At 57.7% G+C, this 115343-nt stretch carries 101 protein-coding genes and 1 pseudogene (1 of these 102 only partly in view); 39 read left to right on the top strand and 63 right to left on the bottom strand.

Going from position 1 to position 115343, the window contains the following annotated elements; genetic code table 11:
- From ACFSE1_RS02450 to ACFSE1_RS02425, 6 genes are all read left to right on the top strand, one after another.
- On the top strand, positions 1-413 hold the 3' portion of the coding sequence (locus ACFSE1_RS02450; protein WP_377396030.1) for a PAS domain-containing protein. Its footprint begins 115 nt before the window's first position; 413 of the gene's 528 nt are visible here — the last part of the coding sequence; the start codon falls outside the window, past its left edge; the stop codon is at positions 411-413.
- 98 nt (positions 414-511) lie between these two features.
- Positions 512-1117, top strand: a complete 606-nt coding sequence (locus ACFSE1_RS02445; protein ID WP_377396027.1) for a PilZ domain-containing protein — start codon at positions 512-514, stop codon at positions 1115-1117.
- Positions 1118-1661: 544 nt separating this feature from the next.
- A complete protein-coding gene (locus ACFSE1_RS02440; RefSeq protein ID WP_377396025.1) occupies positions 1662-2270 on the top strand; it encodes a transglutaminase-like cysteine peptidase in 609 nt (202 codons plus the stop codon).
- Between the two features lie 139 nt (positions 2271-2409).
- The gene (locus tag ACFSE1_RS02435; protein ID WP_377396023.1) at positions 2410-3159 is read left to right on the top strand and encodes a hypothetical protein; all 750 of its coding nucleotides are present in this window, start codon (positions 2410-2412) and stop codon (positions 3157-3159) included.
- A gap of 132 nt (positions 3160-3291) precedes the next feature.
- Positions 3292-4764, top strand: a complete 1473-nt coding sequence (locus tag ACFSE1_RS02430) for an SPOR domain-containing protein (protein WP_377396020.1) — start codon at positions 3292-3294, stop codon at positions 4762-4764.
- A gap of 104 nt (positions 4765-4868) precedes the next feature.
- Positions 4869-5138: a hypothetical protein gene (locus ACFSE1_RS02425; RefSeq protein WP_377396017.1), complete on the top strand. Its 270-nt coding sequence runs from the start codon at positions 4869-4871 to the stop codon at positions 5136-5138.
- A gap of 299 nt (positions 5139-5437) precedes the next feature.
- Here ACFSE1_RS02425 and ACFSE1_RS02420 read toward each other — a convergent pair whose 3' ends face one another.
- Complete coding sequence (locus tag ACFSE1_RS02420) at positions 5438-5875, bottom strand: DUF1489 family protein (RefSeq protein ID WP_377396014.1); 438 nt, start codon at positions 5873-5875, stop codon at positions 5438-5440.
- A gap of 72 nt (positions 5876-5947) precedes the next feature.
- On the bottom strand, positions 5948-7345 hold the full coding sequence (locus tag ACFSE1_RS02415) for an L-serine ammonia-lyase (protein ID WP_377396011.1): 1398 nt from the start codon (positions 7343-7345) through the stop codon (positions 5948-5950).
- Positions 7346-7504: 159 nt separating this feature from the next.
- Between ACFSE1_RS02415 and ACFSE1_RS02410 the strand changes: the two genes are divergently transcribed.
- Positions 7505-8194, top strand: coding sequence for a DUF599 domain-containing protein (locus ACFSE1_RS02410; RefSeq protein ID WP_377396009.1), 690 nt, complete (start codon positions 7505-7507; stop codon positions 8192-8194).
- 48 nt (positions 8195-8242) lie between these two features.
- Positions 8243-9205 (top strand): acetyltransferase domain-containing protein, encoded by a 963-nt coding sequence (locus tag ACFSE1_RS02405; protein WP_377396571.1) that lies wholly within the window; start codon positions 8243-8245, stop codon positions 9203-9205.
- A gap of 74 nt (positions 9206-9279) precedes the next feature.
- On the opposite strand, the gene ACFSE1_RS02400 is transcribed toward ACFSE1_RS02405, so the two are convergent.
- Positions 9280-9666: a MerR family transcriptional regulator gene (locus tag ACFSE1_RS02400; RefSeq protein ID WP_377396006.1), complete on the bottom strand. Its 387-nt coding sequence runs from the start codon at positions 9664-9666 to the stop codon at positions 9280-9282.
- Positions 9667-9750: 84 nt separating this feature from the next.
- A complete protein-coding gene (gene mgtE / locus ACFSE1_RS02395) occupies positions 9751-11166 on the bottom strand; it encodes a magnesium transporter (RefSeq protein WP_377396003.1) in 1416 nt (471 codons plus the stop codon).
- A gap of 196 nt (positions 11167-11362) precedes the next feature.
- Between mgtE and ACFSE1_RS02390 the strand changes: the two genes are divergently transcribed.
- On the top strand, positions 11363-11860 hold the full coding sequence (locus tag ACFSE1_RS02390; RefSeq protein ID WP_377396000.1) for a peptide deformylase: 498 nt from the start codon (positions 11363-11365) through the stop codon (positions 11858-11860).
- Positions 11861-11921: 61 nt separating this feature from the next.
- Positions 11922-12419 (top strand): BON domain-containing protein, encoded by a 498-nt coding sequence (locus tag ACFSE1_RS02385; protein ID WP_377395997.1) that lies wholly within the window; start codon positions 11922-11924, stop codon positions 12417-12419.
- A 12-nt stretch (positions 12420-12431) separates the two neighbouring features.
- On the opposite strand, the gene ACFSE1_RS02380 is transcribed toward ACFSE1_RS02385, so the two are convergent.
- From ACFSE1_RS02380 to gyrA, 6 genes are all read right to left on the bottom strand, one after another.
- Positions 12432-12860, bottom strand: a complete 429-nt coding sequence (locus ACFSE1_RS02380; protein WP_377395994.1) for an OsmC family protein — start codon at positions 12858-12860, stop codon at positions 12432-12434.
- A gap of 16 nt (positions 12861-12876) precedes the next feature.
- Complete coding sequence (locus ACFSE1_RS02375) at positions 12877-13959, bottom strand: alpha-hydroxy acid oxidase (protein ID WP_377395991.1); 1083 nt, start codon at positions 13957-13959, stop codon at positions 12877-12879.
- Complete coding sequence (locus ACFSE1_RS02370; RefSeq protein WP_377395988.1) at positions 13956-14615, bottom strand: tetratricopeptide repeat protein; 660 nt, start codon at positions 14613-14615, stop codon at positions 13956-13958. Before ACFSE1_RS02370 ends, ACFSE1_RS02375 begins: the two co-directional genes overlap by 4 nt.
- Positions 14612-15298 (bottom strand): Fe2+-dependent dioxygenase, encoded by a 687-nt coding sequence (locus tag ACFSE1_RS02365; protein ID WP_377395984.1) that lies wholly within the window; start codon positions 15296-15298, stop codon positions 14612-14614. The genes ACFSE1_RS02370 and ACFSE1_RS02365 overlap by 4 nt, the downstream gene beginning before the upstream one ends.
- Positions 15299-15373: 75 nt before the next feature.
- Positions 15374-17656 (bottom strand): TonB-dependent receptor, encoded by a 2283-nt coding sequence (locus ACFSE1_RS02360; RefSeq protein ID WP_377395981.1) that lies wholly within the window; start codon positions 17654-17656, stop codon positions 15374-15376.
- A gap of 276 nt (positions 17657-17932) precedes the next feature.
- Positions 17933-20767, bottom strand: a complete 2835-nt coding sequence (gyrA, locus tag ACFSE1_RS02355) for a DNA gyrase subunit A (protein WP_377395978.1) — start codon at positions 20765-20767, stop codon at positions 17933-17935.
- Positions 20768-21038: 271 nt separating this feature from the next.
- Between gyrA and ACFSE1_RS02350 the strand changes: the two genes are divergently transcribed.
- Positions 21039-21668: a MarC family protein gene (locus ACFSE1_RS02350; protein ID WP_377395975.1), complete on the top strand. Its 630-nt coding sequence runs from the start codon at positions 21039-21041 to the stop codon at positions 21666-21668.
- A 75-nt stretch (positions 21669-21743) separates the two neighbouring features.
- Here ACFSE1_RS02350 and ACFSE1_RS02345 read toward each other — a convergent pair whose 3' ends face one another.
- Positions 21744-22286 carry a single-stranded DNA-binding protein gene (locus tag ACFSE1_RS02345; RefSeq protein ID WP_377395972.1) on the bottom strand — a complete coding sequence of 181 codons (543 nt, stop codon included), beginning with the start codon at positions 22284-22286 and terminating at the stop codon, positions 21744-21746.
- A 270-nt stretch (positions 22287-22556) separates the two neighbouring features.
- Between ACFSE1_RS02345 and uvrA the strand changes: the two genes are divergently transcribed.
- On the top strand, positions 22557-25487 hold the full coding sequence (gene uvrA / locus ACFSE1_RS02340) for an excinuclease ABC subunit UvrA (RefSeq protein ID WP_377395969.1): 2931 nt from the start codon (positions 22557-22559) through the stop codon (positions 25485-25487).
- 27 nt (positions 25488-25514) lie between these two features.
- Positions 25515-26330: a DUF72 domain-containing protein gene (locus ACFSE1_RS02335; protein WP_377395966.1), complete on the top strand. Its 816-nt coding sequence runs from the start codon at positions 25515-25517 to the stop codon at positions 26328-26330.
- Here the strand turns inward: ACFSE1_RS02335 and ACFSE1_RS02330 are convergent.
- On the bottom strand, positions 26311-27816 hold the full coding sequence (locus tag ACFSE1_RS02330) for an NAD(P)H-hydrate dehydratase (RefSeq protein WP_377396569.1): 1506 nt from the start codon (positions 27814-27816) through the stop codon (positions 26311-26313). The two genes, ACFSE1_RS02335 and ACFSE1_RS02330, sit on opposite strands and share 20 nt — an antisense overlap.
- Positions 27817-28128: 312 nt before the next feature.
- Between ACFSE1_RS02330 and ACFSE1_RS02325 the strand changes: the two genes are divergently transcribed.
- From ACFSE1_RS02325 to hspQ, 3 genes are all read left to right on the top strand, one after another.
- Positions 28129-28467, top strand: a complete 339-nt coding sequence (locus ACFSE1_RS02325; protein ID WP_062554525.1) for a P-II family nitrogen regulator — start codon at positions 28129-28131, stop codon at positions 28465-28467.
- A gap of 59 nt (positions 28468-28526) precedes the next feature.
- A complete protein-coding gene (gene glnA / locus ACFSE1_RS02320; RefSeq protein ID WP_377395963.1) occupies positions 28527-29936 on the top strand; it encodes a type I glutamate--ammonia ligase in 1410 nt (469 codons plus the stop codon).
- 160 nt (positions 29937-30096) lie between these two features.
- Positions 30097-30426, top strand: coding sequence for a heat shock protein HspQ (gene hspQ, locus ACFSE1_RS02315; protein ID WP_377395961.1), 330 nt, complete (start codon positions 30097-30099; stop codon positions 30424-30426).
- A 67-nt stretch (positions 30427-30493) separates the two neighbouring features.
- Here hspQ and ACFSE1_RS02310 read toward each other — a convergent pair whose 3' ends face one another.
- A complete protein-coding gene (locus tag ACFSE1_RS02310; protein ID WP_377395958.1) occupies positions 30494-31126 on the bottom strand; it encodes an invasion associated locus B family protein in 633 nt (210 codons plus the stop codon).
- A 267-nt stretch (positions 31127-31393) separates the two neighbouring features.
- Between ACFSE1_RS02310 and ACFSE1_RS02305 the strand changes: the two genes are divergently transcribed.
- The 3 genes from ACFSE1_RS02305 to ACFSE1_RS02295 all read left to right on the top strand — a co-directional run bounded on the left by ACFSE1_RS02305 (position 31394) and on the right by ACFSE1_RS02295 (position 34916).
- Positions 31394-33205, top strand: coding sequence for an extracellular solute-binding protein (locus ACFSE1_RS02305; protein WP_377395955.1), 1812 nt, complete (start codon positions 31394-31396; stop codon positions 33203-33205).
- 28 nt (positions 33206-33233) lie between these two features.
- Positions 33234-33905, top strand: coding sequence for a DsbA family oxidoreductase (locus ACFSE1_RS02300; protein ID WP_377395952.1), 672 nt, complete (start codon positions 33234-33236; stop codon positions 33903-33905).
- 69 nt (positions 33906-33974) lie between these two features.
- Positions 33975-34916 (top strand): DMT family transporter, encoded by a 942-nt coding sequence (locus ACFSE1_RS02295; protein WP_377395949.1) that lies wholly within the window; start codon positions 33975-33977, stop codon positions 34914-34916.
- A gap of 7 nt (positions 34917-34923) precedes the next feature.
- Here the strand turns inward: ACFSE1_RS02295 and ACFSE1_RS02290 are convergent, their stop codons facing one another.
- The 4 genes from ACFSE1_RS02290 to ACFSE1_RS02275 all read right to left on the bottom strand — a co-directional run bounded on the left by ACFSE1_RS02290 (position 34924) and on the right by ACFSE1_RS02275 (position 41387).
- Positions 34924-35658: a sulfite exporter TauE/SafE family protein gene (locus ACFSE1_RS02290; protein WP_377395946.1), complete on the bottom strand. Its 735-nt coding sequence runs from the start codon at positions 35656-35658 to the stop codon at positions 34924-34926.
- 9 nt (positions 35659-35667) lie between these two features.
- Entirely contained in the window at positions 35668-37260 is a 1593-nt protein-coding gene (nadB, locus tag ACFSE1_RS02285; protein ID WP_377395943.1) for an L-aspartate oxidase, read from the bottom strand.
- Positions 37261-37551: 291 nt separating this feature from the next.
- Complete coding sequence (gene mfd, locus ACFSE1_RS02280; protein ID WP_377395940.1) at positions 37552-41061, bottom strand: transcription-repair coupling factor; 3510 nt, start codon at positions 41059-41061, stop codon at positions 37552-37554.
- Positions 41058-41387, bottom strand: coding sequence for an FAD assembly factor SdhE (locus ACFSE1_RS02275; RefSeq protein ID WP_377395937.1), 330 nt, complete (start codon positions 41385-41387; stop codon positions 41058-41060). Before ACFSE1_RS02275 ends, mfd begins: the two co-directional genes overlap by 4 nt.
- 93 nt (positions 41388-41480) lie before the next feature.
- On the opposite strand from ACFSE1_RS02275, the gene recG reads away from it, so the two are divergent.
- Complete coding sequence (gene recG, locus ACFSE1_RS02270; RefSeq protein ID WP_377395934.1) at positions 41481-43586, top strand: ATP-dependent DNA helicase RecG; 2106 nt, start codon at positions 41481-41483, stop codon at positions 43584-43586.
- Between the two features lie 297 nt (positions 43587-43883).
- On the opposite strand, the gene ACFSE1_RS02265 is transcribed toward recG, so the two are convergent.
- The 9 genes from ACFSE1_RS02265 to pcsA all read right to left on the bottom strand — a co-directional run bounded on the left by ACFSE1_RS02265 (position 43884) and on the right by pcsA (position 55546).
- Complete coding sequence (locus tag ACFSE1_RS02265) at positions 43884-45350, bottom strand: esterase-like activity of phytase family protein (protein ID WP_377395931.1); 1467 nt, start codon at positions 45348-45350, stop codon at positions 43884-43886.
- A gap of 112 nt (positions 45351-45462) precedes the next feature.
- Positions 45463-46119, bottom strand: coding sequence for a DUF502 domain-containing protein (locus ACFSE1_RS02260; RefSeq protein ID WP_377395928.1), 657 nt, complete (start codon positions 46117-46119; stop codon positions 45463-45465).
- Between the two features lie 374 nt (positions 46120-46493).
- Positions 46494-48320 (bottom strand): glutamine--fructose-6-phosphate transaminase (isomerizing), encoded by a 1827-nt coding sequence (gene glmS, locus ACFSE1_RS02255; protein WP_377395925.1) that lies wholly within the window; start codon positions 48318-48320, stop codon positions 46494-46496.
- 109 nt (positions 48321-48429) lie between these two features.
- A complete protein-coding gene (glmU, locus tag ACFSE1_RS02250; RefSeq protein WP_377395922.1) occupies positions 48430-49791 on the bottom strand; it encodes a bifunctional UDP-N-acetylglucosamine diphosphorylase/glucosamine-1-phosphate N-acetyltransferase GlmU in 1362 nt (453 codons plus the stop codon).
- Between the two features lie 179 nt (positions 49792-49970).
- Positions 49971-51044, bottom strand: coding sequence for a BMP family ABC transporter substrate-binding protein (locus tag ACFSE1_RS02245; RefSeq protein WP_377395919.1), 1074 nt, complete (start codon positions 51042-51044; stop codon positions 49971-49973).
- A 45-nt stretch (positions 51045-51089) separates the two neighbouring features.
- A complete protein-coding gene (locus ACFSE1_RS02240) occupies positions 51090-52004 on the bottom strand; it encodes an ABC transporter permease (protein WP_377395915.1) in 915 nt (304 codons plus the stop codon).
- 3 nt (positions 52005-52007) lie between these two features.
- The gene (locus ACFSE1_RS02235) at positions 52008-53099 is read right to left on the bottom strand and encodes an ABC transporter permease (RefSeq protein WP_377395912.1); all 1092 of its coding nucleotides are present in this window, start codon (positions 53097-53099) and stop codon (positions 52008-52010) included.
- Positions 53089-54681: an ABC transporter ATP-binding protein gene (locus tag ACFSE1_RS02230; protein ID WP_377395909.1), complete on the bottom strand. Its 1593-nt coding sequence runs from the start codon at positions 54679-54681 to the stop codon at positions 53089-53091. The genes ACFSE1_RS02235 and ACFSE1_RS02230 overlap by 11 nt, the downstream gene beginning before the upstream one ends.
- A 130-nt stretch (positions 54682-54811) precedes the next feature.
- Positions 54812-55546 (bottom strand): phosphatidylcholine synthase, encoded by a 735-nt coding sequence (gene pcsA / locus ACFSE1_RS02225; protein ID WP_377395906.1) that lies wholly within the window; start codon positions 55544-55546, stop codon positions 54812-54814.
- A 151-nt stretch (positions 55547-55697) separates the two neighbouring features.
- Here pcsA and ACFSE1_RS02220 point away from each other — a divergent pair, with 151 nt between their 5' ends.
- Entirely contained in the window at positions 55698-56912 is a 1215-nt protein-coding gene (locus ACFSE1_RS02220; protein ID WP_377395903.1) for a UbiH/UbiF family hydroxylase, read from the top strand.
- Here ACFSE1_RS02220 and ACFSE1_RS02215 read toward each other — a convergent pair.
- From ACFSE1_RS02215 to ACFSE1_RS02205, 3 genes are all read right to left on the bottom strand, one after another.
- Positions 56877-57839 carry an AEC family transporter gene (locus ACFSE1_RS02215; protein ID WP_377395900.1) on the bottom strand — a complete coding sequence of 321 codons (963 nt, stop codon included), beginning with the start codon at positions 57837-57839 and terminating at the stop codon, positions 56877-56879. The genes ACFSE1_RS02220 and ACFSE1_RS02215 overlap by 36 nt on opposite strands.
- Positions 57840-57845: 6 nt before the next feature.
- Positions 57846-58592 (bottom strand): cytochrome c biogenesis CcdA family protein, encoded by a 747-nt coding sequence (locus tag ACFSE1_RS02210; RefSeq protein ID WP_377395897.1) that lies wholly within the window; start codon positions 58590-58592, stop codon positions 57846-57848.
- 533 nt (positions 58593-59125) lie between these two features.
- The gene (locus ACFSE1_RS02205) at positions 59126-59932 is read right to left on the bottom strand and encodes an MBL fold metallo-hydrolase (protein ID WP_377396567.1); all 807 of its coding nucleotides are present in this window, start codon (positions 59930-59932) and stop codon (positions 59126-59128) included.
- 283 nt (positions 59933-60215) lie between these two features.
- Here ACFSE1_RS02205 and ACFSE1_RS02200 point away from each other — a divergent pair, with 283 nt between their 5' ends.
- From ACFSE1_RS02200 to ACFSE1_RS02190, 3 genes are all read left to right on the top strand, one after another.
- Positions 60216-60752, top strand: coding sequence for a DUF1003 domain-containing protein (locus ACFSE1_RS02200; protein ID WP_377395894.1), 537 nt, complete (start codon positions 60216-60218; stop codon positions 60750-60752).
- Between the two features lie 95 nt (positions 60753-60847).
- Complete coding sequence (locus ACFSE1_RS02195) at positions 60848-61093, top strand: DUF982 domain-containing protein (RefSeq protein ID WP_377395891.1); 246 nt, start codon at positions 60848-60850, stop codon at positions 61091-61093.
- 84 nt (positions 61094-61177) lie between these two features.
- Complete coding sequence (locus ACFSE1_RS02190) at positions 61178-61570, top strand: hypothetical protein (RefSeq protein WP_377395888.1); 393 nt, start codon at positions 61178-61180, stop codon at positions 61568-61570.
- Between the two features lie 39 nt (positions 61571-61609).
- Here the strand turns inward: ACFSE1_RS02190 and ACFSE1_RS02185 are convergent, their stop codons facing one another.
- Positions 61610-61942: a hypothetical protein gene (locus tag ACFSE1_RS02185; protein WP_377395885.1), complete on the bottom strand. Its 333-nt coding sequence runs from the start codon at positions 61940-61942 to the stop codon at positions 61610-61612.
- A 198-nt stretch (positions 61943-62140) separates the two neighbouring features.
- On the opposite strand from ACFSE1_RS02185, the gene ACFSE1_RS02180 reads away from it, so the two are divergent.
- The 4 genes from ACFSE1_RS02180 (at position 62141) to ACFSE1_RS02165 (ending at position 66101) form a co-directional block, all read left to right on the top strand.
- Positions 62141-63457 (top strand): efflux RND transporter periplasmic adaptor subunit, encoded by a 1317-nt coding sequence (locus tag ACFSE1_RS02180; protein ID WP_377395882.1) that lies wholly within the window; start codon positions 62141-62143, stop codon positions 63455-63457.
- A gap of 13 nt (positions 63458-63470) precedes the next feature.
- Positions 63471-64187: an ABC transporter ATP-binding protein gene (locus ACFSE1_RS02175; protein ID WP_377395879.1), complete on the top strand. Its 717-nt coding sequence runs from the start codon at positions 63471-63473 to the stop codon at positions 64185-64187.
- On the top strand, positions 64177-65379 hold the full coding sequence (locus ACFSE1_RS02170; protein WP_377395876.1) for an ABC transporter permease: 1203 nt from the start codon (positions 64177-64179) through the stop codon (positions 65377-65379). Before ACFSE1_RS02175 ends, ACFSE1_RS02170 begins: the two co-directional genes overlap by 11 nt.
- 86 nt (positions 65380-65465) lie before the next feature.
- Positions 65466-66101 carry a GntR family transcriptional regulator gene (locus ACFSE1_RS02165; protein WP_377395873.1) on the top strand — a complete coding sequence of 212 codons (636 nt, stop codon included), beginning with the start codon at positions 65466-65468 and terminating at the stop codon, positions 66099-66101.
- On the opposite strand, the gene sufA is transcribed toward ACFSE1_RS02165, so the two are convergent.
- The 7 genes from sufA to ACFSE1_RS02130 form a co-directional block, all read right to left on the bottom strand.
- Positions 66102-66494, bottom strand: a complete 393-nt coding sequence (gene sufA, locus ACFSE1_RS02160) for a Fe-S cluster assembly scaffold SufA (RefSeq protein WP_377395871.1) — start codon at positions 66492-66494, stop codon at positions 66102-66104.
- 93 nt (positions 66495-66587) lie between these two features.
- Positions 66588-66968, bottom strand: coding sequence for an SUF system Fe-S cluster assembly protein (locus tag ACFSE1_RS02155; protein WP_377395868.1), 381 nt, complete (start codon positions 66966-66968; stop codon positions 66588-66590).
- A 10-nt stretch (positions 66969-66978) separates the two neighbouring features.
- Positions 66979-68208: a cysteine desulfurase gene (locus ACFSE1_RS02150; RefSeq protein WP_377395865.1), complete on the bottom strand. Its 1230-nt coding sequence runs from the start codon at positions 68206-68208 to the stop codon at positions 66979-66981.
- A gap of 64 nt (positions 68209-68272) precedes the next feature.
- Entirely contained in the window at positions 68273-69547 is a 1275-nt protein-coding gene (sufD, locus tag ACFSE1_RS02145; RefSeq protein ID WP_377395862.1) for a Fe-S cluster assembly protein SufD, read from the bottom strand.
- A 24-nt stretch (positions 69548-69571) separates the two neighbouring features.
- Positions 69572-70327 carry a Fe-S cluster assembly ATPase SufC gene (gene sufC, locus ACFSE1_RS02140; RefSeq protein ID WP_377395860.1) on the bottom strand — a complete coding sequence of 252 codons (756 nt, stop codon included), beginning with the start codon at positions 70325-70327 and terminating at the stop codon, positions 69572-69574.
- Positions 70328-70398: 71 nt separating this feature from the next.
- Positions 70399-71868: a Fe-S cluster assembly protein SufB gene (sufB, locus tag ACFSE1_RS02135; RefSeq protein ID WP_377395857.1), complete on the bottom strand. Its 1470-nt coding sequence runs from the start codon at positions 71866-71868 to the stop codon at positions 70399-70401.
- 141 nt (positions 71869-72009) lie between these two features.
- Entirely contained in the window at positions 72010-73176 is a 1167-nt protein-coding gene (locus ACFSE1_RS02130; RefSeq protein WP_377395854.1) for a cysteine desulfurase family protein, read from the bottom strand.
- Positions 73177-73388: 212 nt separating this feature from the next.
- Here ACFSE1_RS02130 and ACFSE1_RS02125 point away from each other — a divergent pair, with 212 nt between their 5' ends.
- Positions 73389-74066 (top strand): alpha/beta hydrolase, encoded by a 678-nt coding sequence (locus tag ACFSE1_RS02125; RefSeq protein WP_377395851.1) that lies wholly within the window; start codon positions 73389-73391, stop codon positions 74064-74066.
- 122 nt (positions 74067-74188) lie between these two features.
- On the opposite strand, the gene ACFSE1_RS02120 is transcribed toward ACFSE1_RS02125, so the two are convergent.
- Positions 74189-75367: a GGDEF domain-containing protein gene (locus ACFSE1_RS02120; RefSeq protein WP_377395848.1), complete on the bottom strand. Its 1179-nt coding sequence runs from the start codon at positions 75365-75367 to the stop codon at positions 74189-74191.
- Between the two features lie 187 nt (positions 75368-75554).
- Here ACFSE1_RS02120 and tyrS point away from each other — a divergent pair, with 187 nt between their 5' ends.
- Entirely contained in the window at positions 75555-76808 is a 1254-nt protein-coding gene (gene tyrS / locus ACFSE1_RS02115; RefSeq protein ID WP_377395845.1) for a tyrosine--tRNA ligase, read from the top strand.
- Between the two features lie 123 nt (positions 76809-76931).
- Here the strand turns inward: tyrS and ACFSE1_RS02110 are convergent, their stop codons facing one another.
- A complete protein-coding gene (locus tag ACFSE1_RS02110; RefSeq protein WP_377395841.1) occupies positions 76932-77801 on the bottom strand; it encodes an ATP-binding protein in 870 nt (289 codons plus the stop codon).
- Positions 77802-77998: 197 nt separating this feature from the next.
- Here ACFSE1_RS02110 and yajC point away from each other — a divergent pair, with 197 nt between their 5' ends.
- The 5 genes from yajC (at position 77999) to ACFSE1_RS02085 (ending at position 82813) form a co-directional block, all read left to right on the top strand.
- A complete protein-coding gene (yajC, locus tag ACFSE1_RS02105; RefSeq protein ID WP_377395838.1) occupies positions 77999-78349 on the top strand; it encodes a preprotein translocase subunit YajC in 351 nt (116 codons plus the stop codon).
- Between the two features lie 73 nt (positions 78350-78422).
- Positions 78423-80990 (top strand): protein translocase subunit SecDF, encoded by a 2568-nt coding sequence (secDF, locus tag ACFSE1_RS02100; RefSeq protein WP_377395835.1) that lies wholly within the window; start codon positions 78423-78425, stop codon positions 80988-80990.
- A 2-nt stretch (positions 80991-80992) separates the two neighbouring features.
- A complete protein-coding gene (locus ACFSE1_RS02095; protein ID WP_377395832.1) occupies positions 80993-81379 on the top strand; it encodes an Mth938-like domain-containing protein in 387 nt (128 codons plus the stop codon).
- A gap of 21 nt (positions 81380-81400) precedes the next feature.
- On the top strand, positions 81401-82255 hold the full coding sequence (locus ACFSE1_RS02090; RefSeq protein WP_377395829.1) for a phytoene/squalene synthase family protein: 855 nt from the start codon (positions 81401-81403) through the stop codon (positions 82253-82255).
- A gap of 90 nt (positions 82256-82345) precedes the next feature.
- Positions 82346-82813, top strand: coding sequence for a hypothetical protein (locus ACFSE1_RS02085; RefSeq protein ID WP_377395826.1), 468 nt, complete (start codon positions 82346-82348; stop codon positions 82811-82813).
- On the opposite strand, the gene trmFO is transcribed toward ACFSE1_RS02085, so the two are convergent.
- The 16 genes and pseudogenes from trmFO to ACFSE1_RS02005 all read right to left on the bottom strand — a co-directional run bounded on the left by trmFO (position 82769) and on the right by ACFSE1_RS02005 (position 101564).
- Positions 82769-84229 (bottom strand): methylenetetrahydrofolate--tRNA-(uracil(54)-C(5))-methyltransferase (FADH(2)-oxidizing) TrmFO, encoded by a 1461-nt coding sequence (gene trmFO, locus ACFSE1_RS02080; RefSeq protein ID WP_377395823.1) that lies wholly within the window; start codon positions 84227-84229, stop codon positions 82769-82771. The two genes, ACFSE1_RS02085 and trmFO, sit on opposite strands and share 45 nt — an antisense overlap.
- 79 nt (positions 84230-84308) lie before the next feature.
- Complete coding sequence (locus ACFSE1_RS02075) at positions 84309-84926, bottom strand: glutathione S-transferase family protein (protein ID WP_377395819.1); 618 nt, start codon at positions 84924-84926, stop codon at positions 84309-84311.
- 258 nt (positions 84927-85184) lie between these two features.
- On the bottom strand, positions 85185-86738 hold the full coding sequence (locus ACFSE1_RS02070; protein WP_377395816.1) for a peptidoglycan DD-metalloendopeptidase family protein: 1554 nt from the start codon (positions 86736-86738) through the stop codon (positions 85185-85187).
- Positions 86739-86896: 158 nt separating this feature from the next.
- Positions 86897-87538 (bottom strand): protein-L-isoaspartate(D-aspartate) O-methyltransferase, encoded by a 642-nt coding sequence (locus ACFSE1_RS02065; RefSeq protein WP_377395813.1) that lies wholly within the window; start codon positions 87536-87538, stop codon positions 86897-86899.
- 8 nt (positions 87539-87546) lie between these two features.
- Complete coding sequence (surE, locus tag ACFSE1_RS02060; RefSeq protein ID WP_377395810.1) at positions 87547-88314, bottom strand: 5'/3'-nucleotidase SurE; 768 nt, start codon at positions 88312-88314, stop codon at positions 87547-87549.
- A gap of 3 nt (positions 88315-88317) precedes the next feature.
- Positions 88318-89601 carry a serine--tRNA ligase gene (gene serS / locus ACFSE1_RS02055; RefSeq protein WP_377395808.1) on the bottom strand — a complete coding sequence of 428 codons (1284 nt, stop codon included), beginning with the start codon at positions 89599-89601 and terminating at the stop codon, positions 88318-88320.
- 92 nt (positions 89602-89693) lie between these two features.
- On the bottom strand, positions 89694-90524 hold the full coding sequence (gene tatC, locus ACFSE1_RS02050; RefSeq protein ID WP_377395805.1) for a twin-arginine translocase subunit TatC: 831 nt from the start codon (positions 90522-90524) through the stop codon (positions 89694-89696).
- A gap of 245 nt (positions 90525-90769) precedes the next feature.
- Positions 90770-91369, bottom strand: a pseudogene (tatB, locus tag ACFSE1_RS02045) (Sec-independent protein translocase protein TatB); the annotation flags it as partial.
- Between the two features lie 45 nt (positions 91370-91414).
- A complete protein-coding gene (locus ACFSE1_RS02040) occupies positions 91415-91621 on the bottom strand; it encodes a twin-arginine translocase TatA/TatE family subunit (RefSeq protein WP_377395801.1) in 207 nt (68 codons plus the stop codon).
- A gap of 48 nt (positions 91622-91669) precedes the next feature.
- Positions 91670-92767 carry an ABC transporter ATP-binding protein gene (locus ACFSE1_RS02035; RefSeq protein WP_377395798.1) on the bottom strand — a complete coding sequence of 366 codons (1098 nt, stop codon included), beginning with the start codon at positions 92765-92767 and terminating at the stop codon, positions 91670-91672.
- 45 nt (positions 92768-92812) lie between these two features.
- Positions 92813-93544: an SMC-Scp complex subunit ScpB gene (scpB, locus tag ACFSE1_RS02030; protein WP_377395795.1), complete on the bottom strand. Its 732-nt coding sequence runs from the start codon at positions 93542-93544 to the stop codon at positions 92813-92815.
- Positions 93537-94358 (bottom strand): segregation and condensation protein A, encoded by an 822-nt coding sequence (locus tag ACFSE1_RS02025; RefSeq protein ID WP_377395792.1) that lies wholly within the window; start codon positions 94356-94358, stop codon positions 93537-93539. Before ACFSE1_RS02025 ends, scpB begins: the two co-directional genes overlap by 8 nt.
- Before the next feature lie 35 nt (positions 94359-94393).
- Complete coding sequence (gene nagZ, locus ACFSE1_RS02020; protein WP_377395789.1) at positions 94394-95410, bottom strand: beta-N-acetylhexosaminidase; 1017 nt, start codon at positions 95408-95410, stop codon at positions 94394-94396.
- Between the two features lie 105 nt (positions 95411-95515).
- Entirely contained in the window at positions 95516-98464 is a 2949-nt protein-coding gene (locus ACFSE1_RS02015) for an SPOR domain-containing protein (RefSeq protein ID WP_377395786.1), read from the bottom strand.
- A 67-nt stretch (positions 98465-98531) separates the two neighbouring features.
- Complete coding sequence (gene argS / locus ACFSE1_RS02010) at positions 98532-100289, bottom strand: arginine--tRNA ligase (protein WP_377395783.1); 1758 nt, start codon at positions 100287-100289, stop codon at positions 98532-98534.
- 57 nt (positions 100290-100346) lie between these two features.
- The gene (locus tag ACFSE1_RS02005; RefSeq protein ID WP_377395779.1) at positions 100347-101564 is read right to left on the bottom strand and encodes a deoxyguanosinetriphosphate triphosphohydrolase; all 1218 of its coding nucleotides are present in this window, start codon (positions 101562-101564) and stop codon (positions 100347-100349) included.
- 145 nt (positions 101565-101709) lie between these two features.
- Between ACFSE1_RS02005 and erpA the strand changes: the two genes are divergently transcribed.
- Both erpA and xth read left to right on the top strand, forming a co-directional pair.
- Positions 101710-102042 (top strand): iron-sulfur cluster insertion protein ErpA, encoded by a 333-nt coding sequence (gene erpA / locus ACFSE1_RS02000; RefSeq protein ID WP_377395776.1) that lies wholly within the window; start codon positions 101710-101712, stop codon positions 102040-102042.
- Between the two features lie 73 nt (positions 102043-102115).
- Positions 102116-102910 (top strand): exodeoxyribonuclease III, encoded by a 795-nt coding sequence (gene xth, locus ACFSE1_RS01995; RefSeq protein ID WP_377395773.1) that lies wholly within the window; start codon positions 102116-102118, stop codon positions 102908-102910.
- A 27-nt stretch (positions 102911-102937) separates the two neighbouring features.
- On the opposite strand, the gene exoR is transcribed toward xth, so the two are convergent.
- The 7 genes from exoR to ACFSE1_RS01960 all read right to left on the bottom strand — a co-directional run bounded on the left by exoR (position 102938) and on the right by ACFSE1_RS01960 (position 111027).
- Positions 102938-103732, bottom strand: coding sequence for an exopolysaccharide production regulator ExoR (gene exoR / locus ACFSE1_RS01990; protein WP_377396565.1), 795 nt, complete (start codon positions 103730-103732; stop codon positions 102938-102940).
- A 918-nt stretch (positions 103733-104650) separates the two neighbouring features.
- Complete coding sequence (locus tag ACFSE1_RS01985) at positions 104651-105283, bottom strand: ABC-type transport auxiliary lipoprotein family protein (RefSeq protein WP_377396563.1); 633 nt, start codon at positions 105281-105283, stop codon at positions 104651-104653.
- A 2-nt stretch (positions 105284-105285) separates the two neighbouring features.
- A complete protein-coding gene (locus ACFSE1_RS01980; RefSeq protein ID WP_377395770.1) occupies positions 105286-106656 on the bottom strand; it encodes an MCE family protein in 1371 nt (456 codons plus the stop codon).
- Positions 106657-106662: 6 nt separating this feature from the next.
- Positions 106663-107499: an ABC transporter ATP-binding protein gene (locus ACFSE1_RS01975; protein WP_377395767.1), complete on the bottom strand. Its 837-nt coding sequence runs from the start codon at positions 107497-107499 to the stop codon at positions 106663-106665.
- 7 nt (positions 107500-107506) lie between these two features.
- Positions 107507-108622 carry an MlaE family ABC transporter permease gene (locus tag ACFSE1_RS01970; RefSeq protein ID WP_377396561.1) on the bottom strand — a complete coding sequence of 372 codons (1116 nt, stop codon included), beginning with the start codon at positions 108620-108622 and terminating at the stop codon, positions 107507-107509.
- Between the two features lie 228 nt (positions 108623-108850).
- Positions 108851-110017, bottom strand: coding sequence for an MFS transporter (locus tag ACFSE1_RS01965; RefSeq protein ID WP_377395764.1), 1167 nt, complete (start codon positions 110015-110017; stop codon positions 108851-108853).
- Between the two features lie 191 nt (positions 110018-110208).
- Positions 110209-111027: a UDP-2,3-diacylglucosamine diphosphatase gene (locus ACFSE1_RS01960; protein ID WP_377395761.1), complete on the bottom strand. Its 819-nt coding sequence runs from the start codon at positions 111025-111027 to the stop codon at positions 110209-110211.
- Positions 111028-111254: 227 nt separating this feature from the next.
- On the opposite strand from ACFSE1_RS01960, the gene ACFSE1_RS01955 reads away from it, so the two are divergent.
- Both ACFSE1_RS01955 and ACFSE1_RS01950 read left to right on the top strand, forming a co-directional pair.
- Complete coding sequence (locus tag ACFSE1_RS01955; RefSeq protein ID WP_377395758.1) at positions 111255-113582, top strand: NADP-dependent malic enzyme; 2328 nt, start codon at positions 111255-111257, stop codon at positions 113580-113582.
- A 125-nt stretch (positions 113583-113707) separates the two neighbouring features.
- Positions 113708-114385, top strand: coding sequence for a hypothetical protein (locus ACFSE1_RS01950; RefSeq protein WP_377395755.1), 678 nt, complete (start codon positions 113708-113710; stop codon positions 114383-114385).
- On the opposite strand, the gene bluB is transcribed toward ACFSE1_RS01950, so the two are convergent.
- The gene (gene bluB / locus ACFSE1_RS01945; RefSeq protein WP_377395752.1) at positions 114354-115073 is read right to left on the bottom strand and encodes a 5,6-dimethylbenzimidazole synthase; all 720 of its coding nucleotides are present in this window, start codon (positions 115071-115073) and stop codon (positions 114354-114356) included. The two genes, ACFSE1_RS01950 and bluB, sit on opposite strands and share 32 nt — an antisense overlap.
- Positions 115074-115343 lie beyond the last annotated feature (270 nt).

The raw sequence follows: 115343 nt of genomic DNA, 5'->3' as shown, positions 1-115343 counted from the left end.
TGCCGGACTTATTCCTGCTTGGCTGGGAAGAAACGAACCTGCAATTCCGTTTGGCTGGCACGCGAATGTGCGACCTGTTTGCCAGGGAACTTCGTCAGACAGATTTTCTTCTGCTCTTCGAATCGGTCAGCCGGGATAGCGTGGTCGAGGCAGCGCTGAACGGCATTACGCTCAGTCAGGCATGCCGAATGGACCTGATGACAGGCGATGGAGCGCATTCTGCGGAATTCGAAATGCTCATTCTCCCACTCATCTCGCCAAGCGGCCTATGCGACCGCATCCTTGGCAGCCTTATTCCACGACCAAGTGTTCACCGCCATGCGACAATCGCCATGGAAAGCTTGAGACTGACTGGCTGGTCCGCTGCCAAAGAGGCTGAGGGCGACAGAATACCAGCCAGCATCAGCCTCTAATCGAAAGTCAGGTCGAATAGACGCCTGCTCCGCGGGTGAACGGTAAATTAACCTGCAAAGCCTATTCAGATAGCTCGTGAAAGACGAGCGAGACACCTATGTTTTCTTTCCAGCCGAGTGCTCAGGCCGCTAAAAAGCCCGCGCCAAACGCGTTTCAACGCGTCACCGTCAACATGACGGGTCGGCTCATGCTCGCCTCCAAAGATGAGTACCCTTGCAATGCAGTGGAGATGTCTCCTGGCGATGTGATGGTGGATTGTGTGGGCACGCCGCGCCTGGGTGAGCGTGTGATTGCCTATATCGACCACATTGGCCGACTGGAGGGGCAAGCCCTGCAGTTGACGCCAAATGGGTTCATCATGTCGATCAATGCGACAGACCGGAAGCGGGAGAAGCTGGCCGCCCAGCTGACATGGCTTGCCAATCGCCATGAACTCGGCCTGCCGGAAGATCGTCGTCACGACCGTCTCGCACCCCGCGTTACACGCGCAGAACTGCGACTGGATGACGGAACTGTCTATGTTGGACGCCTGGTTGACCTTTCCCTTTCAGGTGCTGCGATAGATCTCGAAACCCGCCCGGAAGTTGGCACCCAGGTTTACCTCAACGGAATGCGTGGCCATGTGGTGCGGCATTTTGCTGAAGGTGTCGCCATCGAATTTGCGATGGTGCAGACCCGCGAAAGTCTTCGCTCCTTCCTCTGAAGCCATCGATGGATCACCGCGCCAACAGCCCGGCTCGCGCCGGGCTTTTTCATATTTATCTTTCGATCTCTCCCATCGCCCTCGTTACGCTTTGTTCAGCATAAGAAGCGCCGGACCTGTCCGGAAACGATGCGCCAGCGAATTTTTTTGAGAAAATCGACGGCAATTTTTCCGATGGTTTTGAGCCTTATTCGCTGCAAAATTACTTCAAGATGGACTGAGATGCCTCGCTGAGGGAGCAGCGATTGCACGTTGGCGCCCGCACGGCAATGAACGGACAGCAGCATCGCTGGTCAAGCCCTGGCCTAAAATCCATTTCTTATCAGGACGCTATCCGAAACATGATCGCATTTTCCTAAAAAATGGATCGAACTTGAATTAAATTCACTTCGACATTGACACGTATTCAGTTTTAATTTTCCTCGAATTCGATGCGGATTCTAGGCAGTTTTGAATCAAACAAGCATTTGTTTTTACTGCTGATTTTGTCTCTATTTGAACAGCCCCATGAGACATTCACCCCACCAAAAACGGGGAGAAAAAAATGTCTCGGCTTTCTAGGATCGGATCGCGCCTTGCCGTATTCGGCATCACGCTCTTCGCAGCCCACGCATCTTTCGCCGGCCCGGCCAGCATGCATGTTACTGGCAAGGCCAACCCTCCGATTGGCCACTACGAATTCTGCCAAAGCTACCCCAGCGAATGCATTCCGAGCGAGCCTGACAGAGGCCCCTTGCCGCTGACCGAGGAGCGTTGGCGCAAGATTCTCGATGTAAATTATACCGTGAACACGACCATCAAGCCGATGACCGATATGGAGCTATTCGGCGTTGAGGAGCGTTGGGCCTACCCGACGACTGCGGGCGACTGCGAGGACTTCGTTCTCTTGAAGCGCAAAATGCTCATCAACCAGGGCATTCCTGCCTCCGATCTCCTCATCACCGTCGTACTTCAACCGAATGGCGATGGCCATGCCGTGCTGACCGTGCGTACAGATCGCGGAGATTTCATCCTCGATAACATGCGCAACAAGGTAATGCTCTGGTCCGATACCGAATACACCTATCTCAAGCGCCAGTCGGAACAAAATCCCGGCGCTTGGATGAAGCTCCAGGACGGACGCGCTAACGCGGTTGCCAGCGTACGTCGCTAATTCGAGGCTCCATGAAGAAATGGCGTCGCCCTCCCCGTGGCGGCGCCATTTTTCGTTAAGCCTCTATTAACCACGAAGAAGAATGCTGCACGCAAGGCATCCGCCTTAGGACCGATTCACATGAAGCAGCATTCCGGGCATGGTTGTGACCTCTGAAGCATCCCAAGAACAGTTCGAGCCATTGCTGTCGCGCGCCCTGATCTACAAGGGCGTGGCAGCATTCGCTGCTCTGATGGCGGCTTGCCTGCTCCTGCTGTTTGCGGGCCACTGGTTCGGACAGCGTTTGTCCTTGGCGGGACATACGGCCAGCAACGAGCTTTACCGGATCCGCATTGGGGCCGATACGCTCAGTGTGCCTGCCAACGTCATTCGCCTGCGGGAACAGCGTATGGATGGCAAAGTGGAGCGCCTTTACCTCTACCTGACATGGCCACAAATGCAGGGTTACACAGAGGCGGAAAGAGCGCGCTTCGATGAACCGGGAGAAGCGAGTGCCCTGATATTCCTCGATATTTCCGAGGCAACCATGTCAAGGGACATGTCCGGGCGGCTAGAGCCGATCTATCACCGCCTGATGACCGGTGAAGAAAAGGCCTTCGGATACGGACTGACGCTGCACAAAATGAAAACAGATAGCGGCTATGGCGAAGAAGTGCTCCTGACCGCACCCCGCAAGGATGAACCGGATTATGTGGTCAGATGCGTCCTGCCACACAATCCCGCGGAGGTTACCAGCGCAGATTGTCAGCGTGATGTGCATCTGGGTTCCGGCCTCAGCGTCCTTTATCGCTTCTCATCGAAACATATTAGCGATTGGAAACATATTGATGCCGCGATTAGACAGTTTGTCGGAAATGCGCTCATCCAGTCGCAATCTGAAGACCGCTAGAAGGCAAAGCAAATTGCTAATCCTTCGTTCATCATAAACCTCTTGGTAAGGCTAACCCCCTATTGTGGCCAGAACGGTGCTGCGGGGGCAGCCGGAAAATAACAACGTAATTGGCAATGAGTGAGTGCAGCCGTGCTGAATAAAGTCAACACAACATCCTTCCCCAAGGGTGGCGCCTCGATTTTCAAGAAGATCGTCGGTTTCTTTTGCGTCGTCGTCGCTTTGTCGGCATTCAATCCAGAGACGGCATCCGCCAATCCGAAATATGCGGGTATTGTCGTTGACGCCAAGACTGGCAAAGTCCTTTACTCGGATGATCCGGATTCCCTTCGTTACCCCGCCTCTCTGACAAAGATGATGACGCTCTATCTGACCTTCGAGGCGCTCGAGGCAGGCCGCTTCACGCTCGATAGCCGCGTTCCTGTATCGGCCCATGCCGCTGCTGAGCCCCCCTCCAAGCTCGGCGTCCGTGCGGGCGGCTCCGTCACTGTCGAGCAGGCCATTCAGGCACTTGTCACACGCTCTGCCAACGATATTGCCACTGCACTCGGTGAGTTCATCGGCGGCAACGAAGCCCGCTTTGCCCAGATGATGACCAACAAGGCGCGCGCCCTTGGTATGACGCGCACGACCTATCGCAATGCCCACGGCCTGCCAAACACCGCGCAGATGACGACCGCCCGTGATCAGGCTCGTCTCGGCATTGCTCTGCGTCAGCATTTTCCGCAATATTACAGTTACTTCTCCACGCGCGTTTTCCGCTTCGGCAAACAGGCCATCGGCAACCATAACCGCCTTGTTGGTTCCGTTGCTGGCGTCGATGGCATCAAGACTGGCTACACCAGAGCAGCAGGCTTCAACCTCGTTACCTCCGCACAAATCAACGGTCGCTCCATCGTTGCCGTTGTTCTGGGTGGCACTAGCTCCGCAGCGCGCGACTCTCAGATGCGCAAACTGGTCGCGACCTATCTGCCAAAGGCTTCCCAGGGCGCAACCAGCAATCTGATCGCACAGGTGCGTACTCCGGCCCAACCGGTCCCGGCCAGCGTGCCGACGCCTATTCAGCCAGAGCGTTCTGTGGCATCGGCAGTCACAGCCGAGCCTGAGATTGAAGTGGCAGAGGTTGAATCGGCGCCGCGCCCAGTTGCTCGCTTGGCCGAGCAAAAGCTGCCGGGCGCCTCCGCCTACGCCTCTGAACCGAAGAGCAAGGCTGCGGAAGCCGCTGTGGCAGCTGCCATGACCGCTCCTGTTCCGGTGCCGCCAGCCGCTACGACTGACCGCGCCGAGCAGGAAACCGACAAACTGACGACCGCATCGACACGCCGCGCGCCGGAACACGCCGCTAATGACAACACTCCGGCCGGTTGGGTTATCCAGATCGGTGTTTCGCAAAGCCGCGATTCTGCCATGGATCTGCTGGAAAGCGCTAAGGAAAAGGGTGGCAGCTTGCTTCGTTCGGCAAAACCCTTTGCTGTCGCTGTCGCGGCAAATGGTAGCCAGGTCTATCGCGCTCGCTTTGGTGGCTTCGACGATCAGAAGTCCGCCGTCAACACCTGCAATGGCTTGAAGAAGAAGGGCGTCTCTTGCTGGGCAGCCCAGCAGTAAGCTCTTGAATTCACGAGGGGCGAGCGTTTTTCACCCCTCCTATTATTCGCCCGCCGGGCGGATATTTTTTCGATCCTCGATTGTATCGCGTTACGAGGTCAAACATGGCAATGAACGAGAATAATCTCGACTTTCCCTTGCCGGCCAATTCACAGGGCCGAATGGGTGGAAGCGGGTTGCATCCGCTGCATGAGGCAGCGCTGCGCCTTACGGGTATGGGTATCAACCGCCCGAGAGAACGTACCAAAGATCTGGTGACCATGCTGCTTTCTCATGGTGCACGCGCCTGGCGCCACGCACAGCCGAGGGCAGGTATTCACCTGCATGTATCACCGCGCGGCGGCCGCTTCCCATTGCGGTTGAGGGTCCGGTGAAGTCAGCTGACGATGCGTGCCCCTGGATATGGGGGCACGTGGTGATTCTGGGGTAAGAGTTAGAGTACCCCCGGCAGAAATGGCTAAACAGCCTCACATCCTGTCTGCATGAAAACAGATAGATGGTGCATTTCAGAAGCCTTCGTCTAACCGGACATGCTCTGAGGGTTTCCCTCAGTGACGGGATGCCGTCATTTCCAAGAAATCCGGCAGCATGAACAGGTTAGCCCGTTCTGGGGCAAACATTTGGTAAAGGTGGGTGCATACGGGCTTTGCCCGAGAGCATCGCGCTTCGCTTTTTAAAGTAGTCCCAGTTCTGCAAGCTCCCGCCGAAGATCCTCCGGCATGGCTGCAACATCGTCACCAATAGCACCCAGATCTCGCGGGGCATCCTCTGCCTTGAGGTATCGCCAGCCTTGAAAGGGGCGTTTCGGTTGCGGCGCCGTTTCAATGACTTCCGGCCCCAGCACAAGATTGCAACGCGTTATGCCGTCACCACCGGTAAAGGTCATAATGTCCAGAAGCGGCTGCCGTGCGGCCACCTGCCCTTTGATGACCCAGTAAAGGGAGCCACCCGGCAGGATCTCATCCAGACGCTTCGGCACCATTCTGGTCGTGTGAATGGTATGCGGCTGGAGCCCAGCGGCAATAGCCGTGAGCGAGGATTCTGCGACCCACTCCTTGAGATCTTGAAGTGATTCAGCGCCGACGCAAAGCTTGATGAGGTGAAGAGCCATAAGCTGCTAAAAGACCCTTGGCGGCCTCAGGTCAAGACTCTTCCTCTCAAGCATCATCAAAAACGGCGTGTTTCAACACTCAACTACGTTGACGGCGAGACCGCCTGTTGAGGTTTCCTTGTATTTCTCGCTCATGTCGTTGCCAGTCTGCCGCATTGTTTCAATGGCCGCATCCAATGGCACGAAATGCGTTCCATCGCCCTTGATGGCCAGCGAGGCGGCCGTAACAGCCTTGACGGCACCAAGGGCATTTCTTTCGATGCAGGGCACCTGAACCAGGCCTGCGATAGGATCGCACGTCATGCCAAGATGATGCTCCAGTGCAATTTCTGCCGCATTCTCAACCTGCTCAGGCGTACCGTCCATCACTGCGGCGAGGCCAGCCGCGGCCATGGCAGCAGCTGAGCCGACCTCGCCCTGACAGCCGACTTCCGCGCCCGAGATGGACGCATTGTGCTTGATGATGCCGCCAACGGCGGCAGCCGTGAGCAGGAAGTTATGGACATCCTTGGTCGTCGCATCCTCATGGAAATGCAGGAAGTAGCGGATCGTCGCCGGAATGACGCCTGCGGCCCCGTTCGTTGGCGCAGTCACCACGCGTCCACCGGAAGCATTCTCCTCATTGACGGCCATGGCGTAGACACTCAGCCAGTCATTGGCCAACAAGGGGTTTAGCCGGTTACTGCGCGAATCCGCCGTCAGCTTTTCAAAGATGGATTTAGCGCGCCGCCGGACCTTCAGCCCGCCCGGCATGATACCGTCGACCTTGAGACCGCGATCGATACAGCTCGCCATGGCCGACCAAATGGCGTCCAAACCATCGTTCAGCTCCTGCTCACTCATCTTTGTGAGTTCGTTGGCACGCTTCATATCGGCAATGGACAGGCCCGAGGATCGCGCCATTTCCAGCATCTGTTTCGCCGTGGAGAATGGATAAGGCACACGATCTGTCGATTGCGCCTTTTGCCCTCGCATTGCCTCCAGTTCAGTATCCGTAACGACGAAGCCGCCGCCGATCGAATAGTAGATGCGTTTCAACAGCAGACGTCCGTCCTTGTCGAAGGCTGAGATGCTCATGCCGTTGGCGTGGCCTGGCAGGGCCTGCTTCTTGTCGAAGATCAGATCTGTCGCTGGCTGAAAATCATAAGGCGGATGGCCGGGAGGTGTGATCTTGCCGGTGCGTTCCACCGTGGCGATGATTTCATCCATCTGGTCGGGATCGACCTTGTTCGGCGCCTCTCCCATAAGACCCAGGATAACCGCCCTGCCCGTTCCGTGGCCAATGCCGGTGAAGGCAAGCGAGCCATGCAGGCTGGCCTTGATGGAAGCGACGCGAGCATTGGAAGGCCGCGGCCATTCATCCGACGCCAGAAGAGCAAGAAACCGGTTGGCGGCCGACATGGGACCCATTGTGTGCGAGCTGGAAGGCCCAACACCAATCTTAAATACATCAAATACGGATAAGAACATGTAACATCTGCCCCAATTGCGCCATGGCGGGATAAGCTACAAAGCTTATCTTCACTGTCCAGACCTGCTTGCGACTTAGCATCTATCATTCCACGACGCTTGTCGTTAATCGGAATTTGCCGCATACAAAACGCCACCGAAATGCCTTCCTGGATTGTCATGACGATCGTCGATGTTATCGCTCTCGCCTTCTTCGCCGTGCTTTGGGTCGGGTATTCCTGGCTGACCAGCGGCGAGCCGGTTTTGCCAAGAAAAAGCCTGAACCAGGTTATGGCGGAGCGCAGACGCCTCTGGATCTACAATTCATTGAAGCGCGACCTGAAAATGATCGACACACAGATCATGGCGGGTCTTCAGAACGGAACGGCATTCTTCGCGTCCACATCCATCTTCGCCATCGGCGGCTGCTTTGCGCTGCTGGGCGCGACAGATAAGGTGGATGCCGTGCTCGGCGATCTTGCCTTCGTGAACTACAGCGGCAGAGCGGCATTCGAGGCCAAGGTCGTGGGCCTGACCGCCCTGTTCGGCTACTCGTTTTTCAAGTTTGGCTGGTCCTATCGTCTCTTCAACTATTGCACCATCCTGTTTGGCGCCTTGCCAATGGCAAGCGATACGACCGCATCGCGGGTTGAAACAGAAAAGGCGGCGGAGAACGTAATCCGGATGAATGTTATTGCCGCCCGCCATTTCAACGCTGGCCTGCGCACAATTTTTTTATCCATTGGCTATCTCGGTTGGTTTATTGGGCCCTACATGTTCATGGCATCGACGCTATTCGTGATCGTCGTGCTGACGCGCCGCCAGTTCTTTTCAGAAGCTCGGCACGCGCTGATGGACGACAAGCCGTAAGAATTTCAAGGAAACAGAGTTTTGGCACACCCTGAAACCGCTGGCTCGATGCTGCGCACGCCGCGCATTTTGCTGATAGACACTCTGCGCGGCATAGCCCTCATCGCAATGGCATCCTACCATTTCACATGGGATCTGCAGTTCTTCGGCTATCTGGAAGCGGGAACAGCAACGCAGGGGCTATGGAAGCTGTATGCTCGCTGCATCGCCACCAGCTTTCTATTCCTCGTGGGTGTCAGCCTTGTACTTGCCCACACGCCCGACATTCGCTGGCACTCCTTCAGCAAACGATTGGGAATGGTGGCCGCCGCCGCGCTCATCATCAGCGTAGGCTCCTATCTTGCCCTGCCAAACGAATGGATCTTCTTTGGCATCCTGCACAACATCACAGTTTCGAGCCTGATTGCATTGGCGTTCCTGCGGCTTCCGCCACTCATCACAGGCTTTGTTGCGCTCATAATCCTCGGTGCCATGGTGCTTACCAACTGGGTCATGCCGGGCATACTCAGCCATCCGGTTTTCGATAGTCGCTGGCTTGCATGGATCGGTTTTGCACAAACAATGCCAAGATCGAACGATTACGTGCCGCTTTTCCCATGGCTGGCTGCGGTTCTGGCAGGCGTTTCAATAGCTGGGTTTCTGCGCCAGAACGGCAGTTTTGCGCGGCTGGCGGCACTGCAACAGAAACCGAACATCCTGACGCGCGCCGGGCAGCACAGCCTGATCTTCTACCTCGTACATCAGCCGGTCTTGATCGGCATTGTCTATCTCGCCTCGCTGGTGATCCCCCCGCCCGCACTCGATCTGGTGCAGGACTATAAGAACAGCTGCACGCCAGCCTGCATGGGTCAGGCAAATGATGCCGGCCTTTGTGAACGTTTCTGCGGCTGCACGGCACAGGAGCTTTCCAATCAATCGCTCCTGACGCCGATGTATAGGGGCCAGATCAACCCGAATAGCGACGAGCGTGTACAGACCATCGTGCAACAATGCTCTGCACCGGCCCCCTAAAGCCTGCCACAAAAACAAATTCGGGCTGCCCGAGATTGGCAGCCCGAAGATGAAAAACCTATGAGTTGGAAAATTCAGGTTCCGACGCCGATTTCAGCCAGACGCGTCAGGCACGCCTCTTCCACATTATCCAGCTCGCTCAGCGTATCATCAATGTCCTTGCGCTTCTGGCGCAGTTCATCTCGCTTGGCATCCACCTTCTTCATCAACAGCTTCAGCTGACCGATCTCTCCCGGAGGCTCCTTGTAAACCTGAATGATTTCGCGAATCTCGGCGATTGTGAAGCCGATGCGGCGCCCGCGCAGGATCTCCTGAATGAGCCGCCGATCCGCCGCACGGAACAGGCGCGTGCGACCGCGACGTTCCGGGTGAATGAGCCCCTCATCCTCATAGAAACGCAGCGTGCGGGTAGAAACACCGAACTCGCGCGTTAGCTCTGTAATGGTATAATACTTGTTCACGCCTTGATCCTGTGTGAGGCTTCAAATTAATTGACTTTTACGTGCAAGTCAATTTTGGAGCAGCACCAGGCATGCACGTCCGTTTCAGCTGATGGCAAACCACCATGTTGCGAGGCCGAGAAACGAGAAAAATCCTGTCACATCCGTCACCGTTGTGACGAATACGGCAGATGCGACCGCCGGATCCACACCCACTTTATCGAGCAGCAGGGGGATCATGATGCCAGCGAGGGCCGCGGCCATCATATTGATCAACATGGCTGCCGCGATAATGCCGCCAATATTGGGGTCGTGGAACCACAGGCCCGCCGCAAGTCCAATCAGCACGCCGAAGATCATTCCATTGAGAAGGCCAACACCGGCTTCGCGTCGCACCACCCGCCAGGCATTGTAAATGTCGAGATTGCGGGTCGCCAGAGCACGTACCGTAACGGTCATCGTCTGCGAACCGGCGTTACCGCCCATGCCCGCCACAATGGGCATCAGGACCGCCAAGGCCACGATCTGTTCGATAGTTGCTTCAAACAGCGAGATCACCGAAGCAGCCAGGAACGCGGTGACAAGGTTCACCAGCAGCCACGGCACACGAGAGCGCGATGTTTCCGGGATGGTATCAGATAGCTCTTCATCGCCCACACCACCAAGGCGCATGATGTCTTCTTCAGCCTCTTCCTGAATAACGTCGACGACATCGTCAATTGTCAGGATACCGACCAGCCGCCCGTTTTCATCTACGACGGCAGCAGACAAAAGGTCATACTGTTCGAAAAGCTGGGCCGCCTCTTCCTGGTCCATATCCGCAGGAATAGGATAGTTCGTCTCCCGCATGATCGTTTCGATCTTTACCTGACGCTTGGTGCGCAGAATGCGGTCAAGATCGATGACGCCGAGCAGCTTGAAAGTCGGGTCGATCACAAAGATCTGCGTGAAGCTATCGGGCAGCTCCTCTTCATCGCGCATATAGTCAATGGTCTGCCCAACGGTCCAGAAGGGTGGAACAGCCACAAACTCCGTCTGCATGCGGCGGCCAGCCGAGCTTTCCGGATAGTCCAGGGCGCGGCGCAGGCGAACCCGTTCGGTAAACGGAAGTTGCGCCAGGATTTCCTCTCGGTCTTCCTGATCGAGGTCTTCAAGGATGTAGACGGCGTCGTCCGAGTCGAGATCGCCAATGGCCGCAGCAATCTGCTCATTCGGCATTTGGTCGACGATTTCGAGACGGATTGCCTCGTCAACCTCTGTCAGTGCCGTAAGGTCGAAGTCGTCACCCAGCAGTTTGACAAGCGCCAGGCGCTGTTCCGGCACTATGGACTCGAGAAGGTCGCCAAGTTCGGACTCGTGCAGCGTCGCAACGTTTTGGCGAAGGAAAAGCAGATCGCGGTCGGCAATTGCCGCGCCAACAAGCGCCAGAAAATCAGAACGTATCGCGCCGTTTTCGGCATAGATGTCGTCGTGGCTTTCCTCAGCAGGCGGACGTTTGCGGTCTTCCTCGATATGCGTCATCGCCGCTCCTTGTCCTCGGATACCAAACCCGCTCTCCTGCGCTTTTCATGCGGCAGAATGGCTGGCAAAAGCCGATTGTCAACAAGCGGATAGCGCAATACCTTGATTGTTGATAGCCCCTTTCTCACGCAGCAGCCAGAACCGTCATCCGGTCTGTTTTCCGCATTTGCCTGCGTTCCCGCAATGGAGCCTCTCTTTGTCGATCCGATCCATTCTTCGCTACCCTGCCCCGCAATTGTCCGAATCTTGCAAGCCGGTATCAGTCTTCGACGACAGCCTGAAAAACCTTTGTGCGGATTTGCTTCATACCATGCGCGCGGCACCCGGTGTCGGGATAACGGCACCTCATATTGGCGAGATGCTGCGTGTGTCCGTGATTCAGTTATCACCGGAAGAAAAGGTGCATTATCACATCAACCCCAGCATTCTTTCCGCGTCTGGCGGGATGCAGCGCTTCACGGAAGGCAGTGTCTCCATGCCGGGAATGACGGATGAGGTGGAGAGGCCAAGTCACATTCATTTTCGCTATCAGGATCTGGAGGGCGTCTTTCACGAGGAAGAGGCGGATGGCTTCCTCGCGACCTGCATCCAGCATGAGATCGACCAGCTCGACGGCATATTCTGGATCAAGCGGCTCTCACGCTTGAAGCGGGACCGCATCCTGAAAAAGTGGGACAAGCAGAACCTGCGCTGATAGAGCGAACCATCCGCGCCCCCACGCGTTATCCGCCCACCAGACCCATAGGAGGCGGATCATGCCAGCGAAGAAGACTGAGAACGACCTTCCCCGCGAGGAAGATTATCGGGACTACGATACGCGCAACATCGATGATGGCTGGCCCTATGCCGATCAGGCTGGTGCCACTGCGGGCGCGGTCGGGAATGCAGCCTATGGTGATCCAGACGCCAACTTCGACCGCGAACGGAACAAGGGCTATCAGGTAGATAGTGCCGACGAGTCCGGCCTGGAAGAGTCGACCCCGGATCGAACCACGCCTGCCACCCAGGGGCTGGAAGAGGCCGATGATCTGGAAGAGCGTGTGAGCGATGCCATCGAGGCGCTGGATCTTGTCGCTATGGAAACAATCGACATTCGTGCGGACGGAACCACAGTGACCATTGAAGGTGAAGTGGATGATGAGCAGACCGCTCGAAAGATTATCGCCCATGTCAAACGTGTGCCGGGCGTCGGGCGCGTCGTCAACGCACTCACGCTGCTAGGAATCGATAGCCTGATCCCTGACGACGACTGATCGCTCTATCCATCAGCCCGCGTGGACGGATATCGCCAGGGACGGCGAAAGAGCCAGCGTATTGCTCACGGTACATAGTTCTTTCGCCAGCGCGACAATGTCGTGGCGCTGGCGATCATCGAAATCGCCGTGAATGGTGATCGCTGCCTTCAGCGACTCGACGCGCGAGGGCCCCTCATGCGCCTTCTCGCCGCTGATCTGCACCTCAACATCATGAAACTTTTCCAGATGCTGAAGCTTGACGACAGCACCTTTAATGCTGAGCACAAGGCAAGCCGCCAGCGACGAGTAGAGGAGGTCAAGCGGGTTGAACCCCGCCTCTGAAACGCCGGTCACAACCTCCAGCTCGCCGCCAGTCGCAGTTTGCAATGTGGCCCTGCCGCGCGCCGCAAGCCTCGCTGTTGCACCTGTTTCCCTGTGCTTGACCTTGATTTCAACCATGAGCGCCCCCGTTCTATCAAACAGATAAGAGCACCGAGTGATCGATATCCGCAAGGGTGGCGCAGCCGATAACTGCCATGGCGGCCTCAAATTCCGTCTGCAAAATAGTCAGCATGTGGGCAAGCCCATCCGCTCCCCCCACGGCAAGCGCATGAAGCACGGGTTCCCCCACCAACACCGCACGCGCACCAAGCGCCAAAGCCTTTACAATATCGGTGCCGCGCCGAATGCCGCCATCGGCGATAACCGGTATGCGCCCAGCCACACGCCCGCAAATAGCGGGCAACACGTCCAAAGCGGATGGCAAGCTATCCAGCACCCGGCCGCCATGATTGGAAACAATGATGCCGTCAATCCCCAAGGCTATGGCTCGCTCGGCATCTTCCGCGTTCAACACACCTTTCAGCAAGATCGGAAGGCGGCATTGTTCGCGCAACCAGGCGATATCTTCCCAGCGAGAACTTTGTCGCAACATTCCCTGAAATACCGGGCTTCCTGACACTGCGCGCACGGGGGCGGCACCCGTCAGGCCATCGAGATTCACCGGCCGAATAGACGGCGGCAGTACGAAACCGGCTCGCTGCTGCTCATTGCGCATGGCTGTAACAGGCGCATCGACTGTGACGACAATGGCAGCATAACCAGCCTCCTCCGCCCTTCTTGCAAGGACAAGGCTTTCCGCGCGATCCGCCTGCAGATAAAGCTGAAACCATAGCGGAGCGGTCGCGCTTGCGGCGATCTGTTCGAGCGAAACGCTGGACAGCAAGCTTACCGTCATCCACGTTTTCGTCAGGCCAGCCGCATGCGCTGTTGCAACCTCTCCATGCGGATCAACCAGTTGGTGATAGGCTGTGGGCGCAAGAATGATGGGATAAGCCAGATCGACGCCGAACAATGTGCTTGCCGCTGTTGCCTCGCGAAGATCGGCAAGAACCTTCGGCATCAACATGTATCTTTGGAACTGGTCTCGATTACGGGCTCTGCTGAACCCATCTGCCGCAGGACCACTGATATAGGCAGCGATTGCGGGATCAACCATCTTGTGAAAATGGCGCTCGTAATCCGCGAGACAGACCGTATCGCCAGGCACACTTTTCATCGGTTAGAAGCCCCGTCAATCATGCGGCATCGTGCTCGCTCCGCGATGTTCCGCAACTGCTCCTGCGGAGCTTTCTGCAGCGCCTGCCAAAGGTGGCGATAGTAATCGTGAAACCCGGCCGAGAGAGAAAGTTCAAAGTAACGCACGGCCGCGCCCTCTGCGCCTGCCAGCAGAGAGAGCCTGGCCGCATTGAACATGGCCCAGCAGTCGCCGGCATCTGCGCCCGCCTGAAAGAGCGCCATGGCAGCATCACAATCCTTTTCGACGACACGCCCCTCCTCGTGGAAAAGGCCCAGCATATTGAGTGATTTGCCAAGCCCTTTGCGTGCCGCCTCAACATAAAGCGCATAGGCAGCGGCCTCATCTCGCAGCACGCCAGCGCCACGCACATAGAGATCGGCGAGGTTGAACATCGCCCAGGCGTCCCCCTGTCGCGCCGCGGCATCGTAATAGGCAGCAGCGGAAACCGCATCGGCAACTGTGCCCCAACCGCGCTCATAGGCGCGTCCAAGCATGTTCAGGGCGACTGGCTCACCGCTGCGGGCAGCGGCGCGAAAATGCTCGATTGCCTGTTCATGCTCACCCCGATCAAGGTGCATTTGACCGAGAGCCAGTTGCGCCTCAACGATTGAGGGAGGTTCATGCGTAGTCGTCACAGCTCTGCCCAGCGCCTCAGCAGATTGTGGTAGTGGTTGACCAGACCCAGCACGGCAGGATTGTCATCCCCAAGCTGCTGGCGCGTCTGGATGATCGCAACATCGAGATCATAGAGCATGGCTCGCTGGCCATCGTCGCGCACCATGGATTGTGCCCAGAAAAAGCATCCCCAACGGCTGCCCCGCGTGACGGGCATCACCCGGTGAAGGCTTGATGAGGGATAGACAACCATGTGGCCTGCCGGAAGCTTGACGGCATGGGTCCCGAACGTGTCTTCAATAACCAGTTCGCCGCCCTCGTAATCATCCGGGTCGGTCAGGAATATCGTCGTTGAAACATCGGCGCGCATTCGCATTCCACCGGTTCCCGGCACGGTGCGGATGGAATTATCAACATGCGCCCCGAAGGTCATGCCCACATCATATCTGTTGAACATGGGAGGCAGAACGCGCAGTGGCAGCGCCGCAGAATTATAGGTGGCGTTGCGCCCAAGTGCCTGCATGACCAACTCGCCCAGATCCAGCGCTTCCTGGCTATCCACCGGAATTTGCAGATTGTTCTTGGCTTTGGCGGCCTGGTCTCCCGCTGTGACCTTGCCGTCAACCCATTTCGAAGCTTCCAGAACGGAGCGAAAATGGGCCACCTCCTCGGGTGTCAGCACGTCGGGGATCTCTATCAGCATGTTCCTGGCTTTCTATTACGAACGCAAACACGCGCCGCTGAGAGCGGCGCGTGAAACTCGTCACTTAACGCAGTATCAGAAGGTGGTTCCGATATTCAGCATGACCGTCCGGCCTGACGAAGGAACGGCGCGTCCCCCCTGGCCCGACTGGTAGTTCTGGTGGTCCGTCAGATTGTAACCGTTGAGGGACACTCTGAACTTGTCAGTCTGGTAGGATACGACTGCATCAAGCGAGAAGGATTGCGGGATTTTCTGTGTGTTCGCCGTATCCAGCCAATAGGCGCTCGCAAGCTGGATGCCGCCGCCGACCTGCAATTTGCCCGGCAGAACCGCAGAGACTTCTTCTGCCAAAGTGTAGGTCGTCCAGAGATTGAAGTTATGCTTCGGGACATTGGGAGCTTCACGACCGATATCTGCTGCCGTGGCAGAAGACGTGATTTCTCCGTCGAGATAGGCGTAATTGGCAAAGACGCTCCACTTATCGGTGACCTGGCCGCTGATGCCTGTTTCGACACCACGTACGCGACGGCCCGTGGAAACCTCGCCCAAGCCACCCGGAAGCCCGGTAACTTCGTTGTAGGAGTTATCCTTGTCCACTTGGAAGAAGGCACCCGTCAGACCCAGCTTTCCATTAAGAAGGTCGACCTTAACTCCCACTTCCCAAGTATCAGAAACTTCAGGTGCAAGCGGAGATGTTCTGGATGGCAGCTCTGTGGCGAGGCCCGTTAAGGCCGCAATATCGGTGGAAACCGGCTTATGTGTGCGCGAGAACGACGCATACATGGAGAGGTTGTCGGTTGGCTCCCAGATGACACCGAAGGATGGATTGAGATCTGTATTGCTCTGAGACGCTTGCAGGGCTGCCTGTTCAACCTCGGATTTGAAGTAATCCAGACGCAACCCGCCAAGAACAGAGAACTGGTCTGTGAGGTACAGACGGTCGCTGGCGAAAAGACCGACATTGGTCGCGTCCAGCGTGCGCTTGGCAGCATAATTGTAGACCGGGCTGAAATTGTAGTTGTAGCGCGGATTGAACAGCGATTCGCGGTTACGGTTCGCCCAATTCGGCCAGCTGCCCTCTACACGTTCATCGTTCTGGTGGCTCACATCCAGGCCGACGACAGCCTTGTTCTTAAAGCCGCCAAGTTCGAATTCCATCTGCGCCGAGCTGACATTCTGGATCGCCCAGCCATCCTGCTTGTAGGTCAAACCACCGCCCGCGCTGAGGGCGTAAGTTGCGGATGTCCTGCGGTTGAAGAAGTCAGTGGCGCAGGTCGATGTGGCGCTATCCGCGCAAGAACCGGTCACTGTGCCGCCGAAATCACGCCCATAGAACGTCAGGCGCGTATCGTTGGTGACCGTCAGCCAATCGTTCAACTCAGACCTGATAGCAGACCCCAGCATATGGTTATTGGTGACGTCCTGGTTTGTTGAGCGAACATAAGAGATCGACGGATCGAAGCCGAACTCCGCTGCCGGAAGATAGATTCCGTCCCGGCCGCGGACCATGGGCTGACCGTAATCCGGTACACCGTCGCCATGCAGGTAGCTATAGCTCAGATGCCACTCTGTCTCCGTGCCGAGGCCCATGCCGAAATCCACCGCGAAGCCGCGACGATCCGAGGTGACGTGGTCTCTATCCGCGACGTTCTGTTTGTGAAACAAGCCGTTAATACGAATAGCGGTGGTGTCGTTGATCTGATAGTTGGTATCGACCGTCGTGCGATATGTCGGACCGCTGCCAACACCCTGATCCACCTTGGTGAAGTTCTCGAGGCGAGCGCGCTTCGTGCTCTGGTTGATCAGACCGCCCGTGTTACCGGCGCCGAAATTATCACCCGCTGGCCCTTTGAAGACCTGGACATCCTCGGTGTTGAACGTATCGCGCGAATAGACGCCGAAGTCGCGCAGTCCATCGACATACACATCGCTACGCGCCTGAAAGCCACGAATGCGGAACTGGCTACCATTCTGGCCACCATTGCCTTCGCCGGTGGAAAGGGTAATGCCAGGAACGTTGCGAAGAGCCTGCTCCAGCGTGGTTGCGCGCTGCTGCTCGATGACCTCTGCCGGAACGACGTTGACGGTCTTCGGCGTTTCCTTGATCGAAGCGTTCAACCGCGCAATGCCCGTTGTGCGCTGATTCGTATTTGCCGACCGAGCACCCTCGCCGGTCACCGCCACGCGATTGAGAACCACTTCATCGCCTGCTGCTGCGCCGGCGGGCTTTGCTGCCGCTGGTTGGCTCTGCGCCTCGGCCACTGCCGGAATGGCTGAGATGGAAACGGCAAGCCCAGCCGTAGCCGCTGCCCCGGACATGAGCGGGCGAAGCGAACCTATACGTAACTCTTGTTGCATTAAACTCTCCTGAGACCGTTGGACAAGCTTCAGCCCGCGCTAGCAACACGCGCCCCTAGAGGTCGGCTTCCCCAGCCCGCCTAAAACCTGCCTCATTCGCTCAACTATTAAGATCAAAAAGTGGAGTCAATAGATCTTGATTATCGTAAACAAGAAATATGACTCCTAAACTCATGTATGAGCCGCACTTAAAATATGTCTGACGGGAAACATAAAAGCCGCACCAGCAAATTGCTGATGCGGCTCGTAAAATCCTGAAGAAGTTGGGCAACAGCTTTACTCGGCTGTATCCTCTCCGCCTGAGGGCGGAACGCTGTCACCCAGATCGCCGGTTTCGGAGACAATCTCGTCAGGCAAGGAACCGTTTTCTTCACCCTCGCCTTCCGGCTCACTGATACGCTCTACCGAAACAACCTTCTCATCCTTTGCGGTAGAGAAGATGGTGACGCCCTTGGTCGCACGGCTGGCAATACGAATGCCGTCCACAGGAACACGGATGAGCTGGCCACCATTCGAGACAAGCATCAACTGATCCTTATCCTCAACGGGGAAAGCGGCAACCAACTCGCCGATTTCGTTGGTCTTCGAAGTATCCGTTGCGCGGATACCCTTTCCACCGCGACCCGACGTACGGAAGTCGTAGGAAGAAGAACGCTTGCCAAAGCCACGCTCGGAGATAGTCAGAACGAACTGCTCGTGAGCCTTGAGGTATTCATACCGCTCATCGCTCAGCTGCCCTTCTTCGGTCACTTCCTCGCCAACGAGCGCAATATCCTCTTCATCGACACCCGCCGCACGGCGTTCGGCGGCAGAACGCTTGAGATAGGCTGCGCGCTCCCAGGGCTCGGCATCCACATGACCGACGATGGTCATCGAGATCAGGCGATCACCTTCGGCAAGCGAGATACCCCGCACCCCGATGGAGTTGCGGCCGGCGAAGACACGCACGTCATCAACGGGGAAGCGGATGCACTGGCCAAGCGCAGTCGTCAGCAGCACGTCATCGCCCGGCAGGTTGAGGTCCACATTCGGCGGCGAGCAGGTCTCTACAGAGAGAATTTCATCTCCCTCTTCTTCCAGCTTCATTGCAATCTTGCCGTTCCGGTTCACCTGAATGAAATCGGAAAGCTTGTTGCGCCGAACCGTACCGCGAGTCGTGGAGAACATCACATCGAGGTTCTCCCAGCTCTTCTCGTCCTCTGGCAGTGGCATGATGGTGGTAATGCGTTCGCCGGGTTCCAGCGGCAGCATGTTGATCAGTGCCTTGCCACGCGACTGAGGCGTGCCAACCGGCAGGCGCCAGACCTTCTCCTTGTACACAATGCCGCGTGACGAGAAGAACAGAACCGGCGTGTGCGTGTTCGCGACGAACAGGCGCGTGACGAAATCCTCATCGCGCGTTGCCATGCCAGAGCGGCCCTTGCCACCGCGACGCTGCGCACGATAGGTCGTGAGCGGAACGCGCTTGATGTAGCCAAGATGCGAAACGGTGACGACCATATCTTCACGGGCGATGAGATCCTCATCGTCCATGTCCGGTCCGCCGTCCATGATTTCCGTCCGGCGCGGAGTGCCGAATTCGTCCCGCACAGCCGTCAGTTCATCCTTGACGATCTGCTGAATGCGCAGCCGCGACGAGAGAATATCCAGATAATCGCTGATTTCAGCGCCGATCTTGTTCAACTCGTCGGCAATCTCATCACGACCAAGAGCCGTCAGGCGGGCCAGACGAAGCTCAAGGATCGCCCTCGCCTGCTCTTCGGAGAGATTGTAGGTGCCATCGTCATTGATGCGGTGACGAGGATCGTCGATCAAGCGAATGAGCGAATCGACATCCTTGGCAGGCCAACGACGCTCCATCAACTGCTCGCGCGCCGTCTGAGGATCAGGCGCACGGCGGATCAGGCTGATGACTTCATCGATATTGGCAACCGAAATGGCCAGACCAACCAAGACATGCGCGCGCTCACGCGCCTTGCGCAGCAGATACTTTGTCCGGCGGCTAACGACTTCTTCGCGGAAGGTCACAAAGGCCTTCAGCATATCGATAAGTGTCAGCTGTTCCGGCTTGCCACCGTTCAGCGCCACCATGTTACAGCCAAAGGAGGTCTGCAAAGGCGTGTAACGATAAAGCTGGTTCAGGATGACATCCGCATTCGCATCGCGCTTAAGCTCGATCACGACGCGATAGCCCTGGCGGTCCGATTCGTCGCGAAGGTCCGAAATTCCTTCGATACGCTTGTCACGCACCAGTTCGGCAATCTTCTCGATCATCGCCGCCTTGTTCACCTGATAGGGAACTTCAGTGATGATGATCTGCTCGCGGTCCCCACGCATGGGCTCAACATGCGCACGACCGCGCATGATGACCGAGCCACGGCCGGTCTCATAGGCAGATTTGATCCCTGCACGACCGAGGATGAGCGCGCCCGTCGGGAAGTCCGGCCCCGGGATAATCTGCATCAGTTCCGGCAACTCAATCGAGGGATTATCGATGATTGCCACGCAGCCATCAATGACTTCACTCAGATTGTGCGGCGGAATGTTGGTTGCCATGCCGACGGCGATGCCGCCCGCACCATTGACCAGAAGGTTTGGAAACTTGGCTGGAACGACAACAGGCTCCGATAGAGTGCCGTCATAGTTGTCACGGAAATCGACTGTTTCCTTATCCAGGTCGTCGAGCAGTGAATGCGCCGCTTTCTGCAGGCGGCATTCGGTATAACGTTCAGCGGCTGGCGGATCGCCATCGATGGAACCGAAATTGCCCTGGCCGTCGATCAAGGGCAGGCGCAAGGACCAATCCTGCGCCATTCGGGCCAAGGCATCATAAATCGCCGCATTGCCGTGAGGGTGGTATTTACCCATCACGTCCCCGGTCACACGGGCGCATTTGACGTATTTCTTGTTCCAGTCGATGCCCAGTTCGGACATGCCATAGAGAATACGGCGGTGAACCGGCTTCAGGCCGTCACGAACATCAGGCAGCGCTCGGCTCACGATAACGCTCATTGCGTAATCGAGGTAGGAACGCTGCATCTCTTCCATGATGGAAATGGGTTCGATGCCAGGTGGCAGCTTTCCGCCGCCAGGAGTGCTCTGTTCAGTCAAATCGGATACGATCTCTGTTCGGAATCAGTCTGATGTTTATAGCCGATGCACCATCCAAACGCCAATTTCGAGGCAGGTTTTGAACAGTTCTTTGCGGCTGCGATATGGCCGGAAACATAGTGCTATACCAGCGGATAAAACAAGTGCCAGCCAGCACAGTCAAAGGCTCTATCAGCTACGAGAGACATTGACCACCTTTGCTTCTCAGCGGCCCCCTTTTACCTTAAAGCTTCACGCCGAGTCGTCATAACCGAACGAAAGAGTGGGGAAAATGGCCAGCACCGACAGCATTATGAGCGCATTCACCACCTTGCTGGTGACACTGGACCCACCGGGGCTTGCTCCGATCTTCCTCGGGCTGACCGCGGGAATGGACAGAATTCACCGCAGGCAGGTCGCCGTTCGCGGCACCTTGATCGCCTTCATGATTCTGGCGACCTTCGCGCTCTTCGGTGCCGGCATCCTTGCTATCCTCGGCATCTCCATGGGCGCGTTCCGCATTGCGGGTGGACTTCTTCTGTTCTGGATCGCATTCGAAATGATCTTTCAAAAGCGACAGGAGAGAAAAGAGGAAACCTCGAAAGTTGCAATCACGATCGACCATATTCAGCATATCGCGGTGTTTCCGCTTGCCTTGCCGCTGATTGCCGGGCCGGGCGCGATATCTGCCACCGTGCTTCTGGCTGGCTCATTTTCAGCGCCACTTGATCGAACATTGCTGATCGCAATGCTGGCTATTTGCATGGCAATCGTGTTGGCCGCCCTTATCGTGGCCGAGAAACTCGACCGTTTCCTCGGCATGACCGGGCGAGCACTGCTCACCCGCCTGCTCGGCGTTCTTCTGGCTGCGCTTTCGGTACAATTCGTGGTCGACGGGATCAAATCGGCCTTCAATACCTGACCGGCCCAGATGCCAAAAGCAAAAGCGGCCGAGTGATCCTCGACCGCTTCAAACTTCAATCAGAACAGGCTCCAATCAGAACGGGATGTCGTCATCGAGATCCCGGGCAAAACCACCGCTAGCGCCGCCGCCAGCGGAACCGCCCCGGCTGGACCCGGATGAGCCACGGTCGTAATCATCGCCGTAGCCGCCACCGAAATCACCACCGGACGAACTGCCACGACCACCGCCGTAGCCGCCACCGGCACCCGCTCCGCCGCCTTCACCGCGCCCATCCAGCATGGTCAGGGTGGAGTTGAAGCCTTGCAGAACAACCTCTGTGGAGTAACGGTCGTTACCGTTCTGGTCCTGCCATTTGCGCGTCTGCAGCTGACCTTCGATATAGAGCTTCGCGCCCTTCTTTACATATTGTTCGACGACCTTGCACAGGCCCTCGTTGAAGACGACAACCGAATGCCATTCGGTCTTTTCCCGGCGCTCGCCGCTATTGCGGTCACGCCAGCTTTCGGATGTTGCGATACGCAGGTTGGCGATCGGGCGGCCATCCTGGGTGCGGCGGATTTCGGGATCTGCGCCCACATTCCCGATCAAGATTACCTTGTTAACGCTACCTGCCATTTCATCACCCTGTCTGCCGCCAGCGGCATAGTCAAATTGAGTTTTGCGCACTCTACCCCATCGCCGACGTGGCGCGGTCAGGATAAGACCTTAATCCACAGTAAATGAGCGCGAAAATTGTTCTTTATTTGTTCTAATAATTCTCTATGATCCTGTCAACTCGGGCGCACGTAGAGGTGAATCTGGGGTGCAAACAACGCCACCGCAACCTCGACAGCCGCCATTCGATCACTAAATTGGGGATCTGATCCCCCACAGAGCCTAATCACGATGAGCGAACTCAAGACGATTTCCATTCGCGGCGCGCGCGAACATAACCTCAAGGGTATTGACCTCGACCTGCCCCGCAACAGCCTGATCGTGATGACCGGTCTGTCAGGCTCGGGCAAGTCGTCGCTCGCCTTCGATACGATCTACGCCGAAGGCCAGCGTCGCTATGTGGAAAGTCTTTCCGCCTATGCGCGCCAGTTTCTTGAAATGATGCAGAAGCCGGACGTGGACCAGATCGACGGACTGTCCCCGGCCATATCCATCGAACAGAAGACGACCTCGAAAAATCCGCGGTCGACGGTCGGAACCGTTACCGAAATCTACGATTACATGCGCCTTCTTTTCGCGCGTGTGGGCGTTCCCTATTCGCCAGCCACCGGACTGCCGATCGAAAGCCAGACGGTGAGCCAGATGGTTGATCGGGTTCTGGCGCTGGAAGAAGGAACACGCCTTTATATTCTTGCGCCACTCGTGCGCGGCCGCAAAGGCGAATACAAAAAGGAACTGGCAGACCTGATGAAAAAGGGCTTCCAGCGCGTCAAGGTGGACGGACAGTTCTACGAGATCGCCGACGCGCCCCCGCTCGACAAGAAATACAAGCACGACATCGATGTGGTTGTTGATCGCGTCGTCGTGCGTGGCGATATCGGCGCACGACTGGCTGACAGTCTTGAGACCTGTCTGAAGCTCGCCGATGGGCTGGCTGTTGCAGAATTCGCGGACAAGCCGCTGCCGCCGGAAGAAACTGCGGCTGGCGGTTCTGCGAACAAATCGCTCAACGAAACGCATGAGCGGGTTCTGTTTTCCGAAAAATTCGCCTGCCCCGTCTCCGGCTTCACGATCCCCGAGATCGAACCCCGCCTATTCTCCTTCAACAATCCCTTCGGCGCCTGCCCCACCTGTGACGGTCTGGGAGCGCAACAGAAGGTCGACGAAAATCTCATCGTGCCGGAGCCGGAGCGCACCTTGAAGGACGGCGCAATCGCGCCCTGGGCCAAATCCACCTCGCCCTATTACAACCAGACCCTGGAGGGCTTGGGCAAAGTCTTCGGGTTCAAGCTGACGGATCGCTGGTCGAAGCTCTCGGCAGCGGCACAACGGGCCATTCTGCAGGGTACGGACGAGAAGATCGAGTTCAACTACGCAGATGGCGCGCGGTCCTACAAGACAAGCAAAACTTTCGAAGGCATCGTCCCCAATCTGGAACGTCGCTGGAAGGAAACCGACAGCGCCTGGGCCCGCGAGGAAATCGAGCGCTACATGTCGGCGGCGCCCTGCCCCGCCTGCCAAGGCTTCCGCCTGAAGCCGGAAGCATTGGCGGTGAAGATCGACCATATGCATATCGGCCAGGTCACAGATATGTCGATCAAGAAGGCGCGTGACTGGTTCGACGTGCTGCCATCGAAACTCAATACCAAGCAAAACGAGATCGCGGTGCGGATCCTCAAGGAAATCCGCGAACGGTTGCGGTTCCTCAACGATGTGGGCCTCGACTATCTCAGCCTCTCGCGCAATTCAGGCACTCTCTCCGGTGGCGAAAGCCAGCGTATTCGTCTGGCATCGCAGATCGGTTCCGGCCTGACAGGCGTTCTCTATGTTCTGGACGAACCGTCAATCGGCCTGCATCAAAGAGACAATGCGCGGCTGCTCGATACCCTGAAACACCTTCGCGACATTGGAAACACGGTGCTGGTTGTCGAGCACGACGAAGATGCGATCCTCACCGCCGATTATGTGGTCGACATTGGTCCTGCTGCCGGTATTCACGGCGGCCAGGTGGTTGCGGAAGGAACACCGCAGGAGGTGATGGACAATCCCGATTCGCTAACCGGGAAATATCTGTCCGGCGAGCTTGGTGTTGCCGTTCCCGCTGAGCGTCGCAAGCCGAAGAAGGGCAAGGAAATCAAGGTTGTCGGCGCTCGAGGAAATAACCTCAAGAATGTGACGGCCTCTGTTCCGCTTGGTCTCTTTACGGCCGTGACCGGGGTGTCGGGCGGTGGCAAATCGACCTTCCTGATTGAAACATTGTACAAGGCTGCCGCGCGGCGCGTCATGGGTGCACGGGAAATCCCGGCCGAGCATGACCGGATCGACGGTTTCGAGTTCATCGACAAGGTGATCGACATCGACCAGTCGCCAATCGGGCGCACCCCCAGATCCAACCCCGCAACCTATACCGGGGCATTCACCCCCATTCGCGACTGGTTTGCAGGTCTGCCGGAAGCAAAGGCGCGTGGCTACCAGCCGGGTCGCTTCTCCTTCAATGTCAAAGGCGGCCGCTGCGAAGCATGCCAGGGTGACGGCGTCATCAAGATCGAGATGCACTTCCTGCCAGATGTCTACGTCACTTGCGATGTCTGCCACGGAAAGCGGTATAATCGCGAAACGCTCGACGTCATGTTCAAGGGCAAATCCATTGCTGACGTGTTGGACATGACGGTTGAGGAGGGCGTTGAGTTCTTCTCTGCCGTACCTGCCGTTCGTGACAAGCTGCAGGCTCTGTTTGATGTCGGCCTCGGCTATATCAAGGTCGGGCAGCAGGCAAATACGCTTTCGGGCGGTGAAGCGCAGCGCGTCAAACTGGCCAAGGAGTTGTCGAAACGCTCCACCGGGCGAACGCTGTACATTCTGGATGAACCGACCACTGGCCTGCACTTCCACGATGTGGCGAAACTGCTGGAGATGCTTCACGAGCTGGTCAATCAGGGCAATTCTGTTGTCGTCATCGAGCATAATCTCGAGGTGATCAAAACAGCCGACTGGATCATCGACATCGGGCCGGAAGGCGGGACCGGCGGCGGTGAGATCGTCGCATGCGGAACGCCGGAAGATGTTGTTCAGGAAAAGCGCAGCTACACCGGGCAGTTCCTGAAAGAACTTCTGGAGCGCAGGCCACACACAAAGAAGATGAAGGCCGAGGCGGCTGAATAGCCGTCGATGCTGACCGGAGGAAAAGGTATGGCGAGCGCAGGTGCAAGCGGTGCGATCAGGACAGGTATCGGTGGCTGGACCTTCGATCCATGGGACGAGAGTTTCTATCCGCCCAAGCTGCCGAAGAAACGGCAGCTGGAATTTGCCAGCCGCGAACTTACCGCCATCGAGGTGAACGGAACCTATTATTCCAGCCAGAAGCCTGCAACCTTTGCAAAGTGGGCGTCGGAAGTGCCTGAGAACTTCATCTTCTCGCTGAAGGCGAGCCGCTATTGCACAAACCGGAAAGTTCTGGCGGAAGCCGGTCCGTCTATCGAGAAGTTCCTGAATCAGGGAATTGCGGAACTGGGACCGCATCTCGGCCCGATCCTCTGGCAGTTCATGGGAACAAAGAAATTCGAGCCGGATGATTTCGAGGCATTCCTCTCTTTGCTCCCACAAACGCTCGACGGATTACCTCTGCGCCACGTCGTGGAGCCGAGGCATGAGAGCTTCTGCACGCCGGACTTCGTGGACATGATCGCACGACACGGCGTTGCTGCTGTCTGTGCGGATCATGCCGACTATCCGATGTTCGCAGATGTGACGGCGGATTTCGTCTATGCCCGCCTGCAAAGAGGCTCAGACGATGTTGCGACCTGCTATCCGAAGCCGAAAATCGACGAATGGGCAGAGCGCTTCAAACTCTATGCGGAAGGCGGCGTGCCCGATGACCTTTCCCTTCATGCGCCAGACAGGCGCGTTGAAAAGAAGCCCCGAGATGTTTTTGCCTACTTCATCACGGGCGGAAAAGTGAATGCACCCAATGGTGCGCGTGAACTTTTCAAAGCCTGCACCAACTAAGCAAATCCTCAAGTGCTGCCGGAATATGGCGGATAAGATCTTCCGCCGTCATCCCGACGCCTGCCTTGTTCCCTGCCTCCCCATGCAACCACACGGCAGCTGCTGCAGCCTCAAAAGCCGGGATGCCCTGCGCAAGATTTGCACCGGCAATACCTGCCAGCACATCGCCGGAGCCCGCCGTTGCCAACCATGCCGGAGCGTTTTCGTTGATCAGCAGGCGTCCATCCGGTGCGGCAATGACTGTATCCGCCCCCTTGTAAACGATGACCGCATGTGCGCGTTCGGCAGCACGTTTCGCACGCTCAAGCTTACCAATGGTCTTGTCAGCCGCAAGGTCAGGAAACAGGCGAGCAAACTCGCCCTCATGCGGGGTCAATATCTGACGCGGCTCTGAGCCTGCGGCCAGAGCAAACAATTCATCCGGTCTTTCAGCAAAGGCTGTGATCGCGTCTGCATCAAGAACCATCGGCCTTGCAGCGCTTGCATGCACATAGCTTCGCAGACCTTCTCCGACCCCAAATCCTGGGCCGATCACAGCGGCACTGATTTTGCCGCTCGCCCACCACATTTTGAGGTCCTGGAGATCGGCGATTTCCCGCACCATCACCGCCGTCATGGCGCATGCATTGACAAGCGTTGCGTCTGGCGGCGAGGCCAACGTCACAAGACCGGCACCCGCACAAAGCCCGGCGGAAGCGGTCATGCGCGCTGCTCCGGTGTGGCTAGGGCCGCCGCTGAAAACAGCAAGATGTCCACGCTTATATTTGTGCGTATCGCCTTGCTGAACGTTTATCGCAGCCTTCCAGGCACGTGGGTCATTCACGGAAACGGTCCGGGCGTGGCGTCTGGCGATACGGGTTGGCATGCCAATGGGTGCGAGAGAGATCTCTCCACAATAGATCCGGCCGGGCATCAAGACATGACCCGGCTTTCGCGCCACGAAAGTAACGGTTCGCTGAGCCTGGAACGCCGCCCCTCGCACTTGTCCAGTGAGACCATCGATCCCGGAAGGAAGATCGACCGCGAGCACAGGGCACCCGACCTCTCTCACGCGCGTGATGAGATCAGTCACCTCAGGTGGCACATCACGCGATAACCCTGCCCCGAAGATTGCGTCGATTATCACGTCTCCGGGATGGGGCTGGTAACTTGAAAAAGATTGGGCTGGCGTCTGCGCTTCCAGCCAGGCAAGGCGCGCAGCGCCCGTCAGCTCTTCGGGACGCCCGGCAAGGTGGATGGAAACGTTGGCGCCAGCCCGCCTCAAGGCGCTGGCCGCGACAAAACCATCACCGCCATTATTGCCGGGCCCGCAAAGAACAACAAAGCGTTCAGCCTGCGCAAAATGCCGCAGGGCTTCCGCCGCCACAGCAAAACCCGCCTGCTGCATCAGATGAAAGATGGGTATGCCGCTTGCATCCGTCTCCCTGTCAGCGGCTGCCGCCTCTGCAGGAGTGAGTAGGAATGGATCAGTAAGCGACATCTTTATGCATCTTTCTCTCAAACCAGGGGGATGACCGCGGAGAGCTGCGACACATCTGCCTAAAATGAGTTCATTTGCCTATAAAATAGAGCAAGGCCATTGCCGAATCTTTGGTCACCATCCTGCAATCGCTTCACCCTGAGCATGCTCTTGCATTGTGCCTCGCAAGACCATAGCCTGCAATCCGGCACGGGGAGGCATCCGCAGCAGGAATTGGCATTTCGAAGAAGACCCGGACGAATTTGGCACACTACGTGCATCTAGCTGGGCAGACGGGCACAACCCGTCTTCAAGGGAGAAGCGGAGAGTAGTTTTCTCATGAAGAAGATTGAAGCGATCATCAAGCCTTTCAAACTGGACGAAGTCAAGGAAGCGCTTCAAGAGGTCGGGTTACAGGGTATCACAGTCACGGAAGCCAAGGGTTTCGGTCGCCAGAAAGGCCACACCGAGCTTTACCGCGGCGCCGAATATGTGGTGGACTTCCTGCCAAAGGTGAAGGTGGAAGTCGTTCTTGCGGATGAAAACGTGGATGCCGTGATTGATGCTATCCGCAACGCCGCCCAGACTGGACGCATTGGCGACGGAAAGATATTTGTTTCTAACGTAGAGGAAGTCGTTCGTATCCGTACGGGCGAAACCGGCGTAGACGCCATCTGACACACCTGACCGCGCAGAACCGGACACAGGCTTAACATATTATTGCAATGGGAGATTCCATGACGACCGCAAGCGACATCATGAAGCAGATCAAGGAGAACGACGTCAAGTTCGTGGACCTGCGCTTCACCGACCCGAAGGGCAAGCTGCAGCACGTAACGATGGACGTCAGCGCTGTGGACGAAGACATGTTCGCGGACGGCGTCATGTTCGACGGCTCCTCAATTGGCGGCTGGAAGGCCATCAATGAATCCGACATGGTGCTGATGCCCGACCCGGCAACCGTGCACATGGACCCCTTCTTTGCCCAGTCGACGATGGTCATCATCTGCGACATCCTGGACCCGGTTTCGGGCGAAGCCTATAACCGCGACCCGCGCGGCACGGCCAAGAAGGCTGAAGCCTACCTCAAGGCATCCGGCATTGGCGACACCGTCTTCGTTGGCCCTGAACCGGAATTCTTCGTCTTTGACGACGTGAAATACAAGGCCGATCCGTTCAACACCGGCTTCAAGCTCGACTCTTCCGAGCTTCCCACAAACGACGATACGGATTATGAGACCGGCAACCTCGGTCACCGTCCGCGCATCAAGGGCGGCTATTTCCCGGTTCCCCCGGTCGATAGCCTTCAGGACATGCGCTCCGAAATGCTCACCGTCCTGACGGAAATGGGCGTAGTCGTTGAAAAGCATCATCACGAAGTGGCATCCGCCCAACACGAACTGGGCGTGAAATTCGACACGCTGGTTCGCAACGCCGACAAGATGCAGATCTACAAGTATGTCGTGCATCAGGTCGCGAATGCCTATGGCAAGACGGCAACCTTCATGCCGAAGCCGGTCTATGGCGATAACGGCTCCGGCATGCACGTACACCAGTCTATCTGGAAAGACGGCAAGCCGACCTTTGCAGGCGATGAATATGCCGGCCTTTCCGAGAGCTGCCTCTACTACATCGGCGGCATCATCAAGCACGCCAAGGCCATCAACGCCTTCACCAACCCCACGACGAACTCCTACAAGCGTCTCGTGCCCGGTTATGAAGCGCCGGTTCTGCTGGCCTATTCCGCTCGCAACCGTTCCGCTTCCTGCCGCATTCCGTTTGGCACGGGCCCGAAGTCGAAGCGCGTTGAAGTTCGCTTCCCTGATCCGGCACAGAACCCCTATCTCGGTTTTGCCGCCATGCTGATGGCCGGTCTCGATGGAATCAAGAACAAGATCCATCCGGGCAAGGCCATGGACAAGGATCTCTACGATCTGCCGCCAAAGGAACTGAAGAAGATCCCGACGGTCTGCGGCTCGTTGCGTGAAGCCCTCGAAAGCCTCGACAAGGATCGCAAGTTCCTCACGGCCGGCGGCGTATTCGATGACGATCAGATTGATGCCTACATTGAACTCAAGATGCAGGAAGTCATGCGCTTCGAAATGACCCCGCATCCTGTCGAATTCGACATGTACTATTCCGTCTGATTATACGCGCGAAATCTCAGGAAAAGGGCTGGCTTGTGCTGGCCCTTTTTTTTGTGATCGCTCTTGGGCGGCACAAAAGCGTGTGCGGCGCGTTTCATGCTTATGATCTTGATGTCAGTTTCATGAATTCCCACATAGGTGAGGAAAGGAAATCTGAGCCATGAAACAACGCAACGCAAAATTTACGATCGGGGAAATCGTGCGCCACAAGGTCTTTCCGTTCCGGGGAATTGTGTTCGACGTGGACCCTGAGTTTTCCAACACGGAAGAATGGTGGAATGCAATACCGGCTGAAATCCGGCCCCATAAGGATCAGCCCTTCTATCATCTCCTCGCAGAAAACGGTGAGACTGCATATATCGCCTATGTGTCAGAACAGAATCTCGTCCATGACGACAGCGACGAGCCGCTGAAGAATCCGCAAGTATCGCAGATATTTGACCGGGCACCTTCGGGAGAGTTCAAACCGAAGGCCATACTGGCGCACTGATCACCACAACAACCAGAATCAAAAAAGGGCGCCACTTGGGCGCCCTTTCCTGTTCAAGCATTGTAAATTACTGGCCGGTCTTCGCAGCGTTCTGCGCATCTTCCAGCTTCTTGCGGGCTTCCTCAGCCTTCTTCTGCATGCTTTCCTGCAGGCTGCGCTGGCTTTCGGCAAGCTGAGACTGCGAGATCGGCGCGCCGTCGAAGGCACCGGTAAAGCCGCTAAGCGAAACCTTGATCGGGTTCGGCGCGCGACGGAAGTTGATGGAGGTGAATACGACCTCGGTGCCCTTCTTCAGGCTGGCGATCATCGCATCCGTCAGAACGGTTTCAGCCGTGCAACGGTCCGGAATGCAGAGAACGTAATCCAGCTTCTGCCCCTTGCCGCCGTCGATCTGCATCATCACACCCGGCTGGATGAGACGAGCGGATGGCACGGAAACCTGCAGGATCTTGCGGTTGACCTTGCCTTCAACAGTGATGAGGCCAACAGCCGTTATCAACTGGCCATTCTGCGACAGAAGCACATTCTGAACAGCGCAAACATCGCTATCGTCCTGCTTGTCACAGGTCTTGAACCAGCCAAGCGGAGGGGCGCCAGCCGGAGCGGCATCTTGTGCAAGCGCCGCCACAGGGGCCACGCCAAAAGAAAGTGCGAGGGCGGACATGGCCGTCCGCAGAACCTTGTTTGCCTTAAGCATCATACCGAGATCCGTCTCCTGAAAGCGGTGTTCTGGAAGCAGCAGCGCCGCTTCTCGTGCCGGGTGTCGTGTCGCTCCACTGTCGTTTAAATGAGGCAATTGAATGACCCCCACCGGCTTGGGGACTCCTGTTACATTGCGTCGCCGGATATATCCAGCCTTTGTTTCGCGATTACGTCGCTGTGTTTCAAGTTTTCTCGCAACGGATTGGTTTTCACAGGCTCAATGGGTTAGTTTGCCGACGAATCGGAAAATCAAGACGAGATCACGATGCGCAAGCTGACTATGCTCTCCCTTCTCTTGCTCTCTTTGGCAGGCACCGCTCATGCTCAGGCAGTCCACGGCATTGCCATGCATGGCAGCCCTGCCCTGCCGGCGGATTACAAGCATTTTCCCTATGTCAATCCAGAGGTTAAAAAGGGTGGCAGCATCGCCTACGGCGTTGTGGGGACCTTTGATAGCCTCAACCCCTTCAACCTGAAAAGCATCCGAACCACCGCCCGCGGAATGTGGGATCCGGCCTTTGGCAATTTCGTGTACGAAAGCCTGATGGTTCGCAGTGCCGATGAACCGTTCACACTCTATGGCCTTCTGGCCGAGAGCGTGGAGTGGAATGCCGACCGCAGCTACATCCAGTTCAACCTCAACCCGAAAGCCAAGTGGTCCGACGGCCTGCCCGTGACCCCGGAAGACGTGATCTTCTCGCTTGAAGTCCTGCGTGACAAAGGCAGAACGCCCTTCAACAATCGGCTGAAACCCGTCGAAAAGATGGAAAAGGTAGGTGAACACAGCGTTCGCTTCACCTTCAACAAACTGGCGGACCGGGAGTTCCCGCTGATCCTGGCCGCCGGGACACCGATTTTGCCAAGACATGCCATCGATAGGGAAACGTTCGACCAGTCGAGCCTGCAAATCCCGGTCGGTTCCGGCCCCTATCGCGTAAAGCGAATCAATCCGGGCCAGAAAATCGTCTATGAGCGCGATCCGAATTATTGGGGCCGGGATATTCCCTCCAAAGTGGGTTTCGATAATTACGACGAGATCTCGGTCGAGTATTTCCTGCAGGAAAACACGCTTTTTGAAGCTTTCAAAAAAGGGGCTATAGACCTTTATCTGGAGGGAAGCCCGACGCATTGGACCCGCGCCTATGATTTCCCCGCCGTCACCAATGGCGATGTCGTCAAGGATGTGTTTCGCCCCGAACTTCCGTCCGGCATGCTCGGTTTCGTCTTTAATCTGCGCCGTCCGCTGTTCCAGAACGAAGATGTCCGGCGGGCGCTGACACTGGCCTTCGATTTCGAATGGGCCAATCGCAATCTTTACGATGGGGCCTACACCAGAACCCGCAGCTATTGGCAGAATTCGGATCTGGCCTCGCTCGGGCACCCCGCCGATGAGAAAGAGCTCGTTCTCCTTGGCGATGCAGCCAAGCGGATACCGGCGGAAATACTACAGGGTCAGCCGGTTCTGCCGGAAAGTGACGGCTCCGGAGGGGACCGCACGATCCTGCGCAAGGTCGTTGAGCTGCTCAAACAGGGCGGCTACTCGATCAAGAACGGGCAGATGGCGGATTCTCAGGGCACGCCACTTGCTTTCGAGATCATGACACAGAATCAGGATCAGGAAAAAACGGCGATTTCCTACCAGCGCACGCTGCGGATGATCGGCGTTGCAGTTACGATTCGCACTGTTGACGATGCGCAGTATCAGAGCCGGTCGGGCAATTTCGACTATGATGTCATCATGAAATCCTACCCGTCTTCCCTCTCTCCAGGGATTGAGCAGGTCGGTCGATGGGGCAGTGATTCGAAGGACAGGCAGGGGAGTTTCAACTTTGCCGGTCTGGCGGATCCTGATGTGGACCGCGTGATAGAGGCCATGTTGAATGCGCGCTCGCGCGAGGACTTCGAAACGGCCGTCCGCGCCTATGACAGGCTTTTGCTGGCTGGCTCCTATATGGTGCCCCTCTATCACATTCCGGAACAATGGGTTGCGCGTTGGAAATACATCCAGCATCCGCAAAAGCTTCCTCTCTATGGCTACCAGCTGCCCACGTGGTGGGATGCGCGGGCGCAAAACTGAAACGACGACAAAGATCTGAAGGTGCAAAATGGAAAGACTGACGATAGACCTGGTTTCAGATGTGGTCTGCCCATGGTGCTACCTGGGCAAGGCAAGGCTTGAGCTTGCCATTGCCGAAGTTCAGGATCGCGTGCAGATCGACGTCAACTGGCGCCCCTATCGCCTCAACCCGGAATACCCGCCGGAGGGTGTGGACCAAAAAGCAGCGCTTGCGGAGAAACTGGGCGGACAGGAAGCGGTTCAGCGCGCCCACGATATGCTGCGCCAACTGGGCCGGGAGGTTGGCATCGCCTTCGATTTCGACGCAATCACCATCGGCCCCAACACCCTCGATGCCCATCGGCTCATTCACTGGGCATCCGTGGAGAATCGGGAAGCGCAGGATCGCGTTGTGACCGCCCTTTTCAAAGCCAATTTCGAACAGGGACGCAATGTCGGCGACGCCAATGTTCTGCTCGATATTGCGGAGGAGGCTGGCCTCGACCGAGCGGTGATTGGCGCACTTCTTTCCTCGGACGCCGATAAGGATCTGGTGCTGGGCGAGATTGAAGCAGCCCAGAAGATGGGCGTAAACGGCGTTCCATTCTTCATCATCGACCAGCAATATGCCGTCAGCGGCGCGCAAACGCCCGAGGTTCTGGCCAATGCATTCGTCGACATTGCAAATGCCAAGGCCGAGGCCCGCGCGAATATGAATTGACGCATTTCCGGCGGCGCTTTAGAGCCAGCGTGATATATCTCGAGTGAAGGCATCGCCGGAAACAAACCCTTGCAAAGTCACGACACGACTCTCAAAGGCGTCCTGATCGCCTTTATCTGTTTTGCAGCCTATTCCTTCAGCGATGCCGCCGTGAAACTGGTGGATGGGCGGGTGCCGCCCTTTCAGGCAGGCTTTATCGGCACAGTGTTTGGCTTTGCTGCCATTCCGTTTCTGCTGAAAAAGGGAGATCGGTGGACAGACATTGTCAGGACAACAAATCGTCCGCTTTGGCTGCTTCGCTTCGCCTGTTCCACCATTGGCACGGTCGGCAGCATTATCGCATTCACCGAGCTTTCGATGGCAGAAGCCTTCTGCCTCATCTTCCTGCTGCCATCCTTCGCCACCATCATGTCCGTTATATTCCTCAAGGAACGTGTCGGGCCGAAGCGCTGGGCTGCGGTCATTATTGGCTTCATCGGCGTTCTGGTCGTGCTGAGACCGGGCTTTCGCGAGCTGTCGCTCGGCCACTTCACCGCACTGGCATCCGGTTTCACAGCAGCCGTTTCGGTCATCATTTACCGCAAGCTCGGCCCCAGTGAAAAAAACATTTCCATGTATGGAGCCGGCATCCTTGGCACGCTGATCGTCTGCTTCGTGCTGATGCTTCCCACGGCAGTCATGCCAACGGCTACGGACCTCGCTCTTCTGGGCATGTTCGGTCTTTTGGCTGCGGTTGGTACGGTTCTGCTCATGCTGGCTTCGCAATATGCACCGGCTGCTATCGTAACTCCAATCCAGTACAGCCAGATGCTATGGGCGATCCTGCTCGGCTATCTGATATTCGGCGATCACGTGGATGGCTGGATGGCGCTGGGCATCGCTCTGATCGTCGGGTCCGGCCTGCTGACGCTGATTCGCGAACGGCAACGCGGTACACCGCTTCCTCCGCCCGTGGTGGGGCAGAGCGAAGCGGCGTTGGCCATCAAGCCAGAGCGTGAAGAGCAGTCGTAGCCGCCCGTCACTTCAGGATAACCAGCAAACCGGCCAGAACGAGCAGCACGCAGAAAGAACCGATGAGCATTCGCTCGCTGACCTTGTGTGCGCAATAAACACCGGCCGGAACCCCGATCAGTCCCCCGACTGCCAGCATGGTGCCAAGCATCCACTCGACATGGCCATGGCTGGCATATTGGAACAAACTGATCGAACATCCGGGCAAAGCCAGTGCAAGACCCAGCCCTTGGGCACGCACTTGCGAATAGCCGAAGAACATGACCAGCAGCGGTACGGCAAGCATTGCCCCGCCTACTCCAAACAGACCGAGGGAAACGCCCCCGACAGCCCCAGGAAGAACAGCCCAGCGATAATCGCGAACTTGAAGGATAGCAGTGCGCTTTCGGGCAAGCAGCACGAACACTGCAAGCCCGACCAGAAAGCCGCCATAATACACTTTGAGCGTCTCGCTTGGCAGCGAGAGAGCCCAGTGAGAACTGAAGGCCGCCGTCACGCTTCCACTCACCGCCAGAGTGATAGCGGGCTTGATGTCGAGGCTGCCCCGATTGCGATATTTATACAGGGCAAACAACACGTTGGTGACAACCATCACCAACGCGGTGCCCTGAGCCAATTTTTGGTCATAGGCCAACAGAAGAACGAGAAGAGGGATGGCGAAAGTGCCGCCACCCGTTCCAAGGAACCCTCCCATCGTGCCCAGAAGCGCGCCGAAGGGAAGGCCGAAAGCTGCGACAAACATGACTTCACCTCACGCAGCGATGCTCTGCTGATCCGTATGCGGCATCAGCACGGTCGGCTCTGCCTCGGTCGCCATGTCCGGGAAATCGGTATTATAGTGGCAACCGCGGCTTTCCTTTCGGGAAAGAGCACTGCGAATAATCAGATCGGCGGTAATCACCAGATTACGAGCCTCAATCAATTCGACGCAGGGTGAACGAGCCTCCAGCAGCGCGAAGACCTCCTGTCGGATCACATCCAGCCGGCGTGCAGCCGCCCTCAGCGAAAATGTTGAACGAACGATGCCGACGTAGTTCCACATCAAGGCGCGGATTTCCTGCTTCATCAGCCGAAGGAAGTCCTCCTTGCTGCTTGCAAGCGCACGCGGGCCACCTGTGGGAAGCGGAAGCACGGGGATGGAGACGTGATCCGCAAGGATCGCCTCCGCTGCAGCCCTGGCCATGACGACACATTCTAGCAGGGAATTGGACGCCAGCCGGTTGGCGCCATGAAGGCCGGTATAGGCGGCTTCCCCGAGACAGAGCAGCTGCTCGAGATCCGTTTTGCCATCATGGCCCGCAAAGATACCGCCGCAGGTGTAATGCGAGGCTGGTGTGACCGGAATGGGCTGACGGGTGATATCGATGCCCCTCTCAAGGCAAATCCTGTAGATGTTGGGAAAATGACTGCGTACAAATTCCGGGGTCTTGTGGCTGATGTCCAGATAAACACAGGGCTGTCCGGTCTTCTTCATCTCGGCATAGATCGCCCGGGACACCACGTCACGCGGCGCCAGCTCCGCGCGCGGATCATAATCATCCATGAAGCGTGTTCCATCGGCGCGCTTCAAAAGACCACCCTCACCGCGCACCGCTTCGGTAATCAGAAACGCCTCTCCCCCCGGATAGTACATGCAGGTCGGGTGAAACTGCAGAAATTCCATATTGGCGACGCGGCAACCGGCTCGCCAGGCGAGCGCCACACCATCACCAATCGTCGACGAGGGTGACGTTGCATGCTGGAAGATCGCACCAACGCCACCGGTGGCAAGAACGGTCGCGCCAGCAGCAATGCGCCGGGCATTGCCCATGGCGTCAAGAAGCGTCACCCCAATGCAGCGCTTGCCATCTTCCGTTGTGATGAGATCCACCACCGTATAGTGCTCAAGCAGCGTGATATTGCCGTGATTTTTCAGTCTTCCGGTCAGCGTTTGCTGAATGCCCCGGCCCGTCATGTCATCGACATGGAGAATGCGTCGCTCACCATGGCCGCCTTCCCGGGTCAGGTGGTAATCCTCTCCATCCTTGGTGAAGGGAACGCCCTGCGCGATCAACCATTGTACGGCGTCCAAGCCGCCCTCAACGATGAAGCGCGTGTTTTCGCGGTCGTTGAGATGACACCCGGCAACAAGCGTGTCCTCAATATGTTTTTCGTGGCTATCATGCGCACCATAGACGGCAGAAATGCCACCTTGTGCATAGTTGGAAGCGGCAGCCTCCAAAGGGTTCTTGCTGATAAGCAAAACTCTCTTCTGATCAGCAACGGAGAGCGCCAAAGCTTGCCCAGCCAAACCACCTCCAACAATAACAACGTCATAACTCAAATCAATACATAGATCCGTCATAATATGTGCTTCTTTTTAGTAAAAAAAATCTGATTTAATGTTCAGGCAACAACGGTGCGTCTCTTAATTTTTCGTTAACAGCAAGTCAATACAAAATTGTGCGAAGTCAGCATCGCACAGTCCAAGATTGCACTTCAAAGAAAAATTAATCCCATTTCTCGGACTTGACGCAAATCAGAACTCAAAAATAGAAAATTAGTGGATTTTCAACCCAAGGACTGAACAACAAAAAAACCGCGCCGAATAGCGCGGGCTTCTTGTTAAGTACATTCAAATTCAGAAAAACTATACTTAGCGCGCCAAGTCAGCCAACTGAACCATGATCTGGGCTGCCGTGGTCAGCCTTTTTTCCGGCGTTGGCAGATCGCGTGTCAGCACTACGCTGTGGTCTGGACGGATCTTGGCCATGGAACCTTGCTTGGCAATGTAACCCACCAGAGCAGCCGGATTCGGGAACTGCTTGTCGCGGAACTGCAGAACCACACCCTTTGGCCCCGCTTCCAGTTTCTCGACATTGGCCTTACGGCACAGCGACTTGATGAAGACAACCTTCAGAAGGTTTTGCACTTCCACGGGCATAGGTCCGAAACGATCGACCATCTCTGCGCCGAAACCATCGATATCCTTCAGTTCCGTCAACTCGCCCAGGCGTCGGTAAAGGCCCATGCGCAGATGGAGATCCGGCACGTAATCCTCCGGAATCATGACCGTAATGCCAACCGAAATCTGCGGCGACCAGCCTGTATCGTGAATCTCGTCGTCGCCCTTCACCTCGGCGACTGCCTCTTCCAGCATCTGCTGATAAAGCTCGAAACCCACTTCCTTGATGTGGCCGGACTGCTCCTCACCCAGCAGGTTCCCTGCACCGCGAATATCCAGGTCGTGGCTCGCAAGCTGGAAACCCGCGCCCAGAGTGTCGAGCGACTGAAGCACCTTGAGGCGGCGTTCAGCCGTCGCGGTCAACTGCTTGTTGACCGGCAAGGTGAAGAGTGCAAACGCGCGAACCTTCGAGCGGCCGACACGACCACGGATCTGATAAAGCTGCGCCAGACCGAACATATCCGCACGATGCACGATCAGCGTATTGGCCGTCGGCACATCAAGACCGGATTCTACAATGGTCGTGGAAAGAAGCACATCATATTTGCCGTCGTAGAAGGCATTCATGATGTCTTCCAGTTCGCCAGCAGGCATCTGGCCGTGGGCTACCGCCACCTTCAATTCAGGCACGTCCGATTGCAGGAACGCCTGAATATCCGGCAGGTCTGCCAGACGCGGACAAACATAGAAGCTCTGTCCACCGCGATAATGTTCGCGCATCAGCGTCTCGCGGATCACCAGCGGGTCGAACGGCGAGATAAATGTCCGCACGGCCATGCGATCGACAGGCGGTGTCGTGATGAGCGAAAGCTCGCGCACGCCGGTCATGGCCAATTGCAGGGTTCGCGGAATCGGCGTTGCCGAGAGTGTCAGAACGTGAACATCGCTCTTCAACTCTTTCAGCTTCTCCTTGTGCTTCACGCCGAAATGCTGCTCCTCATCAATGATCAGCAGGCCCAGATTGGCAAACTTGATGCCGGTGCCGAGCAGCGCATGCGTGCCCACAACAATATCGACCTTGCCTTCGGCAAGATCTTTCTTCGTCTGGTTCAATTCCTTTGCCGTTACCAGGCGCGAGGCTTGCGCAACAGTGATTGGCAAGCCACGGAAACGCTCGCGGAAAGTCTTGAAATGTTGACGCGCCAGAAGCGTGGTTGGCACAACTACTGCCACCTGCGCCCCATTCATGGCAGCAAAGAACGCTGCGCGCAGCGCTACTTCCGTTTTTCCGAAGCCCACATCGCCACAGACCAGACGATCCATCGGGCGACCTGCGGCAAGATCGTCGCGCACCGCATCGATAGCGTTTGCCTGATCCTCGGTCTCATCATAGGGGAACCGCGCTGCAAACTCGTCATAAAGGCCCTCAGGCGTTTCCAGCACCGGGGCGCGACGGGTTATGCGCGTAGCAGCAAGCTTGATAAGCGCATCCGCCATGTCCAGCAGGCGCTTCTTCAGCTTGGCCTTGCGCGCCTGCCATGCGCCGCCGCCGAGCTTATCGAGCGATGCTTCCGCCGAATCAGAACCGTAGCGCGACAGAAGGTCGATGTTTTCAACCGGCAGGAACAGCTTTGCCTGATCGGCGTAATGCAGTTCAAGGCAGGCGCGCGGCGCACCAGCCGCCTCGATTGTCACCAGACCGACAAAGCGCCCAATTCCATGCTCGGCATGCACAACCAGCGAGCCTTCATCCAATCCAGCGACTTCGGAGATGAAATCCGCCCCGCGTTTGCGGCGCTTCGATCGACGCACCATGCGGTCGCCGAGAATATCCTGTTCGCCAATGACCACCAGATCGCCGGTCTCGAAGCCGCCTTCAAGGCTCAGTACGGCAGATGCCGCCTCCCCCTTGTCGAGCTTGCCGATCTCGGAAAGCTTCTCGATCTGCTTGATGCGCTTCAAACCGTGCTCATCGAGCACCTGAAGAAGACGGTCCAGAGAGCCAACCGACCAGCCGGTGATCAGCACCTTGTTGCCTTCGGCCCGCTTATCGGCGATGTGCTTGACGACGAGATCAAAAACATTGGTGCGCTCGTCGCGCGATTGATGCTCGGCTTCAGCCTGCGCTTTCGCCCAGCGCGGACCAGATCGCGCATCCAGCGTGATCACCTTGCGCGCTTCGCCCTCATGCTCGTTGAAGGGCGTCAATCGAATGGCGGCCACATCATCCAGTTGGGCGGCAAACCCCTTGCCATCCAGATAAAGCTGGCCGGGGGAAACGGGTTTGTAGGGTGTCGACTGGGCACCGCCGCCCTTGGCGGTCGTTCCTGAATTCTGCCGAGCCTCGAAGTAATCGATAATGAGCTTGGAACGCTCCTGCGCAGCCTCCCGCGCCGTGTGATCGGTCACGATCCGGAAACCGCTGAGGTAATCGAAAGCCGTTTCAAGCCGCTCGTAGAACAACGGAAGCCAGTGCTCCATACCAGCATAGCGGCGTCCTTCGGAAACAGCCAGGTACAGAGCGTCATCGCGCGTGGCGGCGCCGAAGGTGGAAAGATAGGATTTACGAAACCGGCTGATCGTTTCCGGCGTCAGAGTGACCTCGCTCATCGGGTTCAGGTCAAGGGCTCTCGCCTGCCCTGTCGTGCGCTGGCTCGCCGGGTCGAATGTACGAATCGATTCCAGTGTGTCGCCAAAGAAATCGAGGCGAACAGGTTCTTCAGTGCCAGGCACAAATACATCAAGAATGCCGCCGCGCACGGCGAATTCGCCCACTTCACGCACGGTCGGGACACGATCAAAGCCGTTCCGCTCCAGACGCGCGGCAATATCATCCATGCGGATGGTGTTGCCCGGCTTGGCCGAGAAGGCCAGGCTCTCGATCACGTCTGCCGGGGCGATTTTCTGCATCATGCCGTTGACCGTCACGAGAACAATCGCCGGATGCGGCTTCTTGCGGTGCGCAATCAGCCCGGAAAGCGCGGTCAAGCGACGTGCAGAAATATCGGCGCTGGGCGAAACACGATCATAGGGAAGGCAATCCCAGGCAGGCAGCGTAAGCACCGGAATGTCCGGGGCAACAAAACCGAGCATCTGCTCGAGATCCGCCATACGGTGACCGTCTGACATGACATAAGCGACGGATTGCCCCTGCCTCGCCAGCTCCGCCAGAAGAAGCGGCTCCATCCCGGCCTGTACATTGGCAATGGTGAGGCTGGAGGAGGCCGCAGCCACCTTCTTCGCATCGAAGCCAGAAATCATTGATCGGACCCGAACTTCTCCGCAAGGGAGGCGGTCGTCACAATATCGAAGTCCGGCCTATAGGCGCACAATCGCGCGAAAATGGGAGTATTCAGCGCCTCTGGCACAGGATCCGCGCCAGTGATCCACCGGTTCAGATCCTGATCCTCTTCCGCCATGATGCGCTCCAGCTCATCAAGCTCGGCATCGGAAAGTGTGGCAATCTCGGCTTCGGCAAACTGGCCGAAAACGAGATCCATCTCGCGAATGCCTCGATGCCAGCAACGATAAAGAATTCTGCGGCGCCGGGGATCGAGATCGGCGCTGCTGCGCGACAGTCCTGTCATGAACGTGTACCCTCTTTGTGCGGCTGATATAGGACGAAACTTTCCAATTGTCAGCCTTGCCAAACACGCAATTTCCAGCGCATTTTCCCGGACATGCGCCCCGCCCTGCTTGATCCGCTTTTCGCCTCTGTTTCCAGCCTGCCCGGTATTGGCCCCAAGCTTGCCGATCTGTTGGCGCGTGTGACCGACCGGGAGGATGCCGATGACTGCCGGGTGGTGGATATTCTCTTCCATGCCCCCTCATCCATGATTGACCGGCGCAACCGCCCCGGCATCGCCCTGGCTCCGCAAGGGGCAATCGTTACCGTTGAAGGCCGGGTGGATCGCCATCAGCCGCCACCGCCCGGCAAGTCCAACATGCCCTATCGTGTGTTTCTGCACGATGACACGGGCGAGCTGGCCCTCACCTTCTTCCGTGCCAAGGCGAACTGGCTGGAGAAGGCGCTTCCAGTCGACGAAACGGTTCTCGTTAGCGGCAAGGTGGACTGGTTCAATGGACGCGCCTCGATGGTCCACCCAGACCTGATGATCAAGGCATCGGAAGCCGTGGACATGCCGCTGGTTGAACCGGTTTACCCCATGACAGCCGGGCTGGTTCCGAAAGTCATGCGCCGTGCGGTGGAAGGTGCGCTTGCAAGACTCCCCGCATTTCCCGAATGGATGGACGAACCCCTCAAGCAGAAGCAGGGCCTGCCCTCCTCAGCCGAAGCCTTCCGTCGGCTTCACGATCCCCGCGACACCAGCGATCTGGAGCCACAGGCACCAGCAAGACGCCGCCTTGCCTATGACGAATTCCTGGCAGGGCAAGTGTCGCTCGCCCTCGTTCGACAGAAAATGCGCAAGGCGACAGGGAGACCTGTTCAGGTTGCCGGTCGCATCCGTGATGCAATCGCCGCTTCCCTGCCCTTCTCTCTCACCGGCAGCCAGCAGAATGCGATTGCGGAAATCCGCGAGGATATGGCCAAGGATGAGCGTATGCTGCGCCTCGTTCAGGGCGATGTCGGTGCGGGAAAAACACTGGTCGCACTGATGGCGATGGCCGATGTGGTGGAAGCTGGCGGACAAGCCGTGCTGATGGCGCCAACGGAAATTCTGGCACGCCAGCACCACGCAACAATCAGCCGTATCAGCGCGGCCGTGGGCTTGAAGGTTGAGGTGCTCACCGGTCGCGTGAAAGGCCGGGAGCGCGAGGAGGTGCTGACGCGCATAGCCTCTGGCGAGGCTCAGATCATCATCGGCACGCATGCTCTCTTCCAGGATGCCATTGCCTATCATGACCTTATGCTGGCTGTGGTGGATGAGCAGCATCGCTTCGGCGTGCATCAGCGCCTCAAGCTCACCGCCAAGGGCATGAACCCGCATCTCCTGGTCATGACGGCCACCCCTATCCCGCGTACGCTGGTACTTGCCGCCTTTGGCGATATGGATGTTTCCAAGCTGACGGAGAAACCCGCTGGCAGAAAGCCAATTCAGACGGTCACGGTGCCAACGGAACGCACGGACGAGATTGTCGCACGCCTGCGCTCGGCGCTATCCGAGGGAAAGAAAGCCTATTGGATCTGCCCGCTGGTGGAAGAATCCGACCTGTCCGAGCTTATGTCTGCGGAGCAGCGTCACGCTGCACTTACGAAAGCCCTTGGGCCCAAGGTTGGACTGGTGCATGGGCGCATGAGCGGCGCGGAAAAGGATACCGTCATGGCCGCGTTCAAGGCGGGCGAAATCCGTCTTCTGGTGGCAACGACCGTGGTGGAAGTGGGCGTCGACGTACCGGATGCAACCATCATGGTAATCGAGCATGCGGAACGTTTCGGCCTTGCCCAGCTGCATCAGTTGCGCGGCCGCGTGGGCCGTGGTGATGAAGCATCCACCTGCATTCTTCTCTACAAGGGACCGTTGAGCGAAACCGGGCGCGCGCGCCTCTCCATTCTGCGCGACAGCGAGGATGGCTTTCTCATCGCGGAAGAAGACCTGAAATTGCGTGGTGAAGGCGAATTGCTTGGAACCCGCCAATCCGGCACACCCGGCTTTCGCATCGCCAGCCTTGAAGCGCACGGCGATCTTCTGGAAATCGCCCGCAAAGATGCAGCCTATATTCTGGAAAGAGATCCGGACCTCGCCAGTGAACGCGGTCAAGCGCTTCGGGTCCTCCTCTATCTGCATCGGCGTGATGAAGCGATCCGCTATTTGCGCGCTGGCTAGCGGCGCTTCCTGCCGTTCGAAAAGGAGCCTGCGGACACAATCCGGCAAGCTCCTCATTCTGCGCCAGGCATGAGCTGAAAGTACGTTCAGCAAATCTGCGTCAGAGGTTTCGCGCCCAAATTCTGTAAAGTCCAAGAGGCGGAGCATACCCGGCAAAGCGGAACCACCGGATATGCTCTCAAAGATCGCCACGTGCTTAGAGCGTTTTCGTATCGAACAGAAGCACGGCAACGCTCTATCTCTTGTTTTTACGTATGTCCGGACGGAAAGCCTCTATGCACTTTGCCTGGAAGCGCTCTATCGCACCATTCCGGGCAACGTGACACGGAAGACCTGGAACATGGTATCCACATCCGCACCACCCTCAGCCTTGTAAGATGCGCCAACCTGGAAACCGTCCTGGGTCAGGAAGTCATTATCGTTGGCAACAAACAGGAAGTAATCATCCGGTGCCGTGGCATCCTGAGCACTGGCAATAGACATGGCTTCCCACTTTTCCGAGAGATTGTTCTTATCATTCGGCGCGCCGTTGTGCAGGCCGAAACGGCCAAGTTGCGCCTTGTCGTTCAGGTCAATAAACGGCGTAAGCGTCGCGGTTTTGACTGCGGGATCCACAACACCTTTCGGCGCAACCGGCTTGCCAGCATCAAACTCCGAATTGGCGATATCTGTTGCTTGAGAGAGATCGACAAGCACGATCTGGCGATAAACAGAGGTATCGCCCTTAAGGCCCTGACCGTTGTTACTGTCACGCGCCAGCATCAAGAATGCCTTGTCGGAAATCGCCAGGATTTCACTCTGCGCAGCAACGGCCACCTTGCCCTTGTTATCAAAGGTCGGCAGAGGAACGACGTATTCGTGGACCAGCTTGAGATGGTCGATGTCAGTGGCATCATAGACCAGACCACGCGTGTTCATGCGCGTCTGCCCGGAATCGCCGCCATCCTGACGCGCGGCCGACTGCAGGACAGCGATGACAAACTTGCCATCCGGCGTCATCGACATGCCTTCAAGGCCTTGATTGTTCTGTCTTCCGGTCTCGGGATCTTTAGGCTCGGGCTTCTTGCCCTGCGCATCCACATTGTTCGAGGAGAAATTCACTGCGCCATTGCGCATGGGCAGCAAAGCCTTGGGCGGCTGCGTGGCCGAGACCAACTTGCCTTCGGCTGTAAAGCGATAGATGTAGGGACCGTACTCATCGCTGATCAGGAAGGAACCGTCCTTCAGGCGAACGATAGCCTCCGGGTCCACAGCAACCTTGCCCGTACGAGCCTGAGGCAGCAGGGGAAGCTTATCCGTCGCAGCACGCGTGCCGCCTTCAGGGTCCAGTCCAGTCAGGTTCTTGCCCTGATCATCCGTCAGGAGCATGGTGTCGGTCAGCTTGGCCTGCAGAGTGGATGCCTGACCGGCCTCGCCTGGAGAGCTCGCTGTGGGGTTAAGGCGAAACTCGATTCTGTTCAGGCGATCGTTGTAATCGGTCGTGCCTTCCACGTTGTAGCCACGATCCGGCAACAGCCAAAGCGCACCGGAATAGCTATCGCCATCCTTCTTCCAGGCGGTCGGATCGATAGCCATGCCAGAACCGGAGCCGAAGGTTTCGCCGAACTTGTCCTTCTGGCTTGCGGCGATACGCCCAACGGCAACCAGCCCCTTGTTCGTGATCTTTGGTGCCTCTTGGGCAAGCGCAACTGTCGGCGAAACAAAAACGGACATGGCGAGCGAAGCCAGCAGGCAGCGCTTGCCCGTGTGCAGGAGAGATTTCATGAGTGTTATCCTTCGACGTGACGGCAAGGGACAAGCTCCCGACGCCTCCCGCCAGTCAAACTTTCGCCCCTCACGCCCTGTCTAGGATTGCACGATGACAATCAGATGAAGCTTATAGAACCAGCTTCGGCTTCCAGTCAGGTGTAATCAGACCGCCCGAAATCAGAAGTTTCGCCGCATCTTCCGGCGTCATATCCAGAAGAATGACCTTCTCCTTCGGGACAAAGAGCAGGAAACCAGCGGTCGGGACTGGAGTTGGCGGCAGGAAGACAGCCATCATCTCCTGTCCAAGCTCGTTGAACCGATGGGCTACCTCGCCTTGCGCTTCCGCTGCGATGAAGACCAAAGCCCAGGTGCCCGGACTTGGGAACTCCACAAGACCAACTTTCTTGAAGGACGTGGATTGATCCTTCAGCACAGTCTCAAAAATCTGCTTCAGGCTTTTATAGAGTGTGCGCACCAGCGGCGTGCGGTTGACGATGGATTCGCCAAAATTAACGACGGAACGCCCGATCAGGTTTTTTCCCAGAAAACCGATCAGCGTAATGATGATGATCGCAATCACCAGGCCGAGCCCCGGAATGGTGATGTCGAAGTAATACTGCGGATTGTAGCGCTGAGGAATATATGGCGTCACCCAACTGTCCGCCCAATCAATAAAGGCGAAGGTAAGCCAGATGGTGATGGCAAGCGGTGCGCAGATTATGAGCCCCGTGAGGAAGTTGTTGCGCAACCGTCCAGCAAGCGTGATTCGTTCCGGGCTATCCATGACTGCATCCAAATTTGATTCCGCGGCGCACAAGGCGGAAAGCCGGACAATGCCTAAGCCTACTCGCCCCCGCAAGGGCTGATTGGGTATTGGTGTGAGGACTTAAGCGATCTCTTTGAAATAGCAGTGACAAGAGCCGGCAGGATTGGAAAACGAGACGGGACGCGCCGATGCATGCCCCTTGCGTCAATCCACCGGAAGCGTGCGGTCAACGCGGGAACGGCTCCGCCCTCATGTATCGAAGCGGCCGGAACCGGGTTTTCCCCGATCCTCGCCCGCTTCTGATGTAAGATCACTGCCGTTCAGCGCGCCGATTGAATGACCAATCCTGATCCCCGCGAGCTTTCACCCCCTGGAAAGAGCCTGATAGAGGCTCACTCCACGGTAACGGATTTTGCCAGGTTGCGCGGCTGATCCACATCCGTCCCCATGAAGACGGCTGTGTGATAGGCAAGCAACTGGATCGGCAGCGAGAAGATCATCGGCGCGATCACCTCATCCACATTGGGAAGCGTGATCGTTGCCATGGTTTCCAGCTTGGAAGCCGCAGCACCCTTCTCATCCGTCACGAAAATGATCTTGCCGCCGCGTGCCGCCACTTCCTGCATGTTTGATACGGTCTTCTCGAAGAAACGATCATGCGGTGCAATGACGATCACCGGCATTTTTTCGTCGATCAGCGCGATTGGACCGTGCTTCAACTCACCGGCGGCATAGCCTTCAGCGTGGATATAGGAGATTTCCTTGAGCTTCAGCGCGCCTTCCAGTGCCAGCGGGTAGCTCGTGCCACGTCCGAGATAGAGCACGTCCTTGAAGCGGGAAAGATCGCGGGACAGAAGCTCGATCTGCGGCTGGATCTGGTTGAGAACATGGCTCATGATGCGTGGCATTTCGATCAGATGCCGCACCAGTTCCTTCTCCTGCACCTCGGAAAGAGTACCGCGTGCACGGCCTGCCTGAATGGAAAGAGCCGCCAGAACCGCCAATTGACAGGTGAATGCCTTGGTGGAGGCAACGCCGATTTCCGGCCCGGCAAGGATCGGGAAAACTGCATCGGCTTCACGTGCAATCGTGGATTCCTTCACGTTGACAACGGCGCCGATCGCCAGCCCTTCGTCCTTGCAGTAGCGGAGGGAAGCCAAGGTATCGGCTGTTTCACCGGACTGAGAAATGAACAGCGCGGCCTGATCCTTGGAAAGCGGGATTTCGCGATAGCGAAACTCGGAGGCCACGTCGATTTCCACCGGCAGTCGAGCATAGCGCTCGAACCAGTATTTACCGACAAGTCCTGACAGAAAAGCCGTGCCACAGGCAGAGATTGCCAGGCTGCGGATCGCACCGAAATCGATGGCCTTATCCTGCTCGCGGATGGCGCCGGTGGCGAAATCGACATAATGGCTCAACGCGTGAGAAATGATCTCCGGCTGCTCGTAGATTTCCTTTTCCATGAAATGGCGGTGGTTTCCCTTATCCACCATCAGAGCCGCAGCCTGGGATATCTGGATGGGGCGCTCAACCGGGTTGCCAGCGTAATCGGTGATCGAAACACCGTTTGCTGTCATCACAGCGCAATCGCCATCCACCAGATAGGTAATCTGGTTTGTGAAAGGCGCAAGAGCGATGGCGTCGGAACCGAGGAACATCTCCCCCTTGCCATGTCCAAGGGCCAGAGGAGGTCCGAAACGCGCACTCATGATCGTGCCCGGATCATCCTGGAACATCACGACAAGCGCATAGGCACCGGAGACGCGGTTCAGCATGGCCAGCATCGCCTGATGATGATCCATACCCTCGCGCGTGAACTTCGCAAGAAGATGCGCCACGACTTCGGTATCTGTCTGACTGGTGAAAACCGCGCCTTCCGCAGTCAATTCATCCCGAAGTTCGGAAAAGTTTTCGATGATGCCGTTATGAACGACAGCAACGCCTTCGACGAAATGAGGATGCGCATTTGTCTCGTTAGGCGCGCCGTGGGTAGCCCAGCGGGTGTGCGCAATGCCAATGTTTCCGGGAAGCGGCTCATCAGCCAGCTTCTTTTCCAGATTTAAGAGCTTGCCTTCCGCCCGCCGACGATCAAGCCTGCCATCGTGAATCGTGGCTACGCCAGCGGAGTCATAGCCCCGGTATTCCAACCGGCGCAAGGCGTCCACCAGTCGCTCAGCGACCGCCTGATGACCGACGATCCCCACAATTCCACACATATGGACCTCTCTTCCTGAATTTTTTCTTCGGCACGTTCCTACCGCACTGCGCAAGAAGTGCAATTGCGGTGGCAGTCAAATTGGATTTCCGGTCGTAATCAATGGCGGGTCACTGACCTGCCTTCTTTGCTGCCTTCACCGCAGCCGCCCGATCACGAATCAGTCTTGCCCGTTCCGGCTTGATTTCCTGCCTCGCCCTACCCAGCGCGAGTGCATCTTCCGGCACATCATGAGTCACAACGCTCCCGGATGCGACGTAAGCGCCGCTACCTATGGAAACAGGCGCGACCAGCGAGGAGTTGGAGCCGATGAAGGCATTTTCGCCAATCCGCGTTTCGTGCTTGTTCACCCCGTCATAGTTGCAGGTGATGGTGCCCGCGCCGATATTGGCTCCGGCGCCGATAAAGGCATCGCCAATATAGGTCAGATGGTTCACCTTGGCGCCTGCACCAATCGATGCCTTCTTGACCTCGCAGAAATTGCCAACCTTTGAGTCCGGCCCAAGCTCGGCGCCGGGACGCAAGCGGGCGAACGGCCCGACAGTCGCACCAGCAGCCACATGAGCACCCTCGATGTGCGAGAAAGCGTGAATGACCGCACCGCTCTCCACCGTTACGCCGGGTCCGAAAACGACGTTCGGTTCCACCAGAACATCGGGCTGCAAGACCGTGTCATGCGCCAGAAAAACAGTTTCGGGCGCAATCATAGAAACGCCGGACAGCATGATTTCATGGCGGCGGCGCTGCTGCCAGCTTGCCTCAAGCAAGGCCAGTTCCGCCCGCGTGTTGCAGCCAGCAAGTTCTGCCTCCGGTGCATCGACAGCGACGACTTTCGCGCCACCAGCACGGGCAATTTCAACAATATCCGTCAGATAGTATTCGCCCTTGACGTTCTTGTTGTCGATCTTTTCAAGCCATTCGAGAGCTCGCTTGCCGTTGATGACCATCAGGCCGCTATTGCAACGCGTGACCTTTCGCTCCTCGTCGGTCGCATCCTTCTCTTCCCGGATCGCAACCAGCTCACCGTTTTCGACCAGCAGGCGACCGTAGCCGAAGGGGTTGTCGGTCTCAAAACCGATCACGACGATATCGGCACCATCTGCCATCAAGCTGCGCGCCTTGGTAAAGCTCTCGGGCCGCACCAGCGGAACATCGCCATAGGTGATCAGGATTTCATCGTAGCCTGCGGCAATCGCATCCCGGGCGGTCAGCACTGCATGACCCGTGCCAAGGCGCTGCGTTTGCAAGACGGTAGACACAGTCATGCCATCGACGCTGCCTGCCTTGGCAACAGCATCCGCATCGCGCCCCAGGACAAGCACTGCGTTCTGGATCGAAGCCCCTTTGATCGCCTTCATCACGTGCGAAATCATCGGCAGGCCAGCAATGGGATGCAGAACCTTGGACATCGATGATTTCATTCGCGTGCTATCGCCAGCAGCGAGAATGACGGCAAGACAGGTGCGTTCCATACGACTCTCCTTGAAGATTCGACGGCATTTAGCAGCAGAAGACGCAAGACGCCAATAGATCTGTCATTCCGCCTCAGGCTCGGGTGGAACAACAGCTCAAAGGTTCAAAACGGAAAACCGCCCACGTTTTTCAACGCAGGCGGCCTTTTAACATTAAAACAGGCTCATTCCTGTGAAGCTTACTGAGGCAGCTTGTCGTCTACACCTTCAACGTAGAAGTTCATGCCGAGCAGCGTTCCGTCATCAGCCTTTTCACCCTGCTTCAGCCAGACGGAGCCATCCTGCTTGTTGATCGGACCCGTAAACGGATGCAGTTCGCCAGACTTGATCTTGGCTTCCGTTTCTTCCGCCATTGCCTTCACGTCGTCCGGCATGTTGGTGTATGGCGCCATCGTCAGGATGCCATCCTTCAGGCCGTCCCAAATCTGCTCGGACTTCCAGGTCCCGTCGAGCAAGGCCTTGGTACGCTTGATGTAATAGGAACCCCAGGTATCGACGATAGCTGTCAATTGCGTCTTCGGACCGGCGGCAATCATGTCGGATGCCTGGCCGAAAGCCATGATCCCACGTTCTGCAGCCACCTGCATCGGCGCGGTGGAATCCGTGTGCTGGGTGAGGATATCGACACCCTGGTCGATGAGAGCCTTGGCTGCATCGGCTTCCTTGCCCGGGTCGATCCAGGTGTTTGCCCAAACAACCTTCAACTTGAAATCAGGGTTGATAGACTTCGCGCCCAGTTCGAAGGCGTTGATACCCATGACCACCTCAGGGATGGGGAAGGAGGCGATGTAACCGGCAACGCCCTTCTTCGACATCTTGGCTGCGATCTGACCCTGAATGTAACGGCCTTCATAGAAGCGGGCATTGTAGGTCGCCAGATTTTCAGCGGCCTTGAAGCCTGTCGCATGCTCAAACTTCACCTTGGGGAACCTCTGAGCAACCTTCACAGTCGCATCCATGAAGCCGAACGAGGTGGTGAAAACCATGGCGCAACCGGAGCGCGCCATGCGCTCGATAGCGCGTTCGGCATCCGGACCCTCTGGCACGCTTTCCAGATACGGGGTCTCAATCTTGTCGCCCATTGCCTTCTGCAGTTCCTGGCGGCCCACATCATGAGCCTGTGTCCAGCCACCATCAGTCTTGGTGCCGACATAGATGAAGCAGACCTTGGTCTTTTCCTGAGCCTGAGCGCCGGTGGTGATGCCGCCCAGTGCGGCCACCGTTGCGGCAAGTGCGATGATGAGCTTCTTCATATTCAACCCCTGTTTGGCATGAAGCTTCGAAACGAGAAAACCGCGTCAGCGATCGGGAACGAAGGACTTCCCGAGAGATGCCGGTGTATTGATGAGCGTTGTGCGCCGATTATGCGAAATGATGATGAGCACCACAATAGTGACAGCATATGGCAGCATGGAAAGAAATTGCGATGGAACCCCAATTCCGAGCGCCTGCGCATGCAGTTGCAGAATGCCGACCGCGCCGAAGATGTAGCCTCCCGCCAGGACCCGCCAAGGCCTCCACGAGGCAAACACCACCAGGGCAAGCGCGATCCAGCCGCGACCGGCGGACATATTCTCAACCCACTGAGGCGTATAGACGAGAGATAGCTGCGCACCGGCTAGACCTGCACATGCTCCACCAAACATCACGGCGAGATAGCGTGTGCGGATGACATTGATGCCAAGCGCATGGGCGGAACCATGATTATCACCGATGGCGCGCAGCTTCAGTCCCCGGCGACTTCTAAACAGATACCAGTTCACACCGATAACAAGCGCAATGCTGAGATAAAAGGTGAGATCCTGCCGGAAAAGAAGCGGCCCCAGAAACGGGATTTCAGAAAGCACAGGGATGACAATAGGCTGGAGTTTCACGCCCGGAATACCGACGAAAGACTCGCCAATCTGCCCGGACAAACCAAGACCAAGTATCGTCAACGCAAGGCCCGTTGCCACCTGGTTGGTCACCAGCGTCAGCGTGAGAAAGCCGAAGAGAAGCGAGAAGACGGCTCCGCCCAATATGCCACAGAGAAGCCCGATCACCGGATAGCCGGTGAGATAAGCGCCAGCAAATGCGCAAACCGCCCCCATGATCATCATGCCTTCGACGCCAAGATTGAGCACGCCTGCACGTTCCGTCACAAGCTCGCCCATGGCCGCAATGACCAGCGGCGTGGCGGCAGTGATAATGGTCAACAGAATGGCTTCAAGCATGGTTCACGTCCTCGGCTCTGCGGTCACGCGGGTGCTGCCGAAGACGAGGCGCACGCGATAAAGGATGAGGGTGTCACAGGAGAGGACGAAGAAGAGAAGCAAACCCTGAAAGACGCGGGTGACCTTATCGGACACGCCCAGTGACAATTGAGCGGCCTCACCACCGAGATAGGTCAAGGCCAGCACAAAGCCGGAGGCAATAATGCCGAGAGGATTGAGGCGCCCCAGAAAAGCGACGATGATGGCGGTGAAACCGTAGCCCGGGGATATGGACGGTTGAAGATGCCCGATGGAACCGGAAACCTCGGATATGCCAGCAAGACCGGCAAATGCGCCCGACAGCATCAACGAAAACCACACCATCCGGCGAGAGGAAAATCCGGCAAAGCGCCCTGCCCGTTCAGACTTTCCGAGCACCTCGACCTCAAAGCCTTTCAGCATGAAGCGCATCATGAACCAGATGCCGACGGCAGCCACCAGAGCAAAGACAATGGCCCAATGCGCGCGTCCGCTCTCAAGAATTTCCGGCAGCACGGCCTCAGGCGCAAAGCTAACGGTTTGTGGAAAGTTGAAGCCTTTGGGATCACGCCAGGGGCCGCGCGTCAGCCAATCCAGGAACAGCTGGGCGATATAGACCAGCATCAGGCTGACCAGAATTTCGTTGGTATTGAAGCGGGTTTTCAGAAGCGCTGGAATGGCAGCATAAAGTGCGCCACCGATCAGCCCCATGATCAACATCAGCGGCAAGACCAGCGGCGAATGCCATTGCGGCACGAGAACAGGCAAGATGGAGCCGGTAATCGCCCCGATGCTGAACTGCCCCTCAGCGCCGATATTCCAGTTGTTCGAGCGATAACAAACCGATAGTCCTACCGCGATCAGGATCAATGGCGCCGCTTTGATGGCAAGTTCGTGCAGCGACCAGACTTCCAGCAAAGGCTCGATGAAGAAGCTGTAGAGCGCATGCAGCGGGTCCTTCCCGAGCATCCAGAACATGATCGCGCCGAAGATCAAGGTAAGCGCCAGGGCCAGCAGCGGAGAAACGATAGCAAACAGCCCGGATGCGGCAGAGCGCCGCTCAAGCTCAATGCGCATGGGAAGCTCCCGGATGCTGCGTGGAATCGTGGATGCCGCCCATCAGAAGCCCTATCTTTTCCAGCGACAGCTCGCCTGCCGGATAGGGACGGGAAAGCTTGCCTTCCGAAATCACTGCGATGTTGGTGGCGACTTCGAAGATCTCGTCCAGATCCTGGCTGATGACGACAACCGCAGAGCCGGAGCGCGCCAGGTCAATCAATGACTGGCGAATACGGCTGGCGGCCCCTGCATCCACACCCCAGGTCGGCTGATTGACGATCAGCACGGCGGGTTTTCTATCCAGCTCGCGCCCAATGATGAATTTTTGCAGATTGCCGCCGGATAGCGAGGCCGCAGCCGGATCCTCGCCACTATTGCGCACATCCATGATCTCACAAATTCGCTTTGTCGCCTTGCGGATCGTGTCGTGGCGAATGATCGCTGCAAAGCCACCGGATAGAAAGACCGCGCGATCTGACTGGCTGCGCGATAGCAGAAGATTATCGGAAAGGCTCATATCAGAAACGGCTGCGTGGCCGTGTCTCTCTTCGGGCACAAAACCGGCCCCCATCAGACGACGGCCATTGATGCCCGTCCGCCCAACCGGCCTGCCCCGCAGACGGATGCTATCCGCCAAGGGCACGGTGTATTCGCCGGACAAGGCATCGAAAAGCTCACCCTGGCCGTTTCCGGCAACGCCCGCAACGGCCAGCACTTCCCCCGCCCGCACCTGCAAGGACACATCCTTCAAAGATACAGCAAAGGGAGTGCGAGCTGGTACCGAAAGCGAGGAAACATCCAGCAGCACTTCGCCTAGGGCTTCCGCTTCCGGGCGATGGATCGCCGCAACCTCAGAGCCAACCATCATGCGGGCGAGAGAAGCAGGCGTCTCCTGTCTCGGATCGCAAGAGCCGGTCACCTTGCCATGCCGCAAAACGGTGGCGCGATCACAGATCCGCTGCACTTCCTCCAGCCGGTGACTGATATAGAGCACGGAACGACCTTCCGCCTTCAGCTTGAAGAGCGTTTCAAAAAGCTTGTCGGCCTCCTGAGGCGTCAGAACGGAGGTCGGCTCATCCAGAATGATAAGCTTTGGATTTTGCAGGAGCGCGCGAACAATCTCGATACGCTGGCGCTCGCCAACAGAAAGATCGGCCACATGGGAATTCGGATCAAGCGGAAGGCCATAGGCATTTGAAAGCGCTGCGGCTTCCTCGGCAATTCTTGCCAGCGGCACCGTGGGGCTGAGCGAAAGTGCAATATTCTCTGCGACGGTCAACGCCTCGAACAGCGAGAAATGCTGAAATACCATGCCGATGCCGAGCTCACGCGCTGCACTGGGAGAAGCGATGCTCCGTGGGCTCCCTTGCCAAAGGATCTCACCCGCAGTCGGCTGCAAAACGCCGAACAGCATCTTAACGAGCGTGGATTTGCCAGCACCGTTTTCGCCCAGAAGAGCGTGAATCTCGCCCGGCGCAATGGTGAGGTCGACGGCATTGCAGGCTGCGAAGCTACCGAAATATTTGGTCAGACCCCGAATATGAAGAAGCTGTGACGCTTCTCGTGTGTGCGTCTCTGTCACTCGTATCCCCTCACACATCAGCGCGGCTATCTTCTCCGAGATATGTCCGTGCGACGTGCCGCTGATTGTCCGGCAAAACCGGCGCGTGGCCTAATTGATACAAGTTTTGTTGCTGCGCACAACAGAAAACACATTCTTAAGCCGAGACTTAACTGCTTTTTCCCAGGTTCGGAAAAAGCTGCAGGATCCCACCGATGCAAAAGAGATAGATCCCTGTTACCACGACGCTCCAAACCAGCCAGACCGGGGATTCGAACTGCAGCAGAAGCGAATAGCCAGAAAGCGCGCACCAGAGGAGAAAGATAGACAGGTTCAGCACCCGCAATCTCTTCACCCTTACCGGATGCAGGAAGTTGATCGGCAGGAAGGTAAGGATAACAGCCGCGACGACGATCACCAGCGCCGTCGTCTCCGTCGGCTTGATGACGAAGAGCGTCAGGATCACCATGTTCCAGACAACCGGGAAACCGGAGAAGAAATACTCATCGGTCTTCATGCCCGTGTCAGCGTAATAGATCGCGCTGGAAACCACGATCATACCGGCAGCGACGAAAGACCAGGTCTCGCCAATCATGCCGCTTTGATAGAGGGCGAAGGCCGGAAGCAGCACATAGGTGACATAGTCGATAATATTGTCCAGCGTATCGCCAGACCAGTTGGGCAAGACCTCCTTCACGCGCACCTTTCGCGCAATGGGACCATCGATACCATCGATCAGGAGCGCGAGACCGAGCCACCACCACATATCGACAAAGCGATGTTCAGCAGCGGCCACAACGCCGAGGAATGCGAGAAACGAGCCGGAGGCTGTGAGGACGTGGACCGAGAAAGCCCTGATTTCTGCATAGGGCACTTTCCGGTAATTGAAGATTCGCCTGATCACGCCCTGCTCCGATTGTCTGAACTATCACGCCGATATGCGGCCAATCGGCGCGCTTTGCAACCTTCACACCGTTAGGCCGATGCAGCCCATGGATAAGTTTCACAAGTTTGCCTACATAGAGCAGACTGAACGAGCATGAAGAAGAGCGAAAATGCAAAACGTCGAGATTGCTGTTGTAGGTGAAGGTCTGGCCGGCTCGATTGCAGCGCTGGCGCTTGGCCGCGCAGGCCGCAAGGTGGCGCTCATTGCCCCGGCAACGGAGCGCAGAGACCACCGCACCACGGCTCTGATGGACCAATCGATTCGTTTCATCGATAGCCTCGGCCTGTGGGATATGCTTCAGGAGGAAGCGGCACCGCTCTGCGTCATGCAGATCCTGGATGGCACGAAGCGGCTGTTTCGTGCCCCACCCGCACAGTTCCGCGCAGCCGATGTCGGGCTTTACGCCTTTGGCTATAATATTCCGAACCGCGTGCTGATGGAAAAGCTGAAAGCCGCCGTTGACGCGGAGGCCAATATTCAGCGCATCGATGCATCTCTCCAGACGCTGACCCCGTCGGCTGATCATGTCTCGCTTGGCCTTTCCTCCGGTGAGAATGTGACCGCGGCCTTCGTTGTTGGGGCGGATGGCAGAAACTCGCCTGTGCGCGAAGCCACGGCAATTTCGACACGCCGCTGGGCTTACCCGCAGACTGCGGTGGTACTGAATTTCTCGCACGATCTGTCCCACAACAACGTCTCGACAGAATTTCACACCGAAAGCGGTCCCTTCACACAGGTGCCGCTGCCGGGCGCCCGCTCAAGCCTCGTATGGGTGGTCAAGCCGGCGGAGGCTGAGAGACTGCTAGCGCTCAACACCCAGCAGCTTTCCCTGGAGGTTGAGCAGCGGATGCAATCGATGCTTGGCAAGGTATCGGTCGAGGAAGGTGCAGAAGCCTGGCCGCTTTCCAGCCTCATGGCAGATCGCTTCGGTAAGGGACGTGTTGCACTTGTCGGAGAAGCGGCCCACGCCTTCCCGCCCATTGGTGCGCAAGGGCTGAACCTCTCGCTTCGCGACGTCATGGAACTGGTAGAACTTCTCAATTCGACCAATGGCGCACCGATCGCCGCAGATCTTGGTGAGCGTTTCAACCGCCGCCGCCGTGGTGACATCATGACCCGTACATTCGGGGTGGACCTGCTCAATCGGTCGCTGCTATCCGATTTCCTGCCCATGCAGGTGGCAAGAGCGGCTGGTCTTCACATGCTGACAGCGGTGGGTCCACTCCGCAACGTTCTCATGCGAGAAGGCGTCGAGCCGGGCCGGGGCCTGAAGGAGCTGGTGGATACGTTACGGCATCCCTTCAGCAGACAAAAAGCCGGCTGAGACGAGATAGAGAACAACAGGCAACGTCAGTACGGAGAGAACCGTGGTGATGAGAACTGTCGCTGACGCTCTTTCCTGCCAGACGCCATAATGCTGGCTAATCACGAATACGTTGGTTGCTGTCGGCAAGGCGGCAAGCAGCACAGCCGCATGAACCCAGTTTTGCTCAAAGCCGCCAATGCCCCTCATCAGCGCATACATGAGCATAGGCAGCAGGATCAGCTTGGCAGCAGATATATAGCCTATTTCCATCGGGACACGTTTCAACGGCCGCAGCGCCAGACTGACCCCCATCGCAAACAGGGCGCAGGGCGCGGCAGATTGAGCGAGATAATCGACCAGCTGGCCCAATGGTACCGGAAGTTTCCAGCCAAGTGCTGCCACGGCAAATCCCGCAGCTGTGGACAGAATGAAGGGATGCAGGGCAACGCGCTTCAGAACATCGCCGACCAGACGCAGCGGCGGCCTTTCATCACCCAGCGCGAGCGCCATCATGGCAGGTGCCACGACGAAATGGAGCGCATTTTCCAGGCAAACAATCAGCGCAACCGGCGTTGCAGCCGCATCGCCCAAAACCAATAGCGCAAGCCCGGGCCCCATATAGCCTATGTTTCCATAGGCACCGCCGAAAGCCTGGATGACACTTTCGCCAAGACTGGCCTTGCGCCAACACACACCAGCAATCAGCAGCAGCCCGTAGACACTGTAGACCGCAGCAAGTTGTGTGAAAATGAAATCAAGCCGGGTAAGCTCGTCAAACGGTGTTCTGGAAACAAGCTTGAAGAAAAGCGCTGGCAAGGCCGCATAAATGATGAAGATGTTCATCCAACCCAGCGCATCCGCCCTCTGACGGCTGACCTTGGCCGCAATAAAGCCGATCAGAATCAAACCGAAAAAGGGGATCAGCAGAGCGAGAGTGGCAGCCATCTGCGATCAGCCAATCCGCGAAAGGATAGGAAAGCTCTGTTGGAACCAGATGGCAAGATCGCTGACAAAGCCAAACATGAATGCAAGGCCCGTGACCACGAGCAATCCCCCCATGACCTTTTCGACCACGCCCAGATGCTGACGGAAACGGCTGAGAAATTGCATGAAAGCGCCTGAGAAGCCTGCGGCAATCCAGAAAGGCACGGCAAGCCCCAGAGAATAGATCGCCAGCAGCATCGCGCCATCAGAAACCGTTTCACGCGAGGCGGCAATGCCCAGAATTGCCCCAAGCACCGGCCCAATACAGGGGGTCCAGCCAAAAGCAAAAGCCAGCCCCATAATGTAGGCCCCGGAAAGCGTGGCGGGCTTGCCGGCAGACTGGAAACGCGCCTCACGCGCCAGAAGCCCTATCCGGAAAAGACCCAGAAAATTGAGGCCCATGATGATGATGATCAGGCCACCGATCTTGGACAGCACATCCAGATGCTGCCGCAAAACCATGCCGATGGAGGTTGCGCCAGCCCCCAGGGCGACAAATACGGTGCCAAAGCCCAACGTGAAGAACAAGGCCGATAAAAGAATGGCTTTCCGGCTCTGTACCGTCTGGATGCGCTCGGAACCCCGGAACTGATCGACGGAAACGCCGGCCATATAACAGAGGTAGGGCGGAACAAGCGGCAGCACGCAAGGAGACAGGAAGGACAAAGCACCCGCGAGCAGTGCGCTGAACAAGGAAATTTCCGCGATCGACAATGGCTTCTCCAGGCGGCGGCATACCCGTTTGGGTTCGCGTTCGAATACAGCTTAAAGGACGAGTATCCAAGGGCGTTTTAAACCCATCCGTACCATAGGGCATAGTAGGCTCATTGCCACAGTGCCAATCACCTTTTGGCGCGCAGCATCAACAGCAAGGGCAAGCCTCACTTTTATTGATCGTTGATGATGTCGCTTGTCAAATGGGGAAGTCTGTGTTGCTGTGACACTTCGTCGCGATGAGGAGCGTGGCGAGACTCAATTTGTCACGTGGAGGAGACACGAATGATCATATCCGGCCTGGTTCTGGCCGCCGCATTTGGCGTGGGAAGCATTGCCTATTTCCGGTGGAGAGACGGCGTTTAATGCATGTCGCGCAAAAACGTGCCGCGGTTTTGCGAGAACGACTTCAGCGGAAACAAAGACTTCAAGTTTGAAGAGCGTATTTGCAAATTTGCGATACGCGATCGAACAGCGTCGATGATTGATGGCTACAGCAGCCTTCAATCATCGACACACTCTTATGGCCCTCATCAACTAGCCAAGTGAGCGGGAGGCGCTATCTGCATGAAGCCATCCGCCAGCTGACGCAAAGCCTCGATGGATCTCGGTCCGCCCACAGCGCGCCCATGGCCTGTGATTGCAAGCTTTGGTTCAAGTGCTGCGAGATTGGTCACTGAGGTTCCGGCAGCAATCCAGTCGGACGTGAAATATCTTGGAGGGCCGTGCATTTCGAGTGTTTGCGCCGCAACTTCATAAGCCGATTCCTGGCCCGTGGTTATGAAGGCGTCCCCCACAACAAGGGTTCGATCAACCTCGCGCCATAGCGAGATATGCCCCGGACTGTGACCCGGCGTGTGTATCCACTCCCATCCCAGCAAAGGCGGCACGCGCCGATCAGGGGGAAGGGCCCGCAAGCGTTCCGCCACATTCACCGGCGAACGCGGAAACAGGCCGGAGAGTTTTGGAATAATGCCGCCATCGGCTGCCGTATCTGGCGGCGCATAACTTTCCTGCCCGGATAGAAACGGCAGTTCTTCGCTGTGAGCATAGACAGGTGCATCCCATTCTCCGGCCAGCGTTTCAAGGCTTCCAACATGGTCGAAATGTCCATGAGTCTGAATAATCGCGGCGGGACGTGCCCCCTCCCCGAACCGCGAAGCTGCGGCACGGACAATGCTATCATGGGAACCGAAAACGCCGGTATCGACAAGAACCCAGTTCCGGTCGCCAGCACCCGGCGCTCCAATGAAAACAACATTCACCAGCACCGTTCTCAAATAGGCTATGTCCGGGGCAATCGCGAAAAACTCCCGAGACAACTGTTCATGCGGCACCATCGCATCGTCGGGCAAAGCAATCTGGACGACCAATCTTTCCTCCTGTCGTATTGCCTGCCCCTGAACAAGCCACAGCATTGAGAGTTCCCTGCCATGCAGGCGGCGCGCAGATCTCGGTTTAAGGAACGGAAGAAGCCCAGCCCAGTTTCGATCAGCTAGCGCTCGTCCGGGAACAACTGCCTCAGCGGCTTTGCCTCCAGACAGCGTCATGAGCGAACAGAGAGAGCATTTCAGGTGATCTTGTTTGGATCGGCCATGCTCGGAGTTGCAACAGGGCATTGACATGCAAGCTGACATCACCCCAGAAGGGGATCGTTCCGCCACTCGGCTGGAACGCAACATCAAGGCTCTGATCGAGCGGCGCAATGAAGAATCGCGCGGCGCGCCCGCAAAGGATCGTGCGGCAGATGCGATTACGCGCTTTGCCGGATCCATGCTGTTTGTCGGCATTCATGCGGTCATTTTCGGCCTTTGGATCCTCGTCAATCTCGGGGTTCTCCCCTTGATCCCAAAGTTTGATCCATCTCTTGTCATTCTGGCTATGGTCGCCTCCGTGGAGGCGATTTTCATATCCACATTCGTTCTCATCAGCCAGAATCGTATGGCGGAGGCGGACGACAAGCGTGCAGATCTGAACCTTCAGATTTCACTGATGGCGGAACAGGAAATAACCAAGCTTCTGAGCCTTGCTTCCGCCATCGCGGAAAAACTGGAAATTCCGCTGCACGAAGATCAGGAAATCCACGAGTTGCAGCAGACCATCGCTCCGGAAGAGGTTCTCGATGCCATCGAGAAAAAGCAACGGGAAACCCCGCTGTGAACGTGCTGGCACTGACCCAAAGAAGAGTGCATTCCCTTCTCGCTTTGGACCGTCATTCCAGCTATGGGTCCGCAACAGACGATGCGGAGGCTGACGTGAACAAAGAATGGACGAAGGGCGTCTCACTGGCGCTGGATGGGCCGGGGCAATTCCGGACCATCAAGACCTTGCAGGAAGCATCCTGGGCCCTGATTGATGACTGGCCATTGGAAGAAGGCGAAGAGCTCGACAAAGCCCTGCTGATCTTCGAGGCGGCTTTGAAAGGAAAGAAGTCTCCAGAGGCCGCACGCATGGCCTTCATTGCGGCGGCCCACGAGGCCGGAATCGAAATCAGGGAATGAGCCGGACGTAACGTCAACCACGGCAGGCCTGTTTGCGCTTTCACAGCCCTCAAGCTCGGATAGCGCGCATGAGGGGGTTTTCGAATGCAAGTCAGTGATGAGATGGTTGAAGCTGCAGCGCAAACGCTCTCGCATCTCGATGAGAGTTTCGCTGCCATTGCGAAGACGCGCCAATTGGAATTGATGCGGCAAGCACTTACCGCTGCCATTGCTGCACAGGCTGGAATGGCCACGCACCGGCACAAGAAGCGCGGCTCGGACTATGTTCTGATGGGCGTCGGCAAGATTCAGACCGAGACATGGCTCGAGCCATCTGGAGATCGAACTGAAGCGCCAGCGGTCGGTGCCTCAGTCGATATGCGGGACGTTGCACTCTACCGGAGCGTTGATGATGGGGCTTTATGGGTTCGCCCTATAGAAGAATTCAACGACGGACGCTTTATAGAGCTGGGCGTTAAACCCCAGTCCTCTGTGTGAACTGCTGCGCCACGATAAGGCTGGAGCGCGTTACTCCGCTTACTGGTGCAACTCGTATGAACCGAGTTCGCAAAGGTCCTGCGTATCCTCGGTATTCTCAAGCTCGGAGTCTTTGGTGAATTCAAAGCGCATATCGTAGCGGCACACGCTGCGACCATCGCGAATAGTGATGCGAATGCTTTCTCCGGGCTCAAGAACATCATTGCCGAAAACATCCTCTTCCCAATCGTCAACGCCTACGGGCGATGTATAGAAGCGTTCGAGGGTTGAGTTGGTATTGTTCGTCAGCATGAAAACCAGGTCTTCGGCACGCGCTGGCGATGCCAAAACTGCGGCCAGCACGATTGAAGTGATGAACTTGTGCACCTTCACGATTGTCCTCTTTTGTCACTGATGAACATAAGAGAACCCTAGAATTTCACCTGCGCAGGATCAATCGCATCCCGCCAATTGTTCGTAATTATCAATGCTTACTGATAATTCACTTGGTGTCGGTTCGGTTTCGTGGCATCTCGCGGCAAAGTTGACTATTTGAGCATGGATTTTGAGCCATGCAGCGGTGTTTGAAAAATGGATGCGCAGAAGAATCATTCATCCCCGACGGAAGGGCCTCAGGACGGAGCGCCCAATCTCGCCGCCATTCTCGCAGAGCGACAACGCGGAAAGAGGAAGGGTATCAGACGCTTCATACTCCCTGCCCTGCTGGTGGCGGCTGCGGCCGCAGGCTTTTTTGCCTATATGCAGTGGAACGCAGCACAGCCGGCCTACAGCTACGCCACACAGGAGGCGAAGCGAGGCGATCTTGCGGTGATTGTGACTGCGACGGGATCCGTGCAGCCCACGGATCAGGTCGACATCTCCAGTGAGCTGTCCGGCACGGTGCGAAAGGTCAATGTCACTTACAACAGCCCGGTCAAGGCTGGCGATGTTTTGGCCGAACTGGACACAAACAAGCTGCAGGCCGATGTGCAAAGTGCGCGGGCAAAACTGGCATCGGCCAAGGCCAATGTCAGCAAGGCGGAAGCAGAGCTCAATTCTGCGAGAACGCAGCTTGAACGGCTGAAATCGCTGGTTACAAACCGTATCTCCAGCCAGCAGGAGCTGGATACGGCACAGTTTGCCTATGATTCGGCCCTGGCCACAAAGCAGATCAACGAGAGCACGGTCCTTTCCGCCGAAGCCGATTTGCGGCTTGCAGAGGTCAATCTTTCCAAGGCAAAAATCGTATCCCCCATCAATGGCGTCGTTCTGACCCGCGACGTCGATCCGGGCCAGACGGTTGCATCTTCCCTGTCCGCGCCTGTCCTTTTCACGATAGCAGGCGACCTGAGGCAAATGGAGCTGCAGGTTTCAGTAGACGAAGCCGATGTGGGCCAGGTGAGCGAAGGCCAAATGGCCAGCTTTGCTGTCGACGCCTATCCGGATCGAACCTTCCCGGCGAAGATTGAAGCAGTACGCTTCGCCTCGGAAACCGTGTCGAATGTCGTAACCTACAAAGCCATTTTGACTGTCGAGAACAATGATTTGTTGCTGCGGCCGGGCATGACGGCCACAGCGGATGTCACAGTTCAGTCCGTCAAGGATGCCTTGCTGGTCCCCAATGCGGCCCTCCGCTTCACCCCTCCCGCCGCAGCCGCACAAACGGGAGGCAGCGTTCTTTCCAGATTGTTCGGTGGGCCGCGCCCGCCCGGGGCAAGAAACCGCTCCGGCCAGACATCGGAAGGCGGCAATCGGCAAGGTCGCACGGTCTGGGTGCTGCGGCAGGGGCAGCCCCAACCCATCTCCATTCAAACAGGCGCAACCGATGGCCAGTTCACCATTGTAAAATCGGGAGAGCTGAAGGAAGGCGATCAATTGGTAACCTCCGCGACGGCGCGCGGCAGGTAAAGGCACGAAGCGAATGCAGCCAGCGCTGATCGAATTCAGGCACATCTACAAGGTTTACGGTCGTGGCGAAGCGGCAATCAAAGCGCTCGACGACGTGAACCTTACCATTGCCGCGGGCGATTTCGTCGCAATCATGGGACCGTCCGGCTCTGGCAAATCCACGGCCATGAACATCCTCGGTTGCCTTGATGTGCCAAGCGGCGGGGAATATCTCTTTCAGGGCATATCCACCGCCAATTTCAGCCGCGAGCAATATACGCTGCTGCGCCGCCACATGCTGGGCTTCGTTTTCCAGGGGTTCAACCTGCTGGCTCGCACATCCGCAGTCGAAAATGTTGAATTGCCGCTGGTCTATCGCGGCATGGAGGCGCGCGAGCGCCGGCAAAAGGCTCTGGCGGCACTGGAACAGGTTGGCCTCAAGGGACGCGAAAGCCATACGACACAGGAACTGTCAGGCGGGCAACAGCAAAGAGTGGCCATCGCCCGCGCGATCGTCACAGATCCGGCAGTGCTTCTTGCCGATGAACCGACAGGAAATCTCGATACCCGCACAAGTATCGAGATCATGGATCTTATCACGCGGCTGAACAAGGAGCGCGGGATCACGGTTATCATGGTCACGCATGAAGAAGACATCGCGGCCCATGCCAGACGCCTTCTGCGTTTTGTCGATGGCAAGCTGGCCTCCGATTCCGATACCGACGCTGAAGGAGATGGGCATGTGGCTTGAAACCATGAAGCTCGCCTGGCGCGCCATCAGCCGCAACATGTTGCGCTCGTTTCTCACCGTTCTGGGGGTGGTCATTGGCGTTGCCGCGGTTATCGCCATGGTCACTATCGGCAATGGCACAACGGCGCAGGTGCGGCAGGAACTGACCCGCCTTGGCACCAACACCCTGTTCATTCGCCCAGGACAATGGGGACCGGGACGTGCAAGCGCCGAGGCCAAAAGGTTTACGGATGCGGATGTCGCAGCCATCCGGGATCAGATCAGTGGGCTGCGAGCCGTTGCCCCCATCAATCGCAGCACTGCGACAGTGATTGCAGGTGGCCAGAACCGTTCCACCAGCGTCATCGGCACCAATAATGACTATCTCATTGCACAGGATTGGACGCTGGCACTCGGCAGAAGCTTTCTTCCCGCCGAGGAACGGGGTCAGGCCGCCTGCCTGATCGGCCAAACGGTTCGGCGTGAACTCTTCGGCACGGCAGATCCTGTTGGCCTGACAATCCGGGTGGGCAATATTGCCTGTCCGATTGTCGGCGTCCTCGCAACCAAGGGCCAATCCGGCATGGGCGACGATCAGGACGATACGGTCATCATGCCCCTCAAGCTGCATCAGCGCCGTCTCGGCGGCACAACGACCATATCGAACATAACGCTCTCCGCCATGGACGGAGCCTCGACAGCCAGAGTTCAGGCCGATGTCGAAGCCCTTCTTCGGGAGCGGCGCAGAATTGCCCTCGGTCGCAACGACGACTTTACCGTCAACGACATGACCCAGATCGCCTCGGCAATGACCGGAACAACCACGCTCCTGACCGGCCTTCTCGGTGCGGTGGCGGCGGTCAGCCTTCTGGTTGGCGGCATTGGCATCATGAACATCATGCTGGTTTCGGTTACCGAGCGCACACGCGAAATCGGTATTCGTCTTGCCATTGGCGCGCTGGAGAAACAGGTGCTCATGCAATTCCTCGTGGAGGCCGTCATGCTGTCTGTCTTCGGCGGCGTAACCGGCATCATTACCGGCCTGGGGCTCGCTTATCTCGCAGTGAATCTGCTGCAGGTGCCGTTTGTCGCAAGTCCCGCCATCATTAGCGTGGCATTTGCATTCTCTGCTCTGATCGGCATGGTCTTTGGCTATTTCCCGGCGCGACGGGCTGCGCAACTGAACCCGATCGAGGCCCTCCGTCACGAATAGGCTAAAATCGATTAGATATAACGACCACTTGATCGGGCCGATTGAGGTTATCACTTTGCCTGTGTTATCTCGCCATGATGGATCAGATGACGACACGAACGGACTCTCCAGAATCCCTTAGCCGTCAGGCCTATCGAAGCCTGGAAGAACTCATCGTGACCTTGAAGCTTTCTCCGGGATCACTGGTCACAGAGAGGCAGTTGATAGACCTCTCGGGGCATGGCCGAACCCCCGTACGCGAAGCGATTCAGCGCCTTGAGTGGCAGGGGCTTCTCGCCGTTCGTCCAAGGGTGGGTTTGCTGATTTCGGAGATCGATGCCCGCGATTATCGCGATATCATGGCTGTGCGGCGGCGCCTCGAACCGCTGGCAGCCTCTCTTGTTGCCACCCATGCGGATGACTGTCAGCGCGAGCGCCTGATCCAGTGCGCGGCCGAAATGGGAACGGCCGCGGCCAGAACCGACATTCTGGCATTCCTGGCGGCGGATAAACGGTTCGACGAAATTGTCGAAGAAGCCTGTCCCAACCAGTTCCTGACGAGTTCTCTGGCACCGCTTCAAACGCATGCGCGGCGCCTCTGGTTTTCCACGTCAACCATAGAAGGCTTGCAGAAATCGGCGGAGCTGCATCTCGGCGTCATCCGCGCCATGCAGCAACGCAATGCAAATGAAGCCGCTCAGGCAACAGAGCAGCTTCTCAATCAGCTTGGTGATCTGATTTAATCAGGCGGTCTGATTTTCAGCCGCACGCTCCTTGGCCAGTGCCGCAAGATCAGCTGGCTTCAATTCGACAGATTCGCCGCAGCCGCAAGCCGAGGTCTGGTTGGGATTGTTGAAGGTGAAGCCAGAGCGCATCTTCGTCACCTCAAAATCCATTTGCGTGCCGAGCAGGTAAAGAACTGCAGATGGCTCCACCCACACTCTGGCGCCCTGATGCTCGACAAGGTCATCCTTGGCGTTCGGCTCGGTTACCAGATCGACGGTGTATTCCATCCCGGCGCAACCGCCCTTCTTGATACCAACGCGTATGCCCTTGGCATCGGGACCGGAATTTTCCACGATTGCCTTCACGCGGTTTGCGGCGGCATCGGTCATGGTCATGATTGCAAAGCCCATCGGCTCATTCTCCTTTACCCAACCGGATTCAAGGTCCAGTGGTTACGGCTTATAATGTAAGCGACGACAAAGGCCGGATCAACCGGCCCTTGCTCAATACCAACCAACCGCGACTTGCGCCTCTTCGGACATGCGCTCTGGCGTCCACGGCGGATCGAATGTCATTTCCACTTCGACGCCGGAAACGCCTTCCACTGCACCAACCGCATTCTCCACCCAGCCCGGCATTTCGCCGGCAACCGGGCAACCGGGTGCAGTCAATGTCATGACGATCTTGACCAGCCGGTCATCCTCGATGTCGATCTTGTAGATCAGTCCGAGCTCGAAGATATCCGCCGGAATTTCCGGGTCATAGACGGTTTTCAACGCGGACACGATGTCATCGGAAAGACGCGCCAGTTCCTCGGGAGGAATGGCGGATTGGATGATGCCTTCTCGGGCATCCCACTTTGGAATGGTTTCTTCGGTCGACATTGTTTCGTCCTCAGGCAAAGAAGTTTCGCGCATAGTCGAGCGCATCAGCCAGCGCATCCACCTCGGCGCGCGTGTTGTACATCGCGAATGATGCACGGCAAGTGGAAGTTACACCGAACCGTTTCAAGAGCGGCATGGCACAATGTGTACCGGCGCGAACGGCAACGCCCTTCCGGTCAATGACCATGGAAACATCATGCGCGTGAATACCCGCCAGTTCGAAGGAGAATATCGAGCCCTTGCCCGCTGCGTTGCCGATGATGCGTAGCGAGTTGATGGCACGCAACCGCTCATTGGCATAGGCCGTCAGATCAGCCTCATGGGCAGTAATCGCTTCGCGGCCGACCTTCTCCATGTAATCCAGCGCATAGCCAAGGCCAATGGCCTGGACGATGGGAGGCGTTCCCGCTTCAAACCGATGGGGCGGATCGTTGTAGGTGACGAAATCTTCCGCCACATCAACGATCATTTCACCGCCGCCCTGGAAGGGTCGCATCTCCAGCAGACGCTCCTGCTTGCCGTAAAGCACGCCGATACCGGAGGGACCATACAGCTTGTGGCCGGTCATTACATACCAGTCGCAGTCAATGTCGCGCACATCGACCGGCATATGGACTGCGCCCTGGCTTCCATCCACCAGAACCGGAATGCCCCGCTCACGCGCCAGACGGCAGACATCCTTCACTGGCACCACTGTTCCCAACGCGTTGGACATATGGGTGACTGCAATCAGCCGTGTCTTTTCCGTCAGGCACTTCTCGAAGTCTTCGAGATGAAATGCCCCGTCGTCATCGACAGGCACCCATACCAGTTTCACGCCCTGGCGCTCACGCAGGAAATGCCAGGGAACGATGTTCGAGTGATGCTCCAGAATGGTGAGGACAATCTCGTCGCCCTCCTTCAGATGCGGCATCGCCCAGCCATAGGCAACCGTATTGATTGCTTCGGTGGAGTTCTTCGTGAATACGATGTTGTCAACCGACGCGGCATTCAGGAACCGGCGCACTTTCTCCCGCGCAGCCTCGTAAGCTTCAGTTGCTGCATTAGAAAGATAATGCAAGCCCCTGTGGACATTTGCATATTCATGTGAATAAGCATGAGCAATCGCATCGATAACCGACTGGGGCTTCTGGGCGGATGCGCCATTATCCAGATAGACCAGAGGCTTGCCATGGACCATGGTGGAGAGGATCGGAAAATCGCGACGGATCGCTTCGACATCATAGGTCATGATGGCCATCTCACATGTTCAGCGAACAAAAAGTGTAACAGGGGCGGCAAGCGTCTCGCCGCCCTCTGTTTAATCAGGCATGCTTTTCAAGCCAGCTGCTGATGATCTCTTCAAGAGCCTCAACCAGCGCTTCCTCTTCCAGCTCCTCGACGATTTCCGCCACAAAAGCATTCACCAGCATGGCGCGTGCCCTGTTGCGCGGAATGCCGCGCGCCATCAGGTAGTAGAGATGGTTGTCGTCGATATCGGCAACCGTCGCACCATGGCCGCACTGCACGTCGTCGGCAAAGATTTCCAGTTCAGGCTTGGCGGCAAACTCTGCGTCATCAGACATCAGCAGCGTGTTGCATGCCATACGGGCGTCGGTCTTCTGCGCGTCAATCGCCACCTTGATCATGCCCTGGAAAACGCCACGGGCGCGATCGAACACAACGTTGCGGAAAATTTCCGTCGAGGTTGTGTTCGGCACATTATGGCCGAGAACCAGTGTCACGTCCGTATGGGTGTCGCCGCCCAGAAGATTGACGCCGCGAAGCGTGAGGTCGGCGCCCTCGCCTGCCACGTCTACCCGCAACTCCTGGCGTACCAACTTGCCACCAGCATTGATGACGAAGAGGCGAAGCTTGGCGTTATCGCCGATGCGCAGGCGCACCTGACCGAGATGGGTATCGTTTTCGCCCTGCTCCTGCAGAACGATCCACGTGACTTCTGCGCCGTCGTCCAGCGATATATCGCTGATGGAGGACACGAAAGCCTGACCGTCCGTGGTCTGCAGATGCCGCTCGATGACAGTCGCCTTCGAGCCAGCACCGAAGCTGACGGGAAAGCGGGTATGAGCCTGACCTGCGCCGTGCAGCGCCTGGACTTCAATCGGATGCTCGATTTCGACGCCAGCCGGAAACTCAAGCACGTAGCCATCGCGCACAAAGCTACCGTTGATCTTGCCAACGGTATCGTCCGCGTCGCTGATCGAGAGACCGGGAGCAGCCGTTCCTTCGCGCAGCATATCTGCGAAAGAGGAGATCAGCACGCCTTCAACGGAAGCCTTTGCATCTGCCTCACCCTGGCGCGTCACCAGAACTGCAGCACCTTCCACAAGCGCGGAAGGATTGCGGGTGGAGGCAGCCGGTGCATTCGCCGGAATGGAGCGAACGAGCGATTTCAGGTCGGTATAGTGCCAGGCCTCCACGCGGCGAGTGGGCAAGCCGTTCGTCTTGAGATCATCCACAAGACGGTCACGCGCGCTGATAACAGCCCCATTACCCGGCAAATCGCCTATCTGGGCATTGTAGCTTTCAACCAACGCAGATTCCGCCGCGGTGAGACGGCTCTGAGTCTGCATGTTCATGGCAGTCATCCTTTCGCCCTCGCCTCAGGCTGCTGCGCCGATGATATCGGCGTAACCATTGGCTTCCAGTTCCAGCGCCAGATCCTTGTCGCCAGTGCGGATGATTTGGCCCTTGTAGAGAACGTGAACCGTGTCCGGCACGATGTAATCGAGCAGGCGCTGATAGTGGGTGATCACGATCACTGCACGATCCGGCGACTTCAGTGCATTCACACCATCGGCCACGATCTTGAGGGCGTCGATGTCGAGACCGGAATCCGTCTCATCAAGAACGCAAAGCTTTGGCTCCAGAAGTGCCATCTGAAGGATTTCCGCGCGCTTCTTTTCACCGCCGGAGAAACCGACGTTCAGCGGGCGCTTCAGCATGTCCGGGTTGATCTTCAACTCGGCAGCGGCTTCCTTCACGCGGCGCATGAAATCCGGCGTGGAGAGCTCGTCTTCACCGCGCGCCTTGCGCTGTTCATTCATCGCCACCTTCAGGAACTGCATGGTAGCAACGCCGGGGATTTCCACCGGATACTGGAAAGCAAGGAAAATGCCCTTGGCCGCACGCTCAGCCGGATCCAGTTCCAGAATGTTCTCGCCGTTATAAAGGATCTCGCCTTCGGTCACTTCGTAATCTTCGCGGCCAGACAGGATGTAGGAGAGCGTGGACTTGCCAGAGCCATTCGGGCCCATGATGGCAGCCACTTCACCAGCCTTTACGGTGAGGTTCAAGCCACGGATGATTTCGGTACCGTCCTCGGCGATGCGGGCGTGCAGGTTCTTGATTTCAAGCATATGTCTATCCTTCCGGACAAAGAGAATGGCGCAAAGCGCAATGGGTAAAGCAGAGTCAGAATGGGCTGCGATCAGCCCACGCTGCCTTCAAGTGAGATGCCGATGAGCTTCTGCGCTTCAACCGCGAATTCCATAGGCAGCTCCTGAATGACTTCCTTGACGAAGCCGTTCACGATGAGGGCGATTGCCGCCTCTTCGGGAATGCCGCGCTGCAGGCAGTAGAACAGCTGGTCCTCGGAGATCTTCGAGGTCGTGGCTTCGTGCTCGAACTGTGCGGAAGAATTCTTCGCCTCAATGTAGGGCACGGTATGCGCGCCACATCTGTCACCGATCAGCAGCGAGTCGCACTGGGTGAAGTTGCGGGCATTGGAAGCCTTGCGATGGGCGGAGACCTGACCGCGATAGGTGTTTTGCGAAACGCCCGCCGCGATGCCCTTGGAGATGATACGGCTCGACGTGTTTTTGCCGAGGTGGATCATCTTCGTGCCGGAATCGATCTGCTGGTGACCGTTGGAAACAGCAATCGAGTAGAACTCGCCACGGCTATCATCACCGCGCAGAATGCAGCTTGGATACTTCCAGGTAATGGCAGACCCGGTCTCAACCTGCGTCCACGAAATCTTCGAACGGTCACCACGGCAATCGCCACGCTTGGTCACGAAGTTGTAGATGCCGCCCTTGCCTTCCTTGTCACCCGGATACCAGTTCTGGACGGTGGAATATTTAATTTCGGCATCATCCAGAGCCACAAGCTCAACCACAGCCGCATGAAGCTGGTTCTCATCGCGCTGTGGTGCCGTGCAGCCTTCGAGATAGGACACGTAGGCACCCTCATCCGCGATGATCAGCGTGCGCTCGAACTGACCCGTATTCTTTTCGTTGATGCGGAAGTAGGTGGAAAGTTCCATCGGGCAACGCACGCCCTTCGGCACATAGACAAAAGAGCCGTCTGTAAACACGGCCGAATTAAGCGTTGCATAGTAATTATCGGAGGTGGGAACCACGGAACCGAGATACTTCTTCACCAGTTCCGGATGCTCGCGAACGGCTTCCGAGATCGACATGAAGATCACGCCGGCCTTGGCAAGTTCCTTCTTGAAGGTTGTCACAACCGATACGGAATCGAAGACGGCATCCACAGCCACGCGCGGCTTTTCGACACCGGCGAGGATTTCCTGCTCTTTCAGCGGAATACCAAGCTTCTCGTAAACCTTCAGCAGCTCGGGATCGACTTCGTCCAGCGATTTGGGGCCAGACGTCGTCTTTGGCGCCGCGTAGTAATAGAGATCGTTGAAATCGATCTTGGGATAATCAACGCGCGCCCAGGTGGGCTCTTCCATCGTCAACCAGCGGCGATAGGCCTCAAGACGCCATTCGAGCATCCATTCCGGCTCTTCTTTTTTTGCCGAGATGAAGTGAATGATCTCTTCGGAAAGGCCCTTAGGAGCCTTGTCGACTTCGATAACCGTTTCGAAGCCATACTTGTACTGGTCAACATCGATCTGGCGGACCTGATCGATCGTTTCCTGCACGGCAGCCATACTCATTCTCCAATCTCGCCGGAATCAAGGGTCCGGCAGGTTGTCATACTTCGGCGGGGATCCGCCTTTATGTAGGGGCCAGAAGGCGATTTTCACACCATTTGGCAAGTCTATTTTTGCGTTTCTGCAATTCGTCTCTTTTTACGCAGCGGCACCCGCCGTTTTTCGTCTCATTGCAATCCTTCGAAAAGCAGATAATGCCTTCTCGATATCTCCCGCCTGCGATGTGGGCCCCAGCGAGATGCGCAAAGCCCCCATGTCCGGATCGCAGCCCATTGCCGCCAGCACATGGCTCTGTCCAACCTTGCCGGACGAGCAGGCCGACCCTGCGGACAGGGCAACACCTTCGAGATCGAAGGCGATCTGTCCCGTTTCAGACTTCAAACCGGGAAGCGTAAAGAAGCAGGTGTTCGCAACACGATCGACATTCCGGCCATGAATAATGACGTCAGGCGCAGCCTCAAACATGCCCGTCTCAAGCTCATCTCTCAAAGCGGCGATCCTCTGGTTGCGCGCAGAAAGGTCATGGAGCGCCTCGTCCGCAGCCGCACCAAATCCAACGATGCCAGGAAAGTTTTCAGTTCCCGAGCGATGCCCCTTTTCCTGCCCGCCGCCACGAATAAGAGCATGCGGCATCATCACTTCACCGCGAGCGATAAGTGCGCCGACGCCTTTGGGCCCACCGATCTTGTGAGAGGAAATAATAATGAAATCGGCATCAAGCCTGGCAATATCCAGAGGCAGACGGCCCGCCGCCTGCACCGCGTCCACCACCAGCAATCCGCCTTGGCCACGAACCAGCTTGGCGACTTCGGCGATGGGCTGAATAACGCCTGTTTCGTTATTCACCAGCATGACCGCCACCATCGGCAAGCCTGCGGCACCGTCATGTTCGGCCAGCAGACGCTCCAACGCGGAAAGATCGACAACGCCGGACGGCATCACGGGAATTTCCGCAATCTGACCCGACGAGAATCGACCGCCTTCACGCACGGCCGGATGTTCGATGGAGGAGACGTACAATTTCCCAAATCGGAGCGGAGATCGCCCCATCTTGAAGTCTGGTGTCAGCACCAGATTTGCCGCTTCGGTGGCGCCACTGGTCAATGTCACGTGCTGGGGCTCTGCCCCTGCCAGCGCTGCAATCTGCTGGCGGGCTTTGCCCAGTGCCGCGCGGGCAGCACGCCCCTCGGCATGAACGGAGGACGCATTGCCTGGCAGATCGTAGGCCGAAAGCATGGCTGAACGAGCCGCTTCGGAAAGCGGCGCAGTGGCGTTCCAATCCAGATATGCTCTCTCCGTCGCCATTGCCTCTTCCGGTTTACTGTCTAGTTGATGCAGGGCGACGCATTTTCCTTGAAATTTTCGCCTTGCATGCCTTATGAGACGACCAACTGGGCGGCGCTTTGTAGCAGCCCAACTTTCGAATGGTTCTAAACTGTTTCTAGAAAAGATGACTGGCTCCGTCAAGTCAAGCCATCAGGAAACGTTAGAAACATCCAAAGCTGACCGGAGTACCGATGCCTGAAGTCATTTTCAACGGCCCTGCGGGCCGCCTCGAAGGGCGCTACCAGCCCTCCAAGGAAAAGAGCGCCCCGATTGCCATCATCCTGCACCCGCACCCTCAGTTCGGCGGCACGATGAACAACCAGATTGTCTATCAGCTCTTTTACATGTTCCAGAAGCGAGGCTTCACGACGCTGCGCTTCAATTTCCGAGGTATCGGACGCAGCCAGGGTGAGTTCGATCACGGCGCTGGCGAGCTTTCCGATGCTGCTTCCGCGCTGGATTGGGTGCAGAGCCTGCATCCCGATTCGAAAAGCTGCTGGGTGGCCGGCTATTCTTTCGGCGCGTGGATCGGCATGCAGCTTCTCATGCGCCGGCCGGAAATTGAGGGCTTCATGTCCATCGCGCCGCAGCCGAACATCTACGACTTTTCGTTCCTGGCGCCCTGCCCCTCTTCCGGTCTGATCATCAATGGCGACGCGGACAAGGTGGCACCTGAAAAGGATGTCAACAGCCTCGTTGAGAAGCTGAAGACGCAGAAGGGAATTCTTATCACCCACCGCACCGTTGAAGGCGCGAACCACTTCTTCAACAACAAGGTTGAAGCACTGATGGGTGAATGCGAGGATTATCTGGATCGTCGCCTCAACGGCGAACTCGTTCCTGAACCCGCCGCCAAGCGCATTCGCTAATCAGCACGACCCGGTTTTATGAAGGCCCTTCGGGGCCTTCTTTCGTTTTACGTCCAAAGCGCTTCGTCAAATTGTAACGGGGCCGGACGCAGAAACGCCAACGCGCTTTTCATCAACCCGCACTAACCAACGATTTTTGGAACAAAAACGGGACCGGAACGGTAGCGCACGCAGTTACGACCGGCTGCCTTGGCATCGTAAAGTGCCGCGTCCGCCATACGTGTTGCGCTTACCAATTGCTGGGGCTCATCAAAAACAGACACGCCGAAACTGGCTGTGGCTCGAAACCCCGTGGGAAGTCCTGGAATCGTTTGCACCTCCATGGCACCGCGTATGGCTTGCGCCAGCATCATCGCAGCATCCAGAGAGGTCTGCGGCAAAAGAATGCAGAATTCCTCGCCGCCCAGACGTCCCGTCACCGCTTCGGCAGGTGCGCTCGCTTTCAGCAACTTCCCAAAGGTGCGGATAACGGAATCGCCGGAGTAATGTCCGTGGGTATCGTTGACCCGCTTGAAATGATCCAGATCGCAAAGAATAACAGAATGAGGACCAATGGGTGACCTTCGCAAGGCATCCTGCACTTTGTTCTCAAAGCCTCGCCTGTTGAGCAAAGAGCTGAGGGAATCGACTTCGGAATTCGTACGCTCGTCCGCCATGATCTGCAGTACCAGGACAGCCAGCAAGGTGAGACCGGTCATCACCACAAGCACGGCTGTCAAACTCTGGGAGATAACGGCGTAACTTGTGCCGAGGTAATCGGTAGCGGACTGCCCCGCACCAACGGCAACCGCGAGATAAGCCTTGAGCACAAAATGAGCGCCAGTGAACAGAAGGACAATCAGAAGCATACGATCGATAGGGGCGCGGCGCATTGAGCGCGCGACAGCGGCCATGCATGCAAAGCAGGCGATCGCGAATGGAAACTGATAGCTGACCGAATGGACAGGAGAATTAGACGGCACATCGTAAAAGAGGGCGTTCAGCAAAACGCTCAACATATAAAACGCGCCCAGAATCACCCAGGGCATTCTGGCACCATACAGAGCAGCAGTGCCGACCGAGATTAAAAGCAGACCGCCAAGAGCTGTCGCAAATGCGAGAACCGCTGAAAGCTGAACCAAGGCGCCGTAGGCCACCCACAATTCTGCCGGAGCAGACAGCGATGCAACGGCAAAACCAAAACCAATCCAGCGTGCAGCATCACGTGAACGGCTGCGCGGCGCCACAGCAAAAAAGACGCTGGCAAACGCAATTGCAATGATGAAGTTGCCGATCAGATAAACACTAGCGCCGTTGAACACGCTTATAAGCCTCTTGAGCCCAGTTTATCGGGCAATGATATGGTAGAGCCAACTTAATAACCAACCCTTACCTGCAGATGACAAAGCGACCCTGTATCGCAATCGCTTTTTTGGAGTGATTCTCCACAAAAACAGTGTTAGAGGCCCCCTTGATCAATTCCAACCACCCTCCTGCTAGAGTTCTATCATGTCCAGGTTCAAGTCCGATTTCCTCCGCACGCTCGACGAACGCGGCTTCATTCACCAGGTCTCAGATGAGACCGGCCTGGATGAACTGCTGACCAAGGAGAAGGTGACGGCCTATATCGGTTATGATCCGACGGCGTCCAGTCTGCATGTCGGGCATTTGACGCAGATTATGATGCTGCACTGGTTTCAGGAAACCGGCCACCGTCCGATCTCCCTGATGGGCGGCGGAACCGGCATGGTCGGCGATCCCTCCTTCAAGGAGGAAGCGCGCAAGCTGATGACGATTGACATGATCGAGGAGAACATCGCCTCCATCAAGCGCTGCTTCTCCAACTACCTCGATTATGATCGTCCCGGAAATGCGGCCCTGATGATCAACAATGCGGAATGGCTGCGCCCGTTGAACTATCTTGAATTTCTGCGTGACGTGGGCCGTCATTTTTCGGTCAATCGCATGCTCTCCTTCGACAGTGTGAAAACACGTTTGGATCGCGAACAGTCGCTGTCCTTTCTCGAATTCAACTACATGATTCTGCAGGCATACGACTTTGTCGAGCTGTCACGCCGCTACGAGTGCCGCTTGCAAATGGGCGGTTCCGACCAGTGGGGCAACATTGTCAATGGTATCGACCTTGGCCACCGCATGGGCACACCGCAGCTCTACGCCCTTACCTCACCATTGCTGACCACCTCTTCCGGCGCGAAGATGGGCAAGTCCGCTTCCGGCGCGGTCTGGCTGAATGCTGAATTGATGCCGGTCTACGATTTCTGGCAGTACTGGCGCAACACGGAAGACGCTGACGTTCATCGCTTCCTGAAGCTTTTCACCACGCTGCCGATGGAGGAAATCGCACGCCTGGCCGCTCTTGGCGGATCGGAAATCAACGAGGCGAAGAAGATTCTCGCAACGGAAGTGACCGCCATCCTGCATGGGCGGGAAGCGGCGGAACAGGCTGCTGAAACCGCCCGCAAGACCTTCGAGGAAGGCGCACTGGCAGATACGCTCCCCGCCATCGAAGTCCCGCAGGCCGAACTTGAAGCCGGTCTCGGCCTGCTTTCCCTCGTGGTTCGGGCTGGCCTGGCTGCGTCCAACGGCGAAGCGCGCCGCCATGTCCAGGGCGGTGCCGTGCGCATTAACGATGTCGCCATCTCGGATGAACGCAAGATGATCGGCACGTCCGAGATCACCGGTGACGGCGTCATCAAACTGTCTCTGGGCAAGAAAAAGCACATACTGGTGCGCCCGGCCTGATCAAGACATCCCGCAAGCTTTCAGCTTCGGTGATCACACCCGCTGCCGCGCAAAAGCACCAGCTTTGCGCGGCAGTCTTTAGCCAGTTTTTCCCGGAGAAGGCGTCCCTCCCCGGCTTTCGGCTCATTCGAGGGGAAGCGGCAGTCGAAGCCGGCCAGCAAGGTCCTGAATATATTGCCAGGACACACGACCGGACCGGCCGCCACGCGTGGTGGCCCATTCCAAAGCCTCGGCGTGCAGCTGCGCGCGGGGAAGCTCAAGTTTGAAATGATCCGCATAGGCGTCAATCATTGCCAGATAGTCGTCCTGATTGCATTTGTGGAAGCCGAGCCACAGCCCGAACCGATCCGACAACGAAACCTTTTCTTCCACCGCTTCTGAAGGATTGATCGCCGTGGACTGCTCGTTTTCCATCATGTGGCGCGGGAGAAGGTGGCGTCTGTTGGACGTTGCGTAAAAAAGCACATTGTCCGGACGGCCCTCGATACCCCCGTCAAGCGCAGCCTTCAGCGATTTATAGGCTGTATCGTCATGATCAAAAGACAGGTCATCGCAGAAGACGATGACGCGATGGCCGGATGATTTGAGAATATCAAGCAGTGCAGGCAGAGAAGCGATGTCTTCGCGGTGAACCTCCACGAGCTTCAGCTGATCGTGCGCCAGGCGGATATCCGCATGGACGGCCTTGACCAGAGAGGACTTGCCCATGCCCCGCGCGCCCCACAGCAAAACATTGTTGGCCGGAAAGCCTTGGGCAAATCTCAGCGTGTTCTCATGCAGAATGTCTCGCACATGATCGACGCCGCGGATCAGCTTGAGCGCCACGCGGTTCGGCCTTGCCACCGGATGAAGATATTGATTGGCAGGCACCCAGACAAAGCAATCGGCGGCATTCCAGTCATTCACAGCCGGTGCCGGACCCGCCAGCCTTTCCAGTGCATTGGCCAGTCGGGTGATCTCGGCGAGCAAAAGAGCGGCATTATCCACGGACATTTGATCCTCCAGGCCGGAATTTCCCGGTCAAACGCTTGTTTTGCAGGCGGGGTAGCATGGCGTTTTGGTGTCCGAAAGGGTAATAGCCCTGAATTCAGTACTCCGTGGCTGCTGGTCGGTTGCTTTTGGTTAGAGGGTAACTATAGTCCGGCGGCTCGTAACGGGGTGCCTCGTTTCCGCAATTCTGGGAGTTTTCGATGTTCATCACTGAAGCATTCGCCCAAGCCCAAGGTGCTGCGCCCGGCGCATCCGCATTTGGCTCTGGCCTTGAGATGCTTTTCCTCTTCGCGCCGCTTATGGTGGTTTGGTATTTCTTCCTTATCCGCCCGCAGCGCGCACAGATGAAGAAGCGTCAGGAAACGCTTTCTAACATCCGCCGCGGCGATCAGGTCATCCTGGGCGGTGGCATTTCCGGCAAGGTGACCAAGGTTGTCGATGACAACGAGCTGGAAGTCGAAATTGCCGAAGGCGTGAAGGTGCGGGTTCTGCGCACCTATATCGCGGAAGTCCGCGTCAAGGGCGAGCCGGTCAAGACCGAGGCTGCCTGATACTAGTCCCAAATCGGAAGCAGGCGCCGCAAGCCGCGGCGCTGCTTCCTGACGCCAGAATATCGAGAGCTCAATGCTATACTTCTCCCGCTGGAAGACCGTTTTCATATGGTTCGTTATTGCCGTCAGCTTGCTGATAGCAGCGCCCAACCTGTTCAGTAACGAGCAATTGGCAAAGCTCCCGTCCTGGTTCCCGACCAAGAAGGTCACCCTGGGTCTCGACCTGCAGGGTGGCTCTCATATCATGCTCAAGATCGAGCGTGCCGACATTGTAAAAGAACGTCTTGAAACCGTCGTTGGCGACATCCGCAATGTTCTGCGTGAAGCGAATATTCGCTATACCGGCCTTAACGGAACAGGCCAGCAGATCCAGGTGCGAATCACCGATGTCGCGCAGCTTCAGGCGGCAAAGGATGCCCTGCAGCCGCTGCTGACACCCGTCTCGGCAGGCACATTCGGGGCAACTGTCACCGAAGTCTCCCTGCAGGATGACGGATCGGGCCTCCTGCGCCTTGAACTGACGGATTCCGGTATTGATTACCGCCTCTCCTCTGCCCTGACCCAATCGATCGAAGTCGTTCGCCGCCGTGTCGATGAACTGGGTACGACAGAGCCGCTCATCCAGCGCCAGGGCACAGATCGCATTATCGTGCAGGTGCCGGGTTTGCAGGATCCTCAGCGCCTCAAGGCCCTGTTGAACCAGACGGCAAAGCTCTCCTTCCACATGGTCGATACCAGCATGCCGGTGCAGGAAGCCTTGAATGGCCGTCCGCCCGCAAACTCGGAGATCATGTATTCGACCGACGATCCGGCCGTTCCCTATCTGGTTGAACGCCGCGCTCTGGTGTCCGGCGAAAATCTGGTGGATGCACAGGCAAGCTTCAACCAGCAGAATAACGAGCCTGTTGTTACCTTCCGCTTCGACTCCCGCGGTGCGCAACGTTTTGCACAGGCAACCCAGCAGAATGTCGGGCGTCCTTTCGCAATTATTCTCGATGATCAGGTCATCTCCGCCCCGGTTATCCGTGAGCCCATCATCGGTGGTTCCGGCCAGATTTCCGGCAATTTCACCGTTCAGGGCGCGAACGATCTCGCGGTTCTTCTGCGTGCCGGCGCGCTGCCTGCCACGCTGACGGTGGTTGAGGAGCGGACGGTCGGTCCGGGCCTTGGTGCGGACTCCATCCGCGCGGGCGTCGTCGCCAGCATCATCGGCGCCCTTTCCGTTGCGGGCTTCATGCTTGCCTTTTACGGCTTCTTTGGCGTCCTCGCCAATGTCGCTCTGGCCGTAAACATTGTCATGATCCTGGCGGTTCTGAGCGTGATCGGTTCCACGCTGACCCTCCCCGGCATTGCGGGTATCGTGTTGACGATGGGTATGGCGGTCGACTCCAACGTGCTTATCTACGAACGCATCCGTGAGGAAGTGAAGAGCGGTCGCGCCGTTGTGCCGTCCATTGCAAGCGGCTTCCAGCGGGCCTTTGCGACCATTATTGACGCAAACCTGACCACCTTGATTGCAGCCGTCGTGCTCTTCTATCTCGGTTCAGGCCCGGTACGTGGCTTTGCTGTCACTCTGGCTGTCGGTATCGTCACCACCGTGTTTACAGCCTTTACCTTTACGAACTGGATGTTCTCCCTCTGGATCAAGCGCTCGAAGCCAAAGGCTCTGCCAAAGGGCATTCGCACCGGCATTTTCGACGGTCGCGGCCTGCCCTTCATGTCCATCCGTCGCTACACATTTGCGGCGGCGGCGGCTCTTTCGGTTGCATCGCTCGTATCGTTCGCGACCGCTGGCATGAACCTCGGCATCGATTTCCGCGGCGGCTCGATCATCGAATTGAAGGCCAAGCAGGGCGATGCCGATATTGGCGATATTCGCGCCCGGCTGGACGGTCTGAACCTCGGCGATGTTCAGGCTCAGGGCTTTGGCGGCGCCCAGGATGTGCTCGTCCGTGTGCAGGCGCAGGAAGGCGGCGACAATGCCGAACAGAGTGCGCTTGAACGGATCCGCAACGAACTCGGCAACGATTACGAATTCCGCCGCGTCGAAGTGGTCGGGCCTGCCGTCTCAAGCGAGCTTTCCTACACGGCCACGCTTGGCGTTGGCGTCGCACTGTTGTTCATTCTGATCTACATCTGGTTCCGGTTCGAATGGCAGTTTGCGGTCGGCGCCATCGTCGCCACCATGCACGACGTCATCCTTACAATCGGTCTGTTTGTGTTGACGGGGATCGAGTTTAATCTGACGAGTATCGCGGCCATTCTGACGATTGTCGGCTATTCGCTGAACGATACGGTTGTCGTCTATGACCGCATGCGCGAAAACCTGCGGCGGTACAAAAAGATGCCGCTGGCAGAGCTGATCGACATATCGATCAACCAGACGCTGTCGCGTACCGTGCTGACGGGACTGACGACGTCGATTGCCCTATCCGCCCTTTACCTTTTCGGCGGAGAGGTCATCCGGTCCTTCACCTTTGCCATGCTGTTCGGCGTTGCTGTTGGCACATTCTCGTCCATCTACATTGCCGCACCGATCCTCATCGCCTTCCGTCTTCGCCCGGATGCTTTCAACAAGGGCGATGAATCGGAAAAGTCGAAGAAGAACGAGAGCCTGCCCAATAGCAAGGCGAGCGTATAACGGTGGCGCGCGGTCCGGAAATTCGCGACGCCCATTTTCCCGGGCGCGCTCCTATCGATGCCTATGGCAATGGCGGGTTTCGCTTTGCCGATATGTCACATCGCGGATCCCTCCTGTGTCTGCCATCAGGCATTCACGGGTGGGATATGGCGGAAGGCGATCCTCTCTCCATCGAGGCCTTCTCTCGCGTTTTGGAAGAGGCAGGTACTTTCGAGTTTCTGCTGATCGGCATGGGCAAGGATATTCGTCCCATTCCAGCCCCGCTGAAAGCAGCTCTGCGCGCACGCGGAATATCTTCCGATCCCATGGGAACTGGCGCAGCCGTGCGGACTTACAACATCATGCTGGGTGAAGCGCGGCCAGTCGCCGCTGCGCTCATTGCCATCTGAGCCTGTATTCGGAGATTATGTGTGGCCGCCAAGACAAGCGACCAGTGGGATATCTGCCTCGCCACGCTGCGCGATACGGATCGCGATCGCTATCTCGCGTGCCTTCTGTCTCCCGCTGAAAAGCGCGGTCATCTGGCAGCACTTTACGCTTTCAATGCAGAAATCGCGCGCATCCGCGAGGTAACGCACCAGCCGCTGGCTGGCGAGATCCGGCTGCAATGGTGGCGCGATCTTCTGGAGGGGCAGGCCCAGGGCGATGCTGGCGGAAACCCGATTGCCCGCTGCCTGCTTGAAACAATCGAGCATTTCCAACTGCCTAAACAGTTTCTGCTGGATATGCTCGAAGCCCGTACTTTCGATCTTTACGACGATCCCATGCCGGATCGATCAGCGCTGGAAGGCTATGCGGGGGAAACAGCATCGGCCATCCTGCAAATGGCTGCCATGATTCTCGATCATGACGCCGCTCGTTCCGTCACAGAGGTTGCGGGTCACGCGGGAGTGGCGCAAGCGATTGCCGGCAGCCTGCTCTTGCTGCCGTTTCATCGACGCCGGGGCCAGCTTTACATTCCGCAGGACATTCTGGCTGCGACCGGCCTGGACAGAGACACCTTCCTTGCCTGCGAGCCAAGAACCAGTTGCGACCGCGCCATTGAGGCTATGTGTGCCTTGGGTATGGATCACCTCGGCCGCGCCAGAAAGGCAGCCCCGATCCCCGGCAGCGTCATCAGCGCTTTTCTTCCGGTGGCCAATGTGGAAGCAATCTTGAACATGGCTTCCCGGGAAGGGGCGACACTCCTCGATCAGCCGGTACAGTTGCCTCAGTGGAGGCGGCAGATCGCCATGCTGAAGTGCCTTCTCTTGCGGAAAATCTGAAGACGAGAAACAGTGTCGTTTCACCACATTCGCACAAGCTAGATAACCTAGTCTCCCGCTATCTCGTCCTGCTGAGAAAGCCTTTAAGATATGCTGACCTGGTTCATTATCTTCGGTGTGGTTGCACTGATTGCGTTCTACGCCACGCGAATGGCAAGGCTGCAGGAGGAGAGCAATCGCCACGATCCGGGTCTCGCCATCATCGAGTTCGGTCGCGCCTTTCCCAATGAGGCAATCCGCAGCCTGCATGAAACCGTCGATGGCAATGCTGTGTTCGTCCGCCTGCATGATAACAAGGCAGGCATCATGCGAAGCCACAAGTCGCATTATGCCTGCCATCTGATTGAACCCGGACGGGTGCGGGTCGAGCCCCTGCCAACGGGCCGGGGCTTCAATGTTCAGTTCCTCGATGCGCCAACGCAGAATGGAACCTTCATCTTCTCAAGCGTGGAGGATGCAGCAGAGGTCTCCCTCTGGCTGCTTGGTAACCTCGTTGCTCCTGGCAGAGCCATGTCAAACGCCGACGGCGCTGATGGGCTCGACGGGTCCAGCCTCTGAAACGGGTGAAGCAACACCAAGCCAATTGGCGCAATCGCGCAAGGCGCGACGCGCCATCAGTTGGCGCTTCATCACGGTCTTGTCCTTGCCGCGGAATCGCTTGACGCCCTCAGGCTTCACAATCGAACCCGGTTGCAGCTCGGGAAAGAGGCCGAAATTGATGTTCATCGGCTGAAACGAACGTTTGCCAGGTTCATCTTCCGATACGATGTGCCCACCCGTAATGTGGTTCAGAAGCGAACCCAGCGCTGTCGTGGCCGGTGGTGGTACGATTTCCGATCCCTTTCGCTCGGCCGCGGCAAAACGTCCAGCCAGAAGACCGATGGCAGCGCTCTCCACATAGCCCTCACAGCCGGTTATCTGCCCCGCAAAGCGCAGCGTCGGCCTGCTTTTCAGGCGCAGCGTGTGGTCGAGCAAGGTGGGAGAGTGGATATAGGTGTTGCGATGCAGGCCGCCGAGACGCGCGAATTCCGCATTCTGCAGCCCCGGAATCATTCGGAAGATCTCCGCCTGCGCGCCATATTTCAGCTTCGTCTGAAATCCGACCATATTATACAACGTGCCAAGCGCATTATCCTGCCGCAACTGTACAACGGCATAGGCCTTCACCGTCGGATTGTGCGCATTGGTCAGTCCCATCGGCTTCATCGGGCCGTGCCGCAAGGTTTCGCGCCCGCGCTCGGCCATCACTTCAATGGGCAGGCACCCGTCGAAATAGGGCGTCCCCTCCCACTCCTTGAAGCCGACCGTATCGCCAGCGATCAAGGCGTCGACGAATGCATCATATTGCTGCTTGTCCAGCGGGCAGTTGATGTAGTCCTTGCCAGTACCGCCCGGACCAACCTTGTCATATCGCGATTGGTACCAGCAAATATCCATATCGATGGAATCCCGGTGCACGATGGGCGCAATGGCGTCGAAGAAGGCCAAGGCGTCCTTGCCTGTCTCCGCCTGTATTGCCGCTGCAAGCGAGGGTGAGGTCAGCGGTCCAGTCGCGAAGATCGTCAAGCCCCATTCCGCAGGCGGCAAGCCTTGTACTTCTTCACGCACCACTGTGATAAGCGGGTGCTCATGCAGAGCGCGCGTCACGGCATCGGAGAAGCCGTCGCGGTCCACAGCCAGAGCACCGCCCGCCGGCACCTGATGCTTGTCGGCACAGGCCATGATCAGCGAACCAGCAAGGCGCATTTCTGCGTGGATAACACCAACTGCATTTGCGGTCGCATCGTCTGAACGGAAGGAATTGGAGCATACGAGCTCCGCCAGCCCATCCGTCTTGTGCGCATCGGTGCCACGCACGCCGCGCATTTCATGGAGAATGACAGGCACGCCAGCCTGTGCGAGTTGCCAGGACGCCTCGGAGCCAGCCAAGCCACCGCCGACGATATGAACGGGAGAAAGTGTGCTATGTGTCATGGCGCGTCATTACCACGGCTGGCAAGTGCTACCAATATCAAAAGCTGATAGCACCCGCACAGGCCGCGTCAGGAAGGCATCAGGCTTTTTCAGCCATCAGCGCATCGTCGAGCTCGGAGGCACGAAGATGTGCGGGCCGCTGAGCAAGGCGTGCAATATAGGCTTTAAACGCCGGGCGAGCTTCGATAGATCCGAATTGTATGCCCCACATCAGGTGGGAACCGACATAGACATCCGCCGCGGTGAACTCTGGACCGGCAATATAGGCAGATTTCGACAAGGCTGTTTCCAGCGCGTTCAGCGTCAACTCATAGCTGCCATAGCCGACAGTGCCCTGCTTGTCCGGCGGTATGATGACAGAAAGGCTGCGATCAGTCACAGCAGCCTCCAAAGGCCCTGCCGCAAAGAAGAACCAGCGATAGTAATCCGCCCTCTCAGACAAAGGCGGCGCAAGCTTACAATCCGGAAACGCATCTGCCAGATAGGCGCAGATGGCTGCGCATTCCGTGACGATGGCATCACCATGCTGCAAAACAGGCACCTTACCCATCGGGTTAAGAGCCAAAAACTCCGGTGTTTTCATGGATGTTCCGTAGGGCAGCACCCGCACCTCGTACGGCACCTGCATCTCCTCCAACATCCAGCGAACGATGCGGCCGCGAGACATCGGATTTGTGTAAAGCAAGAGATTTGTCATAACGCCTCATTCCTCCAAGGGAGTGCCAAGCTAGGGCATTTCAGCGCTAAATGGAAACGGTTCTGTATGTAAGGCGACAGCAGATGCGCGCTGAAGGGCGGGGCAATTTCAGCCCTCAGACATTCCTCGGGCCAGGTGCGGCAAATGCAAGATTGCAAAGGCGAAGGCCCGGCCTGTAGCGCCTGGCCTGAGTTTGACATCATCAAACTCAGGCTCCGCTGACAGACCGGGCCTTCTTCAATTCCTCACAACGCAATACTATTCGAGGAATGTAACCGGATTGACTGGGCTTGCATCCTTGCGCACTTCGAAGTGCACCTGTGGGCGCTTCGCGTCGCCGCTCATGCCGGAGGTGGCAATCGTCTGGCCGCGCTGCACCTTCTGGCCGCGCGAAACCGAGATATTGGCAGCATGGCCATAAACGGTCACCTTGCCGTCGTCGTGGCGAACGAGAACCGTATTGCCCAGCTGCTTGAGGCCATTGCCCGCGTAAATCACAACCCCGTTTTCCGCAGCCTTGATCGGCGTACCTTCCGGCACGGAGATATCAATGCCATCATTGCGGCTGCCGTTCACGTTCTGGCCGAAGGCTGCGATGACTGCACCCGTTACCGGCCAGCGATATTTGCCAATTCCCGTGGCGCTTGGTGCTGGCGTGGAGTTATCCATCTTGACGTCGGAAAGGCTCGCCGTCTGCGTTGCCGCCGGCTTTTCCTCAGCCTTCGGCTGGGCAGCCTCAATCTGTGCAGCCGCAGCTTCCGCCTTCGATGCCACAGCAGGCTGACCCGGAATGGAGGCCGTCTTGACAGTATCGCCGCCCGCACCGACCTTCAGGGACTGACCGACACGCAGACCGCCATCCTTCAGATTGTTCATCGCCTTGAGCTGATCAATCGGCGTTCCGGTCGCGCGCGCTACCTTTGCTAGCGTATCACCCGCCTTGACGGTGTAGGTCCCGTCGGCAGAGCCACCGCCTGCAGGCGGAGTGAGCTTTGCGGCTTCACCCTGCGCCTTATCTCTCAGATTGCCGGCGGAAGGCAGAACAGCAACCTTTTGTCCGTTTGGCGGAACCGGCTGCGGCAGATTTCCGCCATTTGGCAGATCGATTGCACCCGCCGCACGCTTGGCGGCATTGCCACCGCTTGCATAGGTCGGGATGACCACGATCTGACCGGCAGTCAGACGTCCATTATTAGCCTTGAGAATTTCCCCTTCAGGCACACCGTAGCGCCTGGAAAGCGTGGCCGCGGTTTCCCCTGGGCGCAGCGTCACCTTCGGCGCGTTCATGACAGACCAGCCAGCCGATGGCGTCGTGTTCGTCACAACGTCGTCAGCGGCCAGATTCTTCGGCGCACGGGCAGCAACAATTGGCTGGGCGGAAGGCTGCGAAGGCATGGGCTGAGCCATGGCTTCGCGACGCGTCTGCGGCTCACCGACCGGAGGCAGGGACTGCGCACTCGGCGCAGCAAGTTCGGCGCGCTGGATGGGCGCAGAGGATGCAGCCCTTACCGGCGAAGCGGCAGCATATCCACCACCATTTCCATAAGCAGGCGATGCGCGATAAGGCTGATTGGCGGGCGCAGCAGCCTGATAGCCGCCATTGCCCACATTCTCCTCAGGAACAGGCGCCACACCATAGGCACCAGCACCTTGGCGTTTCGGGATGGAAGCTGTGGTGAGATTATCTTTATCGAAGATACCAGCGAAGCGGGTCGCGTCTGAACTGCACCCCGTTGCCGCACTCGCCAGAAAGGCTGCCACTGCGATCCGCACGGCTGACTTTCCCATATTTGACGAACTGTTCAAACGCATGACTCGACCTACACGACGACGCTACCAATGTAGGTATGATTAAAGCGCGTTAGTATTACCGTCGGGTTAAGAAGCGCGAGCCAGTGTCACTTATTTCGTAAATTGCTAACCATGAATCTAGGCGCTGTCTGAAGCGATGGAACCGCCAACCATGCCGTTCAAAGGTAAACGGCAATATGCGAGGCGAGCGGCAGATAGGAAACCGGAAAGAGGTCCTCGCGCTCGAAACGGCTGCCGGTCTTGGTCAACCGCACCATCATGCAGCTCTCCTCCGTCACCACCAGCGGCACAATCATGGATCCGCCGTGAACCAGCTGATCGGCGTAGAAACGTGGTACTGCCGTGAAGGCAGCCGTCGCCAGGATGCGATCGAAAGTGCCCTCACCCAGCATGCCGTTGCTGCCATCCGCCTGACGGATGATGACATTGCGCAGGCTGAGGGAATCCATCCGGGCTTGCGCATTCTGCACCAGCGTCTTGTAACGCTCGACCGACAGAACTCGCTCGGCGATACGCCCCATGACCGCTGACATGTAGCCGCTGCCTGTGCCAATTTCGAGCACGCGGTGCCCTGGCTTCAGCTGCAGCCGCGCGAGGATGCGCACCGCCAGATCGGCCCCTTCCATGAAAGACCCGCACTCGATGGGAATCGTGCGGCTGGAATAGGCGTCCGGCACAAATTGAGAGGGAACGAACTGGCTGCGGGGCGTCTGCTCGCAGGCGGTGAGGAGATCGAGATCGGTTATCCCCTGTGCGCGCAAGCGCAGCACAAGCGATGCAAACCCTTCCTTCTCGATCATCGCGGCCTTCAAGAGCTCGCTCCGAGGGCCTCGGCGAGAGCCTTGATCACGGCGTGGTCCGTGAGATCGAGCTTCAATGGCGTAATCGAGATCCTGTTCGCCCTCACGGAATGAATGTCGGTTCCTTCGGCAAACTGCCCCGTACGGTCACCAAAGCGAAGCCAGAAGTACGGATTTCCGCGCCCGTCCTGGCGCTCATCGACAACCAGTGCAAAGTCGGTCTTGCCCTGTGCCGTTACGTCAACACCGCCGATTTCCTCTTCGCCACAGGCCGGGAAGTTGAGGTTCAGGAAGGTTCCATGCGGCAGGGAAAGCTTCATCAGGCGCTCTATCAGCGCTGGTGCATGTTTCTCGGCCACCTGCCACGGCACCTCGCGCTGGCCACCAACATGACGAACAGCCTGGCTGAGGGCGAGCGAAGGAACGCCCTGGATCGTACCCTCGATGGCAGCCGCAATCGTGCCGGAATAGGTGACATCATCGGCCAGATTGGAGCCCGCATTGACGCCGGAGAGGATGAGGTCCGGCTTGGACTTCAGCACATGCCGGATCCCCATGATAACGCAATCCGTCGGTGTCCCCCGCACTGCAAAGTGCCGATCCGAAATCTTGCGAAGACGCAATGGCTCGGAAAGGGTCAGAGAATGGGCGAGCCCGCTCTGATCCGTTTCCGGCGCAACGATCCATACATCGTCGGAAAGCGTCCTGGCTATCCTCTCCAGAACCGCCAGGCCCTCCGCATGTATGCCGTCATCATTGGTCAGCAAGATTCGCATCGATTACTCGCTCCGCTCGATCTTCTTCAGCCCCCCCATGTAGGGCAGAAGAACATCGGGAACAGTCACCGAACCGTCTTCCTCAAGATAGTTCTCAAGCACTGCGATCAGGCAACGCCCGACTGCCGTGCCGGAACCGTTGAGCGTGTGTACAAAGCGCGGCGCCTTTTCATCCTTCACGCGATAGCGAGCATTCATGCGGCGCGCCTGGAAGTCACCGCAGACAGAGCAGGACGAAATCTCGCGATAGGTATTCTGCCCCGGCAGCCAGACTTCCAGATCGTAGGTCTTGCGCGCGCCAAAGCCCATATCGCCCGTGCAGAGCGTCATGGTGCGGAAATGCAAACCGAGACGCTTGAGAACTTCCTCAGCGCAGGCGGTCATCCGCTCATGTTCTTCGATTGAACTGTCGGCATCCGTGATGGAAACCAGTTCGCACTTCCAGAACTGGTGCTGGCGCAGCATGCCGCGCGTATCACGACCGGCCGAACCGGCTTCGGAGCGGAAGGAAGGCGTCAGTGCCGTAAACCGCAGCGGCAGCTTTTCCTGATCGAGTATCTCGTTCGAAACGAGATTGGTCAGTGTCACCTCTGCCGTCGGAATCAGCCAGCGACCATCCGTCGTGCGGAACAGATCCTCGGCAAACTTCGGCAACTGGCCGGTGCCGAACATGGCCTCATCACGCACCATGAGAGGAGACGAGACTTCGGTATAACCGTGTTCACGCGTATGCAGATCCAGCATGAATTGACCGAGCGCCCGCTCCAGCCGCGCAAGCTGGCTGGTCAGCACTGTGAAGCGCGAACCGGAAAGCTTTGCCGCACGGTCAAAATCCATGTAGCCCAGCGCTTCGCCAATGTCGAAATGCTCTTTCGCCGGATGGCTCCAGCGCGGCTTTTCACCGACGACGCGCTTGATGACGTTGTCGTTCTCATCCTTGCCGACCGGCACATCATCCAGCGGAATGTTGGGAAGGCGCGAGAGAACGTCATCAAGCGCTGCGACTGCATCGCGCTCCTGCTGCTCCACCTCCGGCATGGTGTCCTTCAGAAGGGCCACTTCCGCTTTCAGCTTATCGGCCAGTTCTGCATTCTTCTGCGCCATTGCCGCGCCAATTTCCTTGGAAGCGGCGTTGCGGCGAGACTGCATGTCCTGCAACTTCTGAATGACCGAGCGACGGGTCTCATCCAATGCAATAATGGATTCAGCCTGCGGCTCTGCGCCGCGTTTGCGCAGGGCTTCGTCGAGGGCGGCGGGATTTTCGCGTATCCACTTGATATCAAGCATCGTCGTTCCAGATCATCTGCGGTTGTGGCCGCGACGAAAGTCCGGCCGTGACGTGTTCTACCCGGCCGGAATTCACTGATGCCGGTATAAACTCATGCTTCGTTCGACGATGAGACGGGGGAGCCCGTTTCTGTCTGCGACAGCACATCCTCTGCCGCCCGTTTTCTCTCCACGAGTCGAGCTGCATAGATCGAAATCTCGTAGAGAAGGATGGTCGGGAGTGCAAGACCGATCTGGGACATCGGATCGGGTGGCGTCAAGATCGCTGCCACCACGAAGGCGATGACAATGGCGTATTTCCGCTTCTCCCGCAGCCAGTCGCTCGTCAACAGGCCGACGCGCGCCAGAAGCGTCGTGACAACCGGCAACTGGAAAACGAGGCCAAAGGACATGACAAGTGTCATGATCAAAGACAGATACTCCGACACCTTCGGCATCAGAGAAATCGCGACCTCGCCATCGCCCGGCGCCTGCTGCATGGCCAGAAAGAACCACATGACCATGGGTGTGAAGAAGAAATAAACGAGTGCTCCACCCATCAGAAACAGGATTGGCGATGCGATGAGGAAGGGCAGGAATGCCGCCCGCTCGTTTTTATAGAGACCCGGCGCCACGAACTTATATAGCTGCGATGCGATAATCGGGAACGCGATGACCAGCGCTCCGAACATGGCAACCTTGACCTGCGTGAAGAAAAACTCCTGCGGTGCCGTATAGATCAGCTCCGACTTTGCAACGTCCAGCCCCGCCCAGAGAACCGCCCATTTGTAAGGGATCACCAGAAGATTGAAGAGCTGTTTGGCGAAGAAGAAGCACACCAGGAAAGCCACGAAAAACGCCACCAGCGACCAGATGAGGCGGCGGCGGAGTTCAATCAGATGCTCCATCAGCGGCTGAGGCTTGTCATCGTAATCGCCGCTCATGCGTCATCCTTGCCAGTCGTTGCAGGCTTCTTACGGGTACGTGGTTTCGACGGTTTTTCCGCTGTCTGATCCACCTTTGCCTCCACAGAGAGGACGGCTTTGGAGACCTTCGTGCGGCTGCGTGCGGGCTTCCGCTGAGCCTCCACCGGCAGGCTGGGCTCTGGCGCCACCACGACTGCTTTGGAACGTTGTGTGGTTTTCTTCGCCGTCTCCGACGTCGCTGCGCCACCGTCCGAGACCACCTTGGCGGCGCTCTTGCGAGGCGTGCGGGTGGCAGGCTTCGCTGTGTCGTTGGCGGCAACAACCGCCGCGGCGGTCGTATCTGGCTTTGCAGCAGCAGCCGGTGCTACGGCAGGCTGGCCGGGCGCTGGTGCAGATGCCGCCGAACCTTTGCCTGCCTCTACCGTTGCCGGTGCTACGGCAGGCTGAGGCGGGGCAGTAGGCGGTGCAATAGGCGGCGTTTCCGGCAGAGACAGGCTTGGCTCCGGAATAAGGTCATGAACCGAATCCGTTACCGCTTCTGTCGTCTCGCTCGCCGGAAGCGTTGTGGCCTTCTGAAGATCGCTACGGATCTCGTTGCCCATCTCACGCAAAGGGTTGATGGCTTCGCGCAACGCATTGGCTGGATGATATTTCTGCACGTCGCCAATCGTCTGGCGAACATCATCCATATCGGCTTCCCGCAGTGCCTGATCGAACTGCGTGCGGAAATCTCCGGCCATCCTGCGCAGATTGGCAGTCATCTTTCCGAACGCCCGAAGCATAGGCGGCAGATCCTTGGGGCCAACCACCACAATCAATACGACTGCGATGACAAGCAGTTCCGTCCAGCCGATGTCCAGCATAGGCCATGCTCCTGCGGGCGAAACGCGAATGCGCCTCGCCGATGATTACTTGGTTTCTTCGCGCTGGTGATCGACAGTCTTCGGAGACGCCGTTGGCGTAGCATCCTTGTTGTCGTCTTCTGACATGCCCTGCTTGAAGCTCTTGATGCCCTTGGCAACGTCACCCATCAATTCAGGAATCTTGCCGCGCCCGAAGAAGATAAGCACGATGACCAGAACGATCAGCCAGTGCCACACACTAAAAGAACCCATTGTTCGCTCCCGTGATTGCGCGTCTCGTCCGATGTAAGACTTTTAGGATTATTTTTCAAATACCAAAATGTCTTCTGGCAAAACCTTCACAGTCACGTCTACGCTATCCTCCGGCAGTTGATCGGCGCGGATGCGTGCACGCAACGGCTCGTCCAGCCCGTCGACAGCCAGGGTCAGCAGTTCAACCACGCCCAGGAACCGCCGCGTAAGGATCCGCGCCGGTATGGTGCCGTCCTTGACGGAAACCGCAATCGATGAGATCCGCACCGCGACATCGAGTGCCTGCCCCTCGCTGAAATCGCGGGCAGAACGGTTTCCAACAGGCGTCTCCACCCGGCCTCCCCGCACCTGCCCGCCCATCACATTGATCTCGGAAAAAAAGCCCGCAGCGAAAAGGCTTGCCGGACGCCGGTAAATATCCTGCGAGCGCCCGATCTGAACCAGTTTCCCGTGATTGAGCAGCGCTATCCGATCCGCCATCCGCATGGCCTCTTCGGCATCATGCGTCACCACAATGGCCGTGGCGCGTGTTTGCCGCAGCACATCCAGTGTGTCGGCGCGAATGGAATCCTTCAACCGCGAATCGAGCCCGCTGAACGGCTCGTCCATCAACAGAACGCCGGGCCTCGGCGCCAGCGCCCGTGCAAGTGCCACACGCTGTTGCTCGCCGCCGGAAAGCGCATGCGGATATTTGGGGGCGTAATGCGCCAACCCTACCCGCTGAAGCGCAATCATCGCTTCCGCCGAAGCCTCTCTGGCAGGCAGCGCAGTCAAGCCAAAGCGCACGTTCTCCAGCACGGTCAGATGGGGAAAAAGCGCGTAATCCTGAAACATCAGGCCGACGCCGCGCTTCTCCGGCGGCACGAAGCCGTTGGGTCCCGCCACCTCGCGGCCGTCAATCACAACCCTGCCGCTCGTCTGCACTTCGATACCGGCAGCAATCCTTAGAAGCGTCGTCTTCCCCGATCCCGATGGACCCAGCAGGCACAACACTTCTCCCGGCTTTGCGGCGAGGCTGATACCGCGCACCGTCTCCTTGCCGTTGTAATGATGCTCGATGTCTTCCAGTTCCAGGCTTGCGGCGAAGGTCACTCCAGCCGTACGACGAAGTGCGGAAGCCATTCCGCCAGCATTGGCATTGTTCATCGCGTATCGGCCTCTAACGTCATCTCAACGGACTACTTGAGGCTTCTAATCCTCTTCTGCGCCCCCGGGTGTCAAGAGGCCCAGCTCTTCCAGATCCATCTGTGTGATCGGATCTTCCTCTTCGGTCAGCTCATCGGCGGCAACCGGGATCGGTATCTTGAAATCGGGCGGTATACGTCCCGAAAGCAGTCCAGCACCGCGCAATTCTTCCAGACCGGGCAGGTCGCGAATCTCTTCCAGGCCAAAATGGTCGAGAAAACGCGGCGTCGTTCCCAGTGTCACGGGACGGCCCGGCGTTCTGCGACGCCCGCGAAAACGCACCCATCCGGCCTCCATCAGAACATCGAGCGTGCCCTTGGACGTCTGAACGCCCCGAATTTCCTCGATCTCCGCGCGGGTCACCGGCTGATGGTAGGCAATGATGGCCAGCACTTCCAGGGCTGCGCGGGAAAGCTTGCGCGTCTCGTTTTCGTCGCTTCGAATAACGAAGGATAGGTCGGCAGCGGTGCGAAACGCCCAGCGATCCTCGACCCGGATGAGATTGACGCCCCGGCCCGCATAGAGCCGAACCAGGCGTGCCATGATCTTTTTGAGGTCCAGCCCTTTCGGCAGACGCTCCAGCAGGTATTGTTCAGAAACCGGGTCGGCAGACGCGAAAATCAGGGCCTCCGCTGTGCGCTCAGCCTCCAGTTCGAGAGGCGTCCGCACCTCATCGGCCTCATCGTGCTGCTTGAAAAGATCCGCTTCCGCCTCCTGCAATTCACGTTCCTCACTCATCTGTGCCACCCACTCGGCCGGGCTTTCGCAAGTAAATCGCCGAGAACGCGCCGTCCTGACGAAGTTCCAGCTTTCCTTCCCGCACAAGCTCCAGCGAAGCCGCAAAGGCACTCGCGGTCGCAGTTACCCTGTCTTCCGGCGCAAGATATTGCAACAGATAGGATTGGAGTGCCGTCCATTCCGCGACCTCACCCAGCATGGATGTCAGGAGTTCCCGCGCTTCCACCAGAGACCACACCTTGCGGCGCTCGATCGTCACCTGCGTGATAGCCTGCCGCTGGCGCAAATTGGCATAGGCGTGCAGCAGATCGTAAAGCTCTGCTTCAAACGTCTTCCCCGCCCGTTCGGGAATATGTTCCGGCGCGCCCCTGGCAAAAACATCGCGGCCCAGCCTGTTGCGGTTGATCAGCCGCGTTGCCGCTTCGCGCATCGCTTCCAGCCGCTTCAGACGAAAAGCCAGCGTCGCGGCCAGTTCTTCACCCGAGGGGCCATCCTCCTGACGGGACTGTTGTGGAATGAGAAGCTTGGATTTGAGGTAGGCCAGCCAGGCTGCCATGACCAGGTAGTCCGCTGCCAGCTCAATGCGTACGCGTCGGGCGCTTTCCACGAATTCAAGATACTGCTCTGCAAGCGCAAGAACAGAAATGCGCGCCAGATCGACCTTCTGCGTTCTTGCCAGATGCAGCAGAAGATCGAGCGGGCCTTCGAAACCGCCAACATCAATCACCAGCGCAGGTTCACTCAGCCCCCTCGCCTCGCTGTCCTGCCAGAGCTTGTCCATGGGCGCGACAGGTGAAGATGTATCCGTAGCCATATCCTGCCCTACCCCGGATTTCCCGACTGCCCTGATCAGGCAGCCGGCATCAGATCCCAAAACTCGGCGCGCAATTCAGATTCATCGCCCGCATCTGCTGTCGGCATGGCTGCTTCCGCACGTTCTGCGCGCTCCCGGCACATGCCCTCAAGCGCTGGCACCTGCTTTACCACCTGCCGCATTTCATCCATCACGCCATTGCAATGCAAGACGATGTCGCAGCCACCTGCGACGATGTTTGCAGCACGCTCGCCCAGAGTGCCCTTCAACGCATTCATCGAGCTATCGTCGGAAAGAAGCAAGCCATTAAAGCCGATCCTCTCCCGCACGATCTCCTGAATCACCTTGCGCGAGGTCGTCGCCGGATTTTCAGCATCGATCGCCGTGAACACGATATGCGCACTCATGGCCATCACCTCGGTCCGCATTTCGCGGAAAGGCAAGAAATCCGTCCTGTCCAGTTCATCCAGCGAGGCCTTCACCACCGGAAGATCATGATGCGAATCGACTGTTGCACGCCCGTGCCCGGGCATATGCTTCATGACAGGCAGCATGCCGCCCGCCTTCAATCCTTCAGCCGCCGCTTTGCCAAGAGCCGCCACAAGCTGTGGATCGCGTCCATAGGCGCGATTTCCGATGGCCTGGGTCGCGCCCTCAACCAGCACATCCAGAACCGGCAGGCAATTGACGGTGATTCCCAATCGGGTGAGATCGAAGGCATGCAGCCGTGACATCAGCCAAGCTGCCCGCAAGCCCTTCTCTGCATCCTGGTCGTAAAGTGCGCCGAGCGCTGCAGCCGGTGGGTATTGCTGGGCCATCGGCGGGCGAATGCGCTGCACGCGTCCACCCTCCTGATCGATGAAGACCGGCGCGTGCGGTCGACCGACACTATCGCGCATGGAGGCAACCAGATCGCGGATCTGCTCCGGCTCGGACAGATTGCGGGCAAACAGAATGAAGCCCCAGGGAGCTTCCCCCCCATAAAGGTCGATTTCCTCTCTGGTCAGTTCCTTGCCTGCACAACCAAGGATCATCGCCTTCGCATTGCTCATCTGCCACTCCCGCACATCCGGTTCATCACTCTGTCAGCCTCTTGATTGGCTGGACATGAAAACGGGGCGTTTCCGCCCCGCTCTGCATTCTCTCTTCTGTCTGGATCAGCGAGCAATCAGGCAGGTACCGCCAGCAGCGCGAAGGCGTTCGCACAAGGCAGCCGCTTCATCCTTGGAGTTACCAGCCGGGATACGGACACGATAGAAGGTGCCCTTGCCAGCAATCTCCGCCTTGGCAATATCGACGCCACGACCGCCAATCACATTGCCGAACTTGGACGAGAGGTTCTTGTAGGACTTCTGCGCGTCAGCCTCGCTGGGAAGCGATGCGACCTGGATGAAATAGCCACCAGCGCCGCTCGTTGCAGACGCTGCGGCAGGTGCTGCCGCGGGGGTTTGTGCCGCAGGCTGGCGCACATTGCCCTGGCTGGAAACGGCAGCCACAACCTGCACCGGCTGCTCAGCCGGCCGCGCGGAAGGAACCGGCGCGGATGGCTTCTGCGTGGCAGCCGCCTGGGCGGGCGCTGCCGCCGGGGTGTTTGCCGCAGGCGCCACAGTAGAGGTGCCGGTCAATGTTGTGGTCTTTGCGATATTGACGTCGGAAAGGCCCGTCGTCTCCGCAGCAACCGGGGCATTGCCCGCTGGCGCGGCAGCAGTGCGCGTGGGTTCCGCAAGCGCTGGCGCCGCTGGCACCTTCCCGGCATTTGCAGCAGGCGCAGCAGCCGGGGCATCCACCACCTGCTCAACAAGCGTGCCATCAGGGCGCACGATCATGGTTTTCACCTTGCGCGGCATCACAGCCAGCTGGTCGCTGCCGGAGGAAGCGGCTGCCGTCTCCTGTGGCAGCAGCCGGGCATCCTGCGTATCGCCAACAGCCGTGCCGCCAACAGCCGTGCCGCCAGCATCCATCTCGTCGTTCTCGCCTTCCAGCGGAAGCGTTTCAGGCACCAGCGTCTTCTGAACAACATCCACCGGCTGTTCGTCCGAGGTGATCAAGGATTGCTGCTTTGGCGCATCAAGCCCGCCGCTGGCCACGCGGTCGTAAACCGCCTTGTTCTGGTTCGGAACAACCTTGCCACCGGGGTTTTCAGGCACCACCTTCACCGGGTCCGTATCGGCCGCAATCACCACAGGCGCACCGTCACCTGCGACGCTGGATCCGCCGCTCGTGTACCAGGCGAATGCCGAAAGCCCGGCGATTGCGACAACACCCGCGACGGATGCCGGCACGACCCAAGAGGGAAGCACACGACGCGGCGCGGCGTAATCCTCACCAGGATCCTCGTCATCCAGGGCGGTCGGGCCGGGGAATGGCGTTGCGAGACTGCGACGGAAATCCTCTTCCAGCGCGCGCTCAAAGTCATCCAGTCCGTCATTTAGAGGCGCAGCTGCCGTCTGTTCGGGCTTGGTTTGCATGGAGGCGGCAGCCGGGGCTGCGTTGCGCGGACGCGATGCCTCCTGCGCACGCGGGGCAATATTGGCCGAATCGAGGAACGACGCCAGCTCGGAATCCAGATCGATATCGAATTCAGGATGCGCTACAGGCCGCTGCTCGGGCTCATGCGACGGAAGCTCCGGTACATTGAGATCCGGCACGGTCTCGGGCATCTCGTCCGCGTCAGCAAAGAGCGCAGGATCAAAGCCGTCTGCGTCAGCCTGGGAAGGCTCGGCACGCATTTGCGTCGCTGCTGGTTGAAACTGCGCCACAGGCGTAGTCGGAGCTGCCTGCGAAGCGGCAGCCGAGAAAGATGCAGGCTGCGAGACCGCCGCAGCCGAACGTGAGTTCATCAGGAAAGACGGAACCGCAGCGACAGTCGGCTCACTCTGCACAGGCCGCTGAACCGGGGCGGCAGGCTGACCCACAGGCATGGGCGCAATAGGCATGGGCGCAACAGGACGTGGCTGCGACTGGAGCCTGTCCGGCTGGGCTTCGAGCCTTGGCTCCTGCCGTTCAGCCTTCACAGGTTCCGCAGCCACCGGCTGCTCGTCCATGAGATCGGAAAAATCGAGATCGAGGTCATCGAGCGCCAGATCGAAGTCGTCATCGGACAGAGCCACAGATGGCTCCGGCTGGCGCGCCTGAACGGCTGGCTGCGACGGAGCAGGCATTTGCGGGGCAAACCCGAAATCCGGTTCAGCCCTCGCAGGCTCAACAGCACGCGGAACGAAATCGCGCGGTGCAGAAGGCTGCGGCTGTGCAGCAGCAGGCGCGACCGCGAAAGCGGCCACGCGCGCAAGCTCGGCTTCCCAGATCGAAGCCTCAGAAGAAGCGGATACAGGCGAGGCCTCCGGAGCAACCGCCTCAGGCACAGGCGTAACAACAGGCGTAACATCGGCCGGCTGCGCGGGCTGCACCGGACGCGGCTCATGGCGCGGAACGGATGCCGGATTGAAGTTGGCGAGCGGCATCCGGAAGCCCGGCTCGTAGGCTCGGGCCGGAGGACGGCTCGAGGGCTTTGCTACCGGCGCGGCAGGCGCCAGGGAGGTCTCCAGCTCGGAAATCAGATCGGAAGACAGGCTTGCCGAATCATAGGCAGAAGACACAGGAGCAGCCTTACGCACGTCGGCGGAAGCGCTTACCACATTGGGGGCAGACCTCATTTCGCCCACCTGAGCGTCGCTCACCGGAATGTCTCTTACCGGAATGTCGCTCAACGGACGGGCAGGCACAGCACCATATTGAACGACGGGAGTTCCGCCATTCCAGCCCGGAAGCTCCGGCTCCACAAATGGGTCCGGCTCAGCAAACGGATCAGATGCTTGCGCATTCAGGTTCGAAGCCGGCGGCGGAACCACGGGCTCCACCACATCCGCCACCACGGGATCGCCAGCACCGTGCGGTTCGTTGCGCGGCGCATCGAAGCCCTGAAGCTCGCGCAGCAATTCATCCTCAAGGTTGAACGCAGGCTCGCGGCGAAGCGAAGCATCCGCCGCAGGCTGGGCCTGGGGTCGGTCGTCATAGCCGACGATGCGTGCCAGTTCCGCAAGCGGATCATCGTCCGCGAAGAAATCCGGCGCGCCATTACGGCCATATGCCACGTTGTTGTTTGCCATACCCTTGTCCACTTACCTACGCCAACCAAAGTCCATGCCAGCGCTTTATGGGTAAATGGTGGCGTGACTATCGCATCTCATCCGGGGCTGCGGTGCCAGTAATGGCCAGTCCGGATTTCAAAACAGACGCGACGGCGCGCACCAGCCCAAGTCTGGCGATACTGGATTCTCGGTTGTTATCCTTAACAAACCGTAAGTCAGGGTTATCTTTGCCCTTATTCCAGTGCGCATGGAACGAACTTGCCAGATCATAAAGGTAAAAAGCAAGACGATGAGGCTCTTGCGACTGCGCCGCAGCCTCGATTATCCGGGGGTATTCCGCCAGTTTTGCAATCAACTGTATCTCTGCTGCATCAGTTACACCTGAAACAGCATCAGCGAGATCAAGTGATTCGATATCCAGATCGGGGAAAGCCTCTCTCGCCTGACGGAAAACAGACATGCAGCGCGCATGCGCATATTGCACGTAGAAGACCGGATTATCCTTCGACTGTTCCGTGACCTTGGCAAAGTCAAAATCGAGCGGCTCGGAATTCTTGCGGTAGAGCATCATGAAGCGCACCGGATCGCGACCGACTTCTTCAACCACATCGCGCAGCGTGACGAAATCGCCCGAGCGCTTGGACATCTTCACCGGCTCGCCATTACGGAACAGCTTGACCAGCTGGCACAGCAGAACCGTCAGCTTTGCAGATCCGCCCGAAACGGCCTTTGCAACGGCCTCAAGGCGCTTCACATAGCCGCCATGATCGGCGCCGAGAACATAGATCATCTCGCTGTAGCCGCGATCGAACTTATCCTTGAAATAGGCCACGTCCGCCGCAAAATAGGTGTAGCTGCCATCGGACTTGATGAGCGGGCGGTCGATATCGTCACCCACATCGGTGGAGCGAAAGAGCGTCTGCTCGCGGTCTTCCCAATCCTCGGGCAATTGCCCCTTCGGCGGCGGCAGCGTTCCGCGATAGACATGGCCCTTGAACGTCAGGTCGTTGATGGCCTGTCTGATCCGCGCCGCGCCATCGGCATGCAGCGTGCGTTCGGAATAGAAGATGTCATGGTGAACATTCAGGGCATCGAGATCTTCGCGAATCATCGCCATCATCGCGTCGATGGCCCGATCCTTCACGATGGGCATCCATTCTTCCTGCGGCAGGTTATGCAGGCGCGTGCCGTATTCCTTGGCAAGAGCCTCCCCGACCGGGATCAGGTAATCGCCGGGATAAAGCCCCGCGGGAATCTCGCCCACCGCTTCGCCCAGAGCCTCGCGGTAACGGAGGAATACGGACCGGGCGAGCACGTCGATCTGCGAGCCAGCATCGTTGATGTAATATTCCTTGGTCACCTCATAGCCCGCAAAGGACATCAAGTTCGCCAGCGCGTCGCCCACGACCGCGCCGCGGCAGTGACCGACATGCATGGGCCCTGTGGGGTTGGCGGAAACGAACTCGACGTTCACCTTCTTGCCTTCGCCGACGTTCGAGCGGCCGTAATTTTCGCCGTCCCTGATCATGGAGGCCAGAATGCGCTGCCAGTAGCCTTCCGAAAGACGCAGATTGATGAAGCCCGGGCCCGCAACGGTGACATCCACGACATCCGGGTCCTGCTTCAGCTTCTCGGCGACGATTTCTGCCAGCGCGCGCGGGTTGGTGCCAAGGGGCTTGGCCAGAACCATAGCGGCATTGGTGGCAACGTCGCCATGGCTTGGATCGCGCGGCGGCTCGATGGTCAGGCGGCCGAAATCGACGCTTTCGCGCTTCTCGCGGATGAGGTCGATTGTCTCGAGGGCCTCTTTGATCCGTACTTCGAAATCAGCAAACAGGTTCATGGCTGTGTCCAAGCGATAGGCGGATATCCGCCAAACAGTTAAAATTGCAGGGGGTGCCTAACCCAAATCGGGAGTGCGGTCAAACAGGCGACGATGCGCCTTGACTGCATAAGTGTCCGTCATGCCCGCCAGATAATCGCCCACATGCCTTGCTTTTGCGGCTTCAGACAGCCCATCGATATGGCTGACCCAGTAGTGGCTCTGCATCTCGGAAGGGTTTGCCATATAGGCGCCAAACAGGTCAGTCACGATCTGCGCTGCACCGGCGCGGATGCGCATGATATCCGGATGCCGGTAAATTCGCGAGAAGAGCAGCTTCTTGATCGCTTTGTCGGTCTGGGCCATCTCGTCAGAGAATGTCGCAATCACCGTGCCGGCTGCGCGTATGTCCGCCGCGCTCTGCGGCTTCAACTCGGCCAGTCGCGCCTGTGCAACACTGATCACATCCTCCACCATATGCGTGATCTGGCGGCGCATGATCTCGTTGGCGAAACGCGATGCTTCCAGATTTTGATATTTGCTGCGAACCTCACGCATCATCGTCGCCAGAAAGGGAACATCCTCCAGCATCTCGAAGGTCAGGTAGCCAGACCGCAGACCGTCATCGATGTCATGCGTGTTGTAGGCAATATCATCGGCGATGGCCGCCACCTGCGCCTCCAGGCTGGCGAAACTGGAGAGTTCCAGATCGTTGATCTCGCAATAATCGAGAATGGGTTGCGGCACAGGGCCACGCAGCCCGGCGCCCTCGGCGTCTGTCAGCGGACCGTTGTGCTTGACCAACCCCTCCAGGCTCTCCCATGTCAGATTGATCCCGTCGAACTCCGCATATCGGCGCTCGAGCTTGGTCACGATTCTCAGCGATTGCGCATTGTGGTCGAAGCCACCATAGGGCTTCAGAACCTCATGAAGCGCGTCCTCGCCGGTATGGCCGAAGGGCGTGTGGCCGAAATCATGGACCAGCGCCACACCCTCGGCGAGATCCTCATCGATCTTCAGGGCGCGCGCCAGGGCGCGGGCAATTTGCGCAACCTCGATCGTGTGCGTCAGGCGTGTGCGATAGTGATCGCCATCCACGCCGATAAAAACCTGTGTCTTGTGCTTGAGCCGGCGAAATGCGGTCGTATGCACGATGCGATCGCGGTCGCGCTGAAATTCGGATCGGGTCAGACTGGACGATTCGGGAACGAGCCGCCCCCTCGTCTGCCAGGGATCGGATGCATAGATTGCCCGTTCACCACTGCCAAATCCCAGAATGCGTGTATCGATCGACATCTGCTCTTCCGTTTTCCGCGCGAGAATCTTGCTCGCGAAGCACCCATTGACGTGTCATTCAACCCTTCATACCTATAGACCGACAAAGCGCAAAGTGAATGCAGCAATCTCCGGACCTTGAATCCGGCAAGAAGGCGAAACAAAGATGACAGACACACCCATCACCATTTCCGATGCCGCCGCACGGCGCATTGCAGAAATCGTTGCAGCCGATAGCAGCAAAAACGCACTGCGCGTTTCTGTGGAAGGCGGCGGCTGTTCCGGCTTTTCCTACAAGTTCGATCTGGTCGAGGATCAGGCCGAAGATGATCTGGTGATTGCCAAGGGCAATGCGAAGGTGCTGGTGGACAGCCTCTCGCTTGTCTACATGACCGGTTCCGAGATCGACTTTGTGGATAACCTTCTTGGCCAGTCCTTCCAGATCAAGAACCCCAATGCCGTCGCAAGCTGCGGCTGTGGCACCAGTTTCTCCATCTGATCGCGCGCCGATTCCTGCTTCCATTGGCTGATCCATTCGGTAAAAGAGTGGAGCAGTGTAAGGACGGACGCAGATGAAGATCGCTACCTGGAACATCAACGGCATCAAGGCGCGGATAGACAATCTTCGCCAGTGGATGAGCGATTTTCAGCCGGACATTCTGTGCCTGCAGGAAATCAAGTCGGTCGATGAAGCCTTTCCACGCCTAGAACTGGAGGCGCTTGGCTATCATGTGGAAACACATGGGCAGAAGGGCTTCAATGGCGTTGCCATCCTCTCCAGGCAAAAGCCGGAAGATGTCATTCGCGACCTGCCGGGCGAAGATGAAGACGAACAGGCCCGCTTTATCGAAGCAAGCTTTTCCGTGCCGAGTGGCGTCGTTCGCGTTGCCTCCATCTACCTTCCAAACGGCAATCCGGCCGATGACCCGGTGAAATATCCCTACAAGCTTCGCTGGATGGAGAGGCTGCGCCGACACGCAGAAAGCCGCCTGCTGCTGGAAGAACCGCTTGTTCTGGCTGGCGATTATAATGTGATACCCGAGCCGCACGATTGTTACGATCCGGCGGCCTGGGCAACGGACGCCCTCTTCCTTCCCAGAACACGGGCGGCCTTCCGCGCAATCGAAAACCTTGGCCTGACGGACGCCGTCCGTGCGACAACCGACGCAACGAAGCTCTACACATTCTGGGATTATCAGGCCGGAGCATGGCAGAAGAATAACGGGATCAGGATCGATCACCTGCTGCTGTCGCCGGAAGCTTCCGACCGCCTGCTTTCCACATCCATTGAAAAGCAGGTCCGCGCCTGGGAAAAGCCGTCGGATCACGTGCCTGTGGTTGGCTATTTCGATTTCGAAAAGCGCTGACGCCGCTACCGAAGCGGCGTCCCTCAGTTATTCAGCATCATCCTGGTCGAACTGCTGCGCCAGCACGATTGCGCTTCTGCGATCCTGCTCGGTGGTAAGAGAGAAAGCATCTTCCTGCAATTGCTGCATCCAGGAACAATCCTTGGAGGTGCAACGGTCAAGCGCCGCCGTCATGAAAGCCAGCCCGCGCACGGATTGCCCTTCCTGAAACAGGATGTTGCCGAACACGGCCATGGCACCGGCGTGGCCGCCCTTGCGGGCCTGGTTCAACCACTTCTTGGCCTGCTGCACATTGCGTCCGCCACCCTCACCCGCCAGCATCATCTGCGCCAGCTGGAACTGTGCTTCCGCAACGCCGAAAGTGGATGCGACCTGAAAGTAAAGCTGTCGGGCCTGAGACAAATCCACCTTGACCGGCGATCCGGGAATGCCATGGCGGTAGTAATCGGCCAGCGACAACAGCGCGTTGACGAAGAAACCCGTATCTTCCGAGCCCGGCTCTACGCCCTGGCTGGCAATCTCGTTATAGATCTTGAAGGCTTCGTAATCGTTCTGCGCAACCCCGTCACCGAAGGCATACATATTGGCCAAGGCCCAGCGCGACCCGGTGTGCCCCTTTTCGGCGGCATAACGATAGGCCTCGACGGCATCTTTCTTCTGGCCATTCTTATAGGCCTTGAAACCGAACTTGAAGAGATCGAACGGCCCGGATTCCTTGGTCACACCCGCATTGATATCGAAAGCGGATGCAGGAGAAACCTGCCCGAACGTCATCAACAGGCCAAATGTAATCAGGCTGAAGGAAGCCCGTGAAACAAGCATCATGTTCAGACTTCCTTAACCATGTTCATGCTTGAAGAAGCCGGAACGAAGAACAGACCACAGGCGAAATTCGGTCCTGAACCGTGATATCTGGCCAAACTGGTCATGCACATACTCCAAACACAAATTTCGCGACATCGAGCGTGCCAGACAGGCCCGGCGCGGATACGGCGCATCGCGAGGTTGGCTGAAGATAAGATGCGTTTTCGGCAAGACTACGACCCTGCAATGCAGTGTGCCGCAGTGACAACCGACTGTTATGCCGCCCCATACAATCCGCCGGAATCTGCGGATTTTCCTTAGAGAATTCGCCCATGATACTCCGATACGCGCCCCGCCCCCGCAGGTTCGCTTGCCTTCTGACCCTCTCGCTGCGCCTGCTTTGTGGCGGGAAATAGACAGAACCAAGCGTGTGGACCATACAAGCAAACGTCGTAAAAATCTGTTGCTGAATCGTCACAAAATCGAACGCTCGAATTATCGTTAAATTATAACTGATTTCCGCTGGCAAGCGCCTATGCCGATAGCCAGATAGGGCGGTGCCACCACCCTCGCCCGCCCAGACGCTACTGCATGTCGCGCAAAACTGTGCAGCGGTTTTGCGATGACGACATGCGTAAAAACAAGAAGTTAAAGCACGTTGCATGGGTCTGATAAGCCGCAACGTGCTTTAGAGAATTCCAGATGAAGCCGGGAATATCGGCCCGAACGCAAAACCGCTCAACGCACTTTTGGCTCGGACATGCTCTCTTTGCTTGCCGCAGTCCGAACGCAAAACCGCTACGCACTTTTGCTGGACATGCTCTCTTTGCTTGCCGCAGTCCGAACGCAAAACCGCTACGCACTTTTGCTGGACATGCTCTCTTTGCTTGCCGCAGCCCGAACGCAAAACCGCTACGCACTTTTGCTGGACATGCTCTAGATCGAACGAAGCGTCCAATCGACGATTTCAGCCCCCACCTTGGCGAAGGCTCTGTTGATGGCCGCGATGAACTTTGTATTGCCTTCACCGCTCACCGGCACCGAAGCCGAGAAGACAGACTGGGCGCGGACGGACCCATTGCGGTCGTTGAGGATCTTGGCGGAAATCTCCACCCTGGCGACACGCGGGCCGGAAGTATCGATCTCAAACGAGCGGATTTCCGTCACAACCTGATAATCGATGGCCAGGCCCTGCCCCGGCTTGCCCACGCCACCCAGCTTTCCAGTGTTTTCGAAGGCCTGCACCAGTTTGGCCTGGACCATGCGCGGAAGACGGTCTCCCCACCGGGAATCCGCCAGATACTGGAACTCGGAGGGTGAAACACGCACCAGCACCTGCTCGCTGTCCAGCGATTTCAGGGCGCTCGGCTCAGGAACAAGGATCTGCCGGTTCTTGGCAGAGGGGCCTTGAGCAGACGGCGTGACGGACAGATCAAAGGTGTCGCTGGTTGCCTTCGTGCCGCAACCGACCAGAAGCAGCGCCGTGAGAGGCAATGCGAAGAGAGCCTTCGAAATCGAGATCGCCGGAACCTTGTGCACGTCAGTTTCTCGCTTGTTTGAAAATTGCATCATCAGCGCCGGGTCCTGCCATCATATTCCTTCACCGTCTCACCACCGAAGATAAGGCGCTGCGGGTTCTGGTCAAAGTTGCTGATGGTTTCGTTCAGGTTCTCCACCGTGCGGCGGGTATCGCCAATCAGCGTCTGAACGTCGCGCAGGCCGGTATTGGAGAAGCGCGCCAGATTGTCCGCAATCGGTCCAATCCGCGCATTCAGGTTGTCCGCCGTTGCGCGAATGGATTGCAGCGTCTTCTGCGCCTCGGCAAACAGTCCCTTGGAATCGTCGCCGCTCACCATGGTATCGACTTTCGCGAGAATGGTATCGACCCGCGTGGAGGCCTGGTTCAGCTTCTGCGCCAGTTCGGTAAAGTCGCCGATAGCCTTGTTGATCTCTTCGCGCCGATCAGCCACGCCATCGACAACTTCCCTCGCAGAGGCCAGCGCGCTGCGGGCATCCTGTGTGGCAGACGTGATGTTGTCTACAGCGCTGTTGACCTTTTTCGGATCCACGGATGCCAGAAGGGCATCGGCGCGTTTCAATACCGATTGCGCCTCTGCGCTGGCCTGATTGAAGCCGGCCGCGGCATCACGAACCTCGATCATGATGCTGTCGATCTTGTCCGAAGACTTGGCGACATTGCCCGTCACCGTTTCCGCATTTGCGAGGATGTTGTTGATCTTGTCCGGGTCTATGGCTCGCACCAGACCTTCTGCCGCAACAAGTGTGGAATCCAGCCGCTCCGACACACGGTTGAAGGTGCCGGACAGGGCTGAGAGGCTGCGCAGGAAATCGTCAATCGCACCGGAATTGGCGCTCAGGGCCCCTGTAAACGCCTCCGCATGCTGGATGGTGCGCGTCAAAGGACCGCGCGCATCGGTCACAAAGCCCTGGATCTGGCCAATGGCATCGTCGGCCCGCTGAAGAATCTTGTCGGCTGTGGCAAGCAGGTTGGTCACACTCGACTGGTCAGCGATAAGAACGGCGGGCCTGCCGGTATCCTGCGCCTTCTGCAACAGGTTTTCCTCGCCCGTCCGCCCACCGGAAAGCTCGATATAGGCAGCGCCCGTCAGACCCTGCACCTCAAGAACGGCCTTGGTGGATGGGTAAACAGGCGCGCTCGTCTGCACCTCCGTAAAGGCAATCGAGTAGCGTGGATCTTCCGGATCGATGTTCAAGCTACGCACGGAACCTACGGGAATACCGTTGAACCGAACGGCGGAGCCAACGGAAAGGCCGTTGGCAGAGCCAGGAATGCGAATGGCAAGCTCCGCCACGGGACCGCTTCGGCCATACTGCGCCATCCAGTAAACAAAACCGAAGGCAGCCGCCACCACGAGCAGAGTGAAGAAGCCGACGAGAGCATAATTGGCTTTGGTTTCCATAGGCTTTTACTTTCCTGGCACTTTTTCGTTCGTGCCATAATCCGTCGTGACGGACCGAGCGCGTTTCCCGCGAAAATAGGATTGAACCCACGCATCGTCGCAGGCCAGCATATCATCCAGGGTGCCCTCCACCAGCACGCGCTTCTGGCCCAGCACGGCAATGCGGTCGCATACGGAGAACAGGCTGTCGAGATCGTGTGTCACCATATAGACCGTCAGTCCCAGCGTGTCGCGCAGGCGGGCGATCAACATATCGAATTCGGCGGCACCGATAGGATCGAGACCGGATGTCGGCTCATCGAGAAACACAAGGTCCGGGTCGAGCGCCAGCGCCCGCGCCAGGGCTGCACGCTTGATCATGCCGCCTGAGAGTTCGGATGGATATTTATCCGCCGCATCCGCGGCCAGACCCACCATCTCGATCTTGAGATAGGCGAGTTCATCCATCAGCGACTGCGGCAGGTCGAGATATTCACGCATGGGCAGCTGAATATTCTCCTTCACCGTCAGCGAGGAGAACAATGCGCCATGCTGGAAAAGCACGCCCATACGCATATCCAGTGCCATGCGCGTCTGGTTATCGGCCTTCTCGTAATTGACGCCCAGAATATGGATAGAGCCGGAGCGGTGCGGAAGCAGCCGCAGCACCGTGCGCATCAGAACGGATTTTCCAGTGCCGGACGCACCGACGAAACCGAGGATCTCACCCCGATAGACATTGAGGTTCAGGCGGTCGAGCACGGTCTTTTCGCCAAAACTCACCGTCAGATCACGCACGGACAGGATCACCCGGTCATCGGCCGGATGCTCCTTCTCCATTGTGTCTGTGTCCTGAAGGGCCATGAGGTTCCTAGAAGTCGATCGAGGAGTAAAAGATTGCGAACATTGCATCCATCAGGATGACCACGAAAATGGATTTCACGACAGATGTGGTCACGTGCTTGCCAAGCGATTCGGCACTGCCACCAACTTTCATTCCCTCCACCGCCGAGACAATACCGATAGCGAGCGCCATGAACGGAGCCTTGATCATTCCCGACGCAACGGACGAGTAATCCACAGCTTCATGCAGGCGCGACAGGAAGGTCTGAAAGGTAATGCCGGAATAGACAAAGCTGATGATGGCAGCACCATAGAGTGCCGAGAAATTGGCGATGATCGTCAGTAGAGGCAGGGCGATTGTCAGCGCAACAAGCCGCGGAAAAACGAGCACGCCAACGGGGTTCAGGCCGATAACGGTCAATGCGTCGATTTCCTCGCGCATTTTCATCGAACCGATTTCAGCCGTGATTGCGCTGCCGGAGCGCCCCGCGATCATGATCGCTGTCAGCAGCACACCGATTTCGCGAAGCTGCAGAATGCCGACAAGATCGACCACAAACAGTTCGGCGCCAAAGTAGCGGAGCTGAAAAGCGCCCTGTTGCGCAATGATCGCGCCGATCAGGAAGGACATGAGCACGATGATGGGCACGGCGCGAACGCCCATCCGATCGATATGCGTTACGACGGAGGCAGGTGAAACGCCCGTTCCACGCCCCCCCTTCAGCTGTGCGCCGCCAACGGCGGAACCCAGAATGTACATGGCTGCCCAGGCATCCTGCCCAAGCTCCCATACGGCGCGTCCTGTTGGCTCGAACAGGCGTTCGAACAGCGTGCGCCTGTCTTCGATCGGCTTTGGCCTTGCGGGGCCCTTTTCGGGCATGGCCTCGATGAGATCTGCAAGCGATTTGCTTGCACCCATCAATTCCACATCGCGGCCCTCTGCCTGCTTGGCGCTGATCAATCGTCGAATCAGCCAGGCGCCAGATGTATCCACGGCGTCGATGTTCGAGACCTCGATGTCGAGCTTTCCCTGGCCGGATTTCTGCTCCGCCGCCATCAGGTCTTTCAGGACATGGCTTATGCCCCGGTTCCGCCAGTCGCCGGAAAGCACAAAACGCTCAACATTTTCAGCCGAGGAGGTCATCTCAAGGGTCGCTGGCCGTTCATCGGCCGACTGCGGCTTTGATTGCATTTATGTGCTGCTCGAATGCGCTTGCGCGAGGTCAGTTCAATCTTTGGGCAATATAGCCGTCACACACCGAATTGCCATGCCATCCCAATAGGAAATGCAGCCGCCGTCACATCAAAGCCACAGCCGACGCCGGGAGATTCCGCCGTAAGCCCTTCACAAAAAAATTTAATTCGCTTCAGCTTATACTTTCCAGCCGCTCCGCTGAACGTGAAGGCTTACCAGAAGCCCCAGGAATGCGAGTGCCGCCATGATGAAATAGGCGTGCTGACCGAGCGCGTGATAGATGGCCCCGGAAAAGAAGGTAGAGGCCGCAAGGAAGGCGCCGTTGTAGAAGAAGAACCGTCCCTGCACCGATGATTCCCGGCTTTCGTGAACCACCTCCACAATCTTCTGCTGCATTCCGAAGTGCAGGAAGGCAAAGCTGAAAGCATGGCTGCACTGGAGAAGCATGGACGCCTCGAAGCCCAGAGGCAGGGCAAACAGACACCAGCGAAGCACAGCCACCGAAGATCCGATCAGGATCATGCTGACAGGCGAGATACGCGAGGCCAGCGAGCCTGCGGCGAAGAAGAATACGATCTCCGCCAATACGCCTGCCGACCACAGAAAGCCGATTTGCGAGCCGCTAAACCCAACGCTTTCCCAGTAGATACCGGAAAAGGCGTAATACATCCCGTGGGTCGATTGGGTGATGCAGCAGCCGATCATCAGCAGGTTGAGGCTGGATGTGAAAGGCAGGCTGGAGCGCGCCATCGCAGACTTGGGCATGGCGTTGGCGGGCCCCAATCTCGGGGCAATGAAGGCGGAGACGAGGGCGAAGCAGAAAACGATGATAGTGCCCAAGGGCACGACCCCACCCCCCAGGCGCGCGATCACTGCGCCGGCGGAGAGCGTGATTGCAACAAAGCCGATCGACCCCCAGACGCGAATGGAGCCATAGCGGTGCCCCCAGCGCCGAACACCCATCACGGTGACCGATTCGAGAATTGGAATGAAAGGCGCGAATGCCGCCCCCTGCAGGCCGAATACGATCAGAACCGTCCAGAAATCCCGGCTCCACAGCAGCGCAATGGCTGAGAGGAGTGCAATCCCGGCCGAAACGATCAGCACATGGGTTCGCTCTTTCAGACGATCAGCCAGAAGCCCCACAGCGGGCGCCGTGACAACGCGCATAATGATCGGCAGTGTGAGGATCAGGCCGACCTCGAAATCGCTCATCGAGAGCGATTTTAGCCAGACCGGGAAAAAGGGCAGCAGAATGCCGTTCACGCCCAGCGCGGCGGCATAGGCCACAGCGCAGCGAAAAGCGAAAAGATGAGGCGAGTGAAGCTGAGGAGACTGGGCCACAGAGGCTCCGGCGATCATGTGCGAATGGATCGCCTGTATAGCGCATCTGAGGCACAATCACAGCCTGTGTATGCGACTTACGGTACGCCCTGCCCTGAAATTGTTGACGTCTTTGCCTTGAAGGGCGAAAGGCTGCCGTGGTTTGACGCACCACGGCAGCCTTTTCCAATCGTCACAGCTTCGCTTCGATCTCAGGCCGCGCGCATGTCTTCGGCACCGTCTGGTGCGCGAAGCAGAGGCATGACGTCAGCCGTAGCACCGATCTTCTGCCAGGAAATCAGCTCGAAGCTTCCATCCATGTGTTCTGCGATGGCAGTGCAGCTTTCCACCCAGTCGCCGGTGTTGATGTAGCGAATGCCTTGGATGTCTTCCATGGTCGCATGGTGAATGTGCCCGCAGATCACGCCGTCCACCTGGTTGCGCCGCGCTTCCTCGGCAACAACGTTCTGGAATTCGCCGATGAAATTGACCGCCTGCTTTACCTGAAGCTTCGCCCAGGCAGAGAAGGACCAGTAGGGCAGATGCAGTTTGCGGCGAATCGCGGCCAGAACCACATTGATCGCAATTGCGGCATCGTAGGCCCAGTCGCCCAGATAGGCGAGAAGGCGGATGTTGCGCACCACCACATCGAATTCATCGCCGTGCAGCACGAGATAGCGCTTGCCGTCGGCGGCTTCGTGAATGATGCGTTCGGCAACCTCTATGCCACCGAAATGAACGCCCGGAAACGAGCGGAGAAACTCGTCATGGTTTCCGGGAATATAGATGATGCGTGTTCCCTTGCGGGCCTTGCGCAGCAGCTTCTGCACAACATCGTTGCAGCCCTGCGGCCAGTACCAGTTGCGCTTCAGCCGCCAGCCATCCACCACATCGCCCACCAGAACGATGGTATCTGCGTCGTGGTAGCGCAGGAAGTCGAGCAGAAAGTCCGTTCGCGCGGCCTTCGATCCCAGGTGAATATCGGAGAGGAAGAGCGTTCTGAAATGTCTGTTTTCCGGTGCAGCAGTCACGAACATCCCCTTTCGTCACAACGTCCTCATGCTGCTGGCAATAATCAGACTCGTTTATCAGGAAGATGACAGCTCCGGTGTTTAACGGCTAACCACCCTTGGAAATCAGGGCTCACCCTGCCCAAACTGCGGCCGTGCGGTGTGTACCCCTATAAATCAGTACTGTTCGCTGGCGCGGATTGATGTAAGACACGCGAAAGCAAAAAAGACCGGAAAGGAGTTTGGCGATGGAGCAGCAAGGTAAGGATCTTCCCGGAAATGCAGCCCCGAAGGCGGATCTGGATGAGCAGGCGCTGTTCTTCCATCGATATCCGCGCCCCGGCAAGCTGGAAATTCAGGCCACGAAGCCACTGGGCAACCAGCGCGATCTGGCGCTTGCCTATTCTCCCGGCGTGGCTGCCCCCTGCCTTGCGATTCGCGACAATCCGGAAACAGCGGCGGATTATACCGCACGCGCCAATCTGGTTGCGGTTGTATCGAACGGCTCTGCGGTGCTGGGTCTCGGCAATATCGGCCCGCTGGCTTCGAAGCCGGTGATGGAAGGCAAGGCGGTTCTGTTCAAGAAGTTCGCCGCCATCGATGTGTTCGACATCGAAATCGCCGGTGAAACGGTCGAGAGCATGGTCTCCACCGTGGCCGCTCTGGAGCCAACCTTCGGCGGCATCAATCTTGAGGATATCAAGGCTCCGGAATGTTTCGAGGTCGAGCGCCAGCTGCGCGAAAAGATGAACATTCCGGTCTTCCATGACGATCAGCATGGAACCGCCATCATCGTGGCTGCCGCCATTCTCAACGGTCTGGAACTGGCCGGCAAGAAGATCGACGAAGTCAAGATCGTCACCTCCGGTGCCGGTGCGGCGGCGCTGGCCTGCCTCAACCTTCTCGTCTCGCTCGGTGCCAAGCGCGAAAACATCTGGGTCCACGATATCGAGGGCCTCGTTTACGATGGCCGCAATGTTCTGATGGACCCGTGGAAGGAAATCTACGCCCAGAAGAGCGAGAAGCGGATGCTGGCGGAAAGCATTGGCGGGGCGGATGTGTTCCTCGGCCTTTCGGCTGCCGGTGTGCTGAAGCCGGAACTGCTGGAGCAGATGGCGCCGAACCCGCTCATCATGGCGCTTGCCAACCCGACGCCGGAGATCATGCCGGAGCTTGCACGTGCAGCACGGCCGGATGCGATGATCTGCACCGGGCGCTCTGACTTCCCCAACCAGGTGAACAACGTTCTCTGCTTCCCCTATATCTTCCGCGGTGCGCTGGATTGCGGTGCAACCACCATCAACGAAGAAATGAAGATGGCGGCGGTCAAGGCCATTGCCGGTCTGGCGCGGGAGGAGATTTCGGATGTGGCGGCACGCGCCTACGCCGATGAAACGCCGATCTTCGGCCCCAACTATCTGATCCCCTCGCCCTTCGATCCACGCCTCATCCTGCGCATTGCTCCGGCGGTTGCCAAGGCAGCGGCGGAAACCGGCGTCGCTTCGCGCCCTATCGAGGATTACGATCAGTATCTCGATCAGCTGAACCGCTTCGTCTGGCGGTCGGGCTTTGTCATGAAGCCGATCTTCGCCAGCGCCAAGCAGTCGGAAAAGAAGCGGGTCATCTTTGCGGAAGGCGAAGACGAACGCGTTCTGCGTGCGGCTCAGGTTCTTCTGGAAGAAAAGACCGGCGTGCCGATCCTCATCGGCCGTCCTTCCGTCATCGAGGCGCGCCTGAAGCGATTCGGCATCCGCATCAGACCGGATGTGGACTTCCAGGTGGTCAACCCTGAAGACGATCCGCGCTACCGCGACTATGTGGATGACTATTTCGCGCTTGTCGGCCGTGCTGGCATCAACCCGGAAGCGGCCCGCACCATCGTTCGCACCAACAACACCGTCATCGGTGCGCTGGCCGTCAAGCGCGGCGAGGCCGATGCGCTGATCTGCGGTGTCGAAGGCCGGTTCGACAAGCATTTGAAGGATGTGGCCCAGATCATCGGCAAGCGCCCCGGCGTCTGCGCCTTCTCCAGCTTGAGCCTTCTCATCACGCAGAACGGCCCTGTCTTCTTCACGGATACCTTCGTGAACGACAATCCGACGCATGAAGAAATCGCCGAAATCACCATTCTGGCAGCGCAGGAAATCCGCCGCTTCGGCATCACGCCCAAGGCTGCCCTGCTCTCCCACTCCAATTTCGGCTCCCGCCATTCCGAAAGTGCGAGCAAGATGCGCGCCGCGCTGGAAATCATCCGCAAGCGCGCCCCGCATCTCGAGGTCGATGGTGAAATGCAGGCAGGCTCTGCGCTGTCTGAGACCTTGCGCAAGCGTGCAATGCCCGATAGCGCCCTTTCCGGTGAAGCGAACCTGCTGGTCTTCCCGAACCTCGATGCTGCCAATATCTCGCTTGGCATCGTCCGCACCATGATGGATGCCCTGCATGTGGGCCCGATCCTTCTGGGTGCGGCCCAACCGGCACATGTTCTCTCCACCTCCGTCACATCGCGCGGTGTGGTCAACATGGCGGCGCTGGCCGTTGTGGAAGCGGCACATACCGGGCTGGAAGCAATCGAATAGGCTGGCGGTGGCGCCCCACATCAGGGCGCTTGCGTAAGCTTTGCGCAGGACGGTTATGCAATTATCAACCCGGAAGGATCATGCTCCTTCCGGGTTGATGTACACCAGAGGGATCAGCAAGCTCTATGGCATTGAAGAAGCTTCTCGTTCCAATTCTCCTGCTCGTTCCTGCGGCGGCTTCCGCTGCGGATAATGCGGCGCGCTGCCTGGCACTCGGCAAGGAAATCGCCTCCACGCCAACCGTGATCGGCAGCACGGGCGTCGTGAACGCCCATGCGCAGGCCCTTGCGGATGTGACAGCTGAAATGCGGCGGCTTCGCTCCGAGATGCAGAGAATGCGCTGCGGCACAGGCAGCATCGTAACCTTTGGCGTTAACGACCCCTGCAATGCGCTTGAACAACGCCTTATCGATGCAGACCGCGATCGCCAGGCCATCCTCGCCTCTCGCACCCAACAGGGCAAACTGGTTGGCTCGCTTGGCCGTGATCAGGAAGCTCTACGGGAAGAGATGCGGCGGCTTCGCTGCGGCGAAATAGACTACAGCAACGTGCCTGCTTCCATTACGCCGCTTGAACCGGGTGAGGTAAAAAGCCCGAAGGAGCCATCGAAGGCCCTGCCGCCCACCGGCAACTCAATCCTCAAACTCGGTGAAGCACGCGGCACGACTTACACGGACACCTCGCCAAAGCCGCCTGTGCGCGACTGGGAACCGGACAAGCCGGTCAGAACGGTTGGGCCGCAATTCTTCCCCGATGGCGAGGATAGCGATGTCAGCCGCCCCGGCGTTCAGCCGAGCAGATAGGCTTATCAACCCACCGCTCGTCGCAAATCAGGTCGTCCAGATCCAGTCGCTGTCTCCAGCCTTTTTGGGCCAGTTCAGGCTCCGCATAAAGTTCGTTCACATAGCCAAGGCAAAGCCAGGCCACGATTTCAACGCGTTCGGGAATACCGAGAAGTGAGCGGACGTCCCGGTCATGAAAAATACTCACCCAGCCAACGCCGACGCCTTCCGCCCTCGCCGCCAACCATAAGTTCTGAACGGCGCACACGGTCGAATAGACATCCATTTTCGGATTATGGGTGCGCCCCAACACCACAGGCCCGGCCCGGTCAGGATCGCAGGTAACAACAATCGAAAGCGGTGCCTTACGAATGCCCTCAAGCTTGAGGCTTTGGTAGAGCATACGTTTCTCGTCATTGAACAGCGCTGCCGCCTCTTCATTGGCCTTGGAGAACGCTTCCCAGGCACGCTGCCGCGTGGCCGGATCGCGCACAAGAATAAAGCTCCATGGCTGCATGAAACCCACCGAAGGCGCGGCATGCGCTGCTTCCAGCAGCCGGCGCACCAGCTCATCGTCCAAAGCGTCAGGCAGGAATTGGTCTCGCACATCGCGTCGCGTGTGGATGGCACGATAAACGGCTTCGCGCGCCTCTTTGCCAAAAGGAGAGGCTGCGATCAGCCCACCCGCAGATTGCTTCTCAGCGTTCATCCTTGAGCACTTCCACCGCTATTGATAGGTCGAAACGGACGCGTTGTTTCATCGTCTTCAGCCTGCCTCCACAGAGCCGAAAATATGTTACGCGGCCGGAATTTCACAGTCAGTGATTGAAAATAGGTGACCGCTCACCCGTTAACCTTTTGGCAATATTCAACGTATATATTTATTCGCATAAGCGAATACTATGACATTCTACTGTTGATATGCACCCCTTCCGCCTTTCAACAGTTTCAGGGCGCACTGCACACGCCTTGACAGCAA

This window comes from Affinirhizobium helianthi, from assembly GCF_042680945.1.
Lineage (GTDB): Bacteria > Pseudomonadota > Alphaproteobacteria > Rhizobiales > Rhizobiaceae > Neorhizobium > Neorhizobium helianthi.
The sequence above is the reverse complement of the archived record's forward strand: the minus strand, read 5'-3'. Positions and strand labels throughout refer to the sequence as shown.

Coding starts and splice junctions, on each gene's coding strand:
- sufC (WP_377395860.1), bottom strand. CDS start 70,327: ATGCTTGAAATCAAGAACCTGCACGCCCGCATCGCCGAGGACGGTACC.
- surE (WP_377395810.1), bottom strand. CDS start 88,314: ATGCGAATCTTGCTGACCAATGATGACGGCATACATGCGGAGGGCCTG.
- ACFSE1_RS02375 (WP_377395991.1), bottom strand. CDS start 13,959: ATGAAAAGTGTGCCTGGCGATACGGTCTGTCTCGCGGATTACGAGCGC.
- ACFSE1_RS02260 (WP_377395928.1), bottom strand. CDS start 46,119: ATGGATAGCCCGGAACGAATCACGCTTGCTGGACGGTTGCGCAACAAC.
- mfd (WP_377395940.1), bottom strand. CDS start 41,061: ATGATTTCTGGCTTCGATGCGAAGAAGGTGGCTGCGGCCTCCTCCAGC.
- ACFSE1_RS02305 (WP_377395955.1), top strand. CDS start 31,394: ATGCGCAAGCTGACTATGCTCTCCCTTCTCTTGCTCTCTTTGGCAGGC.
- ACFSE1_RS02310 (WP_377395958.1), bottom strand. CDS start 31,126: ATGATGCTTAAGGCAAACAAGGTTCTGCGGACGGCCATGTCCGCCCTC.
- ACFSE1_RS01985 (WP_377396563.1), bottom strand. CDS start 105,283: ATGCAATTTTCAAACAAGCGAGAAACTGACGTGCACAAGGTTCCGGCG.
- ACFSE1_RS02440 (WP_377396025.1), top strand. CDS start 1,662: ATGTCTCGGCTTTCTAGGATCGGATCGCGCCTTGCCGTATTCGGCATC.
- ACFSE1_RS02410 (WP_377396009.1), top strand. CDS start 7,505: ATGACGATCGTCGATGTTATCGCTCTCGCCTTCTTCGCCGTGCTTTGG.
- ACFSE1_RS02300 (WP_377395952.1), top strand. CDS start 33,234: ATGGAAAGACTGACGATAGACCTGGTTTCAGATGTGGTCTGCCCATGG.
- ACFSE1_RS02405 (WP_377396571.1), top strand. CDS start 8,243: ATGCTGCGCACGCCGCGCATTTTGCTGATAGACACTCTGCGCGGCATA.
- ACFSE1_RS02425 (WP_377396017.1), top strand. CDS start 4,869: ATGGCAATGAACGAGAATAATCTCGACTTTCCCTTGCCGGCCAATTCA.
- tatC (WP_377395805.1), bottom strand. CDS start 90,524: ATGAGCGGCGATTACGATGACAAGCCTCAGCCGCTGATGGAGCATCTG.
- exoR (WP_377396565.1), bottom strand. CDS start 103,732: ATGCTTGTTTCACGGGCTTCCTTCAGCCTGATTACATTTGGCCTGTTG.
- ACFSE1_RS02205 (WP_377396567.1), bottom strand. CDS start 59,932: ATGGTGCCGCATGAACAGTTGTCTCGGGAGTTTTTCGCGATTGCCCCG.
- tyrS (WP_377395845.1), top strand. CDS start 75,555: ATGTCCAGGTTCAAGTCCGATTTCCTCCGCACGCTCGACGAACGCGGC.
- nadB (WP_377395943.1), bottom strand. CDS start 37,260: ATGACGGATCTATGTATTGATTTGAGTTATGACGTTGTTATTGTTGGA.
- glmU (WP_377395922.1), bottom strand. CDS start 49,791: ATGGAACGCACCTGTCTTGCCGTCATTCTCGCTGCTGGCGATAGCACG.
- ACFSE1_RS02040 (WP_377395801.1), bottom strand. CDS start 91,621: ATGGGTTCTTTTAGTGTGTGGCACTGGCTGATCGTTCTGGTCATCGTG.
- ACFSE1_RS02385 (WP_377395997.1), top strand. CDS start 11,922: ATGCCAGCGAAGAAGACTGAGAACGACCTTCCCCGCGAGGAAGATTAT.
- ACFSE1_RS02235 (WP_377395912.1), bottom strand. CDS start 53,099: ATGCGCATTGAGCTTGAGCGGCGCTCTGCCGCATCCGGGCTGTTTGCT.
- ACFSE1_RS02290 (WP_377395946.1), bottom strand. CDS start 35,658: ATGTTTGTCGCAGCTTTCGGCCTTCCCTTCGGCGCGCTTCTGGGCACG.
- ACFSE1_RS02190 (WP_377395888.1), top strand. CDS start 61,178: ATGCAAGTCAGTGATGAGATGGTTGAAGCTGCAGCGCAAACGCTCTCG.
- ACFSE1_RS02325 (WP_062554525.1), top strand. CDS start 28,129: ATGAAGAAGATTGAAGCGATCATCAAGCCTTTCAAACTGGACGAAGTC.
- ACFSE1_RS02130 (WP_377395854.1), bottom strand. CDS start 73,176: ATGGCGACGGAGAGAGCATATCTGGATTGGAACGCCACTGCGCCGCTT.
- ACFSE1_RS01955 (WP_377395758.1), top strand. CDS start 111,255: ATGGAGCAGCAAGGTAAGGATCTTCCCGGAAATGCAGCCCCGAAGGCG.
- ACFSE1_RS02220 (WP_377395903.1), top strand. CDS start 55,698: ATGCAAAACGTCGAGATTGCTGTTGTAGGTGAAGGTCTGGCCGGCTCG.
- ACFSE1_RS02350 (WP_377395975.1), top strand. CDS start 21,039: ATGGCCAGCACCGACAGCATTATGAGCGCATTCACCACCTTGCTGGTG.
- ACFSE1_RS02335 (WP_377395966.1), top strand. CDS start 25,515: ATGGCGAGCGCAGGTGCAAGCGGTGCGATCAGGACAGGTATCGGTGGC.
- ACFSE1_RS01980 (WP_377395770.1), bottom strand. CDS start 106,656: ATGGAAACCAAAGCCAATTATGCTCTCGTCGGCTTCTTCACTCTGCTC.
- ACFSE1_RS02380 (WP_377395994.1), bottom strand. CDS start 12,860: ATGGTTGAAATCAAGGTCAAGCACAGGGAAACAGGTGCAACAGCGAGG.
- ACFSE1_RS02035 (WP_377395798.1), bottom strand. CDS start 92,767: ATGAACAATGCCAATGCTGGCGGAATGGCTTCCGCACTTCGTCGTACG.
- ACFSE1_RS02345 (WP_377395972.1), bottom strand. CDS start 22,286: ATGGCAGGTAGCGTTAACAAGGTAATCTTGATCGGGAATGTGGGCGCA.
- scpB (WP_377395795.1), bottom strand. CDS start 93,544: ATGAGTGAGGAACGTGAATTGCAGGAGGCGGAAGCGGATCTTTTCAAG.
- ACFSE1_RS02165 (WP_377395873.1), top strand. CDS start 65,466: ATGACGACACGAACGGACTCTCCAGAATCCCTTAGCCGTCAGGCCTAT.
- mgtE (WP_377396003.1), bottom strand. CDS start 11,166: ATGACGCATATCGAGGAAGACCGCAAACGTCCGCCTGCTGAGGAAAGC.
- nagZ (WP_377395789.1), bottom strand. CDS start 95,410: ATGAGCAATGCGAAGGCGATGATCCTTGGTTGTGCAGGCAAGGAACTG.
- ACFSE1_RS02245 (WP_377395919.1), bottom strand. CDS start 51,044: ATGAAGAAGCTCATCATCGCACTTGCCGCAACGGTGGCCGCACTGGGC.
- ACFSE1_RS02200 (WP_377395894.1), top strand. CDS start 60,216: ATGCAAGCTGACATCACCCCAGAAGGGGATCGTTCCGCCACTCGGCTG.
- ACFSE1_RS02065 (WP_377395813.1), bottom strand. CDS start 87,538: ATGATCGAGAAGGAAGGGTTTGCATCGCTTGTGCTGCGCTTGCGCGCA.
- serS (WP_377395808.1), bottom strand. CDS start 89,601: ATGCTTGATATCAAGTGGATACGCGAAAATCCCGCCGCCCTCGACGAA.
- sufA (WP_377395871.1), bottom strand. CDS start 66,494: ATGGGCTTTGCAATCATGACCATGACCGATGCCGCCGCAAACCGCGTG.
- ACFSE1_RS02085 (WP_377395826.1), top strand. CDS start 82,346: ATGCTGACCTGGTTCATTATCTTCGGTGTGGTTGCACTGATTGCGTTC.
- ACFSE1_RS02275 (WP_377395937.1), bottom strand. CDS start 41,387: ATGACAGGACTGTCGCGCAGCAGCGCCGATCTCGATCCCCGGCGCCGC.
- bluB (WP_377395752.1), bottom strand. CDS start 115,073: ATGAACGCTGAGAAGCAATCTGCGGGTGGGCTGATCGCAGCCTCTCCT.
- ACFSE1_RS02150 (WP_377395865.1), bottom strand. CDS start 68,208: ATGGCCATCATGACCTATGATGTCGAAGCGATCCGTCGCGATTTTCCG.
- ACFSE1_RS01950 (WP_377395755.1), top strand. CDS start 113,708: ATGGCATTGAAGAAGCTTCTCGTTCCAATTCTCCTGCTCGTTCCTGCG.
- ACFSE1_RS02445 (WP_377396027.1), top strand. CDS start 512: ATGTTTTCTTTCCAGCCGAGTGCTCAGGCCGCTAAAAAGCCCGCGCCA.
- sufB (WP_377395857.1), bottom strand. CDS start 71,868: ATGGCTGCCGTGCAGGAAACGATCGATCAGGTCCGCCAGATCGATGTT.
- ACFSE1_RS02015 (WP_377395786.1), bottom strand. CDS start 98,464: ATGGCAAACAACAACGTGGCATATGGCCGTAATGGCGCGCCGGATTTC.
- trmFO (WP_377395823.1), bottom strand. CDS start 84,229: ATGACACATAGCACACTTTCTCCCGTTCATATCGTCGGCGGTGGCTTG.
- ACFSE1_RS02240 (WP_377395915.1), bottom strand. CDS start 52,004: ATGCTTGAAGCCATTCTGTTGACCATTATCACTGCCGCCACGCCGCTG.
- recG (WP_377395934.1), top strand. CDS start 41,481: ATGCGCCCCGCCCTGCTTGATCCGCTTTTCGCCTCTGTTTCCAGCCTG.
- glmS (WP_377395925.1), bottom strand. CDS start 48,320: ATGTGTGGAATTGTGGGGATCGTCGGTCATCAGGCGGTCGCTGAGCGA.
- ACFSE1_RS02415 (WP_377396011.1), bottom strand. CDS start 7,345: ATGTTCTTATCCGTATTTGATGTATTTAAGATTGGTGTTGGGCCTTCC.
- erpA (WP_377395776.1), top strand. CDS start 101,710: ATGACAGACACACCCATCACCATTTCCGATGCCGCCGCACGGCGCATT.
- ACFSE1_RS02180 (WP_377395882.1), top strand. CDS start 62,141: ATGGATGCGCAGAAGAATCATTCATCCCCGACGGAAGGGCCTCAGGAC.
- secDF (WP_377395835.1), top strand. CDS start 78,423: ATGCTATACTTCTCCCGCTGGAAGACCGTTTTCATATGGTTCGTTATT.
- uvrA (WP_377395969.1), top strand. CDS start 22,557: ATGAGCGAACTCAAGACGATTTCCATTCGCGGCGCGCGCGAACATAAC.
- ACFSE1_RS01970 (WP_377396561.1), bottom strand. CDS start 108,622: ATGACCTCCTCGGCTGAAAATGTTGAGCGTTTTGTGCTTTCCGGCGAC.
- glnA (WP_377395963.1), top strand. CDS start 28,527: ATGACGACCGCAAGCGACATCATGAAGCAGATCAAGGAGAACGACGTC.
- ACFSE1_RS02070 (WP_377395816.1), bottom strand. CDS start 86,738: ATGCGTTTGAACAGTTCGTCAAATATGGGAAAGTCAGCCGTGCGGATC.
- ACFSE1_RS02265 (WP_377395931.1), bottom strand. CDS start 45,350: ATGAAATCTCTCCTGCACACGGGCAAGCGCTGCCTGCTGGCTTCGCTC.
- ACFSE1_RS02360 (WP_377395981.1), bottom strand. CDS start 17,656: ATGCAACAAGAGTTACGTATAGGTTCGCTTCGCCCGCTCATGTCCGGG.
- hspQ (WP_377395961.1), top strand. CDS start 30,097: ATGAAACAACGCAACGCAAAATTTACGATCGGGGAAATCGTGCGCCAC.
- xth (WP_377395773.1), top strand. CDS start 102,116: ATGAAGATCGCTACCTGGAACATCAACGGCATCAAGGCGCGGATAGAC.
- ACFSE1_RS02230 (WP_377395909.1), bottom strand. CDS start 54,681: ATGTGTGAGGGGATACGAGTGACAGAGACGCACACACGAGAAGCGTCA.
- sufD (WP_377395862.1), bottom strand. CDS start 69,547: ATGAACATGCAGACTCAGAGCCGTCTCACCGCGGCGGAATCTGCGTTG.
- argS (WP_377395783.1), bottom strand. CDS start 100,289: ATGAACCTGTTTGCTGATTTCGAAGTACGGATCAAAGAGGCCCTCGAG.
- ACFSE1_RS01975 (WP_377395767.1), bottom strand. CDS start 107,499: ATGGCCCTTCAGGACACAGACACAATGGAGAAGGAGCATCCGGCCGAT.
- yajC (WP_377395838.1), top strand. CDS start 77,999: ATGTTCATCACTGAAGCATTCGCCCAAGCCCAAGGTGCTGCGCCCGGC.
- ACFSE1_RS02420 (WP_377396014.1), bottom strand. CDS start 5,875: ATGGCTCTTCACCTCATCAAGCTTTGCGTCGGCGCTGAATCACTTCAA.
- ACFSE1_RS02005 (WP_377395779.1), bottom strand. CDS start 101,564: ATGTCGATCGATACACGCATTCTGGGATTTGGCAGTGGTGAACGGGCA.
- ACFSE1_RS02025 (WP_377395792.1), bottom strand. CDS start 94,358: ATGGCTACGGATACATCTTCACCTGTCGCGCCCATGGACAAGCTCTGG.
- ACFSE1_RS02075 (WP_377395819.1), bottom strand. CDS start 84,926: ATGACAAATCTCTTGCTTTACACAAATCCGATGTCTCGCGGCCGCATC.
- ACFSE1_RS02170 (WP_377395876.1), top strand. CDS start 64,177: ATGTGGCTTGAAACCATGAAGCTCGCCTGGCGCGCCATCAGCCGCAAC.
- ACFSE1_RS02155 (WP_377395868.1), bottom strand. CDS start 66,968: ATGTCGACCGAAGAAACCATTCCAAAGTGGGATGCCCGAGAAGGCATC.
- ACFSE1_RS02110 (WP_377395841.1), bottom strand. CDS start 77,801: ATGTCCGTGGATAATGCCGCTCTTTTGCTCGCCGAGATCACCCGACTG.
- ACFSE1_RS02175 (WP_377395879.1), top strand. CDS start 63,471: ATGCAGCCAGCGCTGATCGAATTCAGGCACATCTACAAGGTTTACGGT.
- ACFSE1_RS02365 (WP_377395984.1), bottom strand. CDS start 15,298: ATGCTGATAGAGATCCCCGACGTGCTGACACCCGAGGAGGTGGCCCAT.
- ACFSE1_RS02215 (WP_377395900.1), bottom strand. CDS start 57,839: ATGGCTGCCACTCTCGCTCTGCTGATCCCCTTTTTCGGTTTGATTCTG.
- ACFSE1_RS02435 (WP_377396023.1), top strand. CDS start 2,410: ATGGTTGTGACCTCTGAAGCATCCCAAGAACAGTTCGAGCCATTGCTG.
- ACFSE1_RS02125 (WP_377395851.1), top strand. CDS start 73,389: ATGCCTGAAGTCATTTTCAACGGCCCTGCGGGCCGCCTCGAAGGGCGC.